The sequence below is a fragment of the Nonomuraea sp. NPDC050680 genome, assembly GCF_040654555.1.
In the GTDB taxonomy this organism is placed as follows: Bacteria; Actinomycetota; Actinomycetes; order Streptosporangiales; family Streptosporangiaceae; genus Nonomuraea.
In genome coordinates this window covers 113194-227275 of the sequence record NZ_JBFAIF010000011.1, presented here as the reverse complement: position 1 = coordinate 227275, position 114082 = coordinate 113194, and the positions used below count along the sequence as shown (strand labels likewise).

The 114082-nt window shown below is 69.9% G+C and carries 104 protein-coding genes (2 of these 104 running past the window's edge); 51 read left to right on the top strand and 53 right to left on the bottom strand.

What is annotated here, in order from left to right; all coding sequences use genetic code 11:
• On the top strand, positions 1–275 hold the 3' end of the coding sequence (locus AB0H88_RS32015; RefSeq protein WP_357651003.1) for a phospho-sugar mutase. It extends 1378 nt beyond the left edge of the window; 275 of the gene's 1653 nt are visible here — the last part of the coding sequence; the start codon falls outside the window, past its left edge; the stop codon is at positions 273–275.
• A gap of 63 nt (positions 276–338) precedes the next feature.
• Here AB0H88_RS32015 and AB0H88_RS32010 read toward each other — a convergent pair whose 3' ends face one another.
• The 9 genes from AB0H88_RS32010 to AB0H88_RS31970 form a co-directional block, all read right to left on the bottom strand.
• The gene (locus AB0H88_RS32010) at positions 339–824 is read right to left on the bottom strand and encodes a GyrI-like domain-containing protein (protein ID WP_357651001.1); all 486 of its coding nucleotides are present in this window, start codon (positions 822–824) and stop codon (positions 339–341) included.
• A gap of 14 nt (positions 825–838) precedes the next feature.
• A complete protein-coding gene (locus AB0H88_RS32005) occupies positions 839–1804 on the bottom strand; it encodes a sigma-70 family RNA polymerase sigma factor (protein ID WP_357650999.1) in 966 nt (321 codons plus the stop codon).
• Positions 1765–2583: a MerR family transcriptional regulator gene (locus tag AB0H88_RS32000; RefSeq protein ID WP_357650997.1), complete on the bottom strand. Its 819-nt coding sequence runs from the start codon at positions 2581–2583 to the stop codon at positions 1765–1767. Before AB0H88_RS32000 ends, AB0H88_RS32005 begins: the two co-directional genes overlap by 40 nt.
• 80 nt (positions 2584–2663) lie before the next feature.
• Positions 2664–3275 carry a PH domain-containing protein gene (locus AB0H88_RS31995; RefSeq protein ID WP_357650995.1) on the bottom strand — a complete coding sequence of 204 codons (612 nt, stop codon included), beginning with the start codon at positions 3273–3275 and terminating at the stop codon, positions 2664–2666.
• On the bottom strand, positions 3272–4345 hold the full coding sequence (locus tag AB0H88_RS31990; protein WP_357650993.1) for an adenosine deaminase: 1074 nt from the start codon (positions 4343–4345) through the stop codon (positions 3272–3274). The genes AB0H88_RS31995 and AB0H88_RS31990 overlap by 4 nt, the downstream gene beginning before the upstream one ends.
• A gap of 72 nt (positions 4346–4417) precedes the next feature.
• Positions 4418–4981, bottom strand: coding sequence for a hypothetical protein (locus tag AB0H88_RS31985; RefSeq protein ID WP_357650992.1), 564 nt, complete (start codon positions 4979–4981; stop codon positions 4418–4420).
• A gap of 40 nt (positions 4982–5021) precedes the next feature.
• Positions 5022–5378 carry a cupin gene (locus tag AB0H88_RS31980; RefSeq protein WP_357650990.1) on the bottom strand — a complete coding sequence of 119 codons (357 nt, stop codon included), beginning with the start codon at positions 5376–5378 and terminating at the stop codon, positions 5022–5024.
• Between the two features lie 4 nt (positions 5379–5382).
• On the bottom strand, positions 5383–6078 hold the full coding sequence (locus AB0H88_RS31975; protein WP_357650989.1) for a hypothetical protein: 696 nt from the start codon (positions 6076–6078) through the stop codon (positions 5383–5385).
• Positions 6079–6241: 163 nt separating this feature from the next.
• Positions 6242–7648 (bottom strand): MFS transporter, encoded by a 1407-nt coding sequence (locus AB0H88_RS31970; RefSeq protein WP_357650987.1) that lies wholly within the window; start codon positions 7646–7648, stop codon positions 6242–6244.
• Positions 7649–7735: 87 nt separating this feature from the next.
• Between AB0H88_RS31970 and AB0H88_RS31965 the strand changes: the two genes are divergently transcribed.
• A complete protein-coding gene (locus tag AB0H88_RS31965; RefSeq protein ID WP_357650985.1) occupies positions 7736–8122 on the top strand; it encodes a MarR family transcriptional regulator in 387 nt (128 codons plus the stop codon).
• Between the two features lie 69 nt (positions 8123–8191).
• Here AB0H88_RS31965 and AB0H88_RS31960 read toward each other — a convergent pair whose 3' ends face one another.
• From AB0H88_RS31960 to AB0H88_RS31935, 6 genes are all read right to left on the bottom strand, one after another.
• Positions 8192–9487, bottom strand: a complete 1296-nt coding sequence (locus AB0H88_RS31960) for a thymidine phosphorylase (RefSeq protein ID WP_357650984.1) — start codon at positions 9485–9487, stop codon at positions 8192–8194.
• Complete coding sequence (locus AB0H88_RS31955; protein WP_357650981.1) at positions 9487–9882, bottom strand: cytidine deaminase; 396 nt, start codon at positions 9880–9882, stop codon at positions 9487–9489. Before AB0H88_RS31955 ends, AB0H88_RS31960 begins: the two co-directional genes overlap by 1 nt.
• Positions 9879–11168, bottom strand: coding sequence for an ABC transporter permease (locus AB0H88_RS31950; protein WP_357650979.1), 1290 nt, complete (start codon positions 11166–11168; stop codon positions 9879–9881). Before AB0H88_RS31950 ends, AB0H88_RS31955 begins: the two co-directional genes overlap by 4 nt.
• The gene (locus AB0H88_RS31945; protein ID WP_357650977.1) at positions 11165–12304 is read right to left on the bottom strand and encodes an ABC transporter permease; all 1140 of its coding nucleotides are present in this window, start codon (positions 12302–12304) and stop codon (positions 11165–11167) included. Before AB0H88_RS31945 ends, AB0H88_RS31950 begins: the two co-directional genes overlap by 4 nt.
• Positions 12304–13911 carry an ABC transporter ATP-binding protein gene (locus AB0H88_RS31940; RefSeq protein ID WP_357650975.1) on the bottom strand — a complete coding sequence of 536 codons (1608 nt, stop codon included), beginning with the start codon at positions 13909–13911 and terminating at the stop codon, positions 12304–12306. The genes AB0H88_RS31945 and AB0H88_RS31940 overlap by 1 nt, the downstream gene beginning before the upstream one ends.
• A 113-nt stretch (positions 13912–14024) precedes the next feature.
• The gene (locus AB0H88_RS31935) at positions 14025–15104 is read right to left on the bottom strand and encodes a BMP family ABC transporter substrate-binding protein (RefSeq protein ID WP_357650973.1); all 1080 of its coding nucleotides are present in this window, start codon (positions 15102–15104) and stop codon (positions 14025–14027) included.
• 308 nt (positions 15105–15412) lie between these two features.
• Between AB0H88_RS31935 and AB0H88_RS31930 the strand changes: the two genes are divergently transcribed.
• Entirely contained in the window at positions 15413–17284 is a 1872-nt protein-coding gene (locus AB0H88_RS31930) for a Xaa-Pro dipeptidyl-peptidase (protein WP_357650971.1), read from the top strand.
• 174 nt (positions 17285–17458) lie between these two features.
• On the opposite strand, the gene AB0H88_RS31925 is transcribed toward AB0H88_RS31930, so the two are convergent.
• Positions 17459–18670 (bottom strand): M20 family metallopeptidase, encoded by a 1212-nt coding sequence (locus AB0H88_RS31925; protein ID WP_357650969.1) that lies wholly within the window; start codon positions 18668–18670, stop codon positions 17459–17461.
• A 501-nt stretch (positions 18671–19171) separates the two neighbouring features.
• On the opposite strand from AB0H88_RS31925, the gene AB0H88_RS31920 reads away from it, so the two are divergent.
• Entirely contained in the window at positions 19172–20575 is a 1404-nt protein-coding gene (locus tag AB0H88_RS31920) for a peptide ligase PGM1-related protein (protein WP_357650967.1), read from the top strand.
• On the opposite strand, the gene AB0H88_RS31915 is transcribed toward AB0H88_RS31920, so the two are convergent.
• Positions 20535–20738 carry a hypothetical protein gene (locus AB0H88_RS31915; RefSeq protein ID WP_357650965.1) on the bottom strand — a complete coding sequence of 68 codons (204 nt, stop codon included), beginning with the start codon at positions 20736–20738 and terminating at the stop codon, positions 20535–20537. The two genes, AB0H88_RS31920 and AB0H88_RS31915, sit on opposite strands and share 41 nt — an antisense overlap.
• A gap of 83 nt (positions 20739–20821) precedes the next feature.
• On the opposite strand from AB0H88_RS31915, the gene AB0H88_RS31910 reads away from it, so the two are divergent.
• Positions 20822–21952, top strand: a complete 1131-nt coding sequence (locus AB0H88_RS31910) for a D-alanyl-D-alanine carboxypeptidase (RefSeq protein ID WP_357650962.1) — start codon at positions 20822–20824, stop codon at positions 21950–21952.
• A gap of 29 nt (positions 21953–21981) precedes the next feature.
• Here AB0H88_RS31910 and AB0H88_RS31905 read toward each other — a convergent pair whose 3' ends face one another.
• Together AB0H88_RS31905 and AB0H88_RS31900 are read right to left on the bottom strand one after the other, a co-directional pair.
• A complete protein-coding gene (locus tag AB0H88_RS31905; RefSeq protein ID WP_357650960.1) occupies positions 21982–22917 on the bottom strand; it encodes a YihY/virulence factor BrkB family protein in 936 nt (311 codons plus the stop codon).
• Between the two features lie 207 nt (positions 22918–23124).
• Complete coding sequence (locus AB0H88_RS31900; RefSeq protein ID WP_357650958.1) at positions 23125–24411, bottom strand: amidohydrolase family protein; 1287 nt, start codon at positions 24409–24411, stop codon at positions 23125–23127.
• A gap of 60 nt (positions 24412–24471) precedes the next feature.
• Here AB0H88_RS31900 and AB0H88_RS31895 point away from each other — a divergent pair, with 60 nt between their 5' ends.
• Complete coding sequence (locus tag AB0H88_RS31895) at positions 24472–24978, top strand: MarR family transcriptional regulator (protein WP_357650956.1); 507 nt, start codon at positions 24472–24474, stop codon at positions 24976–24978.
• Positions 24979–25145: 167 nt separating this feature from the next.
• Here the strand turns inward: AB0H88_RS31895 and trpS are convergent, their stop codons facing one another.
• Both trpS and AB0H88_RS31885 read right to left on the bottom strand, forming a co-directional pair.
• Positions 25146–26150: a tryptophan--tRNA ligase gene (gene trpS, locus AB0H88_RS31890; RefSeq protein WP_357650954.1), complete on the bottom strand. Its 1005-nt coding sequence runs from the start codon at positions 26148–26150 to the stop codon at positions 25146–25148.
• A gap of 14 nt (positions 26151–26164) precedes the next feature.
• Positions 26165–27478: a hemolysin family protein gene (locus AB0H88_RS31885; RefSeq protein ID WP_357650952.1), complete on the bottom strand. Its 1314-nt coding sequence runs from the start codon at positions 27476–27478 to the stop codon at positions 26165–26167.
• 86 nt (positions 27479–27564) lie between these two features.
• On the opposite strand from AB0H88_RS31885, the gene galE (AB0H88_RS31880) reads away from it, so the two are divergent.
• On the top strand, positions 27565–28512 hold the full coding sequence (galE, locus tag AB0H88_RS31880) for a UDP-glucose 4-epimerase GalE (protein ID WP_357650950.1): 948 nt from the start codon (positions 27565–27567) through the stop codon (positions 28510–28512).
• Between the two features lie 262 nt (positions 28513–28774).
• Here galE (AB0H88_RS31880) and AB0H88_RS31875 read toward each other — a convergent pair whose 3' ends face one another.
• Together AB0H88_RS31875 and AB0H88_RS31870 are read right to left on the bottom strand one after the other, a co-directional pair.
• On the bottom strand, positions 28775–29749 hold the full coding sequence (locus AB0H88_RS31875; protein WP_357650948.1) for a malate dehydrogenase: 975 nt from the start codon (positions 29747–29749) through the stop codon (positions 28775–28777).
• A gap of 54 nt (positions 29750–29803) precedes the next feature.
• A complete protein-coding gene (locus AB0H88_RS31870) occupies positions 29804–31738 on the bottom strand; it encodes a serine/threonine-protein kinase (RefSeq protein ID WP_357650946.1) in 1935 nt (644 codons plus the stop codon).
• Positions 31739–31941: 203 nt separating this feature from the next.
• On the opposite strand from AB0H88_RS31870, the gene AB0H88_RS31865 reads away from it, so the two are divergent.
• Positions 31942–33111, top strand: a complete 1170-nt coding sequence (locus tag AB0H88_RS31865) for a saccharopine dehydrogenase NADP-binding domain-containing protein (protein ID WP_357650944.1) — start codon at positions 31942–31944, stop codon at positions 33109–33111.
• On the opposite strand, the gene AB0H88_RS31860 is transcribed toward AB0H88_RS31865, so the two are convergent.
• The 3 genes from AB0H88_RS31860 to AB0H88_RS31850 form a co-directional block, all read right to left on the bottom strand.
• Positions 33091–34128 carry a polysaccharide deacetylase family protein gene (locus tag AB0H88_RS31860; RefSeq protein ID WP_357650942.1) on the bottom strand — a complete coding sequence of 346 codons (1038 nt, stop codon included), beginning with the start codon at positions 34126–34128 and terminating at the stop codon, positions 33091–33093. The two genes, AB0H88_RS31865 and AB0H88_RS31860, sit on opposite strands and share 21 nt — an antisense overlap.
• A 198-nt stretch (positions 34129–34326) precedes the next feature.
• The gene (locus tag AB0H88_RS31855) at positions 34327–34617 is read right to left on the bottom strand and encodes a DUF3017 domain-containing protein (protein ID WP_357650940.1); all 291 of its coding nucleotides are present in this window, start codon (positions 34615–34617) and stop codon (positions 34327–34329) included.
• Between the two features lie 70 nt (positions 34618–34687).
• Entirely contained in the window at positions 34688–35809 is a 1122-nt protein-coding gene (locus AB0H88_RS31850) for a citrate/2-methylcitrate synthase (RefSeq protein WP_357650938.1), read from the bottom strand.
• Positions 35810–35990: 181 nt separating this feature from the next.
• Here AB0H88_RS31850 and AB0H88_RS31845 point away from each other — a divergent pair, with 181 nt between their 5' ends.
• Positions 35991–36641, top strand: coding sequence for an FHA domain-containing protein (locus AB0H88_RS31845; RefSeq protein ID WP_219531308.1), 651 nt, complete (start codon positions 35991–35993; stop codon positions 36639–36641).
• 91 nt (positions 36642–36732) lie between these two features.
• On the opposite strand, the gene AB0H88_RS31840 is transcribed toward AB0H88_RS31845, so the two are convergent.
• Entirely contained in the window at positions 36733–37833 is a 1101-nt protein-coding gene (locus AB0H88_RS31840; protein ID WP_357650935.1) for an anhydro-N-acetylmuramic acid kinase, read from the bottom strand.
• A 27-nt stretch (positions 37834–37860) separates the two neighbouring features.
• The gene (locus AB0H88_RS31835; RefSeq protein WP_357650933.1) at positions 37861–39390 is read right to left on the bottom strand and encodes a family 10 glycosylhydrolase; all 1530 of its coding nucleotides are present in this window, start codon (positions 39388–39390) and stop codon (positions 37861–37863) included.
• A 117-nt stretch (positions 39391–39507) separates the two neighbouring features.
• Here AB0H88_RS31835 and AB0H88_RS31830 point away from each other — a divergent pair, with 117 nt between their 5' ends.
• The 3 genes from AB0H88_RS31830 to AB0H88_RS31820 all read left to right on the top strand — a co-directional run bounded on the left by AB0H88_RS31830 (position 39508) and on the right by AB0H88_RS31820 (position 43600).
• Positions 39508–40911, top strand: a complete 1404-nt coding sequence (locus AB0H88_RS31830) for a glycoside hydrolase family 3 N-terminal domain-containing protein (protein ID WP_357650931.1) — start codon at positions 39508–39510, stop codon at positions 40909–40911.
• Positions 40912–40948: 37 nt separating this feature from the next.
• Positions 40949–41806 carry a MurR/RpiR family transcriptional regulator gene (locus AB0H88_RS31825; protein ID WP_357650929.1) on the top strand — a complete coding sequence of 286 codons (858 nt, stop codon included), beginning with the start codon at positions 40949–40951 and terminating at the stop codon, positions 41804–41806.
• Between the two features lie 135 nt (positions 41807–41941).
• A complete protein-coding gene (locus AB0H88_RS31820) occupies positions 41942–43600 on the top strand; it encodes a thiamine pyrophosphate-dependent enzyme (protein WP_357650927.1) in 1659 nt (552 codons plus the stop codon).
• Between the two features lie 25 nt (positions 43601–43625).
• Here AB0H88_RS31820 and AB0H88_RS31815 read toward each other — a convergent pair whose 3' ends face one another.
• Positions 43626–44471 (bottom strand): bifunctional methylenetetrahydrofolate dehydrogenase/methenyltetrahydrofolate cyclohydrolase, encoded by an 846-nt coding sequence (locus tag AB0H88_RS31815; RefSeq protein WP_357650925.1) that lies wholly within the window; start codon positions 44469–44471, stop codon positions 43626–43628.
• Positions 44472–44581: 110 nt separating this feature from the next.
• Between AB0H88_RS31815 and AB0H88_RS31810 the strand changes: the two genes are divergently transcribed.
• From AB0H88_RS31810 to AB0H88_RS31800, 3 genes are read left to right on the top strand one after another with little or no spacing between them, the layout of a single operon-like run.
• Positions 44582–48958, top strand: a complete 4377-nt coding sequence (locus AB0H88_RS31810; RefSeq protein ID WP_357650923.1) for a glycoside hydrolase family 38 C-terminal domain-containing protein — start codon at positions 44582–44584, stop codon at positions 48956–48958.
• Positions 48955–49905 carry a hypothetical protein gene (locus AB0H88_RS31805; protein WP_357650921.1) on the top strand — a complete coding sequence of 317 codons (951 nt, stop codon included), beginning with the start codon at positions 48955–48957 and terminating at the stop codon, positions 49903–49905. Before AB0H88_RS31810 ends, AB0H88_RS31805 begins: the two co-directional genes overlap by 4 nt.
• Positions 49905–50831, top strand: coding sequence for an ROK family protein (locus AB0H88_RS31800; RefSeq protein ID WP_357650919.1), 927 nt, complete (start codon positions 49905–49907; stop codon positions 50829–50831). The genes AB0H88_RS31805 and AB0H88_RS31800 overlap by 1 nt, the downstream gene beginning before the upstream one ends.
• 44 nt (positions 50832–50875) lie before the next feature.
• Here the strand turns inward: AB0H88_RS31800 and AB0H88_RS31795 are convergent, their stop codons facing one another.
• The 3 genes from AB0H88_RS31795 to purN form a co-directional block, all read right to left on the bottom strand.
• On the bottom strand, positions 50876–51022 hold the full coding sequence (locus AB0H88_RS31795; protein ID WP_357650917.1) for a hypothetical protein: 147 nt from the start codon (positions 51020–51022) through the stop codon (positions 50876–50878).
• Between the two features lie 174 nt (positions 51023–51196).
• Entirely contained in the window at positions 51197–52738 is a 1542-nt protein-coding gene (gene purH, locus AB0H88_RS31790; protein WP_357650915.1) for a bifunctional phosphoribosylaminoimidazolecarboxamide formyltransferase/IMP cyclohydrolase, read from the bottom strand.
• Positions 52735–53403, bottom strand: a complete 669-nt coding sequence (purN, locus tag AB0H88_RS31785) for a phosphoribosylglycinamide formyltransferase (protein ID WP_357650913.1) — start codon at positions 53401–53403, stop codon at positions 52735–52737. Before purN ends, purH begins: the two co-directional genes overlap by 4 nt.
• 74 nt (positions 53404–53477) lie before the next feature.
• On the opposite strand from purN, the gene AB0H88_RS31780 reads away from it, so the two are divergent.
• A complete protein-coding gene (locus AB0H88_RS31780; RefSeq protein ID WP_357650911.1) occupies positions 53478–53897 on the top strand; it encodes a hypothetical protein in 420 nt (139 codons plus the stop codon).
• On the opposite strand, the gene AB0H88_RS31775 is transcribed toward AB0H88_RS31780, so the two are convergent.
• The 3 genes from AB0H88_RS31775 to sucC all read right to left on the bottom strand — a co-directional run bounded on the left by AB0H88_RS31775 (position 53894) and on the right by sucC (position 57743).
• Positions 53894–55498, bottom strand: a complete 1605-nt coding sequence (locus tag AB0H88_RS31775; protein ID WP_357650909.1) for a DUF6350 family protein — start codon at positions 55496–55498, stop codon at positions 53894–53896. The genes AB0H88_RS31780 and AB0H88_RS31775 overlap by 4 nt on opposite strands.
• Positions 55499–55682: 184 nt before the next feature.
• Positions 55683–56558: a succinate--CoA ligase subunit alpha gene (gene sucD / locus AB0H88_RS31770; protein WP_219531323.1), complete on the bottom strand. Its 876-nt coding sequence runs from the start codon at positions 56556–56558 to the stop codon at positions 55683–55685.
• A gap of 3 nt (positions 56559–56561) precedes the next feature.
• Positions 56562–57743 carry an ADP-forming succinate--CoA ligase subunit beta gene (gene sucC, locus AB0H88_RS31765; protein ID WP_357650907.1) on the bottom strand — a complete coding sequence of 394 codons (1182 nt, stop codon included), beginning with the start codon at positions 57741–57743 and terminating at the stop codon, positions 56562–56564.
• 222 nt (positions 57744–57965) lie between these two features.
• On the opposite strand from sucC, the gene AB0H88_RS31760 reads away from it, so the two are divergent.
• Both AB0H88_RS31760 and AB0H88_RS31755 read left to right on the top strand, forming a co-directional pair.
• On the top strand, positions 57966–58868 hold the full coding sequence (locus AB0H88_RS31760; RefSeq protein WP_357650905.1) for a hypothetical protein: 903 nt from the start codon (positions 57966–57968) through the stop codon (positions 58866–58868).
• Between the two features lie 157 nt (positions 58869–59025).
• Complete coding sequence (locus AB0H88_RS31755) at positions 59026–59901, top strand: hypothetical protein (RefSeq protein WP_357650903.1); 876 nt, start codon at positions 59026–59028, stop codon at positions 59899–59901.
• A gap of 182 nt (positions 59902–60083) precedes the next feature.
• Here the strand turns inward: AB0H88_RS31755 and galE (AB0H88_RS31750) are convergent, their stop codons facing one another.
• Complete coding sequence (gene galE / locus AB0H88_RS31750; RefSeq protein WP_357650901.1) at positions 60084–61070, bottom strand: UDP-glucose 4-epimerase GalE; 987 nt, start codon at positions 61068–61070, stop codon at positions 60084–60086.
• 85 nt (positions 61071–61155) lie between these two features.
• Here galE (AB0H88_RS31750) and AB0H88_RS31745 point away from each other — a divergent pair, with 85 nt between their 5' ends.
• Together AB0H88_RS31745 and AB0H88_RS31740 are read left to right on the top strand one after the other, a co-directional pair.
• The gene (locus AB0H88_RS31745) at positions 61156–61302 is read left to right on the top strand and encodes a hypothetical protein (RefSeq protein WP_357650899.1); all 147 of its coding nucleotides are present in this window, start codon (positions 61156–61158) and stop codon (positions 61300–61302) included.
• Between the two features lie 131 nt (positions 61303–61433).
• A complete protein-coding gene (locus AB0H88_RS31740; RefSeq protein ID WP_357650897.1) occupies positions 61434–62450 on the top strand; it encodes a L,D-transpeptidase in 1017 nt (338 codons plus the stop codon).
• A gap of 86 nt (positions 62451–62536) precedes the next feature.
• On the opposite strand, the gene pcrA is transcribed toward AB0H88_RS31740, so the two are convergent.
• Positions 62537–64756 (bottom strand): DNA helicase PcrA, encoded by a 2220-nt coding sequence (gene pcrA, locus AB0H88_RS31735; protein ID WP_357651172.1) that lies wholly within the window; start codon positions 64754–64756, stop codon positions 62537–62539.
• 207 nt (positions 64757–64963) lie between these two features.
• Between pcrA and AB0H88_RS31730 the strand changes: the two genes are divergently transcribed.
• Complete coding sequence (locus tag AB0H88_RS31730) at positions 64964–65683, top strand: PIG-L deacetylase family protein (protein WP_357650895.1); 720 nt, start codon at positions 64964–64966, stop codon at positions 65681–65683.
• A gap of 20 nt (positions 65684–65703) precedes the next feature.
• On the opposite strand, the gene AB0H88_RS31725 is transcribed toward AB0H88_RS31730, so the two are convergent.
• The 6 genes from AB0H88_RS31725 to AB0H88_RS31700 form a co-directional block, all read right to left on the bottom strand.
• A complete protein-coding gene (locus tag AB0H88_RS31725) occupies positions 65704–66399 on the bottom strand; it encodes a CPBP family intramembrane glutamic endopeptidase (RefSeq protein WP_357650893.1) in 696 nt (231 codons plus the stop codon).
• Positions 66400–66560: 161 nt separating this feature from the next.
• Positions 66561–66818, bottom strand: a complete 258-nt coding sequence (locus AB0H88_RS31720; RefSeq protein WP_225293697.1) for a WhiB family transcriptional regulator — start codon at positions 66816–66818, stop codon at positions 66561–66563.
• Positions 66819–66936: 118 nt separating this feature from the next.
• On the bottom strand, positions 66937–67581 hold the full coding sequence (locus AB0H88_RS31715; protein ID WP_357650890.1) for a neutral zinc metallopeptidase: 645 nt from the start codon (positions 67579–67581) through the stop codon (positions 66937–66939).
• A complete protein-coding gene (locus tag AB0H88_RS31710) occupies positions 67578–68978 on the bottom strand; it encodes a glutamate--cysteine ligase (protein ID WP_357650888.1) in 1401 nt (466 codons plus the stop codon). Before AB0H88_RS31710 ends, AB0H88_RS31715 begins: the two co-directional genes overlap by 4 nt.
• Before the next feature lie 137 nt (positions 68979–69115).
• Positions 69116–69748, bottom strand: a complete 633-nt coding sequence (locus tag AB0H88_RS31705; RefSeq protein WP_225293703.1) for a response regulator transcription factor — start codon at positions 69746–69748, stop codon at positions 69116–69118.
• Positions 69745–70953, bottom strand: a complete 1209-nt coding sequence (locus AB0H88_RS31700) for a PspC domain-containing protein (RefSeq protein ID WP_357650885.1) — start codon at positions 70951–70953, stop codon at positions 69745–69747. The genes AB0H88_RS31705 and AB0H88_RS31700 overlap by 4 nt, the downstream gene beginning before the upstream one ends.
• 113 nt (positions 70954–71066) lie before the next feature.
• Here AB0H88_RS31700 and AB0H88_RS31695 point away from each other — a divergent pair, with 113 nt between their 5' ends.
• From AB0H88_RS31695 to AB0H88_RS31660, 8 genes are all read left to right on the top strand, one after another.
• Positions 71067–72704: a PspC domain-containing protein gene (locus tag AB0H88_RS31695; RefSeq protein WP_357650883.1), complete on the top strand. Its 1638-nt coding sequence runs from the start codon at positions 71067–71069 to the stop codon at positions 72702–72704.
• Positions 72694–72897: a hypothetical protein gene (locus tag AB0H88_RS31690; RefSeq protein WP_357650881.1), complete on the top strand. Its 204-nt coding sequence runs from the start codon at positions 72694–72696 to the stop codon at positions 72895–72897. The genes AB0H88_RS31695 and AB0H88_RS31690 overlap by 11 nt, the downstream gene beginning before the upstream one ends.
• 70 nt (positions 72898–72967) lie before the next feature.
• Entirely contained in the window at positions 72968–73450 is a 483-nt protein-coding gene (locus tag AB0H88_RS31685; RefSeq protein ID WP_357650879.1) for a (2Fe-2S)-binding protein, read from the top strand.
• Entirely contained in the window at positions 73447–75762 is a 2316-nt protein-coding gene (locus tag AB0H88_RS31680; RefSeq protein WP_357650877.1) for a xanthine dehydrogenase family protein molybdopterin-binding subunit, read from the top strand. The genes AB0H88_RS31685 and AB0H88_RS31680 overlap by 4 nt, the downstream gene beginning before the upstream one ends.
• Entirely contained in the window at positions 75759–76613 is an 855-nt protein-coding gene (locus AB0H88_RS31675; RefSeq protein WP_357651170.1) for a xanthine dehydrogenase family protein subunit M, read from the top strand. Before AB0H88_RS31680 ends, AB0H88_RS31675 begins: the two co-directional genes overlap by 4 nt.
• A gap of 75 nt (positions 76614–76688) precedes the next feature.
• Positions 76689–77411 carry an SRPBCC family protein gene (locus tag AB0H88_RS31670; protein WP_357650875.1) on the top strand — a complete coding sequence of 241 codons (723 nt, stop codon included), beginning with the start codon at positions 76689–76691 and terminating at the stop codon, positions 77409–77411.
• Between the two features lie 125 nt (positions 77412–77536).
• Complete coding sequence (locus AB0H88_RS31665; protein ID WP_357650873.1) at positions 77537–80173, top strand: CDP-glycerol glycerophosphotransferase family protein; 2637 nt, start codon at positions 77537–77539, stop codon at positions 80171–80173.
• Entirely contained in the window at positions 80170–81234 is a 1065-nt protein-coding gene (locus AB0H88_RS31660) for a glycosyltransferase (RefSeq protein ID WP_357650871.1), read from the top strand. Before AB0H88_RS31665 ends, AB0H88_RS31660 begins: the two co-directional genes overlap by 4 nt.
• Before the next feature lie 12 nt (positions 81235–81246).
• Here AB0H88_RS31660 and AB0H88_RS31655 read toward each other — a convergent pair whose 3' ends face one another.
• From AB0H88_RS31655 to AB0H88_RS31645, 3 genes are read right to left on the bottom strand one after another with little or no spacing between them, the layout of a single operon-like run.
• Positions 81247–82296: a sulfotransferase gene (locus AB0H88_RS31655; RefSeq protein ID WP_357650869.1), complete on the bottom strand. Its 1050-nt coding sequence runs from the start codon at positions 82294–82296 to the stop codon at positions 81247–81249.
• 16 nt (positions 82297–82312) lie between these two features.
• Positions 82313–83137: a CDP-alcohol phosphatidyltransferase family protein gene (locus AB0H88_RS31650; protein ID WP_357650867.1), complete on the bottom strand. Its 825-nt coding sequence runs from the start codon at positions 83135–83137 to the stop codon at positions 82313–82315.
• A gap of 49 nt (positions 83138–83186) precedes the next feature.
• Positions 83187–84626 (bottom strand): glycosyltransferase family 2 protein, encoded by a 1440-nt coding sequence (locus AB0H88_RS31645; RefSeq protein ID WP_357650866.1) that lies wholly within the window; start codon positions 84624–84626, stop codon positions 83187–83189.
• 156 nt (positions 84627–84782) lie between these two features.
• On the opposite strand from AB0H88_RS31645, the gene pseH reads away from it, so the two are divergent.
• Positions 84783–85283, top strand: coding sequence for a UDP-4-amino-4,6-dideoxy-N-acetyl-beta-L-altrosamine N-acetyltransferase (gene pseH / locus AB0H88_RS31640; RefSeq protein ID WP_357650864.1), 501 nt, complete (start codon positions 84783–84785; stop codon positions 85281–85283).
• A gap of 51 nt (positions 85284–85334) precedes the next feature.
• Entirely contained in the window at positions 85335–86378 is a 1044-nt protein-coding gene (pseI, locus tag AB0H88_RS31635; RefSeq protein ID WP_357650862.1) for a pseudaminic acid synthase, read from the top strand.
• A 104-nt stretch (positions 86379–86482) separates the two neighbouring features.
• Here the strand turns inward: pseI and AB0H88_RS31630 are convergent, their stop codons facing one another.
• Together AB0H88_RS31630 and AB0H88_RS31625 are read right to left on the bottom strand one after the other, a co-directional pair.
• A complete protein-coding gene (locus AB0H88_RS31630) occupies positions 86483–87478 on the bottom strand; it encodes a hypothetical protein (protein WP_357650860.1) in 996 nt (331 codons plus the stop codon).
• A complete protein-coding gene (locus AB0H88_RS31625) occupies positions 87475–88203 on the bottom strand; it encodes a glycosyltransferase family protein (RefSeq protein ID WP_357650858.1) in 729 nt (242 codons plus the stop codon). The genes AB0H88_RS31630 and AB0H88_RS31625 overlap by 4 nt, the downstream gene beginning before the upstream one ends.
• Before the next feature lie 88 nt (positions 88204–88291).
• Here AB0H88_RS31625 and pseB point away from each other — a divergent pair, with 88 nt between their 5' ends.
• Complete coding sequence (gene pseB, locus AB0H88_RS31620; protein WP_357650856.1) at positions 88292–89275, top strand: UDP-N-acetylglucosamine 4,6-dehydratase (inverting); 984 nt, start codon at positions 88292–88294, stop codon at positions 89273–89275.
• Positions 89275–90399 carry a DegT/DnrJ/EryC1/StrS family aminotransferase gene (locus AB0H88_RS31615; protein ID WP_357650854.1) on the top strand — a complete coding sequence of 375 codons (1125 nt, stop codon included), beginning with the start codon at positions 89275–89277 and terminating at the stop codon, positions 90397–90399. Before pseB ends, AB0H88_RS31615 begins: the two co-directional genes overlap by 1 nt.
• A 17-nt stretch (positions 90400–90416) precedes the next feature.
• Here the strand turns inward: AB0H88_RS31615 and AB0H88_RS31610 are convergent, their stop codons facing one another.
• Genes AB0H88_RS31610 through AB0H88_RS31600 form a run of 3 tightly spaced genes read right to left on the bottom strand, consistent with a single transcriptional unit; the run spans position 90417 to position 94897 of the window.
• On the bottom strand, positions 90417–92303 hold the full coding sequence (locus AB0H88_RS31610) for a glycosyltransferase family 2 protein (RefSeq protein ID WP_357650852.1): 1887 nt from the start codon (positions 92301–92303) through the stop codon (positions 90417–90419).
• A gap of 15 nt (positions 92304–92318) precedes the next feature.
• Positions 92319–94064: a hypothetical protein gene (locus AB0H88_RS31605; RefSeq protein ID WP_357650850.1), complete on the bottom strand. Its 1746-nt coding sequence runs from the start codon at positions 94062–94064 to the stop codon at positions 92319–92321.
• On the bottom strand, positions 94061–94897 hold the full coding sequence (locus tag AB0H88_RS31600; protein ID WP_357650848.1) for a hypothetical protein: 837 nt from the start codon (positions 94895–94897) through the stop codon (positions 94061–94063). The genes AB0H88_RS31605 and AB0H88_RS31600 overlap by 4 nt, the downstream gene beginning before the upstream one ends.
• Positions 94898–95058: 161 nt before the next feature.
• Between AB0H88_RS31600 and AB0H88_RS31595 the strand changes: the two genes are divergently transcribed.
• The 15 genes from AB0H88_RS31595 to AB0H88_RS31525 all read left to right on the top strand — a co-directional run bounded on the left by AB0H88_RS31595 (position 95059) and on the right by AB0H88_RS31525 (position 111000).
• On the top strand, positions 95059–95304 hold the full coding sequence (locus AB0H88_RS31595; protein WP_357650846.1) for an acyl carrier protein: 246 nt from the start codon (positions 95059–95061) through the stop codon (positions 95302–95304).
• Positions 95285–96037 (top strand): SDR family oxidoreductase, encoded by a 753-nt coding sequence (locus AB0H88_RS31590; protein WP_357650844.1) that lies wholly within the window; start codon positions 95285–95287, stop codon positions 96035–96037. The genes AB0H88_RS31595 and AB0H88_RS31590 overlap by 20 nt, the downstream gene beginning before the upstream one ends.
• 285 nt (positions 96038–96322) lie before the next feature.
• A complete protein-coding gene (locus tag AB0H88_RS31585; RefSeq protein ID WP_357650842.1) occupies positions 96323–97582 on the top strand; it encodes an AMP-binding protein in 1260 nt (419 codons plus the stop codon).
• The gene (locus tag AB0H88_RS31580; RefSeq protein WP_357650840.1) at positions 97579–98604 is read left to right on the top strand and encodes an acyl-protein synthetase; all 1026 of its coding nucleotides are present in this window, start codon (positions 97579–97581) and stop codon (positions 98602–98604) included. The genes AB0H88_RS31585 and AB0H88_RS31580 overlap by 4 nt, the downstream gene beginning before the upstream one ends.
• Positions 98605–98660: 56 nt before the next feature.
• Positions 98661–99839: an acyl-CoA reductase gene (locus AB0H88_RS31575; RefSeq protein ID WP_357650838.1), complete on the top strand. Its 1179-nt coding sequence runs from the start codon at positions 98661–98663 to the stop codon at positions 99837–99839.
• Between the two features lie 102 nt (positions 99840–99941).
• Positions 99942–102449: a hypothetical protein gene (locus AB0H88_RS31570; RefSeq protein WP_357650836.1), complete on the top strand. Its 2508-nt coding sequence runs from the start codon at positions 99942–99944 to the stop codon at positions 102447–102449.
• Positions 102450–102523: 74 nt separating this feature from the next.
• On the top strand, positions 102524–103774 hold the full coding sequence (locus tag AB0H88_RS31565) for a glycosyltransferase (RefSeq protein WP_357650834.1): 1251 nt from the start codon (positions 102524–102526) through the stop codon (positions 103772–103774).
• Between the two features lie 5 nt (positions 103775–103779).
• Positions 103780–104475 carry a class I SAM-dependent methyltransferase gene (locus AB0H88_RS31560; protein WP_357650832.1) on the top strand — a complete coding sequence of 232 codons (696 nt, stop codon included), beginning with the start codon at positions 103780–103782 and terminating at the stop codon, positions 104473–104475.
• Positions 104476–104484: 9 nt separating this feature from the next.
• Positions 104485–105147 carry a class I SAM-dependent methyltransferase gene (locus AB0H88_RS31555; RefSeq protein ID WP_357650830.1) on the top strand — a complete coding sequence of 221 codons (663 nt, stop codon included), beginning with the start codon at positions 104485–104487 and terminating at the stop codon, positions 105145–105147.
• 10 nt (positions 105148–105157) lie between these two features.
• Entirely contained in the window at positions 105158–105835 is a 678-nt protein-coding gene (locus AB0H88_RS31550; protein ID WP_357650828.1) for a polysaccharide deacetylase family protein, read from the top strand.
• 19 nt (positions 105836–105854) lie between these two features.
• Positions 105855–107309 (top strand): hypothetical protein, encoded by a 1455-nt coding sequence (locus AB0H88_RS31545; RefSeq protein WP_357650826.1) that lies wholly within the window; start codon positions 105855–105857, stop codon positions 107307–107309.
• Positions 107310–107494: 185 nt separating this feature from the next.
• The gene (locus tag AB0H88_RS31540; protein WP_357650824.1) at positions 107495–108178 is read left to right on the top strand and encodes a response regulator transcription factor; all 684 of its coding nucleotides are present in this window, start codon (positions 107495–107497) and stop codon (positions 108176–108178) included.
• On the top strand, positions 108175–109350 hold the full coding sequence (locus AB0H88_RS31535; protein ID WP_357650823.1) for an ATP-binding protein: 1176 nt from the start codon (positions 108175–108177) through the stop codon (positions 109348–109350). Before AB0H88_RS31540 ends, AB0H88_RS31535 begins: the two co-directional genes overlap by 4 nt.
• A 97-nt stretch (positions 109351–109447) precedes the next feature.
• On the top strand, positions 109448–110002 hold the full coding sequence (locus AB0H88_RS31530) for a DUF2690 domain-containing protein (protein ID WP_357650822.1): 555 nt from the start codon (positions 109448–109450) through the stop codon (positions 110000–110002).
• 173 nt (positions 110003–110175) lie between these two features.
• Positions 110176–111000: a hypothetical protein gene (locus AB0H88_RS31525; protein WP_357650820.1), complete on the top strand. Its 825-nt coding sequence runs from the start codon at positions 110176–110178 to the stop codon at positions 110998–111000.
• 71 nt (positions 111001–111071) lie between these two features.
• On the opposite strand, the gene AB0H88_RS31520 is transcribed toward AB0H88_RS31525, so the two are convergent.
• Positions 111072–111434, bottom strand: coding sequence for a helix-turn-helix domain-containing protein (locus AB0H88_RS31520; RefSeq protein WP_357650818.1), 363 nt, complete (start codon positions 111432–111434; stop codon positions 111072–111074).
• Between the two features lie 180 nt (positions 111435–111614).
• Between AB0H88_RS31520 and AB0H88_RS31515 the strand changes: the two genes are divergently transcribed.
• On the top strand, positions 111615–111914 hold the full coding sequence (locus AB0H88_RS31515) for a winged helix-turn-helix domain-containing protein (protein ID WP_357651168.1): 300 nt from the start codon (positions 111615–111617) through the stop codon (positions 111912–111914).
• A 60-nt stretch (positions 111915–111974) separates the two neighbouring features.
• Here AB0H88_RS31515 and AB0H88_RS31510 read toward each other — a convergent pair whose 3' ends face one another.
• Positions 111975–112859: a helix-turn-helix transcriptional regulator gene (locus tag AB0H88_RS31510; protein ID WP_357650816.1), complete on the bottom strand. Its 885-nt coding sequence runs from the start codon at positions 112857–112859 to the stop codon at positions 111975–111977.
• 132 nt (positions 112860–112991) lie between these two features.
• Here AB0H88_RS31510 and AB0H88_RS31505 point away from each other — a divergent pair, with 132 nt between their 5' ends.
• Together AB0H88_RS31505 and AB0H88_RS31500 are read left to right on the top strand one after the other, a co-directional pair.
• On the top strand, positions 112992–113588 hold the full coding sequence (locus AB0H88_RS31505; RefSeq protein WP_357650814.1) for a short chain dehydrogenase: 597 nt from the start codon (positions 112992–112994) through the stop codon (positions 113586–113588).
• A 287-nt stretch (positions 113589–113875) separates the two neighbouring features.
• Positions 113876–114082, top strand: partial view of an RICIN domain-containing protein gene (locus tag AB0H88_RS31500; protein WP_357650812.1) — the start only. Its footprint extends 297 nt past the window's final position; only the first 207 of its 504 coding nucleotides appear in the window; the start codon lies at positions 113876–113878; its stop codon lies off the right edge, out of view.

Below are 114082 nucleotides of genomic sequence, written 5' to 3'. Positions count from 1 at the left end.
GCGCCGACCCCCCGGCCGCGCTGGGCGGCCGGGCGGTCGAACGGGCCGACGACCTGAGCCTGGGTGACGGCGGGCTGCCGCCCACCGACGGGCTGCGGTACGTGCTGTCCGGTGACGCCCGGGTGGTGGTCCGGCCTTCGGGGACCGAGCCCAAGCTCAAGTGCTACCTGGAGGTGGTCGTTCCGGTGACCGGTCCAGTGGGGGATGCCCGAGCGCTGGCCGTACGAGAGCTCGACGCCCTGAAAGCGGACGTCGGCGCCGCACTCGGCCTCTAGGCACCGCCACCGCCCTGTCGGGCACCCGCCCCTCAGGCACTCGCCTCTCAAGCGCTGGAGCGGTCAGGCCAGGCGGAACTCCAGGTCGGTGTCCCAGTTGTTGAGGTCGGGCTCGACGCGGGGGTCCGTCTGGTAGAGCTCCAGGCGGCAGCCCCAGTGCTCGGTGTCGCCGTCCCGCGTCATGTCCCACTTGAGGCCCTGCTCGGCGCCCCAGGTCAGGAGGTTCTCGATGACGCCTCTGAGCTGGTCGGGGTGGCCGTGGTGGCGTACCGTCGCGTAGCGTCCGGCCGGCAGGTGAGCGGCGAAGATGTCCCCCTCGCCGGCCACCGGGGCCGCCACCGGCACGCCCGCCTCGACCTCCAGCCGGTCGGCCGGCATGTCGATGGCGAGGTACCTGAGGAACGGCGCCCCGGCGGGCGCCACACCGCGCTCGGCCAGCCAGCCGATCAGCTCGCCGATGCGGTCGGCCACCAGGCCGAAGGTGGTCATACTGATGGTCCCTCGGACCCCCACGTAGGGGCGGTCGGGGTGGTCAATGATGTTCGGCATTGTTCTGCCCTCCTTCACTCACCTATACGAGGCGGGCCGTCGAAACTCATCGGCAGGCCGAAGAGCGGGAACAGCCGTGTGTCCAGGTACGTGGTCGTCGCGCTGACCCGGTCTCCCGACACCTCGACGACCAGCAGCGCGAACGGCTCGCCCCCCAGGTACTGCCCGAACGCCGGGGAGCCGTTGGCCGTGCCCGCCGGGACCAGGCGTGAGCCGCCGCAGGGCGCGTCCGCCGCGAGCATGGCCTCGCGGATATCCTCTCGGCCCCGCAGCCACCACGCGAACGGCGGCATCGACATCGTGGCGTCCTCATGCAGCAGCGCGACGAGCCCCGACACGTCGTACCGCTCGAACGCCTCCACATACCGCTCCAGCAACCGCCGGTCCACCTCGCCACCGCGGGCAGGCACCTCGGAAAGCGTCGCCCTGGCCCGCCGCACAGCGCTGTTGACCGAGGCGACGCTGCTCTCCAGCAGCTCCGCCACCTCGGCCGCGCTCCAGCGCAGCACGTCGCGCAGGATCAGCACCGCCCGCTGCCGTGGTGGGAGGTGCTGCAGCGCGGCCACGAACGCCAGCCGTACCGTCTCCCTCTCGACGGCGAGCTCGGCCGGATCGGAGGTGAGCACCCGGCTGTCGGGAATCGGCATGATCCAGGCGTGGCCGGGCAGCGGCGGGCCGAAGTCGGGGCCCGGTGACCCGGCGGGGCCGAGGTCCATCGCCCGCGCCCGCCGCTGAGCGCCCCGCAGCATGTCGAGGCAGACATTGGTGGCGATGTGGAACAACCACGCGCGGAGCGGCGCCCGGTCAGGGTCGTAGCGGTCGAGGGCGCGCCATGCTTTAACCAGCGTCTCCTGCACCGCGTCCTCGGCCTCGAACCCGGAGCCCAGCATCCGGTAGCAGTAACCGGTCAGCTCGGCACGGTGCCGCTCCAGCTCCTCCACTAGACCGGGGCCACCTCGATCTGGAGCTCCGTCACCCATTCGGCCAGGTCGTCCGGGCAGTGCAGGGAGATCTCCCTGGCCAGGCCGGTCGACCGGTAGCCGTTCGCCTCGATCCAGTGCGCCAGCGCCTGGAACGTCGGGCCCACCTCCTCCATCGGGCCATGATGGATGATCGTCGCCGCCGTCTCGATGCGCGGCAGAGTGACGATCTGGAAGTCGTACCCGTCCCGCGTCTCCCCCGCGAAGGGGAAGGCGGCGTGCACCATGACCGCGCCGTCGTCCTCGGGGATGTAGTACGCGATGCCGGGGCCCGCTATGGCCACCTGCGCCGCCTCCAGCCGCCCGCAGAGCTCGACGAACAGCGGCTTGATGACCGGCCCGATGTCCTCGCCCTCGTAGCTGGCGGCCCGCGCGCTGAGTTCGGCGACCCTGGTCGCGGCGACCTCCTTGAGCACGACCTCGTCCGTCTGCATGTGACCCTCCGTCTCGATGGTCCGGAGCCTCGCCTCGACGCCGCGCAGCCTGGCCAGGTCGGCGCTGATCCGCGCCTCCAATTGAGCGCGGCGCAGGCGTACCATGCCATGTAGCTCCTCCGTGCTGACCTTGTCGTCGAGGATCGTCCTGACCTGCTCCAGCGTGAAGCCGAGGTCCTTGATCGCGACGATGCGGTTGAGCCTGGACAGCTGCGCCGCCTGGTAGGAGCGGTAGCCGGTGGCCGGGTCCACGTGCGCGGGGCGCAGCAGCCCGATCGCGTCGTAGTGGCGCAGCATGCGCACGGACACGAGCCCGAGCCTGGCGAAGTCTCCGATACTGAACATGACCTCTCCAGGTGTAGGGCCTGACACGGTGTCAGGGTCAACAACCCCGTGTCAGCCCATCACGACCGTGGCTGGGTGGCTCAGCCGATCACGACCGCCATCACCACGAGTGCGATCGCCGCGGCGAGCACCGCGAACGAGTCGATCGCCCAGCTGGCGCGGGCGGGCGGGGACTCCACGTCGCGGCGGCGGGCCGACTCCGCCCGCTCGGTGATCTGCTGCCCCACCCAGTCGGCGTGCGTCTTCCCGGCGAACGCCTCCGCGGCCGCCTGCTCCGCCTTGCTCAGTGTGGGCTCGGTCTTGAAGCGACCGCGTTCCTGCCTCGGCGTGGCCCGGCGCTGCGCCCTGGCCCGCTCACGCGCCGTGCTCATCGGCGTCCACAACCGCAGCACCTGCTCGGCGCCGTAGCGGACGTTGATGGTGTGGGAGACCACCACGTCGTTGACCGAGGCCCAGGGTACGAACGTCGAGCGGAGCGGGTTGCGCCCCACCAGCCCTTCCTCGGTCACCACGGTCGCGGGGCGGAGCGCGACCAGGTAGACCACGGCGGTCAGCGCGCCCAGCACGGCGCCCGCCACCAGCGAGGGCTTGCCGTTGTAGCGGGCGGTCAGATCCCAGATGTTGAAGGCGACGAACGCCAGCCACACCCAGCCGAGCACGAAGGCGGTCTTGGAACGGTAGGTCTCTTTCACGACTGCCACTTCATCCGCGCGAATCCAGGCTTGATCACACCGTTGATCAGCGCCAGCCGCTCATCGAACGGGATGAACGCCGACTTCATCGCATTGACCGTGAACCACTGCAGATCATCCCAGCCATAGCCGAAAGCCTCCACCAGCTTGTCGAACTCCATCGACACGCTGGTGCGGCTCATCAGCCGGTTGTCGGTGTTGACCGTCACCCTGAAGTGCAGGCGGCGCAGCAGCCCGATCGGGTGCTCGGCGATGGAGTCGGCGGCTCCGGTCTGCAGGTTGGAGGTGGGGCACATCTCCAGGGGGATGCGCTTGTCGCGGACGTACGCGGCCAGGCGGCCCAGCTTGGCGGAGCCGTCGTCCGACACCGAGATGTCGTCGATGATCCGCACCCCGTGCCCGAGCCGATCGGCGCCGCACCACTGGATGGCCTGCCAGATCGACGGCAGCCCGAAAGCCTCGCCCGCGTGGATCGTGAAGTGCGCGTTCTCCCGCTGCAGGTATTCGAACGCGTCGAGGTGCCTGGTGGGCGGGTAGCCCGCCTCGGCCCCGGCGATGTCGAAGCCCACCACCCCGCCATCCCGGTAACGGACGGCCAGCTCGGCGATCTCCATCGAGCGCGCCTGATGCCGCATCGCGGTCAGGAGCGTGCCGACCTTGATCCCGCGCCCCTGGGAGCCCTGCCTGAACCCGTCCAGCACCGCCTCGACCACCTGATCGAGGCTGAGCCCCGTAGTGGTGTGCTGCTCGGGAGCGAAACGCACCTCGGCGTAGACGACCCCGTCGGCCGCCAGATCCTCGGCGCACTCGGCGGCGACGCGGGTCAGTGCCTCACGCGTCTGCATGACGCCAACGGTGTGCTGGAAGGTCTCCAGGTAACGTTCGAGCGAGCCTGAGTCGGCCGCCTCCTCGAACCACTCCCGAAGGTTGTCCGCGTCGGTCGTGGGCAGTTCGCCGTAGCCGGAGTCGCGAGCCAGCCCGACGATGGTCTCGGCCCGCAGGCCGCCGTCGAGGTGGTCATGCAGCAGCACCTTGGGCGCCCGTCGGATCTCGTCAAGCGTGGGCCTCATCCGCCCATGATATGCGTCTTCCACCGACGAACTCCCGGCTCCAACTGGGCCGACATCGGCCCGTGTCGCCGATCACCCCACGGCGGTCAGGATCGCGTCGAACTTCTTGGTGAGCTTGGTGGCGGTGCTCTTGTCGGCGTTCACGAAATAGACGCTCACCAGCCGGTCAACGCTCTCCACCAGCCCCTCCACCACGGCGCCGCCACGGTCGCACACGACCGCGCCGTCGGCGGCCGCCGACTTGCGTATCTTGCCGTCGTACCCGGTGCACGACTCGGTGAAATCCTGACGAACGGCGGCGACGTCCTTCCCGCCGACGGTGTCGGTCCTCAGCACCAGCGGATCCGACCCCGCCTGCGGAGCGTCCGCCGCCGTGTAGAGACACACGCTCGCCTTGACCGATTCGAGGGTCTCCAGCGGGTGGTCGTCCCTCTTCTCCTTCAGCTCCCAGCTCAGCGACGTGGCCTTGGAGAGCTCTTCCACGATGAGCGAGCAGCCGCCCGTCGTCTTGGTGTTGCCGCCTTTGGCCGTCTCCGCGTGGGGTCCGCATCCCGCGAGCAGCACACCGGCGATGGCTAAGCCGAGCGCATACGCGCGAGCGGCGGGCCCGCGCCTGGCGAGGGGCATACGCGTCATGGCGGAGCCTCCAGATCTCTTGGGCGCCCCGGCGAAGCTGTCAAGCCTCAGCGCGACCGGCCGTGTCCGGGGAGAAGGCGGGCAGGCAGACGGCGATGTACTCGGCGCCGTCCGGGCCGGTGCGGTAGCGGATCTTCTCGCCCGGGTCCGTGACGATGGACTGGCCCGCCGTGACCTCGGTCGTGCCGTTCGCGTGTTCGACCAGGAGCGTGCCGCGCAGGACGACGGTGTATTCGGTGAACGAGGGCGTCTGGGCGGGCTCGTCCCAGCCGGGCGGGGCGACCATGTGGGCGATGGAGATCGCCTCGTCGCCGCTGTTGACACGGCCCACGTGCTCGTCGATGAGCTTGCCGCCGGGCACCGGGATGCGAGTCGCCGCTTCGATCTTTCTGACCACCAGGTCAGTGTGCCACGTCGATGACGAGCCGGTCGGGATCGGACTGCTCCTTCAGCTCGAACGCCGCCTGATGGTTGAGCACCAGGCCGACGCCGACGCGGCCCTCGAAGTCGCCGGTCTTGACCACATGCGTCACGTTGCCGAGGTTGGCCGGGAAGATGGGGCCGCCCTTCCAGGTGGGCCGGCCTTTGGCGTCGTGTGCGTCGGCGGGCGCGAGGATGAGCTGGAGGTACGCGCCGCCCGGGAGGTCGAAGTCCTCGCCTGAGCCGTCCTGCAGCAGTTTGTCTACCCATTTGACGTTATAGCCGGGCATGGAGCCCTTGAGGTCGATCACCACGCGGTCGTAGGTGTCGTGGGCGGCGTAGCGGACGGCCCGCACGACGGCCGGATCACCGGTGTTGTGCCGTACGTCCACCTCGACCGTGCTCGTCGGCGCCGCCTCCCGCGTGCCCGTGTCGACAGAGACGGAGGTGGAGGACGAGGAGGTGGAAGTAGAAGTGGAGGTCCGACCGTTCGACGTCGATGGAGTAGCCACCCTGGGTGGGGTGGTGGGCTCGGCCGACGCGCTCGTGGTCGCGCCGCTCCCAGCGCCGCCCGGCGGGACCGTACCGCACGCGGTCAGTACGACGAGACAGGCGAGAGCGGCGGCGTGGGCCGGGCGGCGTCGCGGCGGATGCCCGAGCGCGGGTGACGGGCGCATACCAGATTGATTCCCCAGCACAGCGGACCACAAGCGGCGCGGCGCGCGAGTGGCACGAACATGGGCCACCCATGGACGACGCGTGGGGAGCACAAAGAGCGAGAAGGCCCCGCGCGGTACGCGACCGCGCGGGGCCCTGCCAACGAATCGGACGCCTAGATCGTCAGACCGTCTCGTACGCCTTGGCCTCTTCCTGCGGGGCCGCCACCGGCTTGCGTACCCGCAGCCCGGTGGCCGAGATCGCCACGCCGACCAGCGCCAGCACCAGCGACACCACGATCGCCGAGCGGAGCGACTCGATCGACATGGTGGTGCCGCCGGCGGTCAGCACCGCCGAGACCACGGCGAGCACGATCGCGCCGCCCACCTGGCCGGAGGTGTTGAGCAGCCCGGAGGCCAGTCCTTGCTCGTCGTCGTGCACGCCGTTCGTGGCCTGGATGTTCAGCGGCGCGAACGACAGCGCGAACGCGATGCCCAGCAGCAGCATGCCGGGAATGACCAGACCGCCCAGGCTGGGGTGCTCGTCGATGCCCAGGAACATCGCGTAGCCACCGGCCAGCGCCGCCGCGCCGATGATGGTCAGCTTGGTGGTGCCGAACCTGTCGGCGAAGTCGCCCATCTTGGTCGAGGTGATCGCGACGAGCAGGCCGGCGGGCAGGAACGCCAGCGCGGTGCCCAGGGCCGACCAGCCGAGCAGGTTCTGGAAGTACTGCATGGCCACGAACTGGAAGGCCACGTAGGAGCCCATCAGGATGAGCAGACCCAGGTTCGCCCGGACGAGCGAGCCGGAGCGCAGGATGCCCAGTCGTACCAGCGGGTGCCTCATCCGCAGCTCGGCGAAGACGAACAGGCCGAGCAGCGCGGCGACGGCGACCAGCGAGCCGATCGTGCGCAGCGAGGTCCAGCCGGCCTCGGGCGCCTGGACGACGGTGAAGACGAGCAGCAGCATCGAGGCGGTGATCAGCACGGCGCCGATCAGGTCGTGGCCGCCTTCGGCCCGCTCCTCCTCGCCGCGCGGCAGCACCTTGAGCGCGGCGATCAGCGCGATGATCGCGACCGGCACCGGCATCAGCAGCGTCCACCGCCAGCCGATCTCGGTCAGGAGACCGGACAGCACCAGCCCGAGCGAGTAACCACTGGCGCCACACGCGGTGAAAATGCTGAGTGCCTTGTTGCGCTCAGGCCCCTCGGGAAACGTGGTGGTGATGATCGAAAGCGCGGCCGGCGCGGTGAAGGCGGCGCCCACCCCCTTGATGAACCTGGCCGCGATCAGCAGAGCGCCGTCGTCCACCAGACCACCGAGCAACGACGCGACGGCGAAGACACCCAGCGCGACCAGGAACACCCTGCGTCGCCCGAGCAAGTCGGCGGTCCTGCCGCCCAGCAACAGAAGACCGCCATAACCGAGCACGTAGCCGCTGACAACCCACTGCAGAGAAGAGGTAGAAAGGCCCAGGTCGTGCTGGATGGCGGGCAGCGCCACGCCGACCATCGACACGTCAAGGGCGTCAAGGAAGATCACTGCACAGAGCACGGCGAGCGCGCCCCAACGGGATGAGTGAGAGGACATGAGTCAGTACACTACATGCATCCGCATCTAATGCAACCGCATTTAATTCCGTTGCATAAGTTTTAGCGAAGTGGTAACCTCCGCGACATGGACGAGGAGTTCGTGGTCGGGACCTGGCACTACGTCCTGGCGAAGCACGCCAAGGCGATGTGCTCGCTGGAACGCGAGCTGGGTGACAAGCACGGCCTGGGGCCGAGCGAGTTCGAGGTGCTGGACCGGATCGTCCATCACGACAAGAAGCTCCGGATCCAGGAGCTCTGCGACGAGGTTCACCTGAGCCAGAGCGCGCTGTCCAGGGTCGTGGCGCGGCTGGAGAAGGCTCAGCTGGTCTCGCGCGGGGTGTGCGACCAGGACCGCCGTGGCGTCTTCGTCTGCATCACCGAGGCGGGGAGAGCACGCCACAAGGAGGCCCTCCCGACGCAGCGCGCCGTGCTCGCCGACATCTTCGCCGACGCGCCTGTGCTCGTACGCTGAGGCTCAAGCGCCTGTGCTCGTACGAGGCTCAAGCGCCTGTGCTCGTACGCTGAGGCTTAAGCCCGTGTACTAGGCCGTGATGCGGTCCATCACCAGAGGCAGCACCTCGGCGCTCCCTGACCCGACCTCGTAGCCGCCCCGCAGCGCCGCCAGAGCCCGCTCGAAGCGACCCGTCTCGTCCGCGTGCAGGGTCATCAGAGGCTGCCCCGCACGCACCAGGTCACCCGGCTTGGCATGCAGCACGATGCCCGCCCCGAACGACACCGGATCCTCCTTACGAGCCCGCCCCGCCCCCAACCGCCAGGCCGCCAGGCCGACGGCATAGGCGTCCAGGCGTGACAGGACCCCCGAGGACGGCGCCTCGACCACCATGGTCTCCGCCGCCCTGGGCAGGATCGCGTCCGGGTCGCCGCCCTGGGCGGTGATCATCCGGCGCCAGGCGTCCATGGCCGAGCCGTCCGCCAGCGCCCGTGCCGGGTCTGGACCGGAGATCCCGGCCGCCTCCAGCATCTCCCGCGCCAGCCGTACGGTCAGCTCCACGACGTCCGGCGGCCCGCCGCCCGCCAGGACCTCGACCGACTCCTCGACCTCCAGGGCGTTGCCCACGGCGCGGCCCAGGGGGCGGTCCATGGCGGTGAGCAGGGCGACCGTGCGCACGCCCGCGTCGGTGCCCAGCGCGACCATCGTCTCGGCCAGCTCGCGGGCCCGCTCCGGCGTCTTCATGAACGCGCCCGAGCCCACCTTGACGTCGAGCACCAGCGAACCGGTGCCCTCCGCGATCTTCTTGGACATGATCGACGAAGCGATGAGCGGGATCGACTCGACCGTGCCCGTGACGTCGCGCAGGGCGTACAGCTTCTTGTCGGCAGGGGCGAGGCCCGAGCCGGCGGCGCAGACGACCGCGCCCGCCGAGCGCAGCACCGAGAGCATCTCGTCGTTGGACAGCGAGGCCCGCCAGCCGGGAATCGACTCCAGCTTGTCCAGCGTGCCGCCGGTGTGGCCGAGGCCACGGCCCGAGAGCTGCGGGACATAGGCGCCGCACGCGGCCACCAGCGGTGCGAGCGGCAGCGTGATCTTGTCGCCGACGCCGCCGGTGGAGTGCTTGTCGGCGGTGGGCCGGTCCAGCGCGGACCAGTCCATCCGCTCGCCCGAGCGGATCATCGCCTGCGTCCAACCGGCGATCTCGCGCCGGTTCATGCCGTTCAGCAGGATGGCCATGGCCAGCGCGGACATCTGCTCGTCGGCGACCGCGCCGCGGGTGTAGGCGTCGATCACCCAGTCGATCTGGGCGGCCGTCAGTTCGCCACCGTCCCGCTTGGCGACGATGACTTCAATAACGTCGACCTCTATGACGTCCATGGACATCAGGCGGACCTCGACAGGTCGTCGGGGCCGAAGGCGTAGGGCAGGATCTCAGCCATTCGCTTCGGCCCGTCCACGGTCTCGACCAGCAGTTCCTCGCCGCCGAACTCGAAGAGCAGCTGCCGGCAGCGCCCGCACGGCATCAGCAGCTCCCCGTGGCCGTCCACACAGGTGAAGGCCACCAGCCGGCCGCCGCCCGAGGAGTGCAGCGCCGAGACCAGGCCGCACTCGGCGCACAGGCCCAGGCCGTAGGAGGCGTTCTCGACGTTGCAGCCGGTGATGACGCGGCCGTCGTCAACGAGCGCCGCCGCGCCGACCGGAAACTTGGAGTAGGGCGCGTACGCGTTGTGCATGGCCTCGATGGCCTCCGTGCGCAGGCCGTCCCAGTCGACGTTCAATGCTGTTCCCCCCGGCGATAGCGCACGCCGTCGGCCTTGGGCATCCGCAGCCGCTGCGAAGCCACCAGGAGCACGAGCAGCGTGAGCACGTGTGGTGTGATGAAGACGAACTCGTTCGGCAACTTGTCGACGGTCAGCCACAGCCAGATCAGCACGATCATGCCCGCGGCGGCCGCCGCGATCAGGTTGTACTCCCTGGCGCCCCTGGTGACCATCTCCGCGGGCTGGCCGGACGACAGCAGCGCGCGCAGCTTGGCGGCGATGTAGATGAGCAGCAGTATGGCACCGAACAGGAAGAACGACGTGACGGGCGAGCTGGTCCCGGAGCTGCGCAGTTGCAGGGCGTCCGCGTACCCGAACAGCGCGGCGCCCGCGCCCAGCCCGCCAGGGCGCCAGTTGCCGAAGATCATGGCGGCCAGGCCGATGAACCCGCGGCCCGCCGTCTGGCCCTCGACGTACTTGGTGGTGATGAAGACCAGGAAGACCCCGCCGAGCCCGGCGAACGCGCCGGAGATGACGACGGCCACGTACTTGATCAGGTAGACGTTCACGCCCAGCGACTCGGCCGCCCACGGGTTCTCGCCCGCCGAGCGCAGCCGCACGCCGAACGCCGTACGCCAGAGCACGAAGAACGTCAGCGGAAGCAGCAGCACGGCCAGGATGACCAGCACGTTCACCTCGTGGGTGAGCCCGCGCAGGATGCCCGCGAGGTCGGAGACCAGGAACCAGTGGGTGCGCTCCAGGCTGCCGAGCCAGTCGGGACCCGACGAGAACAGCGGCAGGCTGGGCGTGGGCGCCTCCGACGACATGGCCGGCGAGGTGGTGATGCCCGCGCCCGCCGCCGCCGCGGCGGTGCCCTCCTTGTAGAGGACCTCCGACAGGAAGCGGGTGATGCCGGGGCCGAGCAGGTTGATGGCGACGCCGCTGATGATGTGGTCGACGCCGAACGTCACGGTCGCCACCGCGTGGATGAGGCCGCCGAGCGCGCCCGCGATCAGCCCGGCAACCAGCGCGGCCATGAAGCCCCACTGGTATCCGGCCCAGCCGGCGAACCACGTGCCGAGCACCATCATGCCTTCGAGGCCGATGTTGACCACGCCCGCCCGCTCGGCCCACAGGCCGCCGAGCCCGGCCAGGCCGATGGGCACCGACAGCATCAGGGCGGCGTTGAAGGTGCCGGACGAGGTGATGTCGTCCTGCCCGGAGACGACGCGGACCACCGACATGACCAGGATGAGCACGGCCACGCCGATGAGCGCCAGGTGATATCGGCTGACCTTTGTCATGCTGCCACCTCAACGGGAGTGTTCCTGCCGAGCTGCTGTGCGGCCCGCCGTTCCTCGCGCCGCAGCGCGATCCTGCTGGTGATCTCGTTGGCGATGACCACCAGCAGCACGATCGTGCCCTGCATGATCATGATGACCGAGGGCGGCACGTTGGCGAACTGCAGCGGACCCTGTGCCCGGTCCAGGAAGCCGAACAGCAGCGCCGCGATGGCGATGCCACCGGGTTTGTTGCGGCCGAGCAGCGCCACGGCGATGCCCAGGAAGCCCAGTCCCGGAGTGAAGTTGGAGCCGAAGGAGTGCTTGTCGCCGAGGATCTCCGGCATGCCGATCAGCCCGGCGATCGCGCCGGAGAGCACCATCGCGGAGATGACCATCTTCTTCGGGCTGACGCCGGAGGCCAGCGCCGCCGAGGCGTTGAGACCACTGGCCTTGACCTCGAAACCGAACCGGGTCCGCTCCAGCACCACCCAGAGCCCGATGCCCAGCAGGACGGCCACCAGGAGGAAGCCCCACAGACCGCCGCCGCGGGGCGCGGGCAGCCCGAACATCTCGAACACGACATTGAGGTTGGGGAACCAGGCCGACTGGGGCAGCGTAGGCGTCGTGGTGGTGAGCACTCCCTTGGCCCGCTCCCCCGTGAAGGGGCCACGGACGAGGAAGGCGGCCAGGTTGATCGCGATGTAGTTCAGCATGATCGTGGCGATGACCTCGTTCACCCCCCTCGTCACCTTCATCACGGCGGGGATCAGCGCGTAGAAGCCGCCCACGGCCATCGCCACCACGATGATCACCGGGATCTGGATCCAGGCGGGCGCCGCGAACGTGGAGCCGACGTACGCGGCGCAGACGGCCGCGATCCGGTACTGGCCTTCCACGCCGATGTTGAAGAGGTTCATCCGGAAGCCGACGGCCACCGCCAGGCCCGCGATGAACAGCGGCACGGCCCGGTTGAGCATGGTCACGATGCCGTTGACCACCGCCCGCTCGGTCTGGCCGAAGTCGAAGAAGGCGGCGAACGCGGCCTCGGGGCTGGCCCCCGCCGCGATGATCGCGACGCTGGAGATCACGATCGCCAGGACGATGGCGGCGATGGCGCCGGCGACCGTCAGTAGCGCCCGGTAGAGCCCGGCGGGCATCACATCTCCTCAGTGCTGGTGATGGCGCCGGTCATGTAGCCGCCCAACCGCTCGGGTGTGACGTCGGACGGGTCGAGGCGGGCGACGAGCCGCCCGCCGTAGATCACCCGCAGCGTGTCGGACAGGCCGATGAGCTCGTCGAGGTCGGCCGAGATCAGGAGTACGGCCAGGCCCGCCGCCCTGGCGTTACGCAGGTGGTCCCAGATCGCGGCCTGCGCGCCCACGTCGACGCCGCGGGTGGGGTGGGCGGCGATGAGGAACTTCGGCTCGCCGCTCATCTCACGCCCGACGATCAGCTTCTGCTGGTTGCCGCCCGACAGGGCCAGCGCCAGCGTGTCGACGCTCGGTGTGCGGACGTCGTAGTCCTTGACGATGCGTTCGGTGTCGGCTCTGGACGAGCGCCGGTTGACCCAGATGCCCTTGCGCGCGGGCGGTCTGGTCTGGTGGCCGAGCACCCGGTTCTCCCAGAGCGAGGCCTCCAGCAGCAGACCCTGGCGGTGGCGATCCTCAGGGATGTAGCCGATGCCCGACTCACGGCGTTTGAGGGTGGACCAGGTGCTGATGTCGGCGCCGTCGAGCGAGATGTCGCCGTGCACGGGCCGCATGCCCATGATGGCCTCGATCAGCTCGGACTGGCCGTTGCCCTCGACCCCGGCGATGCCCAGGATCTCGCCCTTGTGGATCTCGAACGACACGTCGTCGAGGAGCAGCCGGCGGCCCTCCGCGCGGAGTTTCTCCACGTACAGGGGGATCGAGGTGCCCTTGGGCACCGGGCGAAAGCCGTCGGCCTCCATGGTCAGGCCGGACACCTTCAGCGCCATCTCGTCGGTCACCGTGGACTCGCGGGTCTCGGGCGTGGGCAGCTCGCTGCCGACCATGAGCTCGGCCAGCTGTCGCGCGGTGACCTCGGCCGGGTCGACGCTGGCGACCGTGGTGCCGCGCCGGATCACGGTGATCGCGTCGGCGATGCTGAGCACCTCGTCGAGCTTGTGGGAGATGAAGATGACCGTCAGACCTTCGGCCTTGAGCTCGCGCAGGTTGTCGAAGAGCTCGTCGACCTCCTGGGGTACGAGCACCGCGGTCGGCTCGTCGAGGATCAGGATGCGCGCGCCACGGTAGAGGACCTTGAGGATCTCCACTCGCTGCCGGTCACCGACGCCGAGGTCCTCCACCAGCCGGTCGGGGTCCACCCGCAGGCCATGGCCGGCGGCCAGCTCGCTGATGCGCGCGCGGGCCCCGGCGGAGTCGAGCCGGCCGCCCTTCTTCGGCTCGGCGCCGAGGACGATGTTCTCCAGCACGGTGAAGTTGTCGGCCAGCATGAAGTGCTGGTGGACCATGCCGATGCCCGCGTTGATGGCGTCGCTCGGCGTGCGGAAGGCCACTTCCACACCGTTCACCTTGATCGTGCCCTCGTCCGGCTTCTGCATGCCGTACAGGATCTTCATCAGGGTGGACTTGCCCGCGCCGTTCTCCCCCACGATCGCGTGCACCGTGCCGGGTTCGACGGTGATGCGGATGTCATGGTTGGCGACGACGCCGGGGAAGCGTTTGGTGATGCCCTCCAGCTCGACGGCGGGTTGCACCGCGGCGAGGGTGTCGGCGTTCACAGATCGCTCACCGCTCCTCAATCGCTCCGCTCACTGGTGTCTCCAAGAGCGGATAGGCCGAAGGCCCGGGGTCGGTCTGGACTCCGGGCCCTCGGTCAACGTTCCTACCTCAATTACGGCTTGGACGGAACCGTGATTTTGCCGTCGATGATGTCCTGCTTGGCGGCGTCCAGCTTGTCCTTGATGTCGTCGATCTCGCCACCGGTGGTGGCCAGGCCCACGCCGTCGACCTTGAGGTCGTAGATGGTGTTGCTGCCACCCTTGGCGCCACCCTGGAACGCCTTGACGAACTCGAACACGCCGACGTCCACGCGCTTGAGCATCGAGGTCATGATGACCGGCTGCAGGTCGGTCTCCTTGACCGTCTGGCGCTGGTCGGAGTCGACGCCGATGGCCTTCTTCTTGGCCGCGGCCGCCGCCTGGAACACGCCCAGGCCCGAGTCGCCGGCGGCGTGGTAGACGATCTCCGCGCCGTCCTGGTACATCTTCTCGGCCGCGACCTTGCCCTTGTCGGGGGACTTGAAGCCGCTGAAGTCACCGTCGGGGGTCAGGTACTTGACGTCGATCTTGGCGTCCTTCTTGACCGACTTCACACCGGCCTCGAAGCCCGCCTGGAACTTCTTGATCAGGTCGTTCTCGACACCGCCGACGAAGCCGACGTGGCCGCTCTTGGCCTTGGTCGCCGCGGCGACGCCCGCCAGGTAGGAGCCCTGCTCCTCGGCGAACAGCAGGCCGGTGACGTTGGCCGCGTTCGAGGCGGAGTCGACGACCGCGAACTGGATCTCCGGGTATTCCTCGGCCGTCTTCTTGATGTCGTCGCCGTAGGCGAAGCCGACGCCGATGATCGGGTTGTAGCCCGCGTCGGCCAGCTGGCGGAGGAGCTCGCCGCGGTTGGAGCCGTCGGCCGCGGGGCTCAGCTCCTTGATGTCGGCCTTGAGCTCCGTCTTGGCCTTCTCCAGGCCCGCGTAGGCGGCGTCGTTGAAGGACTTGTCACCACGGCCGCCGACGTCGAAAGCGAGGCCGACCTTGAGCGCGCCGGACTTCGGCGCCTCACTGGTGGCTCCGGAGGTCGGCGCCGCGCTGGACGTGGCGTCGCTTCCCGTGCCGCCGCTGCCGCCACAGGCCGCGGCCGCCATCAGCATGGCACCCGCTATCGAACCGGCCGCCATCCTGCCGAATCGCTTGCTGAGCAAGGCGACTCCTTTCCATTTCCCCGCCGTCAGACTTCGTCGCAGGCGCGAAGAAATGTACGGCAACCCTGCACGGAAGATAGTTGGTTGACCAGGGCGGACAAAACCGGCACACAGGGTCGCAACCGCTCCGTTATCGACATCACTCGTGTCCGTGACCTGAATCTGCGGATGCGGTCCGGGGAGCGGCTCGGGAAGCTTTACCCAACTTTGGACACCGGGGGGCCCTTGCCGTCAGGTCGATCATGGCAGAGATTCCTGATCAACGGTGGATTTTCATCCTGGAGCCCTACATGCATCCTTGGAAGGCCATGATCATTCCCATGGCCGCGGTCCTCATCGCGGCCATGGGCGCGGCGCCCGCCACAGCAGATACACCGACCGCCCCGGCTGAGGCGCCGGCAATCAAGATCGAGAACAACGCCACTCAGCCCGTCTTCTCCCGCGCCGACGCCGTCAAGCAGACGGTGTACGTCGAGGTCGCGGGGACCGACAGCGACAGCGACGGCCTGCCGGACCGCGTCGCCGTGGACATCCTGCGCCCGAAGGAGACCGACGAGGGGCTGAAGGTCCCGGTCATCATGGAGGCCAGCCCCTACTACGCGGGCGGCAACGACGTGCCGAACCACGTGGTGGACGTGGACGAGAACGGCAACCCGCTACCGACCCTGCGCTCGTACGCGAACAAGCTGGCGGCCGAGCCGTTCGACGGCTACTACGACAACTACTTCCTGCCCCGCGGCTACGCGATCGCGCTGGTGGAGAACCTGGGCAGCGGCCGCGCCACCGGCTGCCCCACCACCGGCGACCGCAACGAGACGGCCGGCCCGAAGGCCGCTATCGACTGGCTGAACGGCCGCGCGAAGGGGTTCACCCCTGAGGGCGCGCCCGTCTCGGCGACCTGGTCGACCGGGAACGTGGGCATGATCGGCGTCTCCTACAACGGCACGCTGCCCAACGCGGTCGCCTCGACGGGTGTCAAGGGACTGAAGACGATCGTGCCCATCGCCGCGATCTCCTCCTGGTACGACTACTACCGGGCGAACGGCGGCGTGCTGGCGGCGGGCGGCTTCCAGGGCGAGGACGCGGACGTGCTGGCCAAGTACGTGCTCACCCGCGCCGACGGGCAGCAGGTCTGCGGCCCCGTCATGGACTCCCTGACGGCGACACAGGACCGGGTGAGCGGCGACTACAGCCGCTTCTGGAACGCCCGCAACTACCTCAACGACGTCGACAAGGTCAGGGCCAGCGTCTTCGTCGTGCACGGCCTCAACGACTGGAACGTCAAGACCAAGCAGTTCGCCCAGTGGTGGTACGCCCTGTCCAAGCGCCACGTGCCCCGCAAGATCTGGCTGCACCAGGGCACCCACATGAACCCCTTCAACCTGCGCACCGCCGAATGGCTGCGGCAACTGCACGGCTGGTTCGACTACTGGCTGTACGGCATCGACAGCGGCATCATGCGCGAGCCGCAGGCGGACGTCGAAATCGCCCCCGGCGAGTGGGGCACTCACGCATCGTGGCCACTTCCGGCCACCAAACCAGTGGCCCTGCACCTCGGCTCCGGCTCGAAGCTGAACGTCTTCCCGCAGTACGCGGCCCGCGAGTCCTTCGTCGACCAGAAGTCCCGCACCGCCGAACAACTGGTGGAGGCGGCCCCGGCCGCGGATCCCAACCGCCTGGCCTACCTGACGCCGGAGCTGCCGGCCGCGGTCCGGATCTCCGGCACCCCGACGATCTCGCTCCGAGCGGCCCGCGATGGCGGCTCCTCGCCGTATTTGACGGCCCTGCTGGTCGACTACGGCGCGGGCACCCGGGCGGACGGAACCCTGGTCCCGACAGGCGAAACCCTCTGCTACGGCGAAGGCGTCCCGGGCGACACGGGCTGCACGGCACTGCGCAGGCTGGGCACGGCCACCACGCCCTACAAGATCGTCTCAAGAGGCTGGCTGGACATCCGGAACCGCCACGACCCGGCGAGGACAGAGAGCGTCAGACCCGCCCAGGAATACACCTTCACCTGGGACTTCCAGCCAAAGGACTATCGGTTCGACCAGGGCCACAAGATCGGCCTGATCATCACGTCAACGGACCGGGACTACACGCTCCGGTACCCGGAGGGCTCGAAGTTCACCGTCAACCCGGCCAAGTCATCCCTGATCCTGCCGGTGGTCAGGCCATAGGGCGGCCGGGGCCAAGAATGCGCACGTCACGGCGCTCAACCCGGTAAACCGGAGGAGCGTTTCCCTGGACAGACGCCAGCCCCGCCCAGAAGGGTGGGGCTGGCCCATGCTTGCCGTAAAAGAAGAATCACTGCCGACCGCGAGGGAAGATCAAGCACGCACCGTCAGCGCAGATCAAGCAAGGACAGAATCGACGACCGGCTCCCAGAGCGCGGTCAGGGCGGTGGCGGCCATGAGGCGGACGCCCAGGGCGATCGCCGCCTCGTCGATGTCGAACGTCCCCTGGTGGATGTCGTACGTCACGCCACCCGGCGAGCGCGTGCCGAGCCGGGCCAGCGCTCCCGGGATCGACTCGAGGTACCAGGCGAAGTCCTCGCCGCCGAGCGACTGCTGCGTGGGCACCACCGCGCCCGGCCCCAGCGCCCGCTCGACCGCCTCGGCCAGCATGTCGACGCTCATCTCGTCGTTGACGACGGGCGGCACCCCGCGGGTGTATTCCATCGTCGCGTCGATCCCGTAAGCGCCGGCGACCGACTCCAGCAGCGACTTGATCAGGTCGGGCGCCGCGTGCCAGGCGTTCTCGTCGAGGCAGCGCACGGTGCCCTCGGCCACGCCGTCGTCGGGGATCGCGTTGGCCGCGGAACCGGCCTGAACCTTGCCCCAGACCAGGCTGAGCGAGGAGCGCGGGTCCACCCGGCGCGAGAGCGCGGCGGGCAGTTCGGTGAGGATCTTGGCGAGGGCGAAGACCAGGTCGGCGGTGAGGTGCGGGCGGGCCGTGTGGCCGCCGGGACCCGACACCCTGATGGCCAGCTTGTCGCAGGCGGAGGTGATCGGGCCGGGCTTGAGCCCGACGTGGCCGAGGTCGACGCGCGGGTCGCAGTGGAGGCCGAAGATGCGCTCCACGCCGCTGATGCCGCCGTGCGCCATGACCTCGAGCGCGCCGCCGGGCAGTTCCTCGGCGGGCTGGAAGATCAGGCGGACCCGGCCGGGCAGCAGGCCCGCGGCGGCCTGCTGGGCGAGGAAGATCGAGGTGCCGAGCAGGATCGTGGTGTGCACGTCGTGGCCGCACGCGTGGCAGGCGCCGGGGACGGTCGAGCGGTAGGGCACGTCTTTCTCGTCGTGCAGCGGCAGCGCGTCGATGTCGGCGCGCAGCGCGACCGTGGGGCCGTCTCCGCTGCCCACGTCGCAGATCAGGCCGGTGCCGCGGGGCAGCACCGACGGCACCAGGCCGGCGGCGGTGAGCCGCTCGGCGATGCGCTGAGTCGTGCGATATTCAGCGAAGGCCAGCTCAGGATGCATGTGCAAGTCGCGGCGGAATGCCACCAGCTCCTGATCGGTCTCCGTCAGGAACGCGTCGAGTTCCCCCCGAAGCTCACGTCCCCGCATGAGTTCACCGTCCTGTTCCATTGCCACGCGATCGTCAACTGCCCGAAGTCGCACGGCTTATAGCGCCGTAAATCGTCCTTTGGCCTCGCTGCGGTCGGCTGTCCGGTCAGAGCAGCCGTCCGGCGAAAATGCCGCACCCACAGGTTTCGGTGCCAGAGATCGTCAGCACGGGGTTGTGATCCCCTCCTGAGGACAACCCACTGCGGAACACGGCGGTCGGCCATGAACCCGAAGGCGATGTTCCAACTTTATCTCTTGCGTGTGGCTTCGCGCCGACAGAAACCCCGAAAGCCGGGCGACTGCATGCCCGTAACCGCAGGTCGTCACCGTGCGTGAGGACGCAGATGATCTGGAAAATAGTCACAAGGGATCATTAGATGGTGACCCGTGGACGTGACTTCCAAACGTGGTCTGCGCTTTCGAATCCTGTCACCTCCCGTCATGGTCATGACACTCCGGCGATGGATGCTTTCGCGTAGAATGCGTGTTTCACTCGAAAATATGATCACTAAAATCCCGTTCGGGGAGAAGTATGCCGGGTTGTGCATCTTCGAGCCGAGCGAGGGGACCCTGGTGGTCGTACCCTCGCTCTCTCTTCCGCAGGACGAGCTGCGCCGCATCACCGGAGCCAGATGTTACGAGGAGCGCCTGCTCTTCCTCCTCCTCACGCTCCGCGAGCCCGGCGTCAAAGTGATCTATCTCTCCTCCGCGCCCATCGATCCGGACATCATCGCCTACTATCTCGGCTTCCTGCCTGATCCGGATGACGCCGCCAAACGGCTGCGGCTGATCAGTCTCGACGACCCGCACTCGCAGCCGCTGACCAGGACCCTGCTCTCGCGGCCCGAGGTGGTCGAGCAGGTGCGTTCGGCGATCGACGGCGACGCGTGGATGGTGCCGTTCGTGCTGAGCGAGCTGGAGGAGGAGTTCGCCGCGCTGCTGGGCATCCCGGTGTACGGCCCGGCCACCTCGCTCGCCTACTACGGCTCCAAGAGCGGCTCCCGCGAGGTCGGCCAGGAGGCCGGCGTGCCGATGGCCCGCGGGTTCGGGGATCTGCACTCCTTGGCCGAGATCGAGGACGCGATCGAGGCTCTGCCGGGCGAGCGGGTGATGGTCAAGCTGAACGACGGCTACTCGGGTCTCGGCAACGCCATCGTGCCCAAGGGCGATCTGCCGGGGACGAGCTTCTCCGCGTACGGCGAGACCTGGAAGAGCTTCACCGCGAAGATCCGCGAACGCGGCGCGGTCGTGGAGGAGTTCATCGAGCACCGCCCGCTGCACTATCCCAGTGCGCTGGCCCGCATCACCCCCGGCGGCCGGCACAGCGTCGTGGCCACCCACGACCAGGTGCTCGGCGGCGCCAACCAGGACGTCTACCAGGGCTGTACGTTCCCGGCGGCGCCGGAGTACCGGGCCGAGGTGGGCGCGTCGGCCGAGCGGATCGCTCGTGTCATGGCGGAGCGGGGCGTGGTGGGACTGTTCGGCATGGACTTCTTCGCGCTGGAGACCGACGCCGGATACGCGGCGCTGCTGTGCGAGGTCAACCTGCGGATCGGCGGCACCACGCATCCCTTCGGCGCCGCGGTGCTGACCACCGGCGCCTCCTACGATCCGGGGACCGGGCTGCTCATGGCCGGCGACCAGCCCAAGTACTACACCGCGACCGACAACTGCGCGGCCGGCTGCCTGCGCGGCCGCTCCCCCGGCCAGGTCGTGCGGATGGTCGAGGCGCTCGGTCTCGGCTTCGATCACACCCGTCGTACGGGAAACGTCTTCCACCTGCTCGGGGCGCTCCCCGAGCACGGCAAGCTCGGCTTCACCACGATCGGCGACTCCCGCGAGGAGGCCGACGAGCTGCACCGGCTCACTCGCCGCGCGCTCTGCGGAGCCCCTTCCAGCCGATGACGGCCAATACGATCGCGAGTACGAGGTTGACCGCGATCAGGATGCCGTGCACCACGTAGAAGCTCGTGGGATGGCCGTCTGCCAGGTTAAACCCGAGGTTGATCCACTCGAACACCATGAACACGCCGAGCACGATGAGGAATCCGGCGATCTTTCGCGACATGACCACTTCTCTAGTATCAGGGGCCGATCATCAGGGGATGTGTCGGCACATGTGCAATGACACGAAGCTACGCTGAGACCGCCATGCTGATGAAACCGGTGCCCGTCTCGGCACTCCTCACGGCACTCCTCGCGACGGTCGCGCTCACGGGGACCGCCCATGCCACGCCGACTCCTACCCCGACGCCGAAGCCCGTCGGCGGGGAACTGCTGGGCAGCCGCGGTTTGGTGAGGCCCGCCGGCATCAAGGCACCGCCGAAGTCCAAGGCCACCTCGTACGTGATCGCCGACCTGGAGACCGGCGAGGTGCTCGCGGCCAAGGACCCGCATGGGCGTTACCTACCGGCCAGCACGCTCAAGACGCTCACCGCGGTCACGCTCATCCCCAAGCTGGACAAGAACCTCACGGTCAAGCCCAGCCGGAACGCCGTCGACCAGGAGGGCACCGCCGTCGGCCTGACGACCAAGCCGCTCTACAAAGTCGACGACCTGTTCAAGGCGCTGTTGATGTCGTCGGGCAACGACGCGGCGATGGCCCTGGCCGAGGCGAACGGCAGCCTGTCCAAGACCATGCGCGACATGAACGCCGAGGCCAAGCAGCTGCAGGCGAACGACACGGTGGCCAAGACGCCCAGCGGGCTGGACAAGCCGGGGCAGAGCAGCTCGGCTTACGACCTGGCGCTCATCGCACGAGCCGGCCTCGGTAACCCCGACTTCCGGCGATATATCAGTACGAAGACTGCCAAGTTTCCGGCGCCCAAGAACTACTACGAGATCAGCAACCACAACAAGCTGCTGTGGCGCTACAAGGGCATGATCGGCGTCAAGAACGGCTGGACGTCCAAGGCCCAGGCCAGCTTCGTCGGCGCCGCGACACGTGGCGGCCATACGATCATCGTGACCATCATGCGGCACGAGGGGTACTTCTGGGAGGAAGTGGCGAGCCTGCTCGACTGGGGCTTCGCCGCCCGGGGCAAGGTCACGGCGGTCGGCCGGCTCGTCGACCCGCTGCCGGTCGAGCTGCCCGCGCAGCAGGCGACCACCTCGCCGGTCGTCACCGGGCCGCCGGCCACGGCGCCGCTGCTCGACTCGGCCGCCTCGAAACAGACGGACACCAGCCGTACGGTGGGCTCGATCGTGATCGGGGGCGGGCTGCTGTTCGGCCTGACCTGGCTGGGCTACGGCATCCGCCGCCGGCGCAGCTCACGACGCTGAGGCCCCCGGCGCAGCTCGCGACGCCGAGGTCAGGCGACCCCGTTCGAGGGGATGGGCGAGGTAGACGGGATGGGCGAGGGTACGGGCGGCGGGCAGAGCCCGGCCGTGGCGGTCCAGGCGGCGACGTACAGGACGAACCTGGCGGAGAAGTTGATCCAGACCAGCAGCCCCACCATGACGGCGAACGCGCCGTAGATCGGGTTGCTCAGCGTCTGCCCCAGCAGCAGCGACGCGACCTGCTTGAGCAGCCCGAACCCGATGGCGCCGAGCAGCGCCCCCCTGGCCAGCACCCGGAAGGGCTGGGTGGCGCGGCCCACCCAGCCCAGCAGGATCAGGAACAGCACCCAGTCGGCGGCCGCGCTGGCCAGCAGTCCCACCAGCCAGAGCGTGCCGGTCGTCACCGGCGCGCTGCCCAGCCCGAGAGTCACCGCGACCTTGGTCGTCGCCTGCGTGGCGGCCCCGCCGATCAGCACCGACACGATCATGGTCACGCCGATCAGGAGCAGGGAGACGAGGTCGCGCAGCTTGGCGACGAAGAAGCTCGGCGGGGGGACCGTGGTCATCGACATCTCCCACAGCGCCCCGCGCAGCGCGTCCACGGCGCCCAGCCCCGCGTAGAGCAGACCGGCCAGCCCGATGATCCCGGCGGTCGCCCTGGCCTGGGCGATGGCCTGGAGGTCGATCTGGTCGGCGAGTCCGGGCAGCTGGTCCTTGATCGCCGACTCGAGCGTGCTGATGGCGTTGTGGTCATAGGACAGGACATAGCCGAACAGCGCGTACGCGAGCGCGACCAGCGGGAAGAACGACAGGAACGCGAAGTAGGTCACCGCCCCGGCCAGCCGGTCGCCGAACCGCAGCTGGTAGCGCTGCACGGTCCTCATCAGGTGGTCGATCCAGAGGCGGCGGACCCGCCAGGACTCGATGATGCGGCCACCGCGGGCCTTGGCCGACTCGACGCGTGCCATCACCTTCGCCAACACCTGCCGCGCGCCGCCTTCCGAGGTGCCCCGCCGTCGCCAGGCCCCTGCCCTGGCTACCGCTCTTCTACCACGGAGCCTGGCACCCAGGAGCTTCGCGCGGGTGGTGAGCGAGGCGCGATCACGATCGCGGCGGAGCTACGAGCGCGATCACGATCGCGGCGGAGCTACGAGCGTGACGCGCTCGCGGCGGAGCTACGAGCGTGACGCGCTCGTGACGGCGCGGGCGGACTCCGCGAGCTTGGCGAGCACCTCCGTGACATCGTGGTGCAGCAGCCTGCCGTCCCGCTTGACCACCCGCCCGCCCACCAGGACGGTGTCGACGGCACTGGTGTCGGCGTTGAGCACCACCGCCCCGATCGGGTCGTGCGCGGCCGCCATGCCCAGCGTGCCGGTACGCAGCAGCACGAGGTCGGCCTGCTTGCCGACCCGCAGCGAGCCGACGGTGTCACCGAGCCCCACCACCTCGGCGCCTTCGATGGTGGCCATCCGCAGCACGTCACCGGCGCGGAACCCCAGCCCCTGCCCGTCCGGGCGGCCCCGCTCCAGCGCGAACGCGGCCCGCATCAGGCTGAACATGTCACCGGGCGCGCACGTCACGGTGTCGATGCTGAGCGAGGTCGGAATCCCGGCGGCCCGCGCCCGCCCGCTGATCGGGTAGCCGAGGCCGAGGGCCATCTCGTCGATCGGTGACACGGACACGCCGCCGCCGCTGTCGGCGATGAGCTTGAGCTGGTCGTCGCTGTAGTGGTTGGCGTGCACGTACGTCGTGCGCGGCGCCAGCAGCCCGTTGGCCTTCAGGAACGCGAGCCCCTTGGTGGAGCTCTCCCTGCTGTGGCCGCCGAGATGCGCGGTGACGGGCAGGTCGAGCTCGCGGGCCAGCCGCCACTCCGCCAGCGCGTCGTCCTCACTGACGATCTCCGGCCCGAGAGCGGCGATCGCCATGGTCACCAGGCCGGCCGTGCCGAAATGCTCGTCATGGACCCGATGCCCCTCCTTGTGCAGGTTCTCGCGCGGCCCGCCGTGGCAGTAGCCGAAGATCGCCCTGATGCCCGACTCGCGCAGCGCCCGCACGGCGGAGTCGGTGTGCTCTGGCGTGAACTGCACGTGCGACCAGTCGAGCAACGTGGTGATCCCGGCGTCCAGGCACTCCAGCGCACCGGCCAGGTTGCCCGCGTAGACGTCCTCGGGCCGGTAGCCGGGAGCCAGCTCACCCAGGACGCGCTGCAGATATCCGCCGAACGTGATGTCCGGCGCGATCGCCCTGATGCCGGCCTGCCAGGTGTGCCGGTGGCTGTCGACGAACCCCGGCAGCACGATCATCCCGCTCGCGTCGACGACCTCCGCCCCCTGCACCTCGGGCAGGTCAGGCCCCACCTCGGCGATCCGGCCACCCTCGACCCGTACGTCCACCCGCCCGAGCACGACAGGCTCCGGCTCGGTGTCGACGACGATCCCGTTCTTGATCACAGTTACTGTCATGCCAGAAAGCTTAGTAAGAAGCTTTTCAGAAAGCAATATGCCGCCAAGTATCCTCGATCCATGAAGCACGATGACGTCGACGCGATGGTCCCCCGCTGGCAGAACTCCGGCCTGTCGTCGTCGCTCATCGCCGACCTCGAACTGAGCAAGCGCATGTCCCGCCTCAACATGCTCTTCGAGACGGCGATCAAGGCCGAGCTGGCGGACCTGGGCCTGACCTATGCCGAGTTCGACGTCCTCGCCGCCCTGGCCCGCACCGGCCCCCCGCACCGGCTCAAGCCCAGCGAGCTGTCCAAGGGCCTCTACCTCACCTCGGGCGGCACAAGCAACGTCCTGCAGCGCCTCACGGCAGCCGGCTACGTGGAGCGGGCGGCGAACGCGGGCGACGCGCGCAGCCGCTGGGTCCAGCTCACCCCCGAGGGCCTGAGCCTGGCCAACACCGCCCTGGAGGTCTCGGGGAAGGCCCACGAAGAGGTGATGGCGGGCGTCCCGGAGGAAACGGTACGGAAGGCGGCGGACGCCCTCCGGGAGGTCCTCCTGGCCGTGGGCCGCCGCCGCTTCCGCTAGCCACCCGCAGCGAAGAAGCCGGCGGCGCGAATGGTCTCCGCCGCCTTGACCTCGATGGCGACGATCTCACCCGCGTTGTTCTCGAGGAGCCCGCCATGGGTGGCGTCGGCGATCTGCCGAAGCTCTGCCTTTAGATCTGCCGAAGATCCATCCGGCGTTCGCGCTGGTCAGAGGCGTGGCAGGAACCCGACCCGGTCGCGGACCTCGGCCATGGTCTGGCGGGCCACGGCGCCGGCTCGCTCGGCGCCGATGGCCAGCAGCCGGTCCAGCTCCGCCTCGTCGGCCAGCAGCTTCTCTGTGCGCTCCCGGATGGGCGTGAACGTCTCCACGACGGCCTCCGCCACGTCCTTCTTGAAGGTCCCGTATCCCTGCCCCGCATAACGCGCGACCAGGTCGGGGATCGGCGTGGCCGTGAGCGCGGACAGGATGCGCAGCAGGTTGGAGATGCCGGGCTTGCCGTCCTCGTCGAACAGGACCTCCGAGCCGGTGTCCGTGACCGCGCGCATGACCTTCTTGCGCAGCGGCCCCGGCTGCTCCAGCACGTCGAGGATGCCGGCCGGGCTGGAGGACGACTTGGACATCTTGGCCGTCGGGTCCTGGAGGTCGGTGATCTTCTCGACCTCCTTGAGGATGTACGGCTCCGGCAGGGTGAAGGTGTCGCCGAAGCGGTGGTTGAAGCGCTGGCCGAGGTCGCGGGTGAGCTCCAGGTGCTGCTTCTGGTCGGCGCCGACCGGCACGCTGTTGGCCTGGTAGAGCAGGATGTCGGCCGCCTGGAGCACCGGATAGGTGAAGAGCCCGACGCTGGCCGCGTTCTCCCCGGACTTGGCGGACTTGTCCTTGAACTGCGTCATCCTGGCCGCCTCGCCCATGCCCGTCAGGCAGATGAGGATCCAGGCCAGCTCGCTGTGCTCGCGCACGTGCGACTGGACGAACACGGTCGAGCGCTCGGGATCGAGCCCGGCGGCGAACAGCTGCGCGGCGGCCACGCGGGTGCGGCGGCGCAGCGCGGCGGGCTCGGTCGGCACCGTGATCGCGTGGAGGTCGACGACGCAGTAGAAGGCGTCATGAGTCTCCTGCAGCGTCACCCATTGGCGGACCGCACCCAGGTAGTTGCCCAGGTGGAAGGAGTCTGCGGTGGGCTGGATGCCGGAGAGGACACGAGGTCTGGCCATAGCAGCCAATTGTGTCAGGAATCCAGCTCGGGCGGCGACTCGACCGCCGGACGACGCTTCACCCTCACCCTGGCGATACGGCGTCCGTCGAGCTCGATGACGGTCAGCTCGAACCCGGGCACCTCCACCATCTCCCCGACGGCGGCCACGTGACCGAGCATGGACATCACGAACCCGCCCAGCGTCTCGTACGGCCCGTCGGCCAGCCGGATGCCGGTCTCGGCGGCGAAGTCGTTGAGGTTCGTCAGGCCGTCGATCTCCATCTCGCCCGCCGGGAGGACCACGGTGTCGCCCTCGACGTCGTACTCGTCCCTGATGTCGCCGATAAGCTCTTCGACCAGGTCCTCCAGGGTGACGATGCCGGCCGTCCCGCCGTACTCGTCGACGACGATGGCCAGGTGATGACCCTCGTCGCGCATCTCCGAGAGCGTGGTGAGCAGGCGTTTGGAGGCCGGTACGAACTTGACCGGCCGGATCGGCACCAGCTCGCTGATCGGCTCGATCCGCCCGGTGAGCACCGGGTCGAGCAGGTCCCTGACGTGCACGAACCCGATGACCTCGTCATACGACTCGCGGTAGACGGGAAACCGCGAGTGCGGCAGCCCCGAGGCCAGCACCGCAGCCTCCGCCAGTGTGGTGTCGGCCTCCATGAACTCCACCTCGGTACGGGGCAGCATGACCTCGCGGAGCTGGCGCTTACCGGCGGCGAACACCTCCGCGATCAGCTTGCGCTCGTCGGCGGTCAGGTCGGTGTGCCCGACGACCATGTCGCGCAGTTCCTCGGTGGTGACCTCCTCCCGGTCGGCCTGCGGATTGCCGCCGAGCAGCTTGACCACGCCGTCGGTCGACTTCGACAGCGCCCAGATGACCGGGCGCGACAGCATGGCGAGGCGGTCGAGGAAGGGCGCCACGACCAGCGAGAGCCCCTCGGCCCGCTGCAGGGCCAGGCGTTTGGGCGCCAGCTCGCCGAGCACGAGAGAGACGTACGAGATGGCCAGCGTCACCAGCACCAGCGCGAGTACGGGTGCGACGGCGTGGGGCACATTCCACCGTTCGAGCACGGGCACGAACTGCAAGCCGAGCCGGTCGGCGCCGAACGCGGCCGACAGCATGGTGGCGACGGTCACCCCGATCTGCACGGCGGACAGGAAGCGGTTGGGGTCCTGGGCGAGCTTGGCGACCCGCTCGCCGCGGCGCCCCTTGTGGGCGAGCTTGCGCACCTGGCTCTCCCGCAGGGAGACCAACGCCATCTCGGCGGCGGCGAAGAAGCCGCCGACGAGGATGAACAGAAGGACCAGCGCGATATTGGCCGCGAGGGTGTCAAACATGGTGGTTGGCAGCGTACTCGGCACGTTTCCCGCGTATGCTGAACACCGAGCCCGACAAAATCAAACATATAGCCACAGGAGTGCACATGAGATTGCTGGTCACCGGAGGCGCCGGATACGTGGGCAGCGTCGTCGCGGCGCAGCTCGTCGAGGCGGGCCACGAGGTGACCGTGCTCGACGACCTGTCGACCGGCCACGAAGACGCCGTGCCAGAGGGGGCGCGGTTCGTCCGCGGGTCCATCACCGAGGCCCACGACGCGTTGACGGGCGTGGAGGCGGTGCTGCACTTCGCGGCCAAGTCACTGGTCGGCGAGTCGGTGGAGAAGCCGGGCCTCTACTGGTCGCACAACCTCGGCGGCACGCTGGCGCTGCTCGACGCGATGCGGGAGCAGGGCGTACGCGGGATCGTGTTCTCCTCGACCGCGGCCACGTACGGCGAGCCCGAGCGCTCCCCCATCCTGGAGAGCGACCCGACGCGGCCCACCAATCCGTACGGCGCCTCGAAGCTGGCCGTGGACACCGCCCTGACCGCCTACGCGGGCCTGCACGGGCTCGGGGCGGTGAGCCTGCGCTACTTCAACGTGGCCGGCGCGTACGGCCGCTTCCGGGAGCGGCACACCATTGAGACCCATCTCATCCCGAACGTGCTCAAGGTGGCCACCGGCGAGCGCGAGTCGGTCAGCGTGTTCGGTACCGACTACCCGACCTCCGATGGCACGTGCGTGCGTGACTACGTCCATGTGGCCGACCTGGCGGTCGCCCACCTGCTGGCGCTGGAGGCCCTCGCCCCCGGAGAGCACAAGATCTACAACCTGGGCAGCGGCGCCGGCTTCTCCGTCCAGGAGGTGATCTCGGTCTGCCGCGAGGTCACCGGCCATGACATCCCCGCCGTCCTCGGGGCGCGCCGGGCGGGCGACCCGGCCGTGCTGGTCGCGTCGTCCGAGAAGATCCAGCGCGAGCTGGGCTGGAAGGCAGAGCGCCCCTCCCTGCGGGAGATCGTCTCAGACGCTTGGGCGGCGCTTTCCGGGAAATAGGTATAGGAAGTCTCGATATGTGCTGTGATATCGAAATGTGAGGAGCTTTTCACCAAGGGTCACGAAGATAGTCTTCGGCGTCCTCGTTGTGCTGGGTAGCCTCGCGGCGGCGGCGGGGGTGCTGTTCGCCACTTCCCCGCCGAATCCTCCCGCGGGAATCACCATGTGCCCCTAGCCGCACAAAAGGGAAATAGGCCGCAAATCGTACATATAACCAAAAGACGCGCGCCCGGAAACGGACGCGCGCCTTGTCAGGGACGGATCAGATCAGGCCGAGCGAGGCCACCGCGTCGCGCTCCTCGGTGAGCTCTTGGACGCTGGCGTCGATGCGGTCGCGGGAGAAGGCGTCGATCTCCAGGCCCTGGATGATCTCGAACCGGCCCCCCGCCGCCCGCACCGGGAACGACGAGATGAGGCCCTCGGGCACTCCGTAGGACCCGTCGGAGACGACGGCGGCCGAGGTCCAGTCGGTGCCGTTGACCCAGTCGTAGACGTGGTCGATCGCGGCGTTGGCCGCGGAGGCGGCGGACGAGGCGCCGCGGGCCTCGATGATGGCGGCGCCGCGCTTGGCCACCGTCGGGATGAAGGTGTCGCGCAGCCACTCGGACTCCACCTGCTCGGCCGCGATCTTGCCACCGACCTCGGCGTGGTAGAGGTCCGGGTATTGAGTGGCGGAGTGGTTGCCCCAGATGGTCATGTTCTTGATCTCGGTGACCGGGACCTGGAGCTTGGCGGCGAGCTGGGACAGCGCGCGGTTGTGGTCGAGGCGGGTCATCGCCGTGAAGCGGTCGGCCGGCACGTCGGGCGCGTTCTGCTGGGCGATGAGCGCATTGGTGTTGGCCGGGTTGCCGACGACCAGGACCTTGATGTCATCGGCCGCGTGCTCGTTGATCGCCTTGCCCTGCGGGCCGAAGATGCCGCCGTTGGCGCCGAGCAGGTCGCCGCGCTCCATCCCGGCCTTACGCGGCATGGCGCCGACGAGCAGGGCGACGTTCGCGCCCGCGAACGCGACGTTCGGGTCATCGGTGATCTCGATGCCGGACAGCAGCGGGAACGCGCAGTCGTCGAGCTCCATGGCGGTGCCCTCGGCTGCCTTCACCGCCTGCGGGATCTCCAGCAGACTGAGCTTGACCGGGACATTCGGGCCGAGCAGCTGCCCCGACGCGATGCGGAACAGCAGTGCGTAGCCGATCTGACCGGCGGCTCCGGTGACGGTCACCTTGACGGGCGTGGCCATGGCCTTCCCCTAACTCGCAGGATGAATCATTGACTTTCGGATGCTACCCGTTCGTCATCCGCAGGAGACCATCGAGGGCGTTTCCACCTCCGGGGTGAAGTCCACGTTGGCGAAATGCCGGGCCAGCAGGCTCTTGACGACGCCCTTGCGGTAGAGCTCGGCGATGATCCCGTTGGCCGCCTTGCAGGTCTTCACGTCTCCGTGCTTGATACCGATGGCGTAGCGCTCGTCGTTGAGCTTGGCGCCGAGGATCTTGAAGCGCTGGTTCTCGCGGCTGGCGAAACCGGCCAGGATGAGGTCCTCGCCCGGAACCGCGTCGACCTCGCCGCTCTTGAGCAGGTCCATGCACCGCGCGTAGTCGGTCGCCGCGACGAGCTCCACCTTCACGCGGGCCTGGACATTGCCGACGGACGGGCTGTCGGGGGCGCAGATCTTCTTGCCCTTGAGGTCGTCGATCGAGTCGATGGAGTCGCCGTCGCGGACCAGGAGGTCGTGGTGGGCCACATAGTACGGGCCGGCGAACTCGACACCGCTCTTGTCGATGGAATAGGTGGCGATCACCAGGTCCACGGTGCCGCCGTCCAGCGCCTTCTCCCTCTCGAACTTGGGAATCCTGACGAACTGGGTCTGCTTGGCGCCGAGCTGCTCCGCGACGAGCTTGGCCAGCTCGATGTCGAAGCCCTCGAAGCCGCCGCCACGTTCCAGGGAGACGCCGGGCAGGTCGCCCTTCACACCGATCACGATCTTCTTCGTCTGCGCCACCTTGTCGGCCACGGAGGTGAAGGTGTCCGGCGGGGCGGGATGGGGCGAGGGGTTATCGCCGAGCGCGAGCTGGAGCCAGTTGTTCTGCACGGCCACGATCGAGGCGGCGGCGATCAGCAGGATCGCCGCGACCAGCGCGACCCACCCCGCTCGGCGGCCGCGTGGCGTGGGCCGGCCGGGGTTCGGGCTGGCCGCGGTCGACCGCTCGTCCAGGATGCGAGGCGGCGGCGTGGAGCCGGTCGCCCAGGGGATCGGCTCGCCGCCGGTCACGGAGGACTGCTCCGGCGGATGCATGAGCTGCGCCTTCGACGGCGAACCCGTGCCGTGCGTCCCGGCCGTCACCCTGATGAACGGGGTGGTGTCGTCGCTGGCCACCTGTACGCCCCGGGTCAGCACGGCCGTGGAGGCGCCGACCGTCTCGGGCTGGCCGAGCAGCCGCAGCAGGATCTGGTCGGCCGAGGGCCGCTCGTCGGGCGACTTCGACAGCGCCGACCGCACCACACCGCGCAGCGGCTCGGGCAGCATGGACACGTCGACCTCGTGGTTGAGGATCCGGTTGAGCACCACCGCGATCGAGTTGCCCTCGAACACGGTCTCTCCGGTGGCCGCGAACGCGATCACCGCCCCCCAGGCGAACACGTCGGTATAAGGCCCGACATCGTCGCCCGCGATCTGCTCGGGAGCCATGTACGCGGGCGTCCCGATGGCCCGGCTGGTGATGGTGCCGCTCGAGTCGATGATCCTGGCGATGCCGAAGTCGACCACGCGCGGCCCGTCGGCGGCGATCAGCACGTTGTCGGGCTTGAAGTCGCGGTGCACGATCGAGGCGTGGTGGATCGCGGTCAGCGCGGTCGCCGTCCCGATCGCCAGCCGGTCGAGCGCCGTCCCCCGCAGCGGGCCGTCGTCGTCGACGATGTCCCTGAGGGCGCGCCCGTCGATGTACTCGCTGGCGATGTACGGCGTGTCGCCGTCGAGATCGGCCTCGATCACCCGGGCCGTGCAGAACGACGCCACCCGCTGCGCGGCCTTCAGCTCCCTGGCGAACCGCGACCTGGCGATCGTGTCACCACTGAACTTGACATGCAGCAGCTTGATCGCAGCCTGCTCCCCCTCATCGGTGACGCCCAGGTAGACGATGCCCTGGCCGCCTTCCCCAACCCGGCCGACCAGCCGGAACGACCCCAGCCGGCCGGGGTCGCCGGCGACCAGCGGCGAGATCTGCGGCATTCATCTTCCCCACGTTCAAACAAAGCCCAACGACGCAAACTTTACGACGCTCAGTAAGCTCTCAGGGAACCGTTAACCGTTCGTGACGTCACGGTTTGTCGCCAGGAGCAGTATGGCCACCCGCCATCACCATGGTGAGGAGAAACGCCGAATTACCCCAGAATAGGGCGAAACTACGAGAAGCACCGAGGAGGCTCGGGATTATGGCCCGTACGTACGACATCGTGCTGTTCGGCGCGAGCGGCTTCACCGGCGCGCTCACCGCGGCCTACCTCGCCAAGACGGCCGGTCCCGAGGTGCGCTGGGCACTGGCCGGGCGCGACCGGGCCAAGCTGGAACGACTCGGCCTCGACGTCCCGATCCTGATCGCCGACGCCACCGACCCCGCCTCGCTGGCCGCGATCGCCCGCGCGACCCGCGTCGTCGTCACGACCGTCGGCCCCTACATCCGGTACGGCGAGCCGCTCGTGGCCGCCTGCGCCGCGGCCGGCACCCATTATCTGGACCTGACCGGCGAGGCCGAATTCGTGGACCGGATGTACGTCAGCCACCACCGCCAGGCCACTGCGACGGGCGCCAAGCTGGTGCACGCGTGCGGCTTCGACTCCATCCCCTACGACCTGGGCGTGCTCTTCACGGTCGACCGGCTGCCGGAGCACGTGCCGCTCAAGGTCAGCGGGTTCCTCAGGAGCGAGATGCGGGCGTCGGGAGGCACGCTGGCCTCCGGGATGACGATCGTCTCGCGCCCCCTGCAACTCCTGGAGGCGGCAGCCCGGCGGCGCGCGGCCGAGCCGCCGCCGCCCGGCCGCCGGGTCAGCTCACTGCCCGGCGGCCTGCGCTATGTCGGCGGGTGGGCGCTGCCGATGCCGAGCCTGGACCCGCTGATCGTCGGCCGCTCGGCCCGCCTGCTCGACCGCTACGGACCCGACTTCACCTACCGCCAGTACTACGCCGTCAAGACCCTGCCCGCCGCCCTCGCGGTGGCGGCGGGAGCGGGGACGATGGCGGCGCTCGCGCAGATCCCTCCGGTACGCGACTGGATGGCCGGCCGCGTCAAGCCCGGCGACGGGCCCACCCCCGAGCAGCGGGCCCGCAACTGGTTCAAGGTCACCATCCTCGGCGAGGGCGGCGGCCAGCGGGTCGTCACCGAGGTCGCGGGCGGCGACCCCGGTTACGACGAGACGGCCAAGATGCTCGGCGAGTCGGCGCTCTGCCTGGCCTTCGACGACGTGCCGGAGATCGCCGGCCAGGTCACCACCGCCTCCGCGATGGGCCGCCCGCTGATCGAGCGCCTGCGCCGGGCCGGCATCACGTTCGGTACGCGAGGTGAAGGCACCGGGCCGGCGTCACCTTCAGTACGCGAGAGCCCGTGAGGTGAAGGACGTCCGCAGGAACGGATTCTTGAACTTGGGGAAGGCCACGGTCAACGGGTCGCCGTCCGAGGTGTAACGCATGTCCGGGTTGCTCTTCAGCCAGTCGAGCCAGGCCACGGAGCAGAACTGCTTGCAGTCACCCTTCTTGTCCATCGCCCTGATGCGCGGGATGCCCAGCGGATCGAAGGACTTGCTGAACGGCGCGGGCGCGGGCGTGTAACCGGCCAGGAAGACTCCCTTGTGGTCATAGGTGACGTCGCCGAGCTTGCCGTGCATGGCCCACTTCTTGTTGTGCGGCTGGTTGCCGTACGGCAGGGCCAGGGTCACCGGCTTGACGAAGGCCAGGGAGCTGATCATCGTCTGGATGGTCGCGATCTGCTCCTCGACCTCCTTCTCCGACCGGCCCCGCAGGTTGACGTGGTCGCGGGTGTGGTTGCCGATGTCGAACCCGTTGTCCTTCAGCCAGAGCAGCATCTGAGCCTGCTCGTCACGCTCGGTCTTGCCGAACATGTCGCGGGTGACGTACATCGTCGCCACCGGCCGGAAGCCGGGATTCTTCGCCGCCACGTCACGCAGGATGCCGATGGCGGTGTCGGGCGCCAGGTTGCCCATCTCGTCCAGCGTGAGCTGTGAGGGCGAGGAGTCGTCGAAGGTCAGCACGACCGCGTGCTTGCCCGCCGGGATGTCGATCTTGCCGGTGACGTACTCGGCGGCGGTGATCGGCACGTACCCGTCCTTGACCAGCCGCTCGAGATCTCCCCTGAACTGCTCGGGAGTCCGGTCGTCGGTGGTCGACGGGTTCTTGATCACCCGGTGGAACATCAGCACCGGGATCTGTCCCAGCTCGTTGGCCTTCACCTTGGCGGCCAGCGCCAGCTGAGCGGCCTTGGCCTGCTTCAGCTTGGCCGCCGTGTTGGCCGCGGTGTTCACCGGCCGGGCGGCCGGTTCCGAGCCACAGCCGCACACGACCGCCGTGACCGCGATCAGCCCCACCCCACTCAAAAGACGCAACCGCATCCGAACCCCCTGGGCCACCTATGACTCTTACCAGGGACTCTTACCCATCTGATCAACTCCGTCACGCTCTGTGAGGGCCAAGAGATGTTCTAGAGAAACGGAAAGGGCCGCCCGAAGGCGGCCCTCCACGCGCGGAAAACGATCAGCCCGTCCGAACTCCTCGGCCGCGCCTCGTCCTTCAATGTTGGGACGGCCCGGTCACCGGGCCAAAAGGGACATGATCATTCCCTTGAGCTCGTCGTTCGCCAAGATCAGCGAGGTAAGGACGAGCACGAATCCGAACACCCCGAGCGTGATGACGTCCGTCCTCTTGCTGCGTACGGCGAGCCCGCCGTACCCGGCGAAACGGAGCGCGGCGGCCACCATGACGGCGGCGCCCAGCACGAACCCGCCCCACCGCGGGTCCACGAGGAAGATCAGCGCAACGCCGACGACCGCACCCGCCAGAACCAGCGGGTACGGCCCCCAACTCTCTCCAGAACGACTCAACGTGCCTGCTTACGGTCGCATTCGCTGCGGACCTCAGTTGGCATCGTGCCTCGCTCTCTCCGGTCCAGGCTCATCGCTCCTCGATCGGCTTCCATTTCTGGTCGCGCTCACCGATGTACTCACTGTCGGGGCGGATCAGTCTGTTGTCGGCATGCTGCTCGATCACGTGCGCCGTCCATCCGGACATGCGGCTGATCGAGAAGACCGGCGTGAACAGGTCCGTCGGAATGCCGAGATAGTGATAGACCGATGCCGCGTAGAAGTCGACATTGGGATAGAGGCCCCTCATCTCGAAGACGACCTCCTCCATCTCCTTGGACATCCGATAATAGGTGTCGTCGCCGGTGGATTCGGCGAGTTCCTGCGACATCCTGCGCAGGTGCGTGGCCCGCGGGTCCTCGGTCTTGTAGACGCGGTGGCCGAAGCCCATGATCTTCTCGCCGGCGGCCAGCTTCTCGCGTACGGCCTGTGCCACCCCGGTGGGCGAGATCGATTCGAGGGTCTTCATGACCTGCTCGTTCGCGCCGCCGTGCAGCGGGCCCTTGAGCGTCCCGATGGCGGCGACGATGGCCGAGTGCATGTCCGACAGGGTCGCGGCGCAGACGCGGGCGGCGAACGTCGAGGCGTTCATGGTGTGGTCGGCGTGCAGCACCAGGCAGGTGTCGAAGAGCTCGACCTCGCGCTGGGCCGGAACGCGTCCGGTGACCTGCAGCAGGAAGTTCGCCGCGATGCTCATCGCGGCGTCGGGCTCCAGGGCCTCGGCGCCGTTGCGGGCGGCGTGGTAGCGGGCGACCAGCAGGGGCTGCTGCGCGGTCAGGCGGGCGGCCTTGCGCAGGTTCGCGTCGGGGGCGGTGGAGTCCTTGTCCGGATCGTCCGCACCGGAGAGGGAGACGAGGGAGCGCAGGGCCTCCATCGGATTCTGCTTCTCGGCGATCTCCGGGATGTTCGCGGAGACGAGCGCGCCGAGCTCGCGGCCCCGCACCAGCTCATCGCCGTACCTGTCCAACTCGTCCCGGTTGGGAAGCTTGCCGCACTGCAGCAGGTGAGCGGTCTCTTCGAACGTCGCGCGGCCGGCCAGATCGTGGATGTCGTATCCGCGATAGAAGAGACGACCGGCCTTCCCGTCAATGTCGCTGAGCGCTGTCGACGCGGCTACGACATCGGCCAGGCCTTTCGTGGGCTTGTCCGCCATGAGTGTTTCCTCCGCTTATCTCCGCCCGAAGTCTACCCGTGAGCAGGCAAAACCGGCCGCGAAGGTCCAGACCAATTTCACGCTGGATTCTCCTTATGGCAAAGGCGATTCCGCATCCCCTCGTTTGGGTAAGCCGGAGCTGTAGTAATAGTTACGGCGGGCTACCTGGGGAGGAACTGCCGTGGAGGGGCCGTTCATACGCATCGAGGACACCGGCGAGGTGGTCCCGTTGCGCCCCGAGATCACAACGGTAGGGAGGGGCCGGGGCGCGGACATCCGGCTGACCGACCCGAGTGTGTCTCGACTCCATGCCGAGTTCGTCAGGCGAGGACCCTACCTGTACGTCGTTGATCTGGGCCTGTCCCGCAACGGCACACGGGTGAACGGCAGGCCGATCGCCCGGAGGGTGCTTGACGACGGCGACGTCGTCTCCTTCGGCGCGGCGCGCGGTCGCATCGGCGGAGTCCCCCGAGAGGACTTCACCCCCGAGGTCGAACTGCGCAGGGCCGCTGCGCCCGAGCTGACCAGGCGCGAGGTCGATGTGCTGACCTCGCTCTGCAGGCCGGCGCTGTCGGATGAGGCGTTCGTCGCCCCGGCGACCGCACGTGAGATCGCCGACGACCTGGTCGTGACCGAAGCCGCGGTCAAGCAACACCTGCTGCGGCTGTACCAGAAGTTCCGGATTCCCGAGGGCACCAACCGGCGCACGCGGCTGGCCAACGAGGTCGTCGCGCTGGGCCTGGTGCGCCCGACCCCCGTGGTGCCACCACAGCGGTCGGGGACGTCGGCCGAGCAACAGCAGCCGACGGCGGCCGGGCGCAGGGCTTCATAGGTGCGGAAACGCTACCTGTGGCGGGCCGCTGAACGCGGCCCACTAGAGGTGCGGACCCCGCTACCTGTGGCGGGCCGCTGAGCGGGGCCCACTAGAGGAAACGGATCGCGACCGGCGCCACGGCGAGGGGTTCCGGCAGCGCGAGCGGACCGGAGCCAGGCGTCACCGTGCCCAGGACGCGCGCCCCTGAGGCGCCCGTGCAACTGGGCACGGTCGACGGCAGACCGTGCGCGGTGAGCCAGCCGAACAACGAGAAGGCGATCGCCTCCTTCGCGTCGGCGGGCACACCGAGCTCGTCGCTGGCCACGAGTCGGGTCCCCGGCACGCGTGCGCGCAGCATGCCCATGAGTGTGGGATTGCGCACACCGCCCCCGGAGACGATCACGGTGTCGAGCCCGTGCCGCCGGATCTCGGCCGCCACGGTCTCCGCGGTGAGCGCGGTCAGCGTGGCGACGAGGTCGGCCCGCGGGAGGTCCGCCTTGACGTACCCCGGTGTGAAGAGCTCTTTACCGGTGGACTTCGGCGGCTCCTTCGCGTAGTACGGCTCGGCCAGCAGCCGCGCCAGCAGCGCCGCGTCGACCGTCCCGGCCGCGCCGAGCACCCCGTCCTTGTCGTACGGAGGCGCGGCGGCGTCGATGAGCGCGCACGCGGGGCCGGTGTCGTAGGCGATGGCCGGCTCCCGCACGGTCAGGTTGGCGATCCCGCCCAGGTTCAACGCCCCGGTACGCCCCGGTAGCCCGGCCATGAGCAGCAGGTCGAGGTAGGAGACGAGCGGTGCCCCCTGCCCGCCCGCGGCCACGTCGCGTACCCGCACGTCCGACACCACGGGCAGGCCGGTGCGCTCGGCGATCCAGGCGGGCTGGCCCAGCTGCAAGGTGCCGAGCACCCGGCCGCCCTCCACCCAGTGGAAGAGCGTCTGCCCGTGGGAGCAGATCAGGTCGGCCGCCGGCCCCTCCGCCGCCGCCTCGGCGAACGCCTGGCCGATGAGCGTGTCCAGGGCGCAGACCTCGCCCAGGTCGATCCTGTTGGGCGGCAGCGCGGCCACGATGCGGGCTCTCAGGCCGGGGTCGTACGGCCGCTCGCCGGCGTGGACCAGCGTGCCGGTCAGCACACCGCCGTCGAGAGACCAGTCCACGACCGCACTGTCTATCCCGTCGTGGGACGTGCCCGAGATGAGGCCGAGAACCCGCATCGCACTCCTTCTTCGTGAAGATCCCTGCTATAGGACCCGGAAGCCGTTACTCGGCTTGCTGGTCCGGTTGGCCCGGTCGACGGCGACCACGTAGTAGTGATCCCCGCGCTTGCCCTCCGGATCCACCCAGTGCACCTGCCGGTCGCCCGGCAGCACCGCGACCAGGTTCCGGGCGTCGGCGAAGGCGCCGGCCGCGGCCTTGCCGGGGAACCGGAAGATGGCGAACTGGAAGGGTTCGTGCCGATCTGTGGCGACCGCGCGTACCTCCACCCCGCCGTGTTTCCGCAGCGCGTAGGCCAGCACCGGCCGGTGCGGCGCCTCGCCACCCGCCAACCTGGTCAGCACCGGGGCCAGGGCGGGCCGGGTGTAGTGGTCGTTCACGGCCGTGCTGATCGAGCCGATCCGGTCGGCCCGCAGGTCGTTGGCGTTGTACCAGATGTCACCGCTGACCGGTGAATTGTCCCGGTTGAGGGTGAGGTGCTTGGACAGCTCGGCCGGGTTCTGCCATTCGGGCGCGGTCTGGGCGGGGTCGCCCGCCTTGTAGGCGGCCTGGCCGATCCAGAGCAGCGTGCCGGTGCCGTTCGCCACGTCGGACCACCACGGGACGAGCTTGGCGTAGTCGGCCGGCGGCTGCCCGATGTACCAGTAGAGCTGGGGCGCGATGTAGTCGAGCCAGCCCTTCTTCACCCAGCCCCTGGTGTCGGCGTGCAGGCCGTCGTAGGATTGCCCGCCGCTGGTGTCGGAGCCGAGCGGGTCGCTGGCCTTGTTGCGCCAGATGCCCGACGGGCTGATGCCCCAGGCGATCTCCGGCTTGACCGCGCGCACGCGCTGCTGCATCTCCGAGACCATGAGGTCGACGTTGTTGCGCCGCCAGGTGGCCAGGTCCGGGAAGCCGGCTCCGTACTGGGCGAAGGCGGCGCTGTCGTCGAAGGCGGTGGTGTTCGCCGGGTAGAAGTAGTCGTCGAAGTGCAGGCCGTCGATGTCGTACCGAGTGACCGCGTCCATGATCGCGTCCTGGCAGAACTTCCGCACCTCGGGCATGCCGGGGTTGTAGTAGAGCTTGCCGCCGAACGGCAGGATCCAGTCGGGGTGCTTGCGTCCCGGGTGGTCGGGGTGCAGCTTGGCCGGGTCGGCCTGCATCGAGACCCGGTACGGGTTGAACCAGGCGTGGAAGGCCAGCCCGCGCTTGTGCGTCTCCTCGACGATGAAGCCCAGCGGGTCGTAGCCGGGGTCCTGCCCCTGGGTGCCGGTCAGCCATTGCGACCACGGTTCGAACGGCGACGGCCAGAACGCGTCGGCGGTCGGCCTGATCTGCACGAAGACGGAGTTCAGCTTGCGCTGCACGGCCAGGTCCAGCCAGGCGAGGTATTCGGCCTTCTGCTGCTCGACGGTCAGCCCGGTCTTGGAGGGCCAGTTGATGTTGACCACGGAGGCGATCCACATGCCGCGCATCTGACGCAACGGCGGGACGTAGTCTGCGGCGAAGGCGGGGAGCGGTACGACGGAGGCGGCAGCGGCGAGGGCGAGGCCCTTCAGTAACGTCCTTCGGCTGGGCATGGGGGGTTTGGCCTCTCGGAAGTGGTTGTGTCGAGGGCGACGATGACAGAAAATTACCTTCAATTCAACAATCGTGAAGGAAAATGCCGTATGTCCCCTGACCTGTACCGACTAGCGATGACAGTGCTCCAGCCAGGCTATGAAGGCACGTCGGCTCCCGACTGGTTGCTCAGGGCGCTCGGCGAAGGACTCGGCGGCCTGGTGCTGTTCGCCCGTAACAACCCCGGGCAGCAGCTCGTCCAGCGATTCCGCGCCGAGAACCCGGGCGCCGTCGTCGCGATCGACGAGGAGGGCGGGGCGGTCACCCGCCTGGAGGTCACGTCCGGCAGTTCCTTCCCGGGCAACCGGGCGCTCGGCGTGGTGGACGACGTGGCCTTGACGGAGCGCGTAGGCCGCCAGATCGGCCGGATGCTCGCCGAAGCGGACATCACCCTCAATTACGCGCCGTCCGCCGACGTCAACGCCAACCCCGCCAACCCGGTGATCGGTGTCCGTTCGTTCGGCCCGACCGCCGACCTGGTCTCCCGCCACACGGTGGCCTACGTCAACGGGGTGCAGGGCGCCGGGGTCGCCGCCTGCGCCAAGCACTTCCCCGGCCACGGTGACACGGTCACGGACTCGCACCTGGCGCTGCCGACCGTGCACGCCTCGCGCGAACTGATCGACGAGCGCGACCTGCCGCCGTTCAGAGCCGCGATCTCGGCCGGGGTGCGCTCGGTCATGTCGGGCCACCTGCTCGTCCCCGCCCTCGACCCGTCGATGCCCGCGACGCTCAGCCGTACCGTCATGACCGAGCTCCTCAGGGGCGAGCTCGGCTTCGACGGGATGCTGGTCACCGACGCGATCGAGATGCGGGCGGTGGCCGCGATGTTCGACCCGGGAGAGATCGCGGTCCGCGCGCTCGGCGCGGGCGTCGACGCCATCTGCGTGGGCCTGTCGACCGAGCGGAGCCTGCACGACATCCGCGACGCCATCGTGGCCGCCGTCCAGTCGGGCGCGCTCCCGGAGGAGCGCCTGGCCGAGGCGGCCGCCCGGGTCCTCGCCCTGTCCGACTGGTACGCCCGGCAGGCGGCGCTGCGCGACAAGGCCCGCGCCGACGTCGACGAGGGCGCGGGCCTGGAGGCCGCCAGAGCCGCGCTGACCGTGACGGGGTCTGCCACCTTGACCAGGCCGCCGCTGGTCGTGGAGGTCAACACGCGCTTCAACAAGGCGGTGGACCCCTCGACACCGACCGGCATCACGGCGGCGCTCAGCGCTCTGCTGCCGGGCACCACGCGGATCCAGATGGAGCCGGAGGGCGAGCTACCGCCGTTCGACGATCGGCCGGTCGTCCTCGTGGTGCACGACGCCGCCCGCCATCCGTGGGTGCGGGAGACGGTGGCGCGGGCCGTACAGGTGCGGCCGGAGGTGATCATCGTGGACACCGGCATCCCCGGCGCGCCCGACGGCGCCGCGCACCTGGTCACGCACGGCATCTCGCGCGTCTCGGCGCAGGCGGCCGCCGAATGGCTGACCCGGTGACCGGGCGCCTCCGCCTATCGACGGGCTGGGCGGGCGGATGAACGAGCCGGCCAACCCCGTGGCCGCCGTCCGTGCGGTGCTGCCGTCGCTGACGCCGGCCGCGCAGGCCATCGCGCGCATCATCCTCGCCGACCCCGGTGTGGTCGTCCGGAGCACGATCACCGAGTTCAGCGGGGTGTCCGGGACGAGCGAGGCGACGATCGTACGCACTGCCAGGGCGCTCGGCTTCGCCGGTTACTCGCAGATGCGCTTCGCCCTGGCCGCCGCCGTGGCCAAGGAGCCGGAGCGGCTGGTGCCCGGTGACCTCGGCCCCGACGACCCGCTCACCGACGTCATCGCCAAGGTGGCGCGGGCCGAGTCGGAGGCGCTGGCCGACACGGCGGCGCAACTCGACCCCGAGCCGCTCGGGGAGGTCGTCACGGCCATCGCCGGGGCCCGGCGGGTGGACGTGTACGGCGTGGCGGCCTCCGGGCTCGTGGCGGCCGACATGTCCCAGAAGCTGTTGCGGATCGGCCTGTCCAGCCACCCGTTCAGCGACGCGCACCTTGCGCTGACCAGCGCGGCCCTGCTGCGGGCGGGCGACGTGGTGGTGGCGATCAGTTGCGGTGGCGAGACGCCGGACGTGCTGGACCCGGCCCGCACGGCCGCGGAGGCGGGGGCGTTGGTGGTCGCGATCACCAACAATCCGCGGTCGTCGCTGGCCGGGCTGGCCGACTACACGCTGGTGTCGGCGGGGCGGGAGACCGCGTTCCGGCCCGGTGCGCTGGCCAGCCGGATCAGCCAGCTCCTGATCGTCGACTGCATCTTCGTCGGGCTGGCCCAGCGCACGTACGACACGGCCGACGCCGCGATCCGCGCCACGAAGGAGGCCACGGACCGCTATCGGCGCCGATAGGTTCCCCAGGCGGTCCACCAGGGAAAACGGGCGATCGTGCTATCGTCGTCACCCACAGTGATCATGGGCGTCGAGCAGGCAGCCGGGCACTGTGCGACACACGGCGGGCGGACTCAGGCGGGCACGGTGAGCGCGGTGAGCACGGTTCGAGAGGCCACGTTCGAGGTGCTCCGGCGGTTCGGGCTGACCACGATCTTCGGTAATCCGGGCTCGACCGAGGTCGCGCTGCTGACCGGGCTGCCCGACGACCTGCCGTTCGTGCTGGCTCTGCACGAAGGGTCGGTGGTCGGCATGGCCACCGGATGGGCGATCGGGCACGGGGCGCCGGCGCTGGCCGTGCTGCACACCGCGGCGGGCCTGGGCAACGCGGTCGGCGCGATCGCGACCGCGCGGGCCAACCGGGTGCCGTTGGTGATCCTGGTCGGGCAGCAGGATCGCCGTCATCTGGCGTTGGAGCCTTTCTTGACCGGGCGGCTGGCGGGGCTGGCCGGGGACTATCCGGTATGGGTCGACCAACCGGTGCGGGCGCAGGACGTGCCGGGTGCCGTGGCACGGGCTTACCACGAGGCGGTCACGTTCCGGGGGCCCGCGCTGGTGGTGGTGCCGTTGGACGACTGGGCGGCGCCGTTCGAGGACGAGACGATCGCGGCGCCGACGCGGCTGCTGCGGCCTGCCGCCGTGTCGGACGAGTCGCTCGCGCCCCTGGCCGCACTGCTGTCCGAGGCCCGCTCCCCGGCGATCGTCGCAGGCGCCGGGGTGAGCGTGGGCATGGGTGTGGTCGGCTCGGGGTCGTCCGGTGAGAGCGTTGCCTTCGCGGGCTCAGGTGCTCGGGAGGCCGGCTGGGTGGCGGTGGTGGCGCTTGCCGAGCGGCTGGGGTGTCCGGTCTGGCAGGAGTCGTTCGGTGCCATGGCGGGCTTTCCGCAGGATCATCCGCAGTACGCCGGGGTGCTGCCCGCCGATCGCATGCGGCTGCGCACCGCGCTGGCCGCGCACGACGTGGTGCTCGCTGTGGGGGCCCCGGTTTTCCGTCAGTACCCGTTCGACACCGGTCCGCTGGTGGAGCCCGGTACCACTGTCGCTCTCGTCACCGACGACCCGGCCGAGGCGCACCGCAGTCCGGCCGATCTGGCCTATCTCGCCGCCCCGGCCGCCGTCTGCGAGCGGCTGGCCGTACTCGTGCCTGCCAGGCCCGCGCCGCTACGGCCCGCGCCCAGCAAACCCGAGCTGCCCCCGGAAGGGGAGGTGTTGCGGGCCGCGTACGTCCTGGACCAGCTCGCCAGGCGGTTGCCCGCCGATGCGGTGCTCGTCGAGGAGACGCCGTCGTCGCGTCCGGACCTGCACCGGCTGGTTCCGGCCCGTAACCCGCTCGGTTTCGTGTCGGCCGCCATGGGCGGACTGGGGTTCGGGGTGCCCGCGGCGGTCGGCCTGCGCATGTCGCTGCCCGACCGGCCGGTGGTCGCGGTGGTGGGCGACGGCTCGGCGCTGTACGGGGTGCACGCGCTGTGGAGCGCGGCGCACTACCGGGTGGGCGCGTTGTTCGTGGTGCTCGCCAACGGCCGGTACGCGATCATGGACCGGTTGGCCGACAAGGCGGGTGGCAAGGCGCCGTGGCCCGCGTTCACCGAGGTCAGCATGGGCGGGATGGCCCGGTCGCTGGGCTGCGCGGCCAGGCGGGTGGACACGGCCGAGGAGCTCGCGGCGGTGCTCGACGAGGTGGTGCCCACGCTCGTGGACCGCGAGGAGCCCCTGCTGCTCGAGGTGACCGTCGCCGTGGACCCCGACTTCCAGCCGTAAGAGGAACGCCCGGCCTGCGGTGAGGTCAGGCGCGTTCGGCTGCCTCGACCACGTTGGAGAGCAGGAGGGCGCGGGTCATCGGGCCGACGCCGCCGGGGTTGGGGGTCAGGAAGCCCGCCACCTCCGCCACCTCGGCGGCCACGTCACCGGCGATCTTGCCGTCCACCCGCGAGACGCCCACGTCGAGCACGGCCGCGCCCGGCTTGACCATGGCCGGGGTGATGAGGCCGGGCACCCCGGCGGCGGCCACCACGATGTCGGCGTGGCGGACGTGCGCGGCCAGGTCGCGGGTGCCGGTGTGGCAGAGGGTCACCGTGGCGTTCTCGCTGCGCCGGGTCAGCAGCAGGCCGAGCGATCGGCCCACCGTGATGCCGCGCCCGACCACGGCCACCTCGGCGCCCTTGATCGGCACGCCGTACTCCTGGAGGAGCAGCACGATGCCGTGCGGCGTGCAGGGCAGCGGCGCGTCGACCATATGGACAAGGCGGCCCAGGTTGATCGGGTGCAGGCCGTCGGCGTCCTTGGCCGGGTCCATGCGCTCCAGCAGCGCCATCGTGTCGAGGTGGCGGGGCAGCGGGAGCTGGACGATGTAGCCGGTGCACTCCGGCGAGGCGTTGAGCTCGTCGATGGCCGCCTCGACCTCGGCCTGGGTGGCGTCCGCCGGGAGGTCCACGCGGATGGAGGCGATGCCGACCTCGGCGCAGTCGCGGTGTTTGCCCGCCACATAGATCTGGCTGCCGGGGTCGTCGCCGACCAGCACGGTGCCCAGACCGGGGGTGATGCCACGCTCTCTGAGCGCGGCCACCCGCGTCGCGAGGTCGGCCTTGATCTTGGCTGCGGTCGCCTTGCCGTCGAGTTTCACTGCGCTCATGTCTGGCCATCCTTCCACGAGTTCGCTGGGACCGGCGATGACATCGTTGTCATGGATCTTGGAAGAGCATATGGTGACGTCACCGCCTATGTGCCCACTAAGGAGTCGTCTTGCCTGCTCACTTGCTGTCAGCGGAGTCGACCGATCTGTTCGTCGGCTCGGAAGAGCGGCCGTACCAGGTGCTCAAGGTCACGCTGGAGTTGGATGGGCAGGAGACGCCGCTCGACGTCCGTGGTCCCGGAGTGTCCTGCGCGGCTCCCGTGAGCGTGCCGCCGGGGGTGGGGCCGCGCACCGTCGAGGTGCCGCTGGAGGTCACCGTGCCGTACGGGACCGTGGTGCCCTGCACCGTCACCTTCGGCGACGCGTCGCTCGACGTCGAGGTCACGGCCGAGGAGCCGGGCTGGACGATGTACATGGTGTCGCACTTCCATTACGACCCGGTCTGGTGGAACACGCAGGCCGCCTACACCAGCCCCTGGGAGCTGCTCTCGGTCGACGCAACGACCCGGCCGCTGTGGGAGCACAACGCGTTCGCGCTGGTCGAGGCGCATATCGAGCTGGCGTTGCGCGATCCTGACTACCGGTTCGTCCTGGCCGAGGTCGACTATCTCAAGCCGTTCTTCGACACCCACCCCGAGCGCCGGGCCGACCTGCGCGCGCTGCTCGACGAGGGCCGGGTGGAGCTTCTCGGCGGGACGTACAACGAGCCGAACACGAACCTGACCGGCGCCGAGAGCACCATCCGCAACATCGTGTACGGCATCGGCTACCAGCGTGACATCCTCGGCGGCGATCCGCGTACGGCCTGGCAGCTCGACGTGTTCGGGCACGACCCGCAGTTCCCCGGCTACCTGGCGGCGGCCGGGCTGACCGGCAGCGCGTGGGCCCGGGGGCCCTTCCACCAGTGGGGCCCGATCAGCAAGAACTTCAAGGAGGCCAAGAATGACGCCTCCCTGATGCAGTTCCCGAGCGAGTTCGAGTGGATCTCGCCGTCGGGACAGGGCGTGCTGACGCACTACATGCCCGCCCACTACTCGGCGGGCTGGTGGATGGACTCCTCGCCGTCGCTGGAGGAGGCGACGCGGGCGACGTACGAGCTCTACCGCTCGCTGAAGCCGGTGGCCGCGACCCGGAACATCCTGCTGCCCGTCGGCACCGACTACACCCCGCCGAACAAGTGGGTGACCGACATCCACCGGACCTGGGCGGCCCGTTATGTCTGGCCCCGGTTCGTCTGCGGCACGCCGCGGGACTTCCTCGACGCGGTGCGTGGGGAAATATCCGCATTTAGTCCGCAGACCCGTGACATGAACCCCATCTACACCGGCAAAGACGTCTCGTACATCGACACCAAGCAGGCCCAGCGCGCGGCCGAGGTGGCGGCGCTCGACGCCGAGCGGCTGTCGGCGTTCGCGTCGCTGCTGGGGCTGGGCGGCTATCCGCACACCGCGCTGGACAAGGTGTGGAGGCAGCTGGCGTACGGCGCGCACCACGACGGGATCACCGGCTCCGAGTCGGACCAGGTCTACATCGACCTGCTGACGGGCTGGCGCGAGGCGCACGACCTGGCCGCCGACGCCCGGGACCGCGCGCTGGACGCGCTGCTCGGCCAGATCTCGCTCGACGGCCGCAGCGTCGTGGTCACCAACACACTGCCGTTCGCACGTGACGGCCTGGTGCGGGTACGGCTCGCGCCGGGTGAGCGGGTGGCGGGCGAGCTTCCGGAGGGCGAGCTTCCGGAGGGCGAGGTGCCGGCGGGCGAGGTGCCGGCGGGCGAGGTGCCGGCGATTGAGGTTCCGGCGATCGAGGAGGACGGCACGCTGGTCTTCCTCGCCAAGGACGTGCCGTCGATGGGCTGGCGGACGTACCGGATCGTCGAGGGGGCGGCCGACACCTGGCAGCCGCTGCCCGGGACCACCTCGATCTCGAACGACCGGTGGCGCGTCGTCGCCGATCCGGCGCGGGGCGGCGGCCTGGAGTCGGTGTTCGACCGCGCCTCGGGCCGCGAGCTGCTGTCGGGGCTCGGGAACGAGCTGCGGCTGTACGACGAATACCCCACACACCCCGACATGGGCGAAGGACCGTGGCACCTGCTGCCGACCGGCCACGCCACCGGCTCAGGCGAGACCGCCGCGCTGGCGGTACACGCCTCACGGAGCCCCCTCGGACAGCGCCTGACCATCACCGGCCAGGTGGGCGAGGTGTCCTACGAGCAGATCGTCACGCTATGGACGGGCTCGGACCGGGTCGAGTTCACCACCCGCGTGCTCGACTACACCGGCGCCGACCGGCTGCTCCGGGTCCGCTTCCCGGCGCGGGTGGCGGGCGCGCTGCCGGTCTCCGACGTCGCGGGCGCCGTGGTGGGGCGCGGGTTCGCGCAGCCCGAGGTCGACACCGCCGAACACCCGTGGACGCTCGACAACCCGGCCAACACCTGGTTCGGGCTGTCCGCCACGGCCAGGGTGGACCTGGGCGAGGCGGGCGCGCGGGCGCTGGGGGTCGCCGAGGTGGTGGTGCCCACTCTGGAGGACGCGCCCGGGGCCCGTTCGCTGGTGGTGGCACTGGCCCGCGCGGGCGTGACCGCCACGACCTCGTCCGCCTCCGGGTCCCGGTACGGCTGGCTGGACGTCGACTCGAACCTGCCGGACGTACGCATCATCCTGGGCGGCCCGGACGCCAACCCGCTGGCCGCCGAGCTCCTCTCCCGCAGCGACCCGGCCTTCCTCGACGCGCTCAAGTCGGGGGCGCCGCTGGTCTGGGTGCCCGCCGAACGGCCGCTGGCCGAGGTGTGGCAGCCCAGCGCCGACCTGCGTGACGTACGCGCGCTGCCCGCGCTCATCGTCGCCGGGCCGGTGGAGGCGCTGGTCGCGGATCTGGCGGACGCCGTGATCTCCGCCGTCTGCCCGGTGGGCGAGGAGGTGCTGGAGTCTCGGACGGTGGCGCTGCTCACGTATGGGTTGCCGGGGTTCGCGGTGGATTCCGCCGGGGCGTTGCATCTGTCGCTCATGCGGTCCTGTACCGGGTGGCCGTCGGGGGTCTGGCTGGATCCGCCTCGGCGTACCGGGCCTGATGGGGCGGGGTTCCAGGTGCAGCACTGGACGCACGAGTTCTCGTACGCGCTGGCCGGCGGGGACGGCGACTGGCGGGCGTTGCGCCTGCCGGCAGCGGGACAGGAGTTCATCACGCCGATGCTGGCGCGGGAGGTCGCACCGGCCGCCGACGGCACGTTGCCCCAGGTGCACTCGCTCCTGCGGGTGGAGCCCGCCCGGGACGTCCTGCTCGGCACCATCAAGGCCACCGGCAACCCACACGCCCACGGCCTGTCCTCCACTGGCGGGGATGACGGCGTCACGATTCGGCTCGTGGAGTCGACCGGGCTCGGTTCGCGGGCCGTGATCGAGTCGCCGGTCCTGGACCTCGACGGCCTCATCAGCGCCGACCTGCTGGAACGGCCCGGCGACCCGGTGACCACGCTCGACCTGGTCGGGGCCGAGGTCGCCACCTACCTCGCCCCCGCCCCGCCGCGGCCCGCGCGCCCCGACCTGGGCGCCACGGCCGAGCAGGCCCAGCCGGTCTACAGCCGCTACTGGCTGCACAACAAGGGGCCCGCGCCACTCGGCTACCTCCCGGTGTCGATCGCCGTCACGCCCGGTCTCCTCACGCCCGACCGCATCGCGGCCTCGCAGGGGGCGGCCTCGCAGGGGGCGGTCTCGCAGGCGGCCTCGCACGGAGCGGTCTCGCAGGGGGCGGCCTCGCAGGGGGCGGTCTCGCAGGGGGCGGTCTCGCAGGCGGCCTCGCACGGAGCGGTCTCGCAGGGGGCGGCCTCGCAGGGGGCGGTCGAGGTGGAGGTCGTGGTGTCGTCCCACCTCGTCGACGCGCCGCACGAGGGCGTGGTGGACATCCGCGTCCCGGACGGCTGGAGCGCCACGCCCGCCCAGCGCGCCTTCCGCCTCGAACCCGGCGGCCACCTCCGTTTCCCCGTCACCGTCACACCCGCTCCCGGCCAGGGCCTGTACTTCGTCTCGGCCCGCACCTCGGTGGGCGGCCAGCTGGTGGAGGACGTCGCCACCGTGGCGCTGGGCGAGGTGCCCGAACTGCCCGTCGAGGGCGCCGTCCCGAAGATGAGGGACGCGTTCAACGGGACCCAGGCCACCGATGGCCGCGCGACCGGCCTCTCCGTCACCGCCCTCACGGAGTCACTCTCCCTGCGCCCCGACGACCGCACGTCTCTCGTCGTACGGCTGGCGAACACCACCTCGGACGAGATCCACGGCGAGTCCCAGCTCGCGGCCCCATGGGGCTCGTGGGAGCTCCTGCCCACGGTCATCCAGGGCTTCACCGTGGCACCGGGCGAGGCTGTGGACGTGTCGTTCCCCGTGGAGGTGCCGTACGACATGGCGGCCGGGCACTTCTGGGCACTGGCCAAGGTCATGTGGTACGGCCGCTGCCAGTACGCCCCCGCCGTCCGCCTGGAGGTAGTCCGATGAACCACACTCTCACCGATACGGCGGGCGGTCCTGTACGGGAACGACCTGCGGCCACCGCGCCCGGCGGTCCCGCGCGGGAACGGCCCACCGCGACCGGGGCAGGTGTTCCCGTACGAGAACGGCCCACCGCGACCGGGGCGGCCACCGCGCCTGGCATCGGCGCGGTGATCGGCTGGGTCGGCGGGCGGCCGATCTCCCGTGAGCCGCTGGACCGGCGGATCCGCGAGCTGCGCGAGAGCCCGCTCAGCGCGGCGCTGCCTGTGCCGGGCAGCTCCGAGGACCGGCAGCTGGCCAGGTGGCTGACGCAGGTGATCCTCACCGAGGCGCTGTGCGAGGACGAGGCCGCGGCTCGCGGGCTGTCACCGGTGGAGGTCGGGCGGCTCGACCCGCTGGCCGCCGTGGAGCTGGGGTCGATCAACGCCTCCGCGTACAACGGGAGCCCGTGGGTGCGCGCGCTGTTCGAGCACCTGACGGCCACTGTCGAGGTGCCGCCGGAGTGGCGGTCGCCGGTAACGGCGCAGTGGACGGCGCAGAGCGCGGCACAGGCGACAGCGCAGGGGACGGCGCAGGGAGTGGCCTGGCATGTCGTACGCCATCGGGTGTTCGCCGACCGTGCCGAGGCGGCCGCTGCCACGGCCGACGATCTGGAACCGCTGGGGCCGGTGACGCTGGGCTCCCTGCCCGCGGCGATCGCCGGCGCCATCCCGCGCCGCCCGTACGGGATGCTCGTCGGTCCGGTCGAGGACGCCCTGGGCTGGCACGTCGCGGTGGCCCACCCGGCGCCTACCCCGTCCCCCTCCCCCGGTGCGGTCTCGCAGCGGGAAGCCGCGCGGCGCCGGATGTTCGCGCGGTGGCTCGACGAGTCGCGGGCCGCCAAGGTCGAACTCGTGCCCGGACTGGAACATCCTGGCGATCCCCGCCAGCCCGACAACCACCACAAACACTGATGGCCTGCGTACTCGCCATCGACATCGGGGGAACCAAGCTCGCCGCCGCGCTGGTGGACGAGACGGGTTCCATGCTGCGTTCCGCGACCCGGCCCACGCCGCGGACGGAGGTCATGGTCGCTCTGGCGGCTCTGATCGAGGAGGTGACCGGGGGCGGCCCGGCGCCGGAGGCGGTCGGGATCGGCTGCGCCGGGCCGCTGGACCTGGCCGCCGGGACCGTCAGCCCCGTCAACATGCCCAGCTGGCGCGGCTTCCCGCTGCGTGACGAGGTCAGCGCGCTGACCGGCCTGCCGACCATGCTGGCGGGTGACGCGCAGTGCATGGCGCTCGGGGAGCACTGGCTGGGCGCGGGGCGCGGGAGTTCTTCGCTGCTCGGGATCGTGGTGTCCACCGGGATCGGCGGCGGGCTGGTGATCGACGGCGTCCCGCTCCTGGGCCCCAACGGAAACGCCGGACATGTCGGTCACATGACCATCGACCCGTACGGCGAGCGCTGCGAATGCGGCGGGCGCGGCTGCGTCGAGCACTACTCCAGCGGCCCGAACCTGGCCCGCTGGGCGCTGGCCAACGGCTGGACCCCAGGCCGCCCTGACGGGCTGGACGGCGCGGCAGACGCGCGAGCGCTGGCTCGGGACGCGGCAGGTGGGGATCCCGTGGCGGTGGCGGCGTTCGAACGGGGTGCCAGGGCACTCGCCGGCATGATCGCCTCGACCGCGGCCGCGGTCGAGCTCACCAAGGTGGTCATCGGCGGCGGCGTCTCAGCGGCGGGACCGGTCCTGTTCGACCCGTTGGCGCGGGCGCTGGACGACGTGGCCGGGCTGGCGTTCGTCCGAGCGGTGAAGGTGGAGCCGACCACTCTGGGGGTACGGGCCGGACTCGCCGGGGCCGCGAAGCTCGCCTGGAGCCAAGCCCGTACAGTCGCCTGAGATGTTCAGGTACGGCCGCCTGAGATGTTCAGGCGGCCGGTGGGCTACTCGCGCTCGGCGGTCTGGGCCGCGGCGCGCCGCTCGATGATGCGGCGGGTGAACGGGATGACCTCCACGACGCGCGAGCCGAGGTAGGCGCCGAGGAAGGCGAGCACTACCAGCATGACCGGGCTGGTGGCGAACCCGTTCATGGTCACGAAGGCAGACAGAACCGAATCGAGCGGCGCCATAAGGAGTACTCCCGGAGAACGGACGAGCGACAAGGCCCACAGCGTAACCGGACATTACTTATGCTTGTGCGCAAAAGGGCGGCTTCGTACCGCCCTTTTACCCAAGGCCGCGAGTGGGAGTGGCGCGTTGAACCGTCAGTGGAAGAAGTGGCGCGTCCCCGTGAAGTAAAGCGCCACGCCCGCCTTCTCCGCCGCCTCGATGGCCAGCTGGTCGCGGACGGATCCGCCGGGCTCCACGACGGCCTTGACGCCCGCCTCGATCAGCACCTCCAGCCCGTCAGGGAACGGGAAGAACGCGTCCGAGGCCGCCACCGACCCCTTGGCCCGCGCGTCGGCGCGGCTCACCGCCAGGCGGCATGAGTCGACCCGGTTGACCTGCCCCATCCCGACACCCACGGTCGCCCCACCGGACGCCAGCAGGATGGCGTTGGACTTGACCGAGCGGCAGGCCCGCCACGCGAACGCCAGGTCGGCCAGCATGGCTTCGGAGACCGGCTCGCCCGCCTTGAGCTGCCAGTGCTCCGGCGCGTCACCGGGCGCGTCGACCCGGTCGGTCCGCTGGACGAGCAGGCCGCCGTCGATCCGGCGGAACTCGGCGGGGTTGGCCGGACCCGAGGGACAGATCAGCAGGCGGACGTTCTTCTTCTGCGTCAGTACGGCCAGCGCCTCGGGCTCGTAGGACGGCGCGACGACGACCTCGGTGAACACCTCGGCGATCTGCCGGGCCAGCTCGGCCGTGACGGCCCCGTTGACCGCGATGACGCCCCCATAGGCCGAGACCGGGTCACAGGCGTGCGCCTTGCGGTGCGCGTCGGCGACGTCGGGGCCGATGGCGATGCCACACGGGTTCTGGTGCTTGATGATCGCGACGCAGGGCTCGGCGAAGTCCCAGGCCGCCCGCCAGGCCGCGTCGGCGTCGAGATAGTTGTTGTACGACATCTCCTTGCCGTGCACCTGCTCGGCGTTGGCCAGGCCGTCGAGGCCGCCGGTGTAGAGGGCGGCGGACTGGTGCGGGTTCTCCCCGTAGCGCAGGGTGGACTTGCGCTTCCAGGTGGCGCCCATGAACGAGGGCCAGCCCTCGTCCACCCGGTAGGCGTTGGCGAACCAGGATGCCACGGCCACGTCGTAGGAGGCCGTGTGGGCGTAGGCGATGCCCGCCAGCCGCTTGCGTTCGGTCAGCGTGAAGCCGCCCTCGCCGAGCGCGCCCACCACGTCGCCGTAGAAGCGCGGGTCGACCACGACGGCGCAGGTGCTGTGGTTCTTGGCGGCGCCGCGGATCATCGCGGGCCCGCCGATGTCGATCTGCTCGACGCACTCCTCGTCGGACGCGCCGGAGGCCACCGTCTGCTCGAACGGATAGAGGTTGACCACCACCAGCTGGAACGGGTCGATCTCCAGCTCGTCGAGCTGGGCCACGTGGTGCGGCTTGGTGAGGTCGGCCAGCAGCCCGGCGTGTACGCGCGGGTGGAGCGTCTTGACCCGGCCGTCGAGGCATTCGGGGAACCCGGTCAGCTGCTCGACCTTGGTGACGGGGATGCCGTAGGAGGCGATGGCGGCGGCGGTGCCGCCCGTTGACACGATCTCCACCCCCGCGCCGTCGAGAGCCCTGGCCAGCTCCTCCAGCCCGGACTTGTCGTACACCGCGATCAGCGCGCGCCGGATGGCGATGCGAGTCACTTCGATTCCCCTTCTGGTTGGTTACCAAGGCGGACGGTCTGTCCGCTGACCCCTGGCTGGTTACCGATGCGGACGGTCCGTCCGCTGACCGTCCAGCCCTCACGGACCATCCGGCCGACGATCTCGACGAGCAGGCGGCGCTCGACGGTCTTGATGCGCTCGTGCAGGACCTCCTCGTCGTCGCCCGGCAGTACGGTCACAGCCTCCTGGGCGACGATCGGCCCGCTGTCGACGCCGGAGTCGGCCAGCATGACCGTGCAGCCCGTCACCTTGACCCCGTGGGCGAGCGCGTCACGCACCCCGTGCGCACCCGGGAAGGAGGGCAGCAGCGCGGGATGGGTGTTGAGCACCGGGAACGCGTCGAGCGTCGGGGCGCCAATGATCTTCATGAAGCCCGCCGACACCACCAGGTCGGGCTCGTAGGAGGCGATCCGATCCGCGAGCGCGATATTCCATTCCGACCGCTTCTCGTAATCACCCAGTTTTTCGACGAAAGTAGGAACGTCAGCCCGCGATGCCCGAGCCAGTCCCTCGATGCCGTCTCTGTCCGCACCAACGGCCACCACACGGGCGCCGTAGGACGGGTCGGCCGAAGCGTCCAGTAGGGCCTGTAGGTTTGTTCCAGAGCCGGAGACGAGGACGACGAGCCGCCCAGCCTTTGACACGCGAACTCCAATGGGAAACCGGGGTGGGGTTGCAAGCGTATCCGCTCTTCGTCCGGCGACGCAGAGGAGGTCAGGTGTCGACACCGGTGCAGGCACCGGCGGGTCAGCAGCCCGCGGATTCCGCGGGCCGCCGAGCCATCTGGTTGGCCGTCGCGGCGCTGGCCATGACGTTCATGCTGCCGCTGGCGGGGCTGGTCATGGCGGTGTTCGCGCTGATGGCGGGCATTCGCGCGCTGCCCCAGCTGAAGAACGCGGGCAAGCCGCCGGGCATCGCCGTGGGCGGCATCGCCGTCTCCTCGATCGCCCTCACGCTGTCGGCCCTGGCCACGGCGATGCAGTTCTATCTGATGGACGAATACTCCGCCTACCAAAACTGCATGAAGGGCGCGGGCACCGTCTCGTCGCAGGGCGAGTGCTTCACCCAGTTCAGGGACGCGGCCCAGAAGAAGCTCCCGCCGGACGTGCTCGAACTCCTCGGCGCGGTGCAGCCCTAGTCGCGGTCCCAGGCATACGGGTCGACGTAGATGACATGGCCGCCGCGGTCGTCGGACTCGTCGACGATGTCGGTACGCGGCGGCCGGTCCCGCTCCGGCAGCACCGGCAGTGCCTGTGCCAGCGTCTCCGCCGCGGCCGAGGCGTGCTCGTCCTGCCAGTCGTCGCGGATCACCGGAATGGCCTGGGTGTCGGCCTCGGTGGCGTCCATCCAGTGGCCGGGCAGGGGCCGGGCGTCGGCTTCGGCCAGGCCGACCTTGCTCGCCGCCCTGGCGATCGCGGCGCCCGCCTTGCGTACCGGGACCGCGGCCTTGTCGAGTGGGACGCGGGCCCGCCGGTTGAGCAGGAGCACGTTGGCCACGCCCGCGGAGATGCCGGCGGCGACGCCCACCTCCAGGCCCACCGACAGCGCCACCTCCCAGGGCGACGGCCCGACCGTGGCCAGCCGCCCGCCGCCGATGGGGCCGCCGGACAGCGCGGCGAGCAGCGCGGCGACCAGCCCGGTGGTGATCCCGGTGAAGAACCCCCACAGCGGCGCGGCCTCGTACGACGGTGACGGCGCCATCCTGGCCACCACGATGCCGGCCACGGTCCCGGCGGCGAACGGCAGCGCGATCACCGCCATCGTCCAGCCGGGCACGGGACCGCTCTCGGGCAGCGCGCCGAGCAGCGGCAGGCTCGGCACCGTGCCCAGTTGCACGCCCGTGGGCGCGACCAGGGTGTCGGCGCCGACGGCGAAGCCCGGCCCGGCGATGTAGGAGGCGGCCCAGATGACGGTGTTGAGCAGGTAGAGGGCTTGGACCAGCAGGAGCAGCACGCCGCCCACGAAGCCGGGTGAGAGCACGTTGGACAGCTCGCGTACTTGGCCGAAGTTCACGATCAGGGCCGTCAGCACGAGGGCGAGCCCGGCGACGAGCAGCACCGCCGTGGCGACGGCCGTGCCGACGGTCAGGGCGCGCACCCGCTCGGGCAGCAGGCGCAGCATCGCCCGCCACGGGCCGATCGTCCGCGCCGTGGCCAGCGCCCCCGCGAGGAACGCCAGCGCGAAGTGGCTGATCAGCGCCTCGCCGATGAACGGCTGGGTGATGTCGTTGCGGGCGACGAGCGCGATGAGCCCGGCGAGCAGGGCGTAGGGGGCGGCCAGCGAGACCCCGGCCTGCGCGACCAGTACGAGCTGGGCCCGGCGGCGCGCGTTGGCCTGCTCGCGCGGGCTGTTCTTGGGCAGCCGCGCGGGCAGCCGCAGCCGCAGGTCGGCGTCGCGCGCCATCCACCGCCCGGCGCGGTAGAGCAGCACGGCGGGCAGGATCGTCAGGCCGAGCGGCAGCAGCCCCACCTTGCCGCCGGGGATCGCGAACCCGGCGTGGTGCGCGGCCAGCCACACCTGCGCCGCCGTACGGAACACGCCCGGCAGCCCCGCGCCCAGCGCGCCACGCGGCGCGGCGATCCACCCGACCAGGGTCAGTGTGGTGAGAACGGCCAGGCCGACGCCCAGCGTGATGGCGGCGGCGAGCATCCCGGACACGGGCAGCGGCCGGCGCGTCTCGTCGTCATCACTCGAGACGCCGGGCAGCCGACCAAGTACCGATTCGAGGAGCGCCGTCACAAGTAGTTATTTTCTCAAGCTTTACCAACCAACGCTTGGTTGACGCGCCGCGCGGGATGCTTTCCCTCTCCCATTTTTCGCCCTCTTTGGGGGTCTCCGCGGTTTCACAGGGGACGCCATCCCCCGGTTCGGAACAAAAAAGACGCCCCGCCACGAAACGGGCGGGGCGTTCTTCAGCCGGAAATCAGCGCGACTGCATGATCTCGCGCATGAGGCGCGCGGTCTCGGACGGAGTCTTGCCGACGCGGACGCCCACCTTTTCGAGGGCCTCCTTCTTCGCCTGCGCGGTGCCGGCGGAGCCGGAGACGATGGCGCCGGCGTGGCCCATCGTCTTGCCCTCCGGGGCGGTGAAGCCCGCGACGTAGGCCACCACGGGCTTGGTGACGTGCTGCTCGATGTAGGCCGCGGCCCGCTCCTCGGCGTCGCCGCCGATCTCACCGATCATCACGATCGCGTCGGTGCCCGGGTCGTCCTGGAAGGCCTGGAGCGCATCGATGTGCGTCGTACCGATGACCGGGTCACCGCCGATGCCCACCGCGGTCGAGAAGCCGAAGTCGCGCAGCTCGTACATGAGCTGGTACGTCAGCGTGCCCGACTTGGACACCAGGCCGATGCGGCCGGCCGTGGTGATGTCGGCGGGGATGATGCCGGCGTTGGAGGCGCCGGGCGAGGCGATGCCGGGGCAGTTCGGGCCGATGATGCGGGTCTTGTTGCCCTTGGCGATCGCGTACGCCCAGAACTCGGTCGAGTCGTGGACCGGCACGCCCTCAGTGATCACCACGCAGAGCGGGATCTCCGCGTCGATGGCCTCCTTGACGGCGTCCTTGGTGAAGGCCGGGGGCACGAAGGCGACCGACACGTCGGCGCCCGTCTGCTCCATGGCCTCCTTCACCGTGCCGAACACCGGCAGGCCCTCGTGCGTCGTGCCCGCCTTGCGGGCGTTGACGCCACCGACCACGCGGGCCCCGGAGGCGAGCATGCGGCGGGTGTGCTTGGTGCCCTCACCGCCGGTCATTCCCTGGACGATGATCTTGCTGTTCTCGGTCAGCCAGATAGCCATGTGTTACGCACCTACCGCAGCGAGCTCGGCGGCCCGCTTGGCCGCGTCGTCCATCGTGTCGACCAGCTCGACGCGCGGGAGTGCGGCGTCGGCCAGGATCTGCCGCCCGAGCAGGGCGTTGTTGCCGTCAAGCCGGACCACCAGCGGGTGGGTCACCGCTTCGCCGCGGCTCTCCAGCAGCTTGAAGGCCGAGACGATGCCGTTGGCCACGGCGTCGCAGGAGGTGATGCCGCCGAAGACGTTCACGAAGATCGACTTCACGCTCGGGTCGGAGAGGATGATCTCCAGGCCCGCGGCCATGACCTCGGCCGAGGCGCCGCCGCCGATGTCGAGGAAGTTGGCGGGCGACGGCTTGCCGGGGAACGCCTCGCCGGCGTAGGCGACCACGTCGAGGGTCGACATGACCAGGCCCGCGCCGTTGCCGATGATGCCCACGTCACCGTCGAGCTTGACGTAGTTGAGGTCCTTCTCCTTGGCCTTGGCCTCAAGGGGGTCCTCGGCGTCCTTGTCGGCGTACGCCTCGTGCTCCGGCTGGCGGAACACGGCGTTGTCGTCGAGCGTGACCTTGCCGTCGAGCGCCTTCACCTGGCCGTCGGCCGACAGGATCATCGGGTTGACCTCGACCAGCGTGGCGTCCTCGTCGACGAACGCGCACCAGAGCTTCTCGATGAGCTCGGCGGCGCCGTCCAGCGCCTTCTCGGGCAGCCCGCCCGCGGCCGCGATCTCCCGCGCCCTGGCGCGGTCGATGCCGTCCAGCGCGGAGACCGGGATCTTGGCCACCTTGTCGGGCGCGGTGTGCGCGACCTCTTCGATCTCCATGCCGCCCGCGGCGGAGCAGATCGCGAGGAAGGTACGGTTCGCGCGGTCGAGCAGGAAGGAGAAGTAGTACTCCTCCGCGATCGCGCTGGCCTCCTCCACGAGCACCTTGTGGACCGTGTGGCCCTTGATGTCCATGCCCAGAATGGCGTTGGCCTTGTCAACGGCGTCGGCGGCGTCGTCGGCCACCTTCACGCCACCGGCCTTGCCGCGGCCTCCGGTCTTCACCTGGGCCTTGACGACGACGCGGCCGGTCAGTTGCTCTGCCGCCGCCCGCACCTCCTCCACGGTGTGGGCGACGATGCCGCGTGGCACCGGGATGCCGTAGTCAGCGAAGAGCTCCTTCGCCTGATGTTCGAACAGGTCCACGAGGGTCCGTCCTTGCTTATCCGACTGATGTTCGACGCTTGTTCGACTGAATGATTCGACGGCCCGGGCCACCCCGTGCGTGCGTGCCGGGCGTTTCCGCCAGTGAAGCCTAGCCCCAAGCTTGACCTGACCAGGTCATCGGGTCTCAGTTATCCCGTTATGTGACAGTGATCTCACTTCAGCACGATATTTCGGGACATCTGAAGAAGGGCACCCACATCTATGAGGCGATGGATCGCCGGCGCGGTGGCAGTTTCCGCGCTGGCCGTGGCCACTCCCGCGTTCGCGCAGGCCAAGCCGGCGGACCCGGTGGCGGCGCTGAAGAAGCAGTTCGTCGCGGGGCAGGGAGTCAAGTTCGCCGAGCGGACCAGCATCAAGGTCGGCGATGAGTCCTACACCCAGGCCGACAGGCAGGGCGTGATCGGTTTCGACGCCAAGGGCATCGCGGGCGCCGAGAACACCCGTACTCCGATCCTCACGCCGGAGGAACGGGCGCGGCTGAAGAAGATGGCGGCGAAGGACGCCTCCATCGCCGACTCCGTCGACCTGCTCACCGAGCGGATCTACCTCGTCAGCGTGGGCAGGCGCATGTACGTCAACGGCGGCCTGTACAGCACCCTGGTGCCCGAGAACAAGAGCTGGGTCGGCATGACCGGCAGCCCGTCCTCGGCCGCATATGGCGACCAGCTCATCAACGCCTTCGAACCGGCGACACTCAAATACCTGCTTGCCACGAAGAAGACGGTAAGCGGCGCCCAGTATCGCGGCTCGGTCACTTTCGCCGAGCTGTACAAGCTGTCGCCGACGTTCCGCGAGCAGATCGCGGTGAAGCCGACCGGCAAGCCCGCCAAAACCGTGATCTCCTGGCGCCTGACGCTCGACGCTCGGAAACTGGTGAAGCGGCTGGCCATCTCGTGGTCGATGAAGGTCACCAAGAAGGTCACCCTCAACGCCACGACCGAAAGCCGATACACCGAGTGGGGCACCGCGGTGAACGTGACCGCGCCTCCGTCCGACCAGGTCTCGGACATCAAGGACCTGACGAAGAAGGCCCCCGAGCCGCCGGCCGCCATCGACAGGAACTACGTCAGCGTTCCGCCTGACGACGACGGAAACACCCCATAGTCAGAAATTTCAACAAAGGGCCCCGACCGCGTCGGGGCCCTTCTGCACGAAAAATCCACATATTTTCCCCCGTGCGGACAATCGGGTGAGATATCGTCGTGATCTTCGTTTGGCAGGATCCTCCCGCTTCCGTAAATCAAGAGACAAGGGCATTGATATGAAGCGCATCATCACGGGGCTGGCTTTAGCGTCGGCCGCCACACTCATGGCTGCCGGGCCGGCACAGGCGGCACCGGCCGCCAAGGACCCGGTCGCCGCGGTGAAGAAGCAGTTCGCCGCCGGCAAGGGCGTGAAGTTCAGCGAGCGCACCACTGCCATCCAGGGCAACGGGCGGGGCATCATCACCCGCCGGTCGGGGACGTATCAGTTCAGCAAGACGGGCGTCGCCGCGTCGGACATCACCGGCAAGTTCAATGTCAAGGGGATGGGTCCGGCCGACAGCGAGGACAAGACCCTCAAAGCCCTGTCCAGGCCCGAGCGGACGATCACGATTGGCAAGACGTCGTACCTGTCCGGCGGGCTCTGGGTAGACCTGCTGCCCACGGACAAGACGTGGGTCAGGATGCGCAATGTGCCGTTCTCCGGCCTGAGCGGCGTCTACGGCCAGCCGCTCAACCTCACCGAGGCGGCCACGCTCAAGACCCTGTTCAAGAGCGCGCAGCCGGCCAAGGGCGGCTACGCGGGCAAGATCACCGTGGGTGACCTGCGCAGGATCTCCCCGTCCTTCCGCGGCAACCTTCTGCTCGGCACGGCCAGCAAGAAGACGTCGAAGATCGCCCTCTCCTGGAAGCTCACCGTCGATGCCAAGGGCCTGCCTTCCCGGCTGGTCACGACGATGCCGCTGGCCGCGCTCTCCTCGAACATGGACGACGAGTCGAGCCTCAGCGTCGAGACCCTGTACAGCGGCTGGGGCAGCGCGGTGAAGATCACGGCGCCGCCGGCCGACCAGGTGACGGACGAGCTCAAGGACGGCACGGACAGCACGGACGAGATTCCTTCGCTGACGCTCCCGCTCAGCAGGATCGCGCAGTAACCACCGAACCGCTGTACGGCGTCACCGGGAGAGAGCCGGGCTCGCGCTCGGCTCCACCGTAAGAGCCGGGCTCACGCTCGGCTCCACCGTAGAACAGCCCGGCTCGCCCTCAGCTCCACCGTGAGAAAGCCGGGCTCCTGTCTCTCCCGTCGTCAGGCGGGAGAGACGGGGCGGCAGGTCGCTCATTCGGCGAGGCGCGAGTCCCGTACGGCGGCCCATTCGAGCGAGTGCCTGATCCCGTCCTCGATCGAGTAGCGTGGCCGCCACCCCAGCAGCCGATGCGCGAGGTCGCTGCGCGTATAGGCGCCCGCCACGTCGCCGGGCCGCCGCTCGGTCTCGACCACCTCGACCGGCCGCGTCACCACCCGGTTGAACGCATCGACCAGCTCACGCACGGTCGTCCCTGAGCCGGTGCCCAGGTTGATGACCGATTCCACGCCGGACAGCTCATCGAAGCGCCGCAAGGCGGCCACGTGCGCCGCCGCCAGATCCCAGACATGGACGTAGTCGCGGATCCCGGAGCCGTCACGGGTGGAGTAGTCGGTGCCGGTGATCTCGAAGGGCACGCCTTCCTCGTACGCGCCGATCATCTTGCCCAGCGCGTGGCTCGGCCGCCGCAGCTGCAACCCGGTGCGCATCGCGGGATCCGCCCCGATCGGATTGAAATAGCGCAGGGACAGCACGTTGATCGGCCGAGTCGCCGCGACATCGGCGAACATCGCCTCGCAGACCGCCTTGGTCCGCGCGTAAGGGCTCTGCGGGTCGAGCGGCGACCGCTCGTCGACCGTATGATCGTCCCCCGTGCGGTAAATCGACGCCGAGGAGCTGAAAACCAGCCGCTCGCACCCGTTGCGCAGCAGGTGATCCACGAACTCCAGGCTCTTGGTGACGTTAGCCCGGTAGTAGCCGACCGGATCGGCCACCGAATCCGGCACCACGATCAGCGCCGCGCAATGAATGACCGCCTCGATGTCGGGCTGCTCGGCGAATATCTTGTCGACCAGCGCCCCGTCGGCGATATCGCCCTCGTAGAAAGTCCGGCCCTCGGCGAACTCCCGCCGCCCCGTGACCAGGTTGTCGAGAATCACCGGCGTGATCCCCGCGTCCAGGCACGCCGACGCGACCGTGCTCCCGATGAACCCCGCCCCACCCGAAATCAGTACCCGCATCCCGGCACCCTATTGGGTTCCCCCCGCCGAGCCAGGCGTCATTCGCGCCGACTCGGGTGTCCCGCTGCGATCGCGGCTTTCCCGCGTGCGTTGGAAGGCCACGGACTTCCTGGACATCTCCTGGTGGGAGGACAAGGCGGTCACGACCGAGACCCGCTACACGGGCTGGGGTACCAAGGTGTCGATCAAGTCGCCGCCCGCGAGCAAGATCACCACCAAGCTCAACGACTGAGCCGGGGGCCGCAAACCAGGACCCCAAGAGGCGTTACATGATCGTTATAGCCAGGCGTCCACGTATGGCATCTTTTGGTTGTCTCACTTATGAGACGCCTGATGCGTAGTACATAGTCCTGGAGTAAACCCTTGAAACCCCTCCCCCGGATGCTGGCTCTGGCCGCCCTGATCACCACGGTGGCGGCCTGTAGCACGGAAGGAACGCCTGCCCCGGTGGCTGTGGCCCAGGCCGCCGCCACCAGCCCGGTGCACGCGGCCGGCGCCGCCGTGCCGAGGAAGGCCGTACCGAAGAGCCCGGTACAGAAGGTCGCGGCGAAGAAGGCCGCACTGGAGATCGCCGACATCACCCCCGAGGGGGAAGCCAAGGAGAAGGTGGGCGTCGGCTTCCCCATCATCGTGACGTTCGACCGCAAGGTGACCGACAGGGCGGCGGCCGAGGCCGTCCTGCAGGTGCAGGCGGACCGGCCGGTCGACGGCGCCTGGCGCTGGGTGACCGACCGCAAGGTCGTCTACCGCACCAAGACGTACTGGCGACCGCACCAGAAGGTTCAGCTCAACGCCCACCTGAGCCAGATTCCTGGCAACGAGGCCGCCAAGGACGTCAGCCGCCGCTTCGCCGTCGGCTACTCCAACATCTCGGTGGTCAACACCCGCAGTCACGTGATGAAGGTCCGGCGCGACGGAAAGCTCGTCAAGTCGATCCCCATCAGCGCGGGTCGCGGCGGCATGGTCAAGAACGGCGTGGACGTCTACCTGACCACCAGCGGCACCCATCTCACGATGAACAAGAAGCCGCTGGAGACCATGACCTCGGCGTGGATGGGCGTCACCGACCCCAAGGATCCTCAGTACTACAAGGAGGAGATCCCGTGGGCGATACGCATTTCCGACAGCGGCGAGTACGTGCACCAGAGCGCGGGCTACTACCAGTTTCTAGGCCGTTCTAACCAGAGCCACGGCTGCGTCCGCGCCACTCCGGCCGGCGCCAAGTGGTTCTACGGCATCGCCCAGCGCGGCGACGTCGTCAAGATCACCGGCACCAAGCGCAAGCTCGACTGGCGCAACGGCTGGAGCTACTGGCAGCTCAACTGGACCGAGTGGAAGAAGGGCAGCGCCCTTCCGAAGGGCGCCCAGCAGAAGAGCTGAGCACCCCACGGGCCGGAGCCTTCCGGTAGGCCTACCGGGAAGGCCTACCGGGAAGGCCTACCCGGAAGGTCAGAGCCTTCCAGCGGTCAGAGCTTTTCCAGCGGAGCGTAGGCGAGCAGCAGCGTCTTCTCGCCTCCGCTCCCGAAGTCGATCTTGACCTTGGTCTTCTCCGCCACCCCGTCCACGGCCACGACGGTGCCCAGCCCGAACGCGTCGTGCGTCACCCGATCGCCGGGCGCCAGCGTGGGCACCGTGCGGGCGCCCTTCTTCGGCGCCGCCGCCTGCGCGGGCTCGCGCCGGGTCGCCGCGCTCCAGGCCGACTTCTCCGGCGGGGTACGCCAGTCGAGCAGCTGCACCGGCACCTCGTTGACGAACCGCGAGGCCGGGTTGAACGACGGTGAGCCCCAAGAGCTGCGTACGGCGGCCCGCGTGAGGTAGAGGCGCTTCTGGGCCCTGGTGATCCCCACGTAGGCCAGCCGGCGCTCCTCCTCCAACTCCTTCGGCTCGCCCAGCGAGCGGATGTGCGGGAAGACGCCGTCTTCCATCGCGGTCAGGAAGACGACCGGGAACTCCAGCCCCTTGGCGGTGTGCAGGGTCATCAGCGTGACCACGCCCTGCCCGCCGTCGGCTTCGGGGATCTGGTCGGCGTCGGCCACCAGCGACACCTGCTCCAGGAACTCCACCAGCGTGCCCTCGGGATTGGCCTCCTCGAACTCCGAGGCCACCGAGATGAGCTCGTTGAGGTTTTCCAGCCGGGACTCGTCCTGCGGATCCTCCGAAGCCTCCAGCTCGGCGCGGTAACCGGTGGCGACCAGGATCTCCTCCGCGAGCGCCGACGGCGGCATGCCCTCGGCCTTGCCGATCAGCCCCTCGATCATCGCGACGAACTCGCGCACCGCGTTGAGCGAGCGCGTCGCCATGCCGTACGCCTCCTCGGCCCTGCGCAGCGCGTCCCAGAAGGAGATGCGCTCGCGCGAGGAGAGCGCCTCCAGCATCGCCTCGGCCCGGTCGCCGATGCCGCGCTTGGGCACGTTGAGGATGCGCCGCATGGACACCACGTCGGCGGGGTTGGCCAGCACGCGCAGGTAGGCCAGCAGGTCCTTGACCTCCTTGCGCTCGTAGAAGCGCACACCCCCGACCACCTTGTAGGGCAGGCCGGTGCGGATGAAGATCTCCTCGAACACCCGGGAGGCCGCGTTGGTGCGATAGAACACCGCGACGTCGCCGGCCTTGACGCCCTCCTCGTCGCTGAGCCGATCGACCTCCTGGGCCACGAACATGGCCTCGTCGTGCTCGTTGTCGGCCACGTAACCGACGATCTTGGGTCCGTCGCCCTGGTCGGACCAGAGGTTCTTCGGCTTGCGCGACTCGTTGCGGGCGATGACGGCGTTGGCGGCGGCCAGGATGTTCTGGGTGGAGCGGTAGTTCTGCTCCAGCAGGATCGTGCGCGCGTCGGGGTAGTCGCGCTCGAACTCCAGGATGTTGCGGATCGTCGCGCCACGGAAGGCGTAGATCGACTGGTCGGCGTCGCCGACCACGCACAGCTCCGACTGGTCGGCGCCCGATCGGACCAGCTCGCCGTCGGCCGTACGCAGGTCGGGGCGGCCCACCAGCTCCCTGATCAGGATGTATTGGGCGTGGTTGGTGTCCTGGTATTCGTCGACGAGCACGTGCCTGAACCGCATCCGGTAGTGCTCGGCCACCTCCGGGAAGAGCTGGAACAGCGTCACCGTGTTCATGATGATGTCGTCGAAGTCCATCGCGCCGGCCTCGGTGAGCTTGCGCTGATAGCTCTTGTAGGCCTCGGCGAGCACCTTCTCCAGGTGGGAGCCCGCCTTGTCGAGCGCGGTCTCGTAGTCGACCAGCTCATTCTTGAAGTTGCTCACCTGGGCCGAGAACGACCGCGGCGGATAGCGCTTGGGGTCGAGGTCCATCTCCCTGCACACCATCGCCATCAGCCGCTGCGAGTCGGCCTGGTCGTAGATGGAGAAACTGGAGGGGAACCCGAGCCGCTTGGCCTCACGGCGCAGGATGCGCATGCAGGCGCTGTGGAACGTCATCACCCACATCGCCTTCGACCTGGGCCCGACGAGCCGGTCGATGCGCTCCTTCATCTCGCGCGCGGCCTTGTTGGTGAAGGTGATGGCCAGGATCTCGCCCGGATGCACCTCCCGCTCGCCGAGCAGGTAGGCGATGCGATGGGTGAGCACCCGCGTCTTTCCCGACCCCGCCCCCGCCACGATCAGCAGCGGACCGCCATGATGGATCACGGCCTCCCGCTGTTGCGGGTTGAGGCCATCGAGCAAGGGGTGGTCAACAGAGACTTGGGTCGGCACGCACCCAGGTTAAGACTCTCCACCGACAAACGGCGCCTCGACGCCTGGAATCCCACTACCTAAAACCGACAATCCCCCCGAACCCCTGGAACCGGCTCCACCGATCGCCGGTCGGAAGCCCGGAATGTCGGCCGTGAACCGCTGGTTGTCGTCAGTGAACGATCCGAAAGGGAGAAGATGCTCGCCGACAACGAGATCAACCGGGTACTCGTCGTGACCGCGCACCCCGACGACGCCGACTTCGGCGCCGCGGGAACGGTCGCCCTCTTCGTCGATCGGGGGGTCGAGGTCACCTACCTGCTGGTCACGGACGGCGACGCGGGCGGCAACGAACGTACGCTCGACAACACCGGCATGGCCGAGCTGCGCAGAGCCGAACAGACGGCCGCCGCCAAGGCGGTGGGCGTCACGGACGTCCGCTTCCTGGGCCACGCGGACGGCACGGTGGTGCCGTCGCTGGCACTGCGCAAGGACATCGCCAGGGTCATCCGTCAGGTACGTCCCGACCTGGTGATCACCCACCACCCCGACCGCAACTACCAGTTCATCGCCCCCAGCCACCCCGACCACCGCGCCGTGGGCGGCTCCACCCTCGACGCCGTCTACCCCGACGCCCGCAACCCGTACGCCTTCCCCGAACTGGTCAAGGACGAGGGCCTGGAGGCCTGGACGGTCCGCGAGGTCTGGCTCAACGGCGGCTCCACGCCCAACCACTGGGTGGACATCACGGAGGCGATCGACCGCAAGCTGGCGGCCCTGCAGTCGCATGTCAGCCAGGTGGGACACGTCGAGGGCTTCGCCGACTTCGTGAAGAGCCGCTTCGCCGCGTGGGCCGAACAGGCCGGCTTCGGCGAAGGCCACTACGCGGAGGCCTTCCAAACCGTCACAACGGCCTGACCCCGTCCCGGCGGACCCGCTCATTTGGTGGGCGCGGGCTGCTTTCCGGCGATTCTGGCGAAGAGGTAGCCGAGGGAGTTGGTCGCCAGGTGCAGCATGGTCGGGGCCGTCAATCCGCCGTGGCGGCGTAGTTCGCAGAACAGGACGCCTGCGGCCGCCGTCGACGCCACGCTGCCCGCCACCACGCGGGCCGTGTCCAGGCGGCCAGGGGTCTCTCCGGCCGTCAGGGCGCCGAGTGCCGGGTTGGCGCGGGACATGTCGATGGCCGGGAGGATGTGCCATAGCCCGAACAGGGCCGATGACACCGCCGTCGCGGCGACGGTCCCGTGGGTGCGGCGAAGCGTGCCGTACAGGGCGCCGCGGAAACCCATCTCCTCCAGCAGGACCGTGCCCAGAGGGACCTGCACCAGCGCCTCCTCCAGGACGCGTGCGCGCGACAGCGACAGGGCGCGGTCGTCCTGGAACAGCGGCCTGGTGCGTGGCATCGCGACCCCGACCGTGTAGACGGCGGCGACACCCGCTGCCAGGGCGCCGCCGATGGCCGCGCCCCTTGGCCCGCGCTCGAACCCGAGCTCCTGCCATGACACCCCGGACCGTCGCGCCATCGCCACCAGGGCGGCGGTCGCGGCGGCGGAGGTCAGGGGGGCGAGGCGGGGCGCCACCCGGTTGTTGAGGACGTTGGCCACGGCCAGCACGGCGATCGAGCGAAGCAGCACTCCTGAAGGCTACGTCGCCCTCGTCCGTCACGGGCTCCCGCCTGCACAGACCACGTCGCCCTCGTCCGTCACGGGCTCCCCGCCTGCACAGACCACGTCGCCCTCCTCCGTCACGGGCTCCCCGCCTGCACAGACCACGTCGTGGCCCGCACCGCTCGACGCTAACTGGCGGCTGGGCTGCGCCAGCCGGAGGGGAAGCGGGAGCGTCGGCGCTCCTCCGGGGTCAGGCCGCCCCAGATGCCGTCCGTTTCTCCTGCCGTCAGCGCGTAGGAGCGGCACTCGGTCAGGACCTGGCAGGTGGCGCAGACCGCTTTGGCGCGCGCCTCCTGGGTGGCGGAGGGCGCGAGCGGGAAGAACAGCTCAGGATCACTGGATCTGCAGGCGCCCCCGCGCAGCCAGCCGATCTCTCCCAATGGCATGGGGCAACGGTATGCCGACGTCATGATCGGCCGCATCATCCTTTGGGTTGACACGCGAATACATCCCCAGCAGGCCCTCACCCACCCACGCGAACCCGACAAAACAGCGGGCCGGTGGTCAGCAGGCGCCCACTCCGCCGTTCAGGCCGTTGGCGAAGGACTGCTGGCGCTGTTGGGCCGTGCCGTGGGCGCTGGGGTTGAGCCAGTCGTCCGTGGGGTCGCCCGCCGCCTCCAGGTTCAAGAACAGCTCGTCCTCGTCCCCCGGCTCCGCCCGCAGCGCGCCCGCGCTGACGAGCGACGACAGCGTGCCGCCCGCGTAGCAGTCGGCCTGCAGCTCCGCCTGTACGTTCAGGTCGAAGCCGGCCCGCAGCTGGGCCTGCACCGAATGCCCGAACTCGTGGGGGATGATCAGGTAGACCGAGCCGTCTCCCATCTCGCTCCAGAGCGACTCCATCCAGTCCTGGTCATAGGCAATGAAATGTCCGTCCGGGCAGTAGAAGGCATTGTTCGGGACGGCCGGCTGGCCGCCGCAGTTCGGCCCAGATTTCCCCGAATACGGCACGAAATCGGTAATAGGGCGGTAAGTCCGGCCGAGGGCGCTGAACTGCTGTTTCCAGAACGCCTCCGTCAGCTCCCGCGCCGTCCGTACGTCACCCTCGAACGTGTCGGCCCCTGACGCGTCCATGGAAGCGGGCCGGGACGGTCCGCACGCGGCCAGGAGGAACACCAGGACAAGGGCCAGGGATCTTCTCAAAGGCGTCACACGTCCCAAGTGTGCACCGGCTCGTTGCCGTGCATCCGCTCGATGTACTCGAGCGTCATCGCCCGCAGCGCCTCGTGCCGGTCGCCGCCGTGCGCCCGTACCCGTTCCACCTGCCAGGTCGCTCCGGTACGGCCCGACAGGCACCGGCCCTCGATGACCCCGAGCAACCTGTCGGCCACGGGCCGGTCCACGCCCCACTTGTCCAGTCCCTCGTGGGCCAGCGGGAGCAGGCGGCGCAGGATCAGCTCGCCCGCGGGCACCTCTCCCAGTCCCGGCCAGTAGAGACGCGCGTCGAGACCGTGTCTGGCCGCGCTGTTCAGGTTGTCCTCGGCGGCGGCGAACGACATCTGGCTCCAGATCGGCCGCTCGGCATGCGGGATCACGGCCATCAGCCCGTAGTAGAAGGCCGCGTTGGCCACGATGTCCACCACGGACGGCCCGGCGGGCAGCACCCGGTTCTCCACCCGTAGGTGCGGGGTGCCACCGGCCACCGCGTACACCGGCCGGTTCCACCGGTAGATCGTGCCGTTGTGCAGGGTCATCTCGTGCAGTTCTGGGATGCGGCCCTGCTCCAGCTCGGCTCGCGGGTCCTCCTCCTCGCAGAGCGGCAGCAGCGCCGGGTAGTACCGGACGTTCTCCTCGAACAGGTCGAACACGCTGGTGATCCACCGCTCACCGAACCAGACGCGCGGCCGTACGCCCTGAGCCTTCAGCTCGGCGGGACGGGTGTCCGTGGCCTGCTCGAACAGCGTGATCCTGGTCTCTCGGTGCAACTCCTGGCCGAACAGGTACGGCGAGTTGGCGGCGACGGCCACCTGCGCCCCGGCTATGGCCTGGGCGGCGTTCCAGTGCGCGGCGAACTGCTCCGGGCTGACCTGCAGGTGGAGCTGCACGCTGGTGCACGCGGCCTCGGGCGCGAGGCTGTCGGCGTGGGTGTCGAGGCGTTCTATGCCCTCGATCGACAGGTGCAGGTCCTCACCGCGGGCGGCGAAGATCTGCTCGTTGAGCAGCCGGTAGCGCGGGTTGGCCGACAGCGTGCCCTCGCCGATGTCCTGCTCGCGCAGCGTGGGCAGGATGCCGATCAGGACCAGGTGGCCGCCCTCGGACCGGGCGCGCTCCTCGGCGTGGTTGAGCCGGGCCCTGACGTCGTTCTCCAGCCTGAGCGGTCCGTCGCCGCCCAGCTCCTGGGGCTCGATGTTGATCTCGATGTTGAACTGGCCCAGCTCGGTGGCCCAGTCGGGCTGCTGGATCGCGGCGAGCACCTCGGCGTTGCGCATGGCCGCCTCGCCCGCCGCGTCCACGATGTTGAGCTCGATCTCCAGGCCGGCGAGGGGCCGGTCGACCTCGAAGCGAGCCTCACGGAGCATCTGGGCGAAGACGTCCAGGCATCGTCGCACTTTTTCCCGATATTTCCGACGATCGTCCCGACTGAACACGACGACCGGCACGTCCCTGCCCATTCTGGAAATGTCGCATGCCAGAGCCAACTAAGCCAGCATCTTGGCCTTCGCATGAGAGAAACGGGCAAAAGCTGCTAAACAAGCCGCCTGGCGGTGGCCCAGCGGGACAGCTCGTGCCGGTTGGACAGCTGGAGCTTGCGCAGCACCGACGACACGTGTGTCTCGACCGTCTTGACCGAGATGAACAGCTCCTTGGCGATCTCCTTGTAGGCGTAGCCGCGGGCGATCAGCCGGAGCACCTCGCGCTCGCGCTGCGTCAGCGAGTCGAGCTCGGGGTCGATCGACGGCGCCTCCGACGAGGCGAACGCGTCGAGCACGAACCCGGCCAGCCGCGGCGAGAAGACCGCGTCGCCGTCGGCCACCCGGCGGATGGCGTCGGTCAGCTCGGTGCCGCTGATGTTCTTGGTCACGTAGCCGCGGGCGCCGCCGCGGATCACGCCGATCACGTCCTCGGCCGCGTCGGACACCGACAGCGCCAGGAAGCGTACCTGCGACCCGGCGCCGAGCACCCTGCGCAGGACCTCCTGGCCACCGCCGCCGGGCATGTGCACGTCGAGCAGGACCACGTCGGGAGCGAGCTCTGCGATCGCCTTGACCGCCGTCTCGACGTCCTCGGCCTCTCCGACGACCTGGATCGAGTCGCCCAGCTCGGCCCGTACGCCGGAACGGAACAGCCGGTGATCGTCGACGATCAGCACCCTGGTCATTGCTTCTCCACCTTCATCGTCAACATCACTTCCGTGCCCTCGCCGGGCTCGGTGCGCACCCTGGCGGCGCCGCCGTGACGCTCCATTCTCCCGATGATGGACTCCCTGATCCCCATTCTGTCGAGAGGCACCGCGTTGAGGTCGAATCCCTTGCCACGATCCTTCACGAAAATCGTGACTTCTTCGCCCTCTACCTCGGCATAGACGGAAACTGACGGACTGCCGGAGTACTTGGCGGCGTTGACCATCGACTGCCTCGACGCCTTCAGCATGGCGCCGAGCTTGCCGGCCGAGTCGAGCTCGATGTCGCCCACGCAGACCACCTCGATCGGTACGCCGTGCGCGTCCTCCTCTTCCGCGGCGATCCTGCGTACGGCCGCGGCGAGCGTCGCGTCGGCGTCCTGGGCCGGCTGGTAGAGCCAGTTGCGCAGGTCGCGCTCCTGCGCGCGGGCCAGCCTGGTGACCTCGCGCGGATCGTGCGCGACGCGCTGGATCAGCGTCAACGTGTGCAGGACCGAGTCGTGCACCATCGCCGCGACCTCGGCCCGCTCCTCCGACCTGATACGGTCGCGCCGCTCCAGCTGGAGCTCCTTCCACAGGCCCGCGAGCCAGGGCGCGGCGATGACCGCCAATCCACCGACCACCACGACGGTGAACATCAAGCCGGGCTTGGCCTTGGACAGCTCCCCCTGGGCGGCCAGGAAGCCCCCCGCGCCGATGACGACGAGCACGATGCCGAGCAGCGTGCGGACCCGGTTCTTCCTGATGCTCTTCGTCGCCCCGCTCATCCAGTTGCGGCGGCGGTCGGGATCGGCCTGCTGCCACAGGATGAGCGCGCCGATGCCGACCACGGCGAACGGCAGGATGGCGATGCCTCCCTTGGAGGCGCCGGTCAGCCAGCCGAACGCGAACAGCGCCACACCGATCGCGCTGAACGCCGCGAGCTGGCTCCAGTCGCGCTGCGGCGGCTGCCCTTCGTACGGCACGCGGGGCGTGATCATCCAGAGCACCGCGTACGCCACCCCGCCGACCCCGCCGACCACGCTGAGCAGCACGAACATCAGCCTGATCACCACGGGATCGAGCTTCAGCTGAGCCGCGAGCCCTTGTGCCACGCCACCGAGCAGCCGGCCCTCCATAGGGCGCATCATCCGGTGGTAGGGCGCGTCGCCACCGGCTTGGGCAAGAGTCTTCTGGTCAGCCATAACATCGCCATCGTCACATGTCCGCCGCGTTGGGGACATCAGGGAACAACCCCCGGGTCGGCTCAGGGGTCTCCCGGATGCAGACAGCGGGCCGGTGGGGCCACGATAGTGGCATGACAGAAGCACCACCCAAGGAACCGGCCGCCCCGCCGACCGCGCTGCGACGTAGCAGCGAGGGGCGCTTCCTCATGGGAGTCTGCGCCGGACTCGGGCGCTACACCGGGATCGACCCGGTGGTGTTCCGCGTGGCCTTCGCGGTGCTGCTGTTCGGCTCCGGGATGGGGCTGTTCCTGTACATCGCGGCGTTCCTGCTGATGAAGGAGCCGAACGGACGGCCCGGTTACATCGAGCAGTGGACCGGGCGCGACTTCGACGCCGCCACCGTGATGGCGCTGCTGACGGCGGTGCTCGCCGCCGGGCTCGGCCTCAACCTGGCGACGGTCTGGCTCGACTCGGGCACGCTGGTGGTCGGCATGATGCTGGCCATCGGGCTGCTCGCGGCGCACACCAACGGCGTGGACCTGCTCGGCCTGGTCCGGTCGATGCCCGAGCGGCTCACCCGTCGCGCTCAGCCAGGCGAGTCCGAGCCGTACCTGAACGACTTCGCGTATTCGCCCATTCAACGCCAAACCACGCCCACGGCAGGCTATGTGCGGCCCCGCCCGGCCGCCGAGCCGCACACACGCGAACCGGTGACGGAGACGGCGACCGCGTCTCCCGCTGGATCAGAGCCGCCGACCGCCCCGACGCGCGTCAACCCCGTCCCCGCCGACGTGCCGAACGACGACCGGGCCACCGACGAGCCCAGAGAAGCACCGATCGACAAGCCGGCCGATGAACCGGCCGCCGTTCGCGCGGAGCCGTACGAGAGGGCGGAGCCGTACGAGAGGGCGGAGCCGTACAGGATCGCGGAGCCGCGCCCGAGGCCTGCCCCCGAGACCCCGCCCCCGCCCCCGCCGGCCGCTCCGACGCGCTCCCGTACCGACTCGATGACCGCCCTCAGCTACGGCGAGCCGTTCGCGCCGAACGGCCCCTTCCAGCCGCTCGACCCGCGCAGGCGAGCCGTCGGCGGCTACTTGCCGTACGACCCCGCCCTGTACGGCAGGCCGACGCCCCCGCCCCGCCAGAAGCAGAAGCGGCCCAGATCGTTCATCGGCGCCATGACCATGTTGCTGGCAATCATCATTGGAGGGATCGTCGTGGCGGTCCAAGCCAGGTCCGCCTCGGGGGTCAGTCCCACCCTGGTCGGCGGCGCCGTACTCGTCACCATCGGCGCCGGGCTGCTGATCGCCGCCTGGTGGGGCCGCGGCGCGGGCCTGGTCGCCTCCGGCACCATGGTCGCCCTGCTGATCGGCCTCGGCATGATGGTCGGCGATCTGCCGCGGAATGTCGGCGACTTCGTCTGGCGGCCGACCACCGTGGCCGAGGCGAACCGGATCTACGACGTGGGCGTCGGGGACGGCCGGCTCGACCTGTCCGAGCTCAAGCTCACGCCGGGCGCGAATCTGACGGTCAACGCCAAGGTCTCGATCGGCGAGCTGATGGTGATCGTGCCACCGACGGCGCGGGTCGAGGTGCACGCCACCAACAAGGTCGGCGACATCAAGGTGGACCAGTCGCTCAGAGGCGGCGTCGACGTCAAGTTCGACAAGGTACTGGAGCCCGACACGCGTCCGAAGGGCGCCATCCCGACCATTGTGCTGAACCTGCGGGGCGGCGTCGGCGACATGGAGGTGCGGCGTGCCGCGTGAGGTCGACAAGCCGCGCAGGGTGCACCGGACGGACTGGATGGCACTGCTGAGCGGCACGCTCTTCGTGGTGCTCGGCATCCTGATCCTGACCCGGGCGATCACGGACCCGCTGGTCCTGGTGTCTGTGGTGATCATCGGGCTGGGTTTCGCGGGGTTCGTCGCCGTAATCGCGCGGGTGATCCGCGGTAAGTAACCCTTGACCGGGAAAAACACCGGCGTACGTTGGCCTTGTCCGCCTTTCCCGCGTTCCTCTGGGAGGACGTATGCCTCGGACAGCCATCACCGTCGACGGAGTCAAGTACGAGGAGGAAGTCGAGCCGCGACTCCTTCTCGTCCACCTGCTACGAGAACGTCTGGGCAAGACCGGCACCCCGGTCGGCTGCGACACCAGCAACTGCGGCGCCTGCACCGTCATGCTCGACGGCAAGAGTGTGAAGAGCTGCTCGGTGCTCGCCGTGCAGGCCGACGGCTGCGACGTCGTCACCATCGAGGGCTTGGGCGCCAACGGGTCGATGCACCCGATGCAGCAGGCCTTCCACGAGGAACACGCCCTGCAGTGCGGCTACTGCACCCCCGGCATGGTCATGGCCGCGATCGACCTGCTCAGGGACAATCCGGACCCGTCGGAGGACGCCATCAGGGAGGGCCTGGAAGGCAATCTCTGCCGGTGCACCGGCTACTGCAACATCGTCCGCGCGGTACGCCGGGGCGCGCAGGAGATGGGCCAGGCGGTGAGGACGCCATGACCGAGGTCGGCAAGGCGAGGAAGCGCAAGGAGGACAGGCGGCTGCTGACCGGGCGTACCCAATGGACCGACAACCTGCGGCAGCCGGGGATGCTGCACGTCATGTTCCTGCGCAGCCCGATGGCGCACGCGCGGATCACCCGGGTCGACGTCTCGGCGGCGCGCGACCTGCCGGGCGTCGTGGCGGCCTTCGGCGGCCAGGACTTCGCCGCCGAGCAGGGCAGCCTGCCGTGCGCCTGGCCGGTGAGCGAGGACATCGTGATCCCCGACCACCCGCCGATGGCCGTGTCGGAGGTGCGGTACGTGGGCGAGGCCGTCGCCTGCGTGGTGGCCACCGACCACTACCTGGCCGCCGACGCGCTGGAGGCGATCGAGGTCGACTACGAGCCGCTGCCGGCCGTACTCGACATGAACGAGGCGCTCGCCCCCGACAGCCCCAAGGTGCACGAGGCGGGCAACCAGGCGTTCACCGTGAAGATCACCTCGGGTGACGTCGAGGCCGCCTTCAGGGACGCGCCGGTGGTCATCGACCGGACCTACATCCAGCAGCGGCTCATCCCGAGCGCGATGGAGCCGCGGGCGGTGCTCGCCGGCACCGACGGTGACTCCTTCACGCTCTGGTCGTCCACGCAGATCCCGCACGTTCTGCGCGTCATGCTGGCCGTGGTGACCGGCATCCCGGAGCACAAGATCCGGGTGATCGCGCCCGACGTGGGCGGCGGGTTCGGCTCCAAGCTCCAGGTCACCGCCGAAGAGGTGCTGTGCCTGCTGCTCACCAGGCGGCTGGGCAAGCCGGTCAAGTGGACGGAGTCCCGCTCCGAGGGCAACCTGACCGTGCACCACGGCCGCGACCAGATCCAGCACCTCAGGCTGGCGGCCGAGGCCGACGGGCGGATCCGCGGGCTGCAGGTGGAGCTGCTGGCCGACATGGGCGCCTACCTGATGCTGGTCACTCCCGGCATACCGATGCTCGGCGCGTCGATGTTCAACGGCATCTACAAGATGGACGCCTACGAGTTCGGCTGCACGGGCGTCTTCACCACCAAGATGCCGACCGACGCCTACCGTGGCGCGGGCCGCCCAGAGGCGACGTACGCCATCGAGCGGGTCATGGACGAGCTGGCCGCCGAGCTGCGGCTGGACCCGATGGAGGTACGGCGGCGCAACTGGATCAAGCATGAGGAGTTCCCGTACACCACCATCTCCGGGCTGACCTACGACTCGGGCAACTACGAGGCGGCGACGGACCGGGCGATGGCGCTGTTCGGCTACGACAAGCTGCGCGCCGAACAGGCCGACCGGCGGGATCGGGGCGACCCGGTCCAGCTCGGGATCGGCGTGAGCACGTTCACTGAGATGTGCGGGCTGGCCCCGTCCCGGATGCTCGGCGCGGCCAACTACGGCGCGGGCGGCTGGGAGCACGGCTCGGTACGCATGCTGCCCACCGGCAAGGTCGAGGTCATCACCGGCACCTCCCCGCACGGCCAGGGCCACGTGACGGCGTGGAGCCAGATCACGGCCGACGCGCTCGGCGTGCCGTTCGAGGACATCACGGTGCTCCACGGTGACACGGCGATCGCGCACAAGGGCATGGACACCTACGGCTCGCGCTCGCTGACCGTCGGTGGCATCGCCGTGCTCAAGGCGTGTGACAAGGTCAAGGACAAGGCCAGGAAGCTCGCCTCACACCTGCTCGAATGCTCGCCCGACGACCTGGAGTTCGCCGAGGGCGTGTTCACGGTGAAGGGCACCGACTCCCAGAAGACCATCCAGGAGCTGGCCTACGCCGCGTTCACCGCCCACGACCTGCCCGAAGGCGTCGAGGCCCGGCTCGACTCCGACGCCACCTTCGACCCGGAGAACTACTCCTTCCCGCACGGCACCCACCTGTGCGCGGTGGAGGTGGACACCGAGACCGGCATGGCGAAGATCCGCTCGTACGTGGCGGTCGACGACGTGGGCACGGTGGTCAACCCGCTGATCGTCGAGGGCCAGATCCACGGCGGCATCGCGCAGGGCGTCGCGCAGGCGCTGTACGAGGAGGCCGTCTACGACTCGGAGGGCAACCTGCTCACCACCACGATGGCCGACTACCTGCTGCCGACCGCGATGGACCTGCCGGACTTCGTCACCGACCGGACCGAGACCCCGGCCACCAGCAATCCGCTGGGCGCCAAGGGGGTCGGCGAGGCGGGCACGATCGCCTCGACCCCGGCCGTCGTCAACGCCATCGTCGACGCGCTGCGACCACGCGGCATCCACGACATCCAGATGCCATGTACACCCGAGCGGATCTGGAGGGCGCTGCGATGATCCCGGCCCAGTTCGACTACGTCCGCGCCGGCTCGCTCGGCGAGGCCGTCCAGGAGCTCGCCGCCGACGAGGACGCCAAGGTCCTGGCCGGTGGCCAGTCGCTCCTCCCGCTGCTCCGGCTCCGGCTGGCCTACCCGTCGAAGCTGGTCGACGTGGGCCGCCTGCCCGAGCTGACGGGCGTGCACGACCGTGGCGACCACGTCTTCATCGGCGCGATGGCCACGCACGACGAGGTGCTGCGCTCCGGCGTGGTCAACGCCGACTGCCCGCTCGTGGCGCTGGCCACCGCGACGGTCGCCGATCCCGCCGTACGGCACCGCGGCACGTTCGGCGGCTCGCTGGCGCACTGCGATCCGGCGGGCGACCTGCCCGCGGTGGTCCTGGCGCTGGAGGGCGTCTTCGTGGCCAGGTCGGCCGAGGGCGAGCGGGAGATCCCCGCCGCCGAGTTCTTCGTCGACTACCTGGAGTCGGCGCTGCGGCCGGGAGAGGTCCTGGTCGGGGTGCGGCTCCCGAAGCTCGGCGCCGGCTGGGGCTATCACTACGAGAAGTTCCACCGGACCGCGCAGTCGTGGGCCATCGTCGGGGTGGCCGCGGCGGTCAAGCGTTCCAACGGAGCGATCGAGCAGGCGCGGATCGGCCTGACCAACATGGGCCCGACGCCCGTGCGGGCCCGCGCGGTGGAGACCGCCCTGCGCGGCAGACGGCTGGGCGATGAGGTACGGCAGGCGTGCGAGGAGGCGGCGGCCGGCACCGCTCCGCCCTCCGACCTGCACGCCCAGCCCGACTATCGCCGGCACCTGGCCAGGGTGCTGACCCATCGCGCGATTGTCCACGCCGCCGGGTCTCCCTGACCGGTTCGAGGGGGCGCCCCTTCCGGGCGCCCCTTCTCAGTCGTAATGTCGCAATCAGCGGAGAGGAGCGGATCCATGGCGATGCGGTTCGAGCATGAGTTCAGCGTTCCGGTGCCGGTCGAGCAGGCGTGGGCCGTACTGCTCGACGTCGAACGGGTCGCGCCGTGCCTGCCGGGGGCCTCGCTCGACCTCTTCGAGGGCGACGAGTTCACCGGCCGGATGAAGGTCAAGGTCGGCCCGATCACCGTGACCTACCGGGGCGTGGCCAGGTTCGAGAACGTCGACAAGGACGCCCATACGCTCACCATCCAGGCCTCGGGCAAGGAGGCGCGCGGCGCGGGGACGGCCTCGGCGACCGTCAAGGCCACGCTGACGCCGGGCGACGGGTCCACCACGGTCCTGGTGGAGACGTCGTTCAACGTGACCGGCCGGCCCGCCCAGTTCGGGCGCGGCGTCATGGCCGAGGTCGGCGCGAAGCTCATCGACAGGTTCGCCGCCAACCTCGCGCAGTTGCTGACCGAGCCGGCTCACGAGGCGCAGGCGGCGGCTGAGCCCGCGCCCGCCGTGTCCATACCCGCGGAGCCCCTGGAGGGCGAACCACGGCTGAGCGTGGTGCCCGGTCCCGAGGAGGACGTCCGGCCCGCCGGGACGCTGCGCACGTCGCGCACGCCCGACGAGGAGGCGCTCGACCTGCTGGAGATCGCCGGGACGCCGCTGCTGAAGCGCCTGGCGCCCGTCGCCGGGGCGATCGCGGGGCTGCTGTTCATCGGCTGGCTGATCAGACGCCTCATGCGCTGATATCGGCCGGCTGATCAGGACGCGCTGATTCAGCAAAGACACCATCAAGTCCGGACACTTCTCCCGAAGCCGGGGCAGTTCATCCCTACATGTCTTATTTCGGGGGACATTCGGGGGAGATGAGCATGCCGGACTGCACTGTTGTCGTGATCACCTACAACGACGCGGCCCGCCTGCCCAGGGCCGTGCGATCGGTACTCGGCCAGTCGCTACGCGACCTCGAAGTGATCATCGCCGACGACGCGAGCACCGACGACACGCCCCGGGTGGCGAGGGAGCTGGCGCGGTCCGATCCCCGTGTCCGCTACCTGCGCCGGCAGGTCAACAGCGGCGGCTGCGGCGCACCGCGCAACGACGGTCTCGACGCGACGACCGCACCGTACGTGATGTTCCTCGACAGCGACGACGAGCTGCCCAGGCACGCCTGCAAGAGCCTGCTCGGCGAGATCGAGCGGACCGGCGCCGACTTCGTGGCCGGGCAGATCTCCCGGCTGCACGAGCGGAGCGGCCGGCTGGCGCCCTACTACCCGTCGCTGTTCGCCAGGCGGCGGGTCGTGGCGGGCATCGGCGAGGAGCCCGAGCTGTTCCTCGACTGCTTCAGCACCAACAAGCTCTACGACGTGCGCTTCCTGCGCGAGAACGGGCTGCGCTTCCCGGAGGACCTCCACTACGAGGACCACGTCTTCGCGGCCGGCCTGTACGCCGTCTCGCGCCGGTTCGCGGTCGTGCCCTGGGTGGTCTACCACTGGCACCGCGCGCCCGACGACCGCTCCATCTCGCTCAGCATCAAGGAGATGGACAACGTACGGCAGCGCGTGGCGGCGGCCCGGATGAGCGACGACGTGCTGCGTGCCCACGGCGCCGGAGACCTGGTGCCCGACCGGCAGTACCGCTTCCTCAGGCAGGACCTGCGCGTGTACCTCAACCCGCTGCCCAGGCGCGGCCGGGTGTGGGCGAAGCAGTTCGCCGCCCTCGTGCGGCCGTACCTGGAGGAGATCCCGCCTGGGGTGTTCGAGCGGATCGAGCCGATGGCCCGGGTCTGCTGCCATCTCATCCTCGGCGACCGGGTCGACGACCTGCTGGTGGCCGCCCGATCGCTGCCCGACCCGTGTGCCGCCCCACGGGCCGCCGTACGCCATGAGGGACGGACGTACTGGGGCACAACGGTCACGCCCGGCATGGACATCACCCGGCTCCGGATGGCCGAGCTGCCTTACACCGCCGCCCGCCTGCGGCACGAAGTGACCGAGATCGCCGGGGACGGCGAGCGGATCCGGATGACAGTGCACACCTACGACCCTTTCGGCGCGCTGCCGGTCGACTGGACGGCCTTCCTCCAACTCGGCGGCCAACGCGTCCCCATCCAGCCGGTCGCGTCCGGTGACGGCGGCTACGTGAGTGAGATCACCTTCACACCCGCGGCCTCGTGCGAGCCGCGCATCGGGTTCACCAGGAGCTCCGACGGCCGCACCACGACCGACCGGCTGATGGCCCCGCCCGCCATGGAACCGATCGCGCTGCCGGCCGCGCGCACGGTCACGGCCGAGGGCAACGCCGCGTACCTGCGCGTACGCGTGCCCTCGGTCAGGTCACGGCTCCACCGGATCAAGCGCCGGTTGCTGCGGCGGTTCAGCACCCCGGCGATGAAGCTGCGCTTCTACAAGACGGTGATCCGCCTGCTCCCGTCCCGCCTTGACCTGGCCCTGTTCGAGGCGGACGTCGGCAAGGGCTACACCGGCAGCCCGCGCGCCATCTACGAGGAACTGCGCCGGCGCGGCCTGCCGATCCGCGTCGTCTGGTCGGTGGCCAGGTGCCGGGCGAACTTCCCCGCCGACGCCCGGCTGGTCCGCCGCGGCGGCTGGCGGTACGTATGGCTGCTGGCCCGCGCGGGCATCTGGGTCGACAGCCACGGCTTCCCGCTCAACTACCCGAAACCGCCCGGTACCCGCTATCTCCAGACCTGGCATGGCCAGGGCATCAAGTCGGTCGGCTTCGACGCGCCCGACCTGCGCGCCGACTTCGACCGCCCGCGTGCCGAGTGGCGCGCCGCCGTCGCCCGCTGGGACGCGCTCGTCTCGCCGAGCGCCGAGTTCTCACGGGTCTTCCTGCCCTCCAACGGCTACACGGGCCAGGTCCTCAGGTACGGCACGCCGCGCTGCGACGCGCTGGTGCGCCAGGAGAGCAGGCACGACGTCCTGCGACGGCTGGAGATACCGCCCGGCAGGAAGATCCTGCTGTACGCGCCCACCTATCGCGACCGGGCCAAGAACAGCGGCCGGTCGATCCGGGCGGACCTGGAGCTGATGGCCGAGGAACTGGCCGGCGAGTGGGTGCTGATCCTGCGCACGCACCCGGTGGAACGCTTCAGGACCCCGCAGCACGTCAGGCACTTCGTCCGGCCCGCCGGGTCGTACCCGGAGATCAACGACCTGATGCTGGCCTCGCACGCGCTGCTCACGGACTACTCGTCGGTGATGTGCGACTACGCGCTGACCGGCAAGCCCATGGTGTTCCTGATCGACGACTGGGACGAGTACCGGCTGACCGAGCGGGGCGTCTACCACGACCTGCCGGCGATCGCCCCCGGGCCGTGCGTCACGACGACCGAGGAGGTGGTCGAGGCACTACGGGAACTGCCGGCCGTACACGCGGCCCATGCCGAGCGGTACGCGGCCTTCCGCGAGCTGTGGTGCGCGGACGAGCGGGGGGACGCCGCCGCGCGCGTCGTGGACGCCTTCTTCGGGCACCGGGCGGCGTCATGACCGTGGTGTTCGCCTGCATGGACGCCGACACGCTGGGGGGCATCCAGCAGGTGACGCACACCCTGGCGCAGGGGCTGGCCGAACGCGGCTACGACGTGCACGTGGTCGGGCTGCACCGGGCGGCGGCGCCGTTCCGCTACGTCGAGGAGCCCGGCTACCGGCACCACGTGATCAGCCCGGAACCCCTGGGACCGCAGAGCGCGCGGGCACACAGGCGGGCCGACGAGCGGCTGGCGGCCCTGTTCGACCCGATGCGGGGAGGTTTCGCGGTACTGACCTCGCCGGGGGTGGTGACGCGGCTGACGTCCGTCCTGCCCGGCTCGCTCCATCGGGTCGGGCAGTATCACGGCTCGTACGAGCACGCCCGCGGCTGCTGGCATTTCGGCTCGATCCGGCAGCACTACCTCAAGCTCGACCAGGCGGTCTTCCTCAGCGAGGACGACGCCTGGCGCTTCTCCGAGGAGGCGCTGCTGCCCAACACCTGGGCCCTGCCCAACCCGCTGGCGCGCTGGCCGGAGGAGGCGTCCGGGATGGAGACCCCCCGGGTGCTGGGGGTGGGGCGGATGGAGGGGGTCAAGCGGTTCGACCGGCTCATCAGCGCGTTCGCCAGGGCCGGCGCGCCGGCGCCGTGGGAGCTGCACCTGATCGGCGACGGTACCGAGCTGGAGCGGCTGCGCGCGCACGCGGTGCGTGAGGGCGTCGGGGAGCGGGTGGTGTTCAGGGGCCGCGTCCCCGCCGACCGGATGACGGGCGAATATCTGGAGGCGGCGATCCTGGGGCTGACCAGCGAACACGAGGGGCTGCCGGTCGTGCTGCTGGAGGCGGCGGCGCATGGGGTGCCCGCGGTGGCGTTCGACGTGTCGGGCGGGGTGCGGTCGGTGGGGCCGGTGCTCGTCCCGGCCGGGGACGTCGGCGCGTTCGGCGCGGCGCTGGCCCGGCTGATGGGCTCGGCGTGGGAGCGGCGGCGCCTGGGCGCCGCCGCTCGGGCACGGGCCGGCACCTTCCGGCTCGACCACGTCCTGGACCGCTGGGAATCCCTGTTCGTCCACCTGACCAGGTGACGAGCGGATCTACTACCGCGCGCGCTGGGCCAGCTCGGGCGCCTCGTTGCGCGGCTGCGGTATCCCGGCGAGCAGCTGCTGCTTCGAGGTGAGCAGCGCGGCGACCGGGCTCGGCTCGCGCAGCCGGTTGATGCGGTCGCGCACCATCTTGCGCATCCGGCTGGCGCGGCGCTTCTGCATCGTCTTCTGGCAGGCCACCAGGTGCTCCTTGGCCGCCGCCGGCGCGCCGGTCAGCTCGTAGCCGTTGGCCTCCAGCCGGTCACCGAGCACCTGCTCGCACAGCGCGATCTCCCAGGCGTCCAGCCGCTTGGCCCAGCTGCCCACCCTGGCGCGGGTGACCTCGCTGTGCGTGTTGCTGTGCCAGACCTTGTGCACGGGGACCGCCACGCTGGCCGCCTCGCGCGGAGAGACCGTACTCGGGTCGAAGTCCTCGTCGAGGAAGTGGCAGAGCTTCTTCATCTCGGTCGCCGGGTCGTCGGTGAGGTCCTCGTACCGCAGCTCGTAGTAGGTGTCCTCGGGCAGCATCCGCCGCAGCCTGTTGCCCGCGTCGATGGCCTCGGCCCAGGTGGAGACCGCGTGGAAGGAGTCCAGCGTGTACCAGGGCATCTCCTTCAGCGACGCGACGCAGTCGCGGCCGTCCCTGATCAGGTGGATGAACTGGGCGTCGGGGAAGAGCCTGAGCAGGATGTCGACCTGCTTGACGTAGCTCGGCCGCTTGTCTCCCCAGCGGGCCTTGTCGAAGCGGTCGGCGTACATGCGGAAGGTGGTGCCGAGCACCGAGCCGAGCGTCCCGGGCCCGTCCACGACCTGCTGGACGAAGTCCTCCTTGTCGATCTTGAGCTCCCGGAACTTGGTGCTGCGGTCGCCCGCGATCCACTCCGCGAGCGCGCGGCGGCGCTCCTCGACGCGCAGGTCGCCGAACGAGCGGCGCCGGTGGTAGACGGGCACCAGGAACCTGGTCTCCGGCGGCACCGCGATCCGCGGGTGCGAGTGGAGCATGAGCTGCAGCATCGTGGTGCCGGAGCGCGGACAGCCGACGACGAAGATGGGCCGGTCTGACATGAAAACCCCCGAAAACTTAGACGAGAACGTGCTCTCGGCTCCTCGTGGAGGGCACGCTGTGCTTGCGTGTGAAGAGCCACATCCGGTGGACGAGGAAGACCTCGTTGACCAGCAACGAGACACTGGCGACCGCGGAGACCGGGATCAGCGCCACGGTGCCCACGAGCGGCGCGATCACGAACACCGCGGCGTGGAACTCGATGCCGCTGATCAGGTGGGCACGGATACGGCGGCGGACCATCGCCTTGTTGATCCGCCGCATGAAACGACGTGAGCGGGTCATCGGCGGCCTCTGGCGCGGTATCCGCACCTCGGGCTCGTCCTCCTCCTCCGCCCGGACCTCCCCGTCGGCCTCCCGCTCGGCCTTGACCGTCTCGCGGACCCGCTTCATCTGCGGCGCGTTGACGTACCTGAACAGGTCGACCACGGCCACCGCCGCGCCCATGACGATGTAGCGAACGTCGCCGGTGATCGCGTACTGGCCGTAAGCGAGACCGGTGGCGCAGCACACCACCCTGATCCGGTCGCCGACGTAGTCGAGCCACAGGCCGAAGGGCGTCCCCGAGCCCTTGAGCCGCGCTATCTTGCCGTCAAGGCAGTCCACCATGAAGCTCAGATAGAACATGGCCGCCCCCGCGGCCAGCAGGTCCATCGCAAGACATACGGCGGACACCATGCCGAGGACCAGCGAGACCACCGTGAGCTGGTTGGGTGTCAACCGTGTGTGGTTGGCCACCAGTAGAGCTGCCCGGCAGGCGACCGGGTCCACGAAGTACACGGTCCACCAGGAGTCTCTCCGCTTGCGTGTCGCGTAGACGTCATCGAGCGAATAGGTCCTCATGGCTTCCAAGCATGGCGACACACCGCCGTGATCCAATTACTCTCTGGAACTACTGGGCGATGTCCATGCTGGTTCTTGACCATCCTGGCACCGACAGCCGCCAGACCTTCTGCGCCTCGGCATCGCGAAAGCACGTCTTGAGCACCAGGCCGCACAATTCCACCCGGGCGTGCAGCCGCCAGCTCGGGCCGCCCTCTTGGAGCATCGCCGGGTCGATCTCCACCGAGACGCCCTGCCCGCCCGTGCGCCGTACCTCCAGCGGGACCCGGCGCTCGCCGTCGGTCAGCCACATGCCGACCCGGTTCGGCTCGCGCGCCACCCGGTGCAGGGCCACCTCGCCGCGCACCTCGAAGCGGCTGCCCGTCCAGCCGCACTCATGGACCGTGGCCAGCAGCTTGACCTCGTCGCTCGCCTCGAAGACCGCGTCGGGGATTTGGAGGGTCCGGTCCCGGAAGTAGGGGTAGTCGCCGTACCAGCCGATCTCGTGCGGCACGATGGGGGTGCCGTCGACCGAGTCGCGCCTGAACCTGCGCACCACCCGCAACTCCTCGACCAGGCCGCGGCCCAGCAGGTGGAGTTCGAGCCTGCGCAGCGACGCCACCTCGCCGAGAGCGACGGGGCTCAGACCGGCCAGCCACTCCTGCGAGAGTTCGAGCAACGGCCCGAGCTCGTCGTCCTCGGCGTACTCCAGCGCCTGGAACAGGAACAGGAGGTCCTTCTCCAGCACCACGGCGTCGAAGGCGTCGGTGAGCTCGGGCGCCTGCTCGGCGAGGAAGGCCCGGACCGCGCGGATGGCGGCCAGCCGTTCGGTCAGGTTGGGCAGCTCCGCCCGCCGCTGGGTGATCGAGCTCTCCCCCTCCTCGCGCTTGCGCCAGTGGTAGACGACGTCAGGCAGCACATCGACGGCCTTCGCCAGCACGTGCGCCCGCATGCTGAGCGGCACGTCCTCGTAGATGCCCGGCGGGAACTCCAGCTCGTGCGCGCGCCAGAAGTCCTGCCGGTAGACCTTGTTCCAGACCGTGCGGTCCCTGATCAGGGACTGGCGCTCCCGGATGTGCGCGGCCCGCGCGGGGCGCCGGAACGCCTTCTCATGCATGGACGACACGGCCAGCTCGCCCTCCGTCAGGCGCAGCACCCCGCCGCACGCGAAGTCCGAGCCGCTCTCCCGCAACGACTCGATCAGCAGCTCGTACGCCTTGGGCGGCACGACGTCGTCGCTGTCCGCGAAGGCCAGATAGGTGCCGCGGGCCCGCCGGATCCCCGCGTTGCGCGCCGGACCGGGGCCCTGGTTCGGCTGGTCGAACAGGACGAAGCGCGGATCGCGGTCCGCGAACTCGCGGGCCACCCGCGCGCTCCCGTCCAGTGAGCCGTCGTCCACGAGAATGACCTCGATGTCCTCCAGCGTCTGAGCCGCCAGAGATTCCAGACATTCGCCGATATACGGCTCTACGTTGTAGATCGGGACGACGACGCTGAGCATGGGCGTCATACCGAGGAGCTCCCTTGGGGTCGGGGTTGGGGTCGAGGGCAGCATGCCCTGGCCATCACTCCGGCACGACGTTCGATGCCGCACTCTGATCAGCTTTTTGCCGGATGGATCCGCTACGTTGTGCAATGGATCGAGCGCGCTGAGTAGGGGGAAGCCGTGCTGAGACCCGTACACGACCATGAGCTGCCCGCCATCCGCCGATGGCGCAACCACCCGAGGGTGCGGGCGGCGAGCTTCACCACCCACGTCATCGCCGAGCACGAGCACGCCCGGTGGTGGGCCGCGGTAAAGGACGATCCGGCCAGGCGGGTGCTGATCTACGTCCACGACGGGACGGCCGCGGGGGTGGTGACGTTCTCCGGGCTCGACCCCGCCGCGCGAAGCGGCGAATGGGGGTTCTACCTCGACCTGGCCGGGCTGGAGCCGTCGGGCGCGCTGCTGCCGGCCTGGATCGGGCTGGAGCGGGCCGCCATCGACCACGCCTTCGGGCCGCTGGGGCTGACCACGCTGCGGGGCGAGGTGCTCGCCCGCAACGAGGCGGCCAGGGGGCTGCACCGGCGCTTCGGCTTCACCGAGGTCGCCGTCCACCGGCGCGACATCGACGGCGTCCGCCGCGACGTCGTCACCGTGCAACTCATCAGGAAGGACGACTCATGAGAAAGGACGGCTCATGAGGAAGGACGGCTCAATGAGGAAGGACGACCTCGCATGATTACCATCGCCGGGCGCGCGATCGGGGCGGAACAACCCCCCTTCGTCATCGCCGAGATGTCGGGCAACCACAACGGCCGCCTGGAGCAGGCTCTCGCCATCGTCGACGCGGTGGCCGACAGCGGCGCGCACGCCCTGAAGCTGCAGACCTACCGCCCCGACACGATCACCGTCGACGCCGACGGCCCCGCCTTCCGCCTGGGTGAGGAGCACGAGCTGTGGGGCGGCGAGCGTCTCTACCGGCTCTTCGAGCGGGCGCACACGCCGTGGGAGTGGCACGAGCCGATCTTCGCCAGGGCTCGCGCGCGGGGGCTCATCCCGTTCTCCTCGCCCTTCGACCCCACGGCCATCGATCTGCTGGAGAGTCTCGGCGCCCCGGCCTACAAGATCGCCTCTTCGGAGATCGTGGACCTCCCCCTGATCAGGCTCGCCGCCGCCACGGGCAAGCCGCTGATCATCTCCACCGGCATGGCGTCGATCGGCGAGATCCACGCCGCCGCGGAGGCCGCCCGCGAGGCGGGCTGCACCCAGCTCGCCATGCTGGCCTGCACCGCCTCCTACCCCGCCGCGCCCGCCGAGAGCAACCTGCGCTCGCTTCCGCTGCTCGCCGGGCTCACCTGCGCGGTCGTCGGCATCTCCGACCACACGCCCGGCATCGGCGCCGCGCTCGCGGCGGTCGCGCTCGGCGCGTGCCTGATCGAGAAGCACGTCACGGTGGACCGGGGCGACGGGGGTGTGGACTCGGCGTTCTCGCTGGAGCCCGCCGAGCTCGCGGCGCTCGTGGTGGAGAGCGAGCGGGCCTGGCAGTCGCTGGGCAGCGCGGTCATCGGGCCGCGGGCCTCCGAGCGCGAGGGGCTGCGGTTCCGGCGGTCGCTGTATGTCGTACGGGATGTGCGGGCGGGCGAGCCGGTGACGGAGCAGAACGTCCGCTCCATCCGGCCGGCCGGGGGGCTGCCGCCGTCGGCGGCGGCGCAGGTGATGGGCCGCCGCTTCGCCAGGGACGCCACACTCGGCACACCACTGACCTGGGACCTGGTCTGACGCACGCTCGGTTCACCGCTCTGACGGGCGCCTGGTAGGCGCCCGGTTCAGAGGAGGGACTGACTCGTTCAGGGACTCGTTCAGGGACTCGTTCAGGGACTCGTTCAGAGGAGGGCGAGGAGCGCGTCGGCGACGCGCTCCCGGCCGCGGCCGTCGATCAGCCCGGCGCCACGCCTGCCGTACTCCTCACGGGCCGCGGGGTCGGCGAGCAGGCGGGCCAGGACACCGACGGCCGCCGCGTCCGGGACCGGTCCCAGACCCGCCGCGAGTTCGCCGCCGACCAGCGCCTCGTAGCCGATCAGCTGGTTGTCGGCCACCCAGCTCAGCGCGGTGGGCACACCCAGATGGAGCAGCTCCCAGACGGCCGAGCCCGCCGCGGTGATGACCAGGTTGGCCTCGGCCATCAGGCCGGGCAGCCGGTCCGTCGGCGCAATCACCGTGATGGGCCCGTCCACCTCGAACGGCACCGGGCTGACCACGGTGGCCCGGAACGGCAGCCCGGTGGCACGCAGCGCCCCGGCCCAGGCCGGCGCCACACCGGCGCTGTCGGTGCCACCGAAGAAGCACAGCACCAGCGGCCCCTCCGGCCGGGCCGGGCGGCGGCGGGAGGTCCCCCGCATCAGCAGGACGCTGTCCCGCAGCAGCACATAGCGAGCCCCCGCCAGCCGCCCGCCCCACGGTCCGTACGCGGCGGGCTGATGTGGGAAGGGGCGCAGCTCGGCGCCGAGATTCTGGTCGAGGTAGAGGTCCGCCTCCTGGCCCAGCGGGTCGCCGTCGACGATCGCCAGCACGGCCGTGCCCGCCGCCCGAAGCGCCGCGCCCGTACCGGGGGCCAGCACGTACGAGTCCAGCACCACCGCGTCCAGCCCGAGCACCCCCACCAGCTCGGCCAGCGCCCGCGGCTCCGAAGGCGCCGGGCACAGCGGGAACGCGCGCTGCCGCAACTGCGACTCCGCCCACGCCGACTCCGCCACGTCCCCGAGGAACAGCACCTCGGCCCCCCGCCCGCACAATTCCTCGGCCAGCGCCACGCAGCGCATCAGGTGACCGACCCCGCTCGCCACGCCCGCGTCGCAGCGGAACCCCACCCGGTGCGTCACGCCTCCTGCAACGCCTTCTGCGCCACGTGCGCGTTGAGCTCGCGCACCTCGGGCCGCTCCCGCAGCCAGCCGACCAGCGACCGTACCGGCACGCACCGGTCACCCAGCTCCGCGACGACCCGCGAGAGGAGCCGCCAGTCGTCCTCCGTGTCGAGCGTGACCCGCAGGTCGGCCGCCGACGGCGCGTAGGCGAGGCCGAGCAGCCGCGACTCCCCCGGATGCGTGTAGAGGTAGGAGGTGACGTGTGTGCGGTGATGCGCGGTGGCCTCCAGGTCGGCCCGTTTCAGCGCGGCCAGCCCCGCGATCTCCACGTCGAGCCCGCGCGGCAGTGTGCGCGCCAGGCTCGTGCTCAGATAGTCGAGGCCGGGCACTGCGCGGAAGACCAGCGCGGCCTCGCGGATCACCACCGGGTCGAGCAGCGGGCAGTCCGCCGTGAACCGCATGACGGCGTCGCCCGGGTGACCCCGCAGCACCTGCGTGAACCGGGTGAGCACGTCGTCGACCGGTCCCCGGTGCCAGAACACGCCGAGCCGGCGGCACTCCGCCACCACCACGTCATCGGCCTCCTCCGTGGTGGTCGCCACCACCAGGTCGTCGACCGCGGCCGCCTCGCGTACCGCACGGACCACCCAGCCCAGCACGGAGCGGCCCCCGAGATCGCGCAGGACCTTGCCCGGCAGGCGCGTCGAGCCCATGCGCGCCTGGATGATTCCGACAATCCGCACCGAAGCCCCATTCCCCGCTGTCACCATGCGTCATCGAACGATCGCGCTATGCTACCGGGCAGCTCGGATGACTACGGCGGGGGGCCGCGTGAGCATTCTCAGTGGATCGTCAATTCTGATCACCGGAGGCACGGGGTCCTTCGGCAAGGCTTTCGTCCGTCACGCGCTGGACCACCTCGACGTGCGCCGCATGGTGATCTTCTCGCGTGACGAGCTCAAGCAGTACGAGGCACGTCACCTGTTCGACGACGACCAGCGGCTGCGCTGGTTCATCGGCGACGTGCGCGACAGGGATCGCCTGGCCAGGGCCATGCACGGCATCGACTACGTCGTGCACGCGGCGGCACTGAAGCAGGTCGACACGGCCGAGTACAACCCGTTCGAATACGTCAGGACCAACGTCTCCGGCTCCCAGAACGTGGTGGAGGCCGCCATCGACTGTGGCGTGCGCAAGGTCGTCGCGCTCTCCACCGACAAGGCGTCCAGCCCGATCAACCTGTACGGCGCGTCGAAGCTGGTCGCCGACAAGCTGTTCGTCTCGGCCAACCACTACGCCGCCAGCCACATCACCCGCTTCGCCGTGGTCCGCTACGGCAACGTGGTGGGCAGCAGGGGCTCGGTGGTGCCGTTCTTCCTGCGGCTGGCCCAGGAGGGCGGCAGCGTGCCGATCACCGACAAGCGGATGACCCGGTTCTGGATCACGCTCGACCAGGCCGTCCGATTCGTGGTCGACTCCTTCGACCTGATGCAGGGCGGCGAGCTGTACGTGCCGCGCATCCCCAGCATGCGCCTGCCCGACCTGGCCCAGGCGCTGGCGCCCCGCAGCCCGGTCTACGAGATCGGCATCCGGCCCGGCGAGAAGTTGCACGAGGAGATGATCGGCCCCGACGACGGCCGCAGGACCCTGCGCCTGAGCGACCGCTACGTCGTGCAGCCGACGATCGCCAGCTGGGGCTACGTGCCCCCGCAGGGCGGCGAGCTGCTGCCGGACGGCTTCGCCTACCGCTCCGACACCAATGACCGCTGGCTGTCGGTCGAGGACCTGCGCGCCATGGTGACGGTGGGCGTCTGATGCTCCCCTACGGACGGCAGTCGATCGCCGACACCGATGTCCAGGCCGTGACCGAGGTGCTGCTCGGGGAGTGGCTGACGACCGGACCCATGGTCGGCTCGTTCGAGGCCGAGCTGGCCCGCTGGACGGGCGGCGTGCCGTGTCTGGCGGTCACGTCGGGCACGGCGGCCCTGCACGTCGCGTACGCGGCGGCCGGGATCGGGCCGGGTGACGAGGTGATCACCTCGCCGCTGACGTTCGTGGCGACGGCCGCCACCGCCGCCATGCGCGGCGCCCGGGTGCTCTTCGCCGACGTGCAGCCCGACACGGGCAACCTCGATCCCTCGTCGGTCGAGTCACTGGCGGGCGACGGCACCAGGGCGATCACCGCGGTCGACTACGCGGGCCATCCCGCCGACTACGACGAACTCCGCGCGATCGCCGACCGGACCGGGTCCGTGCTGATCGGCGACGCCGCCCACTCCCTCGGCTCGCTCTACAAGGACCGGCCGGTCGGGGAGCAGGCCGACCTCACGACGTTCTCGTTCTTCCCGACCAAGACCGTGACCACCGCCGAGGGCGGCGCCGTCGCCGTACGCGACCGTGACCGCTATGTCCGCGCCGCCCGTTTCCGCAACCACGGCCTGGTCCGTGACCCGGCCGAGCTGCGTGATCCCGGCCACGGCGGCTGGCACCAGGAGGTCCACGACTTCGGCCTCAACTACCGGCTGCCTGACGTGCTCTGCGCGCTCGGCCTCAGCCAGCTGCGGCGACTCGAACGCTTCCGCGCGCGGCGGATCGAGCTGGTCGCCCGCTACAACGCGCTGCTCGGCGACCTGCCGGGCCTGACGCTGCCCGCGTGGCGCCCGTACAGCACGCCGTGCTGGCACCTCTACCCGGTCAGGGTCCGTGACGGCCGGCGGCGGGAGGTCTACGAGCGCATGCGCGCCGAGGGCATCGGGGTGCAGGTCAACTACATCCCGGCCTACTGGCACCCGGTCTTCGAGGACCTCGGCTACCGGCGCGGGATCTGCCCCGAAGCCGAGGCCTACTACGCCGAGCAGCTCTCACTGCCGCTCTTCCCCGACCTCACCGACTCGCAGCAGGACGAGGTCGTCGATCGGCTGCGCGCTATCCTGGGCTAACTGGACTAACGGCTGCCTCATCGCTCAGCCAGCATGAGGCAGCCGTCGTCGCCCCGGTCCACCAGGAAGCGCCGCTCGGCGACCGTCACGATCGGCCGCGCCCGGGTACGCACCAGCGGCCGGATCTCCCTGCCCTGGTCGATGACGAAGTCCCAGCGCGACTCACGACCGACGACCTCGTCGATGTCCACCAGCGACACCCGGGCCCGGAAGTTCTGCCCGGCCAGCGTGACGGGGAAGTACATCTCCTCGCCGTCGCTCCTGCGCACCAGCCGCAGCACCGGATCGCCGTCGCCCGGGTCGCTGAGCTCGCCGGAGAAGACCAGGTCGTCGCCGTCCACCCGGCACTCGCCGATCAGCGCCTCGGCCCGGCGCAGCCGCAGTCCCCAGGCCCCGCCGCCGCCGCGTACCGGCACCAGCCACACGCCCGCCCTGCGCTTCGGCGCGGGCACCAGCGGCGGCAGCCAGCGCGATCCGACCACCTTCGCCTCCAGCTTCAGCCGGGGGCCGCGCAACCGTACCCGCAGATCCCAGTGCCCCCGCCGGGCGAGCTGCGCGCGGGTCAGAGTCGCCGGGTCGAACGCGAACGCGAAGGAGAAACCGTGCTCGGCCACCGCGCCGCCCTCTTCCTGCTCGACGCTCGCCCAGGTCGGCGAGACGCGCTGGTCGGACAGCGGGACGATGTCATTGGTCCGGCGCTCCTGCAGCCACACCTGCGCACTCGTCCCGCGCAGGTCCGACACGTCGAACCGGCCGATGCTCATCCGGCCCGTGCCATCGAGCTCGCCGTCGCGCCACTCCAGCCCGACCAGCCGCGCCGACAGCTTGAGCTCGGCCGACACCTCCGACAGGTGCCTGGGCATGGCCGGGTGCCGGCCGTACCAGCGCTTGCGCAGCAGGCCCGGAGGGCTGACCCGCGGAATCAGGCGGCCCGCGCGGTCCTGTTCGAAGACGCGCGCCAGCTCGTCCAGGCGACGCCCGTGCAGCAGGTGCACCTGGAGCCGCTGTGCGAACGGGATGCTCTGCCACGCCTCCGGCGCGACGCCGTCGAGATAGCGGACGACCAGGTCGACGAGATCGGGATCGGCCGCGGCGCCCATCATGGCCATCGCCTCCACCGCGACGCTCATGTCGATCTCGAGCGTGTCGCGGTCGAAGTCCGCCTTGAGGGCGGGCGCGCCGGCGGTGAGCAGCGCGGCCGTCTCCAGCACCGACAGCAGGCGGTCACGCAGGTTGGCCGGTTCCAGGCAGCGCTGGGTGATCGAGGTGCCCTCCTCGTCGCGCTGCCGCCAGTGATAGACGATGCCCTTGATCACGTCGACCGACGAGGCGCCCACGTGCGCGGCCATGGCGACCGGCTGGTCCTCGTACATGCGCTCGGGAAAGGCCAGGCCGAGGGCGTTCCAGAAGTCGAGCCGGTAGACCTTGTTCCACAGCATGCGGTCGCGGATGAGCAGCGGGTGGCGGGTGATGTGCGTGCGCTTGCGCGACTCGGCGAACGCCTGCTTGTGCGCCCAGGAGGGGACGAGCAGGTTGCGGTGCAGCCGCATGACGTTGCCGCAGGCCAGATCGGACCCGGTGGCCTCCAGGGAGGCGACCAGCCGCTGGAACGCGCGGGGCGGCACCTTGTCGTCGCCGTCGACGAAGGCCAGGTAGCGGCCCGTGGCCCGGCGGACGCCGATGTTGCGGGCCCGCCCGACCCCCTGGTTGGCCTGCCGGATGAGGCTGATCCGCGGGTCGGCCGCCATCCGGGCCTCGACCACGGCGGCACCGGCGTCGGTGCTGCCGTCGTCCACGCAGATCATCTCAAGATCCTGGAGCTTCTGCGCGGCCAGCGAATCCAGGCAGGGACCGATGTACTTCTCGACGTTGTAGAACGGGACGATCACCGAAAGAACCGGCACGGGAACTCCTCTTCGTCAGCCGGACAGCAGGCGCAGGACCCGGCGGGCGACCCTGCGCGGGCGGGCCAGGCGGCGCGAGAGCCGGTAGCCGAGCGTCCTGCGGTAGGCGGCCGACTTCCGCTGGCTCTTTCTCAGCCGGCCCCTGGCCCGCAGCAGCTCGCGCTCGCGGTAGGTGAGCTTGGTCTCCAGGCGGGACACCCTGGCCAGCGCGGCGGTCAGCTGGTCGGCCAGCCGGTCCCGCGCGCCGAGCAGGTCCCGGTACGTCGGTGCGGCGTCGCTCAGCTCGGCCGGCTGCCCCAGCTCGGCGTCGAGCTTGCGGGCCAGGTCGAGATCCGCCTGGTCGCACGGCCGCCCCGCCATGCCGCAGAGCGTCAGCGTCAGCTGCTCAGTCTGCCGCGGCCACGGCCACGGGTGGTGGTGACCGGCGGCCAGCAGGCGTACCGCGAACCGCCACAACACGCGGCACAGCACCACGCGGTCGGCGGGCCGGTCGGGCGGCGCGGGCCGGGCATGAATGGCGGCGAACCGCTCGCCGTCCCAGACCAGGTTGTCGGCCGCGGCGTCGCCGCCCATCTCGACCCAGTCGCCCAGCACGGTGAGCAGGTCGCGGACGGCCCGTACGTCCTCGCGGGCGCACGCCTCGATCAGGACCTCCTCCACGACCCGGCCCCCGGGGATGGCCCGCTCCACGCCGTCGGGCAGCCGTCGGGTGGCGCCCCAGGTGATCTCGTGTACGGCGTGCCCCTCCTCGAACAGGCCGAGCGGCAGGTCGGCCCGCACCGTGGGCGAGCCCTCGAACCGGCCGAGCGGCTCATCCGCCGGCGCTGTGAGCGTCTCCTCGAACTGGCCGAGCGGCTCGTCCGCCGGCGCTGTGAGCGTCTCCTCGAACTGGCCGAGCGGCACGTCCGCCCGCGCTGTGGGCGCGTCCGATGGTCTGGTCGCCATAGCCACCCATATCGGGGCGAGCTGCTCGCCGAGACCGTGGCTGAACACCAGCCGGGTCAGCCGCAGCGGATCGGCCACCAGCATCCTGTCGCCGCCACGGGCGCTCAACGGCACCGTGAGCGCGTCGGGCAGGTCGCACCCGAGCATTTCGCGGGCGAGCAGCGCGCGTGGCGCCGCGCGGCCCGGATAGGCCGCGTAGCACCTCTCGGGGGTCAGTCCGGCCGCCGCCAGCTCCTCGTCGAGGGCGCCGGGCCCGTCAGGGTAGCCCTGGTCGAAACCGTGCGGCTCCCAGTGCTCGTCGGCGCCGTCCCGGTCGGCGGGCCTGGCCTCGACGAACCGGTCGACGCCCAGGTCGTTGCTCACACTCAGGACGAACCGCCCGCCCGGCGCGACGAGGGCGGCGAGCGCGCCCAGCGACTCGCGCCATGGCGGCGCGACCTCCTCGGCCGAGTGCGTACGCCGCAGCCCGTCGAGCGCCAGCACCAGATCGTACGGCGCGCTCTCGGGCAGCGCCGACAGACGGCCGCAGTACACGGCCAGATCGGGATGGCGCTCGGCGAGGGCGCAGGCGTCGGGGTAGGAGCGCAGCAGCACGGCCACCGACGCGGCCCGCGCCACCACCTCGTCCACCAGGCCGCGCGGGTGCGGCCCGACCAGCAGCACCCTGGCCCTCCCGCCCTCCTCCATCGGGAGCAGGCGTCTGACCAGCTCCAGGGCCACGCCCCGCCAGTCCGTGACGCCGGACGTATGGGATGAGTCTGACCACAGCAGCATCTCGCCGCCGATCAGCCGGACATTCTCGGGTGCCTCGTTCATGCGCATCGCGCCCGCTTCCAGCCGAACATTCGCCGTAGCTCCTCCGGTGTCGCCTGATACTCGAATCCCAGCTCCTGCCGGGCCGCCTCCCTCGCCGCCTCGGGGTCGACGGACACGCCGTGCAGCTCGGGCCACAGCCGCATGCGGCGGGCGGTACCGCCGTACTCGGGCCGCTCGTCCTCCAGCTGCATCGGGTCTCCGTAGACGGCGACCTCACAGCCCACGGAGGCGCCGTAGAACAGCGCGCTGCCGAGCCGATTGGATGCCACCCTGCGATGCCGCCGCAGCTCGGTGAGCTGGCCGGACAGGAAGTCGCGCCCCTTGCCATCCCACCGCGAGCCACGTTCGCCATGGCAGATGACCCGGAAACCCGCCGACCGATAAGCCCGCCGAATGTCCGGATTAGCGAATTCCAACCAGTAAAGACAGATTGTCACCGGCCCCGACTCCACTTCGGATATTTCGGCGGCCAGCCGGGCATGGTCGCCGCTGACCGAATGCTTTTCCCAGCCGTGGAAGGGATACCAGATCGTACCCTTCCTTTCGGGGAGCTCGGCCTTTCTCGGCTCCATGTCAAGAAGGTAGATCCACGGCGCGCCGATGACATAGTGACCACGGCGGCCCATCGACCAGCCGCGCCTTCTGAGCACGTCAGACCAGACGAAACGGGGGTAGCCGGGGCTGCACCAGTGGTCGTTGGGCGGGAATCCGTGGAGATAGTTCCAGCCGTGCTGCAGGAAGCCCTGTATTCGCCGGGGAGTGTCTTCCGCCAATTCACAGTATCGGCCGATTATGCGGGAGTGCCCGTACCAGTGATTGGATTCGTCCATCATTCCCCCTGTAGCGGTTGACGCGCCCCAGGCGACGTTCCCAGCCCGGCACAGCGGGCACTCGCCGTTATACGGTTCTATTACTCGCGACGGGTGGTTGGTTTCTGTTGACGGACGATCACGGCTACACTACGTGGTTGTCCGAAGACAGAAAGTGAGCAGAGATGAGCCAGCTCGACCGCCTGCGCGGCGTCTTCCGCGCCTCGCTGAGCCTGCCGGCCGACCGGGACGTCGACGGGCTCGAATACCGGGCGATCCCGCAGTGGGACTCACTGGCCCACATGGCCCTCGTCGCCGCGATGGAAGACGAGTTCGGCATCATGATCGACACGGACGAGATGATCGACATGAGCTCGTTCGCCAAGGCCGCCGCGCTGCTGGAGAAGCACGGTGCCGACGCCGTCACCTGACCTCCGGGTCGCCCTCGTCACCGGCTCCACGCTGGGCATCGGCCGGGCCGTCGCCGTGCGGCTGGCCCGTACCGGTCACGAGGTCGTCCTCCACGGGCGCGACCACGAGCGGTCCGCCAAGGCGGCGGCCGAGGTGGCCGCCGAGACCGGGGGCCGCACCGACACGGTCCACGGCGACGTGGCCGACCCCGCCGCGGTGTCCGCCATGATGCGGGAGGTCCACCGGCGGCACGGGCGGCTCGACGCCCTGGTGATCAACGCGGGCGGCCACGCGGCGAGCCTGCTCGGCATGATGCACAGCGACGTGGTGAGCCGGCTCTTCCACGTCAACGCGCTGGGCGCCACCCACACCCTGCAGGCCGCGGTCAAGCTGCTGCGCAGGGGCACCGACCCGGCCGTGGTCCTGGTCTCCTCGGTCATGGGCCGCAAGGGGGCGCCGGGCCAGGCCGTCTACTCCGCCACCAAGGCCGCCGTGCTCGGCCTCACCCTGGCCGCCGCCAAGGAGCTGGGGCCCCAGGGCATCCGGGTCAACGCGGTGGCACCCGGCTACATCCAGACCGACATGCTCTCCACGCTCGACGACCGGGCACGCGCCGACACCATCGCCGCGACCCCGCTCGGCCGCCTGGGCACCGCCGGCGACGTGGCCGCCGCGGCCGCCTTCCTGCTCTCCGCCGACGCCTGCTTCATCACCGGCCAGGTCATCGGGGTGGACGGCGGGCTGGTGCTGTAAGCCTCCGACACGATGGACGGGCGGTCTTCCATGAACGCTTCTCTACACTCCGGCGCACCCTACCCCGCCGGCGGTTCCGCACCGCGGGTCGGCGGGGACCTGACTCCTCGGGAGGGCCTTCCGCATCCGGACGCGCGGACACCGGAGCACCTTCCACACCCGGACGCGCGGACACCGGAGCACCTTCCACACCCGGACGCGCGGACACCACCGTGCCTTCCGCAGTGCCTTCCGCAGTGCTTTCCGCATCCGGACGCTCGGATAGTCGTCGCCGGGGAGCCAGGGGTGCTCACCGGCGACGGCCTGGCCGCTCGGATCGCGAGCGCCACGCAGGCGCTGGCAGCGCTGCCGCCCGGCCCGGTGTTCTGCGGCATGCGCAACGACCTGCCGTCCGTGCTGCGCTACCTCGCCGCGCTACAGGCGGGCAGGCCCATCGCGCTGCTGGACCCCGACCTGCCGCCCGGCGCGCTGGCCGAGCTGGCCGCCAGGTTCAAGCCCGCCGCCCTGCTCGGCTTCACGCGTGCCGCCGACGGCCTGCGGCGTGCCCGCGGCGGCACCCCCGAACCCCATCCGGACCTGGCCGTCCTGCTCGCCACCTCGGGTTCGACCGGCAACCCCAAGCTCGTCCGGCTGTCGCGGTCGGCCATCTCGGCCAACGCCCACGCCATCGCCGCCGCCCTGGCCATCGGGTCTGACGAGATCGCGCCGACCAGCCTCCCGCTCTACTACAGCTACGGCCTGTCGGTGCTCAACAGCCACCTCGCCGCGGGCGCCACCGTCGTGCTGACCGACGCGGGCCTGCTCGAACGGTCCTTCTGGACCATGCTCGACGAGCACCGTTGCACCTCGCTGGCCGCGGTCCCCTACCAGTACGAGATGCTGCGCAAGCTCCGCTTCGACCCCGTCGAACACCCCGCGCTCACCACCATGACCCAGGCCGGCGGGCCGCTGCGGCCCGACCTGGTCACCGAGTTCGCCGCCAAGGCCCAGCGCTTCCTCGTCATGTACGGCCAGACGGAGGCGACCGCCCGTATCGCCGTACTCCCCCACGACCGCCTGGCCGCCAAGCCGGGCTCCGTGGGCCTGGCCGTCCCCGGCGGTCGCCTGACGATTGACGACGGCCAGGTTCTCTACCACGGCCCCAACGTGATGATGGGCTACGCCGAAACGGTCGACGACCTGGCCAGAGGCGACGACCTGGGCGGCGTGCTGCGCACCGGCGACCTCGGCCACCTCGACGACGAGGGCTTCCTCTACATCACCGGCCGGATGAAACGCATCGCCAAGGTCTTCGGCGTACGCGTCAACCTCGACGACATCGAACGCCTGCTCCGCGACCGCGGCCCCGTCGCGGCCACCAGCGGCGACGACCGCGTCACGGTCTGGGCCGAGGGCCTCGACGCCGACGGATGCACCACGCTGGCCCGGCGGCTGGGGTCCGAGCTGCGGCTCCACTGGAGCGGGTTCGACGTACGCGGTGTGGACCGGCTGCCGCTGCTCGGCACCGGGAAGATCGACTATCCCGCTCTGGAGGCCCGCACATGAGTGTCTTCACCTTGTCCCAGGACGCGAAGGAGGCCGCGCTGCTGCCCGAGCTGGTCGCGCTGACCGAGCGGCATCGGCGGGCGTGCCTGCCCTACCGCCGGATTCTCGACGCGATCGGGGCGGCGGGGCCCTACGAGCGGGTGGCGGATCTGCCGTGGCTGCCAGTGCGGCTGTTCAAGACGCACGAGTTGCGCAGTGTGCCGGAGAGCGCGGTGTTCAGGGTGCTCACCTCCAGCGGGACGACCGGGCAACGGCCCAGCCGCGTCTATCTCGACCGCGAGGCGGCGGCCGCGCAGCCGCGCATGCTGGCGGCGACGCTCCGCGCGGTGCTGGGCGAGCGGCGGCTGCCCATGCTGATCGTCGACAGCCGGTCGGCGATCCGCGATGCCACGCTGAGCGCTCGCGGGGCGGGCGTGCTCGGCATGATGCACTTCGGCAGGGACCACACCTTCGTGCTCGACGAGGGTGGCGGACTGGATGCCGAGGCGGTCAAGGGTTTTCTCGCCCGGCACGGTGGTGCGCCCTACCTGATCTTCGGATTCACGTTCATGGTGTGGTCGCACCTGCGTGAGCTCGACCTTTCGCAAGGGCTGCTGATCCACTCCGGGGGCTGGAAACGGCTGGCGGAGCAGGCCGTTGACAACGCCACATTCCGCCGGCGGCTGGGCGAGGAGTGCGGGCTGCGGCGGATCCACGACTTCTACGGGATGGTCGAGCAGATCGGCACCGTGTTCCTGGAGGGGCCGGACGGAGGCGGGCTCTACTGCCCCGATTTCGCCGATGTCGTGATCCGCGATCCGGAGACGTGGCAGGAGGCGCCGCCCGGCGTGCCGGGGTTGATCGAGGTGGTCAGCACGCTGCCCACGTCCTATCCGGGGCATGTGCTGCTGACGGAGGACCTCGGCGTGGTGCACGGGGTGGACGACGGGGTGTGGCCGGGCAAGCGGTTCTCGGTGCTCGGGCGGCTGCCCAGGGCGGAGGCGCGCGGCTGCAGCGACACCTCGGCGCGGTCGGCGGCGTGATGAGCAAGGTCGCGTCCGAGCCGTGGGTCGGGGTCAGGTTTCCGGATTGCCGGGATATGTCGGTTGAGACGCTGATCGGCCAGGTATCCGGGGGCGAGCCGCTCGCGGTGGGTGATGAGCGCATTCGTGAGTTCCTCACCAGGTTCGGGAGGCGCCTGCTGAGTCCGGAGCTGGCGCGACGCCATCCCGAGCTGGCCTCACTGGGCTTCTTCCTGCGGCCCAGCGAGCTCACGCGGATTCTCGACGGCCCCCCGGGCGATCACCTGCGGGCTCCGCGCGGCCTGGTGTTCCACGTCCCGCCCGCGAACGTCGACACCGTCTTCGTCTACTCCTGGGCGCTGTCGGCGCTGATGGGCAACCGCAACGTGGTACGCCTGTCGCCGCGCGCGGGCGCCGTGGCCGAGACGATCACGCGGACGCTGCGGGAGTCGCTGGCCGACGCCGATCCGGTGGTGGCCGCCACGCAGCACATCGTCACGTACGACCGTTCCGACGCCATCACGGCGGCCCTGTCAGCGGCGTGCGACCTGCGGGTCATCTGGGGTGGCGACGCCGCGGTCGGCGAGATCCGCCGCCATCCGCTCGCCCCGCACGCGCGTGATCTCACCTTTCCCGACCGTACGTCGTTCGCGGTGCTCCGGGCGGCGGCCTGGCTGTCGGCGTCGGCCGCCACGCGGGGGGCGGTCGCCGAGGGGTTCGCCAACGACGCCTACTGGTTCGACCAGGCGGCCTGCTCGTCCCCGCGCACCGTCTACTGGGTCGGCTCGGCCGCCGACTGCGACGCGGCGCGCGAGGAGTTCACCGCCTGGCTCGCGCGGGCCGTGGCCAAGCGGGGGTGGTCCGTGGACGCCGCGATGGCGGTCGAGAAGCGGGTCGCCACGTACGGGCTGGCCGCCGACGGCGACGCCCATGCCATCGACTTCCACGGCAACGCGCTGGCCAGCGTCACCCTGGCCGGTCCTGAGGCGGCGCCGCGACGGTGGCTGGGCGCCGGGACGTTCGCGCACGCCCGGCTCGGCGGCCTCGGCGAGCTGGCGCGGCTGGTGGAGCGCCGGGATCAGACCATGACGCACTTCGGGTTCGTCCCGGCCGAGCTGGAGTTGCTGGCGGGGGCGCTGGGCGGGCGGGGGGTCGATCGGATGGTGCCGGTCGGGAGCGCGCTGAGCTTTCACCGGGTTTGGGATGGAGTGGACCTGACCGCCGAGTTCACCCGTCTGGTAACCGTGATCTCGTGACGATCAGGGCGGACAAGGGCGTGCCGATGCGCATGACGATCACGGCAGACCAGCGCGTGGTGACCGCATGACGATCACGGCAGACCAGCGCGTGGTGACCGCATGACGATCACGGCGGCAAAGCGGGTGGTGGCCTCGCCGGTGGCCGGGCGGCGGGGGTGGTCCGGCTGGGTGCCGGTGGGGCTGGTCGGCTTGGTGGCCGTGGCGGCGCTCGTCTGGCGGGGGGTTTCCGTCCGGGACCTCGCGGCTTTCGGGGGCTATATCGGTGTCGGCGTGCTGGTTCCCGGGACGCTGCTGTGGCGGGCGCTGGCACGGGGTGGCGGGTCGCTCGCCGAGGAGCTGGCGGCGGGGCTGGCGCTGGGCTATGCGATCGAGGTGCTGGTCTACATCCCGGCGCGCGCGGCCGGGCTGCCACTGCTGGTGCTCGTCTGGCCCGTTACGGTGATCGCCGCCTTCATCGCCGTCCCCGGGCTTCGACGGCACTGGCGGTCAGGGTCGGGACCGGCGGCGAGGGCGGAGACAGGAGCGGAGACAGGAGCGGGAACCGGAGCGGGAACCGGAGCGGAGGCGGGAGCGGGAACCGGAGCGGGGACGGCGGGTCGCGAGCGGGTGCCGCTGTGGTGCGCGTGGGCCCTGGCGGGGGTCGTCTGCTATCTCGTCGTCTGGAGCACCCTGTCGTTCTACGGAGGTCACGGCCTGACCTGGCCCGGCAACGCGACTCCCTACGTCGACATGCCCTACCACCTCGCCCTGCTCGGCGAGCTCAAGCACCACATGCCCCCGACCGTCCCGACGGTCCTGGGCGAGCCGCTGTCCTACCACTGGTACGTCTACGCCGAGATGGCCGCCACCAGCTGGGTCACCGGGATCGAAGCGCAGACCCTCCTCTACCGGCTGTCGATGCTGCCGATGATGGCGGCCATGGTCGTGCTGGTGGCGGTGCTCGCCAGGCGGGTGACCGGGCGGTGGTGGGCGGGCGTGGCGGCGGTCTTCGTCACGTACTTCGCCGTCAGCCCAGAGCTGTACCGGGGAGCGAGCAATCTGTTCACGTCGCGGTCGATGTTCACGGTGTGGACCAGTCCGACGCAGACGTTCGGGGCGTTGCTCTGCGTCCCAGTGATGCTGGTGCTCGTCGGGTATCTGCGCCGGGAGCGGACCGGAGCGGGCGGGTGGGTGCTGGTCGGGGTGCTGTCGGCGGCGCTGACCGGGGCGAAGGCGACGTTCCTCCCGCTGTTGCTGGGTGGGCTGGTGCTCGTCCTGGTCGTCAGACGGTGGACACGGCCCGCACTCGTAGGCGTCGAGAACACACCGACCGAGCCATGGTCACGGCCCGCACTCCTGGGCGTCAGGAACACACCGACCGGGCCGTGGTCGCGGCCCGCGCTCCTGGGCATCGGGATCACGCTGGCCGGTCTGGCGTTCGCGCAGTTCGTGATCTTCGGGGGTCAGCGGCAGGGGCTGATGCTCGCGCCGTTCGCGAGCATGCGGCCGGTCTGGGGACTGGTGACGGACCTCGGACCCAAGCAGGTCGCCAGGGCCTCCGTGTGGCCGATGGCCGGGCTGACGGGGATTCACCTCATCTGCCTGGCGTGCGTGTGGGCGGGGCTGCTGGGCGTGCTGGCCAGGCGGGCGGTCCTGCGGGATCCGGGCATGCTGCTGTTGCTCGGGATCGGGGCGGGGGGCATCGGCGCCGTCGTGCTGCTGGGGCATCCGTCGGCCAGCCAGTACTACTTCCTGGAGGGCGCTCGGCCGTACCTATCGATCGCGTCGGTGGCCGGGATGGCGGCTCTCGGCCGGGAGCGTGGATTCGCTGCCGCCAAGTGGTGGGCGGGGCTGGGGGCCGGGCTGGCCGTGGGGGTCCGGGTGCTGCTCGGACCGGACGTGCCGGTCCACGGACTCTTCCCGCTCGCTCTGCCGTACCTCGTGCTCGTGGCAGTGGTTGTCGCAGCCGTCGCACTGTGGCGCGGGCCCGTGGCGCTCGCGGTCGTCGGGCCGTGGCGCCGGGCCGTGGTGTTCGCGCCGCAGCGCGGACGGCGCGGGCCCACGGTGCTCGCGCCGCGGCACGAACGGCGTGGGCCCGTAATACTGGCGGTGGTCGCGCTGCTCACCGGCTACGCGGTGCCGGCCACCTTGACCCAAGGGGTCGGGCCGTCGAGCCACCCCGGGACGCCGCCGCCCGTGCGCATGGTGCCGCAGGGTGCGCTGGAGGCCGGGCGGTGGCTGCGGGACCACTCCTCGCCCGACGACGTGGTGGCGACCAACGCGCACTGCCGGCCCGTCGGCTGGAAGGTGTGCGACAGCCGCCATTTCTGGGTGTCCGCCTACAGCGAGCGCCGGGTGCTGGTGGAGGGGTGGGCGTACGCCCAGAGCACGATGTCGCGGAGCGAGCCGTTCGGCACCTCCTACCTGGCTCTGCCCTTCGCGGACCAGGCTCGGCTGGCGGCGAACGACGCGATGTTCCGGCAGCCGTCGGCGGAGAATGTCGCGCGGCTCGTACGCGAATATGGCGTCAAATGGGCGTTCACGGAGAATGACGCAGCCCTTGATGGTTTCGCGACACTGCGTTTCCGCAGCGGCCAGTGCTCCGTCTACGAGCTCAACGCCGGGTAAAAATCTGCCCTGCTCCAAGAATGGTGCGGAGAAACAGCCCGCGCATCAATGGACGGCCCCAGCAGCATTCCCGTATGCACACGCGTTCCGCCATGGACAGGAGCCCGGCCGTTCTCGGCGAACCGGTCACCCTGGCGACCGTGGACATCGTCATTCCGGTGCTCAACGAGCAAAAGGCACTGCCCGGTTGCATCAGGACGCTCAACGCGTTCCTCGGCGATTCCTTCCCGCTGCCGTGGCGCATCACGATCGTCGACAACGGGAGCATCGACGGCACCTGGCGGGTCGCCAGGGGGCTGACGCGCGAGTTCCCGCAGGTGCACGCCCGCAAGCTGGAGACCAGAGGCCGTGGTGCGGCGTTGAAGGCCGCCTGGCGCGACAGCCCGGCCGACATCGTCGCGTACATGGACGTCGATCTGTCGACCGGGCTCGGCGCGCTGTTCCCGATGGTGGCCGCGCTCGCCAGCGGCCATTCCGAGGTCGCGATCGGCACCCGGCTCGCGCGCGGCGCCCGCACCCGCAGGTCGCTGCGGCGGGAGCTGGTCTCGCGCGGTTACAACGCCCTGCTCCGGTACGGTTTCGGCGTCGGCTTCAGCGACGCCCAATGCGGCTTCAAGGCCGCCAGAACCGACGTGATCAGGCCGCTCATGGACCGCGTCGAGGACGACGGCTGGTTCTTCGACACCGAGTTGCTCCTGCTGGCCGAGCACAACGGCCTGCGCGTCCACGAGGTGCCGGTGGACTGGGTCGAGGACCTCGACTCGCGCGTCCGCGTCATCAGGACAGCGGTCGAGGACCTCAGAGGGCTGGCCAGGGTGGCGCGGTCGATGTCCGCCGGCAGGGCGGCGCTGAAGGCGGACGAGGCCGGGTCGAAGGTGACGAACGAGGCTGAGCCCATGCCTACGCACCCGGACGCGGTCGTCGCCCGGCCGCGCGCGGTGACACTGACCAGGTTGGCGTCGTTCGCCCTGATCGGCGGGTTCTCGACACTCCTCTACGCGCTGCTCTATCTCTCGTTGCGTGAGCACTGGCCCCCCGCGGCGGCCAACCTCGCCGCGCTGCTGCTCACCGGCTTCGCCGGCGCCGAGGCCCGCCGCTGGACGGTCAACGTGCTCGGCGGTCACCGTACGGCCCCACGCGTCCGTACCGCGCCGGCCTTCCTGGCCGACTACGCCGTCACCACCATGGCGGTGCTCGGCCTGCCGTCACCGGGCGGTCGCCTGTTCGAGGCGACCACCGCCGTCGGCACGTACGGCCTGCTCACCCTGCTGCGCTTCGCCGCACTGGACCGGTGGGTCTTCCCGAGGCGGGTTCCCACGAAATGACAGACATGCGAGCACAAGAGATCCGCCGCCTGGCCGCGCTCGAAGACGGCCACTGGTGGTACCGGGAGCGCCGGGCCGTCCTCCGTGCCGAGGTACGTCGCCTGCGGCCCGGCCGGGCGCTCGACGTCGGCGCGGCCGGTGGTGGCAACACCCTGGTCCTCGTCGAGGAGGGCTGGGAGGCGACCGCGACCGACTGCTCCGAGCTCGCGGTGGAGGTGGCCAGGGGCCGCGGGCTCCGGTCCGTACAGGCGGACGCGCGTGACCTGCCGGTCGAGTCCGGGAGCGTGGACCTCGTGACCGCTCTTGACGTGCTGGAGCACATCGAGGAGGACTACCTGGCCACCGAGCAGATCGCCAGGGTGCTGCGGCCGGGCGGGCGGGCGCTGATCGCGGTCCCCTGCGACATGTCGCTGTGGTCGGCCCATGACTACGCCGTCGGCCACGTGCGCCGCTACTGCCGCGATTCGCTGACCGCCGTGGTCGAGAAGGCGGGCCTGCGCGTCGAGCGGCTGTGGAGCTGGAACGTGCTCCTGCGCCCGCTGATCGCGCGGCGCCGGCACTCGTCCACGGGCAGTGACCTGGTGCCGGTGCCTCCGCTGGTCAACGCCGGCCTGTCCGCGGTCGTCAGGCTGGAGAGGTGCCTGCCGGTCGGTTCGCTCAAGGGCGTGACGCTGTTCCTGCGTGCCCGCCGCGAGGATTAGGAGATCAGCGTGTCGCTCGATCGGAGCCTGCTGCTCGAGGACGCCCGGCGGCTGTACGCGGACGCGCCCCGGGCCCTGCGGCTCAAGCAGCGACTGCGGGTGCTGGTCTGCCCGTTCGAGGAGACGATCGGGTACGTGCCGGAGGGCGCGAGCGTGCTCGACATCGGGTGCGGCTCCGGGCTGATGCTCGGCCTCATGGCGGCGCGCGGGAAACGCGTCGAGGGGCACGGCTTCGACCCGTGCCCGGTCGCGATCGGGCTGGCCGGGCGGATGGCCGTCCGCCTCCGCGACAGCGGCTCGACGCTGCGCTTCGAGCACCGCGACGCCCGCTCGCCGTGGCCGGCCCGTTCCAACGACGTGGTCCACATGCAGGACGTCATCCACCACGTGCCGATCGCGGCGCAGCGGGCGGTGTTCGACCGGGCCTGCGCCGCGGTACGGCCCGGTGGCCTGCTCGTCTACAAGGACATGAGCGCGAGGCCCCTGTGGCGCAACGCCGCCGGCCGGATCCACGATCTGATCGTCGCCCGCGAGTGGATCCACCCGGTGCCGATCACCACGATCGAGGACTGGGCGGCGGAGAACCGGCTCGCCCTGGAGGTGTCCCGTACCGCGCACCGCATCGCATATGGGAACGATCTAAGAGTCTTCCAGCGGCGACTTTGGCCATAAGCTAGCGCATGTGGTGATTCACGGCATACTTGCGGCGTCTTTAGCGATGACGTCACTCCCCGCGACGAGCGCTCACGCGCAGATCGATTGCAGCCGGGTCAAATGTCTGGCCCTGACCTTCGACGACGGCCCGAGCGTCCATACGCCGAAGCTGCTCGACCTGCTCAAAAAGGAACGCGTCAAAGCCACCTTCTTCCTGGTAGGCGCGCAGGTGGAGAAATATCCGAGCATCGTCAGACGGGAAGCCGCCGAAGGCCATGCCATCGGCAACCACACCTATTCGCATCCGTCGTTGCCCACGCTGCTCGACAACGAGATCCTCACCGAGATCCAGAACGCCCAGGAACTCATCAAGGAGCAGACGGGGACGCTGCCGAAGATGTTCCGCCCGCCGTACGGGGCCACCGACGACCGGGTGCTGGGCCTGGCGGGGTCGCAGAACCTCGCGCAGGTGCTGTGGACCGGTACGACACTCGACTGGAAGCTGCGTAACGTAGCGAAAATCAAGGCGGCCGTGTTCCGGTTGGCCAAGCGCGACGGCGTGATACTCATGCATGACGTGGTGCCGCAGACCGTACAAGCCATGCCGGCGATCATCAAGGAGCTCAAGAAGCGCGGCTACCACCTCGTCACCGTGCCGACGCTGGAGCGCCGCAAGGGGATGGAAGCCGGGGTGAGTTACCCCTGAACCGCCTGGATCGGGAGCTATGCAGATCGAAATCGCCAAGCGCCGGCGATGGGTGCCACTCGGGACGTTCGTCGCTATTCAGGCCGTACTCGCCTGTTGGTGGGCGGCGTTCTATCCCGGGCTGTTCAGCCGCGATTCAGTCCTCTACCTGAGTCACACCCTCGTCGGTCCTTGGGTGGGCGACCATTCGGTTCTCTACGACTCGCTGCTGTGGCTCAGCTTCAGGACCACCGGTGACCTCGGCGCGGTCACGTTCCTGCAGACCACGGCCATGGCGGCGGCGCTCACCTATCTGACGGAAGCGCTCAAGAACCTCGGCGCGCCGCGCAGGTCGACGACGGTGGTGGCCGTACTCCTGCCGCTGGTGCCCACGGCGGGCGCGTTCACGGTCACGCTCTGGAAGGACGTGCCGTTCACGATCTGCGCGGTGGCGATCGCGGCCGCCTGCGCCGCGATGGCCGCCGACCGTACCGTCACCTATCGCAGGCTGCTCGGGCTGGGCCTGCTGATGACCGCGCTGGGGCTGTTCCGGGCGAACGGCTTCCTCATCGTGGGCATCGCCATCGTCGTGCTGCTCGTGGTCGTCTCGGCCATGCGCGTACGGCTGGCGCTGGTCGGCACGGTGGCGGCGGCCATCCCACTGCTGCTCAACAACCTGCTGTTCCCCCAGTTCGGCATCGCGGCCCCGTCGAAGACGTACATCTACCACACGGCCTTCGGCGACATCGCCGTCGCGTATCGGGACCATCCAGAGCTGTTCACCGAGCAGGACAAGACCCTCATGACGGCCGTCGCGCCACTGACCAGGTGGACCGAGGGCGGCAACTGCTACACGATCAACCCGCTGATCTGGCGGCGTGACTTCAGCTGGCCGCAGGCCGACGCGCACGCCAGTGAGCTGCTGGACCTCTGGAAACGCCTGCTTCTCCAACAGCCGGCGATGGTGGTCGACACCAGGCTGTGCCGGGGCGCGATCGCCTGGAAGGTGTTCGGGGACGACACGGTCGAAGGCGGGCGCACCTACCGGTTCTCGCTGCGCCCGAACGCCGACACCTACGTGGGACCCAACAAGGTGCCCGACTTCCAGGGCCGGTGGGTCTACTCGCTCCGGCCGATGTCGCAGGGCCTCTACCAGGCGGCGAGCTCGTGGCTGGCCACCGCCGAGCAGCCGCAGTACGACTGGCTGCTGTGGCGGGGGGCGTTCTGGTGCTACCTGTCCTATCTGGCCGTGGCCCTGGGCGCGCTGGCGCAGCGCAACCGCTATGTGATCGCCGTGGCGGCGCCGGTGGTGGGCCAGCAGCTCGCCATCCTGGCCAACATCTCCGCCCAGGACTTCCGGTACATGGCCTCACCGATCCTCGTCGGCGTCCTGCTGGTCCCGCTGCTCATCGCCTCCATCGGCCGGCTCGCCCGGCGCCTGCCCCCTCGGGAACCGGCCTCGGCCTCGGCCGAGCATGTGGAGACGCCGGTTTAGCTCGTCAGCCGCAGTGACGGTCTCGGCCGCGCGCGAGCTGCCACTGGTGACCGGGGCGCATGCGGGCGGTGGATTGAGCCGCCTCTCCGGCGCGATCCTTCGCGCGCTCGATGATCTATAATGTGGATTTGTAGTAGTTTTGCGGGACTTGATACTTATCTCTGCTGCTACTCACCGTTGTTGGCATGCCTCTACGTTCACAGCCCGCCACGGAGCAAGACGTGATCCGGATCGCCGTGATCGACGACCACGAGCTGATCCGTCATGGGCTGGAGTACCTCCTTCACCGGTTCGAGGATCTGAAGGTGGTGCTGCGGGGCTCCTCGATCGGTGACCTGCACGCGTTCGACACCGATTACGACGTGCTGATCCTTGATCTGTACCTGGCCGACGACCAGCCGTGCGTAGCCGCGGTCAAGGAGTTGTCCACCGTCACCCGGGTCTTGATCGTGTCTGCCTCAGGACGGCCCGCCGATGTGCTGGCCGCGATCCGCTCCGGAGCCAACGGATACGTCACCAAGGACGCGCCGGCCGAACTCGTCGTCGACGCCGTCCGTACGGTGGCGGCGGGCGGCTTCTTCCTGTCGGCGGGGCTCGCCGACATCCTGCAGAGCGAACTGGACGACGGTGGGCGGCCGTCTGCGGACGCTGAGACCGAAGGCCATCCCCGGCTGTCGGCCAGGGAGGAGGAGACGCTCTCCTACATCGCGCAAGGCTTCACCCACGCCCAGGTGGGGCGCAGGATGGGCGTCAGCAAGGCCACCGTCGACACCTACGTCGAGCGAATCCGGGCCAAGCTCCAGGTCGGGAACAAGGCGCAGCTCACTCGCGCGGCGCTCAACCGCCTCGAACGCCGCGAGCGGCGATGAACGCCGGGCGACCACCGTCCTCGGCGGTCGCAGGCGTCGGGCGCAGCCGCGCCATCACCATGGTCGTCGTCCGAGTCGGGGCACTCGTGCTCGGCGGCTCGTTGGAAATCCTTGGCGACGGGCGATGGATGACGCTGGGTCCGCTGCCGTATCTGGTGGGCGCGCTGGTGCTCAGCAGCCTCGCCGTGTGCGTGCTGACCGCCGTGCGCGGCAGGCTCGCGCCGCCGGCGCTGCTCTGCGCGGATCTGGCCCTGGTGGTCGTCGCGGTCCCCGCAGCCGGTTGGTACGCGGGCCAACGGGTCACCGACGGCTGGCCTGGCACGGTCCTGCCGTACGTGCTGCTCGTCGGCATCATGATCGGCGTTTCGTTCCGCGCGTTCGCGACCGTGCTGGCCTGGACCACGGCACTGAGCGGTGCGCTGATCCTGGGCTACGTCGCCGCGAACGTGCCCTGGTGGGCCGCCCTGCCGCACGTCGCGGGCCTGGCCACGAACGCCACGATGGCCGCCTACGTCATGCGGATCCTCTTCAAGACCGCCCAGGACCTGGACCAGGCGAGGGCCGAGGAGCTCCGGCGCTCGGCTCAGCTCTCCCAGGAACGTGAGCGTGGCAGGACCGCCCGCGTTCTGCATGACCGGATCCTGCAGACCATGGAGGCGCTGACCCGCGACGGCTGGATCGCCGACACCGGGGTCAGAGCCCGGGTCGCGGCGGAGTCGCAGTGGCTGCGCGCCTATCTGCGCGGCGATGACCGGGATCCGGCCGACGACGTCGTCGCCGCGCTGGAGGAGGTGGTACGCCATGCCGTCGGCAGCGGCCTGCGCGTGGAGTTCAACGCGGGCCGTCTGCGCTCGGCGCCGGAACGGGAGGACATGCCGACCGAGATCGTGGAGGCGCTGAGCGGCATCCTGCGCGAGGCGCTGACGAATGTGCGCAAGCACGCGGGCGTCCAGCACGCGGTGGTCCGGGCGGAGTGCCGTTCGGGCACAGTGGCGCTGAGCGTACTCGACCAAGGCACCGGCTTCGACCCCGATGCGCCCACGACGGGGCTCGGCATCGTCCGCTCCATCGTCGACAGCGCCCGCGCGGTGGGCGGGCAGGCCGACATCGAGACGGCTCCCAACGAGGGGACACTGGTGTCGGTGCGGATCCCGCTCGCGCCCGGCGAATGACGTCCGGACAACGCACCACAAGCGCATGACAGACCCGGCCGGGCCGTTCGGTTCACAATCATCGTGCCGAACCAACGAGCACACTCGGAGGTACTGGATGCGACTGCACTGGACGCCGGCCATCCTGGCGGGACTGGCTCTGGCCCTGCTCCCATGGACGGGGGCGAGCGCGGTCACCGGCCCGCCGGACGGCCATGCCGCCGGCGGGGTCTGCTACGGCACGGCCTGCGACGGGAAGGACCCGGCGGACACAGGCTGCACCGAGAACTCCTACACCGTGCGATCCGGCGGAGTACTCGTCCGGGCCTACGCCTTCGGCGGCTACGTCGAGTTGCGGTACGGGCCTGGACAGCTCGTCGGCGGCCGGCGTACCTGCCAGGTCAACTGGGCCAGATTCGTCAAGCAGGGGCAGGGCGCTGACTACAACGTGTGGGTGCAGCGCAGGCCGGCCAGGGCGATCGCCGGCTCGGACAAACGGCTGACCCAGTACTCCGGCGGCGATGAGGGCACCGGGGTCATCTACTCCGATCAGGTCTACGCCGCCGATGTCCCGGCGATGGCCTGCGTCGAGCGGGCGCCGCTCGGGCGCACCGGGCCCGAGCGGGCAGCCCGTACCGCCGCGGACGCGCCCGTCTGCACGATCGCCATCTGACGCCCGTTCCGATCGGCCTCGAGAGGACAGCGATGCCCGCACGACCACCTACGGGCCCGCGCCCCGCGCCTGCGTCGTGGGCGGCCTGAATGCCACGGTCTCCCCGGCGAGCCCGGGCCTCTCATCAGCCTGCCCCGCGCGGCTGGCGCAAGATGATCGCAGGTGCCGTCACGGTGATCATCGCTGCCGTGACGGCCGCCCTCGCGCAGTGGACCACGGGCATCTTCGGTACGACAGGAGACCGGTTGCTCGGACTGGTCACCGGCAATGACCCGGTCACGGTGGCGGGCCGGCACGCTGCTCCATTGGGGCCACGGGCGGGCGGGAAGCAAGTCGCCGGCATGTGGAGGTTCGAAACGCCGAACTTCGCGATCGTCCCGACGCAAGGCACCGGCACCTCGTGCCTGGTGACCACCATGGTTCCCCGTCCCGCCGCGGAGATCTCACCACCGGAATGGACCGACGACTGGGAGCACAACCAGGCCGCGCTCGAAGCCTGGGCCGTCGCCAACCGGGCAGGAGACCCCGATACGACCCTTCTCCGGCTCACGGTCACCGCCAAACCCGGCAAGACAGTGGTATTGGAAGGCGCGCGAAGTATCTTTCTCACCCGTGCGCCCAAACCCCGGACCGGCACGCTCGTGCAGTTCCAGATCGGCAGCGGCTGCGGCGCACACGTCGATGTGCGCTCTTTCACCACCGATCTCGACGACGCAGCGGGGCTGTGGCGTCCGGCCAAAGTTGAGAAGAGCAATTTTCCCTACACGGTCAAAAACGACGAGCCGGAGATCCTCGAACTGACCGCGCGCACCAAGGCCTGCGATTGCGCCTGGCAGGTGGAACTCGCCTGGACTGATGGCGCGAACAAGGGCAAGACGATCGTCGATGCGGGCGATGGTCCGTTTCACACTTTGCCGGCCAAGGGCTATCCGAGGGCGGCCTGGGCGTACGACAAGGACACCGGCTGGCAGCTGGCCCCGGGTTGGGTGACCAGCTGAAGCGCCCCGTGGAGCAGACGAGACACCAAACCCGCTCCCCGGGACTCGATGAACCGCGAAGAGGCGGCCGGCTAACTCGCGGCCGCGTGGCGGGCGTCGTAGCGCTCGCGGGACTCTGCCACGGTCGCGCTGTGCCTGATCGACCAGTCGGTGAACGCCAGCATCGCCTCATGGAGCTCCAACGCCATGGGCGTGGCCGCGTACTCGACCATGGGTGGGACGGTGGCGTAGACCGTACGTTCGAGCAGGCCGTCACGTTCCAGAGCGCGCAGCGTCAGGGTGAGCATCCGGCGGCTGATGCCCTCGATGAGTCGTTCCAGGTCGGTGAACCTGACCGGCCCGTCCGACGCCGCCACGAGGATCTGGATCGCGTACTTCCCGGCGATCCGGTCGAGGACCTCGCGCGGCGTTACAGCGGTGTTCTTGTGAAGCATGTCGCTGATGGTCACACACCATGACCCACGGTTACAAGCCTCCGTCAAAGCCGCTTTACGCCAGCAGATCCGCCCGGCCTTGAGGCTTCGCCCGCGCAGTGGCAAGCGGAGATGACCTTCCGCTCCACCGTCGCCTAGCCTACGGCTCCTACGCGGTCATGGGAGCTCGCACCCGCCGCTATCGGGCCTGGCCGACGAGGAGCTTCCCCCAGAGCTTCTCGACCTCGCCAACCCCCAGATGGGCTGCGAGCGCCCTATCTCCAACTCGCGGACGCGCTACGCACCCGAATCGAGACGGGCGAATTCCCACCTGGCCGGAAAGTGCCCTCGCAGACAGAGCTGGAAGAGGCGACTGGCCTGTCGCGAAACACCGTGAAGAAGGCGCTCGACGTACTCAAGGGCGAGGGTCTCCTGATTACCGCACCTGGCCGTGGCCTGAGGGGATTTTTAGTTTGGCGTGGATCTAAAACATCAAACTAAAAATACGTTGTAGCTGCGTGCGCGCCCAGGCGGCACCATGGCGAGGCCGCGCCCTCGCCCTCAAAATGGCTGGTCGCACGCGGTTCGCGTACCTGCGACCGCGGTCAGGTCGGCGAGTAGCCGCAGGGCGGCCTCGGACGGCGAGCCCGGTTCGGCGTTGAAGACGGCCACGCGCTGCCCTTCGTCGTTCGGCAGGGCCATGAACTCGGCCATGAGCGCCATGGTGCCCACCATGGGGTGATGGTAGGTCCGCGTGTCGGTGCCGCAGTCGCCGACGGAATGCGCGGCCCACAGTTTCGCGAACTCCGGGCTCCCGACCGTCAGCTCACCTACGAGACCGGTCAGCCCCGGGGCACCGGGATAGCGGCCCGCGATCAGCCGCAGGTCGGCGACGGTGGAGCGCGCCTTACGCGTCCAGTCGCCGTACAGCTCGCGCATGTGGGGGTCCAGAAACAGCATGCGGGCGATGTTGGGGCGTTCTGCGGGCCGGTCCGGCGCGTCGAAGTCGAGGTGTCCGGCCAGCAGCGCGTGCGCCATCGGGTTCCACGCGAGCACGTCGAGGAAACGGCCCATGACCAGTGCGGGCACGTCCCCGAAAGAGTCGATCACGAGCTGTACGCCCGGCCGTACCTGCTCGGGCCTGACCGTCCGGCGCCGGGTCCTCGCCTTCGGCCGGGCCAGCGAGTAGAGGTGGGCGCGCTCGGCCTCGTCCAGAAGCAGCACGCGGGCGACGGCGTCGAGCACGGCGTCGGAGGCGTTGGGGCTCTGGCCCTGTTCGAGACGGGTGTAGTAGCCGGCACTCACCCCGGCGAGTTGAGCCAGCTCCTCACGCCGCAGGCCAGGCACCCGGCGGCGTCCCCCGAACGTGGGAAGTCCGGCGTCCTCGGGCTGCAGCCGTGCCCGCCTCGACCGCAAGAATTCGCCCAGTTCACCGTGTACGTCCATATATCCCAGTGTCGCGGACCAGCGGCCGTGGAGCCTGCACCTGCCAGGTGTACCCCCGGCGGAGGGCTGGCTGGGACGCACCGTCGGCCGCAGCCTGGTTTCCGGTCTGCTCCAGACGGAACGGGAGAAATAGTGAAGATCATTGTTATCGGCGCGACGGGGACCATCGGAAGTGCGGTCGCCGAGACCTTGGAGGCCCGCCACGAGGTGGTACGCGCGTCGCGCCGAGGCCCGGTTCGCGTGGACATGGCCGACGTCGCGTCGATCGACGCCCTGTTCTCGCAGGTCGGCCAGGTGGACGCGGTGGTGTGCTGCGCGGCGAGCGGCGGCCTGTCACCACTGGACACGCGCTCGGACGCGGACTTCTGGGGCGACGGGCTCGCAGGGAAGCTGGTCGGGCAGGTGAACCTGGTCCGGCGAGCGCTCACTCACGTACGGAATGGCGGATCCGTCACGCTCACCAGCGGACGGTTCGCGGAGCCCATCCCGGGCAGTTCGCTCGGTTACCTGGTCAACTCGGGCTTGGAGGCGTTCGTACACGCTGCCGCGATCGAGATGCCGCGAGGCGTCCGGCTGAACACCGTCAGTCCGGGCTGGGTGCGCGAAACCCTCCTCGCGCTGGGCATGGATGCCGCCGCTGGTACTCCGGCGGCTGACGTCGCGCGCATGTACGTGGACGCCGTGGAAGGCCCCACCCACGGCCGCACCCTCTTGGTGAACGCGTCGTGAGCGCGGATTTCTTTGATAGGCGTCGAAGCTGGTCGGCGCGATGAACATCAGCCATGCCGTTCGTCTCTGCACATCCGGAGTCTCGTAGGCACGGCCTGCGTCGGCATCCGCCTTTCGATGGCCGCTTCGGTACGCAGGCTGGCGTACGGACCCCGCTGATCCGTACGCCCACCGTTGAAGACCGCGGCTCCGCCGACCGCGACTTCCCTCTGGAAGCTCGTCAGATCCGAACAAACCGGGAATTGCGCGCGTCATAACGATCAACACCGCTCAGGAAGGTCATCGACATGGACGCCGCTCCCAAGAAGCTTTTCGCCGTCGCCACGACAGCCGCCATAGCGCTCTCCCTGGCCGCCGCCCCCGCCTCGGCGGCGAGCACGGCGAGCGGGGTGAGTACGGCGAGCAGGTCGCGTCTGATGAACGCCGCCACCGAGCTCTGCCTGGCCGTGGGCAAGAGTGAAGTGCGCGCGGGCAAGAAGGTCATCCAGTGGACC

Coding starts and splice junctions, on each gene's coding strand:
- AB0H88_RS32010 (WP_357651001.1), bottom strand. CDS start 824: ATGCCGAACATCATTGACCACCCCGACCGCCCCTACGTGGGGGTCCGA.
- AB0H88_RS32005 (WP_357650999.1), bottom strand. CDS start 1,804: ATGGGTGACGGAGCTCCAGATCGAGGTGGCCCCGGTCTAGTGGAGGAG.
- AB0H88_RS32000 (WP_357650997.1), bottom strand. CDS start 2,583: ATGTTCAGTATCGGAGACTTCGCCAGGCTCGGGCTCGTGTCCGTGCGC.
- AB0H88_RS31990 (WP_357650993.1), bottom strand. CDS start 4,345: ATGAGGCCCACGCTTGACGAGATCCGACGGGCGCCCAAGGTGCTGCTG.
- AB0H88_RS31985 (WP_357650992.1), bottom strand. CDS start 4,981: ATGACGCGTATGCCCCTCGCCAGGCGCGGGCCCGCCGCTCGCGCGTAT.
- AB0H88_RS31975 (WP_357650989.1), bottom strand. CDS start 6,078: ATGCGCCCGTCACCCGCGCTCGGGCATCCGCCGCGACGCCGCCCGGCC.
- AB0H88_RS31970 (WP_357650987.1), bottom strand. CDS start 7,648: ATGTCCTCTCACTCATCCCGTTGGGGCGCGCTCGCCGTGCTCTGTGCA.
- AB0H88_RS31965 (WP_357650985.1), top strand. CDS start 7,736: ATGGACGAGGAGTTCGTGGTCGGGACCTGGCACTACGTCCTGGCGAAG.
- AB0H88_RS31960 (WP_357650984.1), bottom strand. CDS start 9,487: ATGTCCATGGACGTCATAGAGGTCGACGTTATTGAAGTCATCGTCGCC.
- AB0H88_RS31950 (WP_357650979.1), bottom strand. CDS start 11,168: ATGACAAAGGTCAGCCGATATCACCTGGCGCTCATCGGCGTGGCCGTG.
- AB0H88_RS31945 (WP_357650977.1), bottom strand. CDS start 12,304: ATGCCCGCCGGGCTCTACCGGGCGCTACTGACGGTCGCCGGCGCCATC.
- AB0H88_RS31930 (WP_357650971.1), top strand. CDS start 15,413: ATGATCATTCCCATGGCCGCGGTCCTCATCGCGGCCATGGGCGCGGCG.
- AB0H88_RS31925 (WP_357650969.1), bottom strand. CDS start 18,670: ATGCGGGGACGTGAGCTTCGGGGGGAACTCGACGCGTTCCTGACGGAG.
- AB0H88_RS31920 (WP_357650967.1), top strand. CDS start 19,172: ATGATCACTAAAATCCCGTTCGGGGAGAAGTATGCCGGGTTGTGCATC.
- AB0H88_RS31915 (WP_357650965.1), bottom strand. CDS start 20,738: ATGTCGCGAAAGATCGCCGGATTCCTCATCGTGCTCGGCGTGTTCATG.
- AB0H88_RS31910 (WP_357650962.1), top strand. CDS start 20,822: ATGCTGATGAAACCGGTGCCCGTCTCGGCACTCCTCACGGCACTCCTC.
- AB0H88_RS31905 (WP_357650960.1), bottom strand. CDS start 22,917: ATGGCACGCGTCGAGTCGGCCAAGGCCCGCGGTGGCCGCATCATCGAG.
- AB0H88_RS31900 (WP_357650958.1), bottom strand. CDS start 24,411: ATGACAGTAACTGTGATCAAGAACGGGATCGTCGTCGACACCGAGCCG.
- AB0H88_RS31895 (WP_357650956.1), top strand. CDS start 24,472: ATGAAGCACGATGACGTCGACGCGATGGTCCCCCGCTGGCAGAACTCC.
- trpS (WP_357650954.1), bottom strand. CDS start 26,150: ATGGCCAGACCTCGTGTCCTCTCCGGCATCCAGCCCACCGCAGACTCC.
- AB0H88_RS31885 (WP_357650952.1), bottom strand. CDS start 27,478: ATGTTTGACACCCTCGCGGCCAATATCGCGCTGGTCCTTCTGTTCATC.
- galE (WP_357650950.1), top strand. CDS start 27,565: ATGAGATTGCTGGTCACCGGAGGCGCCGGATACGTGGGCAGCGTCGTC.
- AB0H88_RS31875 (WP_357650948.1), bottom strand. CDS start 29,749: ATGGCCACGCCCGTCAAGGTGACCGTCACCGGAGCCGCCGGTCAGATC.
- AB0H88_RS31870 (WP_357650946.1), bottom strand. CDS start 31,738: ATGCCGCAGATCTCGCCGCTGGTCGCCGGCGACCCCGGCCGGCTGGGG.
- AB0H88_RS31865 (WP_357650944.1), top strand. CDS start 31,942: ATGGCCCGTACGTACGACATCGTGCTGTTCGGCGCGAGCGGCTTCACC.
- AB0H88_RS31860 (WP_357650942.1), bottom strand. CDS start 34,128: ATGCGGTTGCGTCTTTTGAGTGGGGTGGGGCTGATCGCGGTCACGGCG.
- AB0H88_RS31850 (WP_357650938.1), bottom strand. CDS start 35,809: ATGGCGGACAAGCCCACGAAAGGCCTGGCCGATGTCGTAGCCGCGTCG.
- AB0H88_RS31840 (WP_357650935.1), bottom strand. CDS start 37,833: ATGCGGGTTCTCGGCCTCATCTCGGGCACGTCCCACGACGGGATAGAC.
- AB0H88_RS31835 (WP_357650933.1), bottom strand. CDS start 39,390: ATGCCCAGCCGAAGGACGTTACTGAAGGGCCTCGCCCTCGCCGCTGCC.
- AB0H88_RS31830 (WP_357650931.1), top strand. CDS start 39,508: ATGACAGTGCTCCAGCCAGGCTATGAAGGCACGTCGGCTCCCGACTGG.
- AB0H88_RS31825 (WP_357650929.1), top strand. CDS start 40,949: ATGAACGAGCCGGCCAACCCCGTGGCCGCCGTCCGTGCGGTGCTGCCG.
- AB0H88_RS31815 (WP_357650925.1), bottom strand. CDS start 44,471: ATGAGCGCAGTGAAACTCGACGGCAAGGCGACCGCAGCCAAGATCAAG.
- AB0H88_RS31805 (WP_357650921.1), top strand. CDS start 48,955: ATGAACCACACTCTCACCGATACGGCGGGCGGTCCTGTACGGGAACGA.
- AB0H88_RS31800 (WP_357650919.1), top strand. CDS start 49,905: ATGGCCTGCGTACTCGCCATCGACATCGGGGGAACCAAGCTCGCCGCC.
- AB0H88_RS31795 (WP_357650917.1), bottom strand. CDS start 51,022: ATGAACGGGTTCGCCACCAGCCCGGTCATGCTGGTAGTGCTCGCCTTC.
- sucD (WP_219531323.1), bottom strand. CDS start 56,558: ATGGCTATCTGGCTGACCGAGAACAGCAAGATCATCGTCCAGGGAATG.
- AB0H88_RS31760 (WP_357650905.1), top strand. CDS start 57,966: ATGAGGCGATGGATCGCCGGCGCGGTGGCAGTTTCCGCGCTGGCCGTG.
- AB0H88_RS31755 (WP_357650903.1), top strand. CDS start 59,026: ATGAAGCGCATCATCACGGGGCTGGCTTTAGCGTCGGCCGCCACACTC.
- galE (WP_357650901.1), bottom strand. CDS start 61,070: ATGCGGGTACTGATTTCGGGTGGGGCGGGGTTCATCGGGAGCACGGTC.
- AB0H88_RS31730 (WP_357650895.1), top strand. CDS start 64,964: ATGCTCGCCGACAACGAGATCAACCGGGTACTCGTCGTGACCGCGCAC.
- AB0H88_RS31720 (WP_225293697.1), bottom strand. CDS start 66,818: ATGCCATTGGGAGAGATCGGCTGGCTGCGCGGGGGCGCCTGCAGATCC.
- AB0H88_RS31705 (WP_225293703.1), bottom strand. CDS start 69,748: ATGACCAGGGTGCTGATCGTCGACGATCACCGGCTGTTCCGTTCCGGC.
- AB0H88_RS31700 (WP_357650885.1), bottom strand. CDS start 70,953: ATGGCTGACCAGAAGACTCTTGCCCAAGCCGGTGGCGACGCGCCCTAC.
- AB0H88_RS31695 (WP_357650883.1), top strand. CDS start 71,067: ATGACAGAAGCACCACCCAAGGAACCGGCCGCCCCGCCGACCGCGCTG.
- AB0H88_RS31685 (WP_357650879.1), top strand. CDS start 72,968: ATGCCTCGGACAGCCATCACCGTCGACGGAGTCAAGTACGAGGAGGAA.
- AB0H88_RS31680 (WP_357650877.1), top strand. CDS start 73,447: ATGACCGAGGTCGGCAAGGCGAGGAAGCGCAAGGAGGACAGGCGGCTG.
- AB0H88_RS31675 (WP_357651170.1), top strand. CDS start 75,759: ATGATCCCGGCCCAGTTCGACTACGTCCGCGCCGGCTCGCTCGGCGAG.
- AB0H88_RS31670 (WP_357650875.1), top strand. CDS start 76,689: ATGGCGATGCGGTTCGAGCATGAGTTCAGCGTTCCGGTGCCGGTCGAG.
- AB0H88_RS31665 (WP_357650873.1), top strand. CDS start 77,537: ATGCCGGACTGCACTGTTGTCGTGATCACCTACAACGACGCGGCCCGC.
- AB0H88_RS31660 (WP_357650871.1), top strand. CDS start 80,170: ATGACCGTGGTGTTCGCCTGCATGGACGCCGACACGCTGGGGGGCATC.
- AB0H88_RS31655 (WP_357650869.1), bottom strand. CDS start 82,296: ATGTCAGACCGGCCCATCTTCGTCGTCGGCTGTCCGCGCTCCGGCACC.
- AB0H88_RS31650 (WP_357650867.1), bottom strand. CDS start 83,137: ATGAGGACCTATTCGCTCGATGACGTCTACGCGACACGCAAGCGGAGA.
- AB0H88_RS31645 (WP_357650866.1), bottom strand. CDS start 84,626: ATGACGCCCATGCTCAGCGTCGTCGTCCCGATCTACAACGTAGAGCCG.
- pseI (WP_357650862.1), top strand. CDS start 85,335: ATGATTACCATCGCCGGGCGCGCGATCGGGGCGGAACAACCCCCCTTC.
- AB0H88_RS31615 (WP_357650854.1), top strand. CDS start 89,275: ATGCTCCCCTACGGACGGCAGTCGATCGCCGACACCGATGTCCAGGCC.
- AB0H88_RS31605 (WP_357650850.1), bottom strand. CDS start 94,064: ATGAACGAGGCACCCGAGAATGTCCGGCTGATCGGCGGCGAGATGCTG.
- AB0H88_RS31600 (WP_357650848.1), bottom strand. CDS start 94,897: ATGATGGACGAATCCAATCACTGGTACGGGCACTCCCGCATAATCGGC.
- AB0H88_RS31595 (WP_357650846.1), top strand. CDS start 95,059: ATGAGCCAGCTCGACCGCCTGCGCGGCGTCTTCCGCGCCTCGCTGAGC.
- AB0H88_RS31580 (WP_357650840.1), top strand. CDS start 97,579: ATGAGTGTCTTCACCTTGTCCCAGGACGCGAAGGAGGCCGCGCTGCTG.
- AB0H88_RS31575 (WP_357650838.1), top strand. CDS start 98,661: ATGTCGGTTGAGACGCTGATCGGCCAGGTATCCGGGGGCGAGCCGCTC.
- AB0H88_RS31570 (WP_357650836.1), top strand. CDS start 99,942: ATGACGATCACGGCGGCAAAGCGGGTGGTGGCCTCGCCGGTGGCCGGG.
- AB0H88_RS31565 (WP_357650834.1), top strand. CDS start 102,524: ATGCACACGCGTTCCGCCATGGACAGGAGCCCGGCCGTTCTCGGCGAA.
- AB0H88_RS31560 (WP_357650832.1), top strand. CDS start 103,780: ATGCGAGCACAAGAGATCCGCCGCCTGGCCGCGCTCGAAGACGGCCAC.
- AB0H88_RS31545 (WP_357650826.1), top strand. CDS start 105,855: ATGCAGATCGAAATCGCCAAGCGCCGGCGATGGGTGCCACTCGGGACG.
- AB0H88_RS31540 (WP_357650824.1), top strand. CDS start 107,495: ATGCCTCTACGTTCACAGCCCGCCACGGAGCAAGACGTGATCCGGATC.
- AB0H88_RS31535 (WP_357650823.1), top strand. CDS start 108,175: ATGAACGCCGGGCGACCACCGTCCTCGGCGGTCGCAGGCGTCGGGCGC.
- AB0H88_RS31530 (WP_357650822.1), top strand. CDS start 109,448: ATGCGACTGCACTGGACGCCGGCCATCCTGGCGGGACTGGCTCTGGCC.
- AB0H88_RS31520 (WP_357650818.1), bottom strand. CDS start 111,434: ATGCTTCACAAGAACACCGCTGTAACGCCGCGCGAGGTCCTCGACCGG.
- AB0H88_RS31510 (WP_357650816.1), bottom strand. CDS start 112,859: ATGGACGTACACGGTGAACTGGGCGAATTCTTGCGGTCGAGGCGGGCA.